93 protein-coding genes and 1 other RNA gene (2 of these 94 cut by a window edge) are annotated in these 115,343 nt (G+C 31.7%); 28 read left to right on the top strand and 66 right to left on the bottom strand.

From position 1 onward, the window contains the following. Nucleotides 1-613, top strand: partial view of an SIR2 family NAD-dependent protein deacylase gene (locus ACKTTV_RS11865; RefSeq protein ID WP_408031052.1) — the 3' portion only. 80 nt of this gene lie to the left of the window's left edge; the window shows 613 of its 693 coding nt (coding positions 81-693); its start codon lies off the left edge, out of view; the stop codon is at nucleotides 611-613. Between the two features lie 67 nt (nucleotides 614-680). On the opposite strand, the gene fusA is transcribed toward ACKTTV_RS11865, so the two are convergent. From fusA to ACKTTV_RS11805, 12 genes are all read right to left on the bottom strand, one after another. Next, nucleotides 681-2,753 (bottom strand): elongation factor G, encoded by a 2,073-nt coding sequence (fusA, locus tag ACKTTV_RS11860; RefSeq protein ID WP_408031051.1) that lies wholly within the window; start codon nucleotides 2,751-2,753, stop codon nucleotides 681-683. A gap of 418 nt (nucleotides 2,754-3,171) precedes the next feature. Continuing rightward, nucleotides 3,172-3,648, bottom strand: a complete 477-nt coding sequence (locus ACKTTV_RS11855) for a DUF6495 family protein (RefSeq protein WP_408031050.1) — start codon at nucleotides 3,646-3,648, stop codon at nucleotides 3,172-3,174. A gap of 76 nt (nucleotides 3,649-3,724) precedes the next feature. Continuing rightward, entirely contained in the window at nucleotides 3,725-4,615 is an 891-nt protein-coding gene (locus ACKTTV_RS11850; protein ID WP_408031049.1) for a hypothetical protein, read from the bottom strand. A 73-nt stretch (nucleotides 4,616-4,688) separates the two neighbouring features. Beyond that, nucleotides 4,689-5,360 carry a Crp/Fnr family transcriptional regulator gene (locus ACKTTV_RS11845; RefSeq protein ID WP_408031048.1) on the bottom strand — a complete coding sequence of 224 codons (672 nt, stop codon included), beginning with the start codon at nucleotides 5,358-5,360 and terminating at the stop codon, nucleotides 4,689-4,691. A 209-nt stretch (nucleotides 5,361-5,569) separates the two neighbouring features. After that, on the bottom strand, nucleotides 5,570-7,837 hold the full coding sequence (locus ACKTTV_RS11840; RefSeq protein WP_408031047.1) for an aconitate hydratase: 2,268 nt from the start codon (nucleotides 7,835-7,837) through the stop codon (nucleotides 5,570-5,572). A gap of 174 nt (nucleotides 7,838-8,011) precedes the next feature. Continuing rightward, entirely contained in the window at nucleotides 8,012-8,788 is a 777-nt protein-coding gene (locus ACKTTV_RS11835; RefSeq protein ID WP_408031046.1) for a class I SAM-dependent methyltransferase, read from the bottom strand. A 9-nt stretch (nucleotides 8,789-8,797) separates the two neighbouring features. Continuing rightward, nucleotides 8,798-9,139, bottom strand: a complete 342-nt coding sequence (locus ACKTTV_RS11830; protein WP_408031045.1) for a cupin domain-containing protein — start codon at nucleotides 9,137-9,139, stop codon at nucleotides 8,798-8,800. Nucleotides 9,140-9,349: 210 nt separating this feature from the next. Continuing rightward, nucleotides 9,350-9,913: a hypothetical protein gene (locus ACKTTV_RS11825; protein ID WP_408031044.1), complete on the bottom strand. Its 564-nt coding sequence runs from the start codon at nucleotides 9,911-9,913 to the stop codon at nucleotides 9,350-9,352. A 174-nt stretch (nucleotides 9,914-10,087) separates the two neighbouring features. Continuing rightward, on the bottom strand, nucleotides 10,088-12,865 hold the full coding sequence (locus tag ACKTTV_RS11820; protein ID WP_408031043.1) for a bifunctional aconitate hydratase 2/2-methylisocitrate dehydratase: 2,778 nt from the start codon (nucleotides 12,863-12,865) through the stop codon (nucleotides 10,088-10,090). A gap of 435 nt (nucleotides 12,866-13,300) precedes the next feature. Next, an RNA gene (gene rnpB, locus ACKTTV_RS11815) (RNase P RNA component class A) lies at nucleotides 13,301-13,611 on the bottom strand. Nucleotides 13,612-13,896: 285 nt separating this feature from the next. Beyond that, the gene (gene dnaJ / locus ACKTTV_RS11810; protein WP_408031042.1) at nucleotides 13,897-15,018 is read right to left on the bottom strand and encodes a molecular chaperone DnaJ; all 1,122 of its coding nucleotides are present in this window, start codon (nucleotides 15,016-15,018) and stop codon (nucleotides 13,897-13,899) included. A gap of 64 nt (nucleotides 15,019-15,082) precedes the next feature. Next, entirely contained in the window at nucleotides 15,083-15,664 is a 582-nt protein-coding gene (locus ACKTTV_RS11805) for a nucleotide exchange factor GrpE (protein ID WP_408031041.1), read from the bottom strand. Nucleotides 15,665-15,854: 190 nt separating this feature from the next. Between ACKTTV_RS11805 and ACKTTV_RS11800 the strand changes: the two genes are divergently transcribed. Further along, the gene (locus ACKTTV_RS11800; protein WP_408031040.1) at nucleotides 15,855-16,046 is read left to right on the top strand and encodes a hypothetical protein; all 192 of its coding nucleotides are present in this window, start codon (nucleotides 15,855-15,857) and stop codon (nucleotides 16,044-16,046) included. Between the two features lie 361 nt (nucleotides 16,047-16,407). On the opposite strand, the gene murA is transcribed toward ACKTTV_RS11800, so the two are convergent. The 3 genes from murA to ACKTTV_RS11785 are packed head-to-tail and all read right to left on the bottom strand — an operon-like array spanning nucleotide 16,408 to nucleotide 20,725. Then, nucleotides 16,408-17,721, bottom strand: coding sequence for a UDP-N-acetylglucosamine 1-carboxyvinyltransferase (gene murA / locus ACKTTV_RS11795; RefSeq protein ID WP_408031039.1), 1,314 nt, complete (start codon nucleotides 17,719-17,721; stop codon nucleotides 16,408-16,410). Continuing rightward, nucleotides 17,722-18,354 carry a DUF4290 domain-containing protein gene (locus ACKTTV_RS11790; RefSeq protein ID WP_408031615.1) on the bottom strand — a complete coding sequence of 211 codons (633 nt, stop codon included), beginning with the start codon at nucleotides 18,352-18,354 and terminating at the stop codon, nucleotides 17,722-17,724. 43 nt (nucleotides 18,355-18,397) lie between these two features. Further along, the gene (locus ACKTTV_RS11785) at nucleotides 18,398-20,725 is read right to left on the bottom strand and encodes an ATP-dependent helicase (protein ID WP_408031038.1); all 2,328 of its coding nucleotides are present in this window, start codon (nucleotides 20,723-20,725) and stop codon (nucleotides 18,398-18,400) included. 229 nt (nucleotides 20,726-20,954) lie between these two features. Here ACKTTV_RS11785 and ACKTTV_RS11780 point away from each other — a divergent pair, with 229 nt between their 5' ends. Further along, on the top strand, nucleotides 20,955-21,467 hold the full coding sequence (locus ACKTTV_RS11780; protein WP_408031037.1) for a DUF7935 family protein: 513 nt from the start codon (nucleotides 20,955-20,957) through the stop codon (nucleotides 21,465-21,467). A gap of 267 nt (nucleotides 21,468-21,734) precedes the next feature. Here the strand turns inward: ACKTTV_RS11780 and ACKTTV_RS11775 are convergent, their stop codons facing one another. From ACKTTV_RS11775 to ACKTTV_RS11685, 19 genes are all read right to left on the bottom strand, one after another. Beyond that, nucleotides 21,735-23,885 (bottom strand): peptidase domain-containing ABC transporter, encoded by a 2,151-nt coding sequence (locus ACKTTV_RS11775; RefSeq protein ID WP_408031036.1) that lies wholly within the window; start codon nucleotides 23,883-23,885, stop codon nucleotides 21,735-21,737. A gap of 29 nt (nucleotides 23,886-23,914) precedes the next feature. Continuing rightward, entirely contained in the window at nucleotides 23,915-24,343 is a 429-nt protein-coding gene (locus ACKTTV_RS11770; protein ID WP_408031035.1) for a hypothetical protein, read from the bottom strand. Next, a complete protein-coding gene (locus ACKTTV_RS11765) occupies nucleotides 24,340-24,852 on the bottom strand; it encodes a peroxiredoxin family protein (RefSeq protein ID WP_408031034.1) in 513 nt (170 codons plus the stop codon). Before ACKTTV_RS11765 ends, ACKTTV_RS11770 begins: the two co-directional genes overlap by 4 nt. Nucleotides 24,853-24,936: 84 nt before the next feature. After that, on the bottom strand, nucleotides 24,937-25,584 hold the full coding sequence (locus tag ACKTTV_RS11760; protein ID WP_408031033.1) for a hypothetical protein: 648 nt from the start codon (nucleotides 25,582-25,584) through the stop codon (nucleotides 24,937-24,939). Nucleotides 25,585-25,827: 243 nt separating this feature from the next. Beyond that, nucleotides 25,828-26,028, bottom strand: a complete 201-nt coding sequence (locus tag ACKTTV_RS11755; RefSeq protein ID WP_408031032.1) for a hypothetical protein — start codon at nucleotides 26,026-26,028, stop codon at nucleotides 25,828-25,830. A 716-nt stretch (nucleotides 26,029-26,744) separates the two neighbouring features. Further along, the gene (locus ACKTTV_RS11750) at nucleotides 26,745-27,236 is read right to left on the bottom strand and encodes a hypothetical protein (RefSeq protein WP_408031031.1); all 492 of its coding nucleotides are present in this window, start codon (nucleotides 27,234-27,236) and stop codon (nucleotides 26,745-26,747) included. A 519-nt stretch (nucleotides 27,237-27,755) separates the two neighbouring features. Continuing rightward, complete coding sequence (locus ACKTTV_RS11745; RefSeq protein ID WP_408031030.1) at nucleotides 27,756-28,205, bottom strand: hypothetical protein; 450 nt, start codon at nucleotides 28,203-28,205, stop codon at nucleotides 27,756-27,758. 27 nt (nucleotides 28,206-28,232) lie between these two features. Next, a complete protein-coding gene (locus ACKTTV_RS11740; protein WP_408031029.1) occupies nucleotides 28,233-29,201 on the bottom strand; it encodes a hypothetical protein in 969 nt (322 codons plus the stop codon). A gap of 20 nt (nucleotides 29,202-29,221) precedes the next feature. Beyond that, nucleotides 29,222-29,929 carry an HNH endonuclease gene (locus ACKTTV_RS11735; protein ID WP_408031028.1) on the bottom strand — a complete coding sequence of 236 codons (708 nt, stop codon included), beginning with the start codon at nucleotides 29,927-29,929 and terminating at the stop codon, nucleotides 29,222-29,224. A gap of 150 nt (nucleotides 29,930-30,079) precedes the next feature. Beyond that, on the bottom strand, nucleotides 30,080-31,369 hold the full coding sequence (locus ACKTTV_RS11730) for a hypothetical protein (protein ID WP_408031027.1): 1,290 nt from the start codon (nucleotides 31,367-31,369) through the stop codon (nucleotides 30,080-30,082). A 123-nt stretch (nucleotides 31,370-31,492) separates the two neighbouring features. Further along, entirely contained in the window at nucleotides 31,493-32,917 is a 1,425-nt protein-coding gene (locus ACKTTV_RS11725; protein ID WP_408031026.1) for an alpha-amylase family glycosyl hydrolase, read from the bottom strand. A gap of 16 nt (nucleotides 32,918-32,933) precedes the next feature. After that, a complete protein-coding gene (locus ACKTTV_RS11720) occupies nucleotides 32,934-34,616 on the bottom strand; it encodes an alpha-amylase family glycosyl hydrolase (protein ID WP_408031025.1) in 1,683 nt (560 codons plus the stop codon). 110 nt (nucleotides 34,617-34,726) lie between these two features. Next, entirely contained in the window at nucleotides 34,727-37,102 is a 2,376-nt protein-coding gene (locus ACKTTV_RS11715) for a glycoside hydrolase family 31 protein (RefSeq protein WP_408031024.1), read from the bottom strand. Further along, a complete protein-coding gene (locus ACKTTV_RS11710) occupies nucleotides 37,102-39,024 on the bottom strand; it encodes a glycoside hydrolase family 13 protein (RefSeq protein ID WP_408031023.1) in 1,923 nt (640 codons plus the stop codon). Before ACKTTV_RS11710 ends, ACKTTV_RS11715 begins: the two co-directional genes overlap by 1 nt. A gap of 51 nt (nucleotides 39,025-39,075) precedes the next feature. Next, nucleotides 39,076-41,382, bottom strand: a complete 2,307-nt coding sequence (locus ACKTTV_RS11705; RefSeq protein ID WP_408031022.1) for a glycoside hydrolase family 65 protein — start codon at nucleotides 41,380-41,382, stop codon at nucleotides 39,076-39,078. 93 nt (nucleotides 41,383-41,475) lie between these two features. Continuing rightward, entirely contained in the window at nucleotides 41,476-42,132 is a 657-nt protein-coding gene (pgmB, locus tag ACKTTV_RS11700; protein WP_408031021.1) for a beta-phosphoglucomutase, read from the bottom strand. A 69-nt stretch (nucleotides 42,133-42,201) separates the two neighbouring features. Next, nucleotides 42,202-43,581, bottom strand: a complete 1,380-nt coding sequence (locus ACKTTV_RS11695) for an MFS transporter (RefSeq protein ID WP_408031020.1) — start codon at nucleotides 43,579-43,581, stop codon at nucleotides 42,202-42,204. Between the two features lie 230 nt (nucleotides 43,582-43,811). Next, nucleotides 43,812-46,826 (bottom strand): GEVED domain-containing protein, encoded by a 3,015-nt coding sequence (locus ACKTTV_RS11690; RefSeq protein ID WP_408031019.1) that lies wholly within the window; start codon nucleotides 46,824-46,826, stop codon nucleotides 43,812-43,814. A gap of 182 nt (nucleotides 46,827-47,008) precedes the next feature. Then, nucleotides 47,009-48,037 (bottom strand): LacI family DNA-binding transcriptional regulator, encoded by a 1,029-nt coding sequence (locus ACKTTV_RS11685; protein WP_408031018.1) that lies wholly within the window; start codon nucleotides 48,035-48,037, stop codon nucleotides 47,009-47,011. A 197-nt stretch (nucleotides 48,038-48,234) separates the two neighbouring features. Here ACKTTV_RS11685 and ACKTTV_RS11680 point away from each other — a divergent pair, with 197 nt between their 5' ends. The 6 genes from ACKTTV_RS11680 (at nucleotide 48,235) to ACKTTV_RS11655 (ending at nucleotide 58,746) form a co-directional block, all read left to right on the top strand. Next, nucleotides 48,235-51,333, top strand: a complete 3,099-nt coding sequence (locus ACKTTV_RS11680; RefSeq protein WP_408031017.1) for a SusC/RagA family TonB-linked outer membrane protein — start codon at nucleotides 48,235-48,237, stop codon at nucleotides 51,331-51,333. A gap of 12 nt (nucleotides 51,334-51,345) precedes the next feature. Further along, nucleotides 51,346-52,902 (top strand): RagB/SusD family nutrient uptake outer membrane protein, encoded by a 1,557-nt coding sequence (locus ACKTTV_RS11675; RefSeq protein WP_408031016.1) that lies wholly within the window; start codon nucleotides 51,346-51,348, stop codon nucleotides 52,900-52,902. 16 nt (nucleotides 52,903-52,918) lie between these two features. Beyond that, the gene (locus ACKTTV_RS11670; protein ID WP_408031015.1) at nucleotides 52,919-54,274 is read left to right on the top strand and encodes a SusE domain-containing protein; all 1,356 of its coding nucleotides are present in this window, start codon (nucleotides 52,919-52,921) and stop codon (nucleotides 54,272-54,274) included. 70 nt (nucleotides 54,275-54,344) lie between these two features. Next, a complete protein-coding gene (locus tag ACKTTV_RS11665; RefSeq protein WP_408031014.1) occupies nucleotides 54,345-57,074 on the top strand; it encodes an alpha-amylase family glycosyl hydrolase in 2,730 nt (909 codons plus the stop codon). 201 nt (nucleotides 57,075-57,275) lie between these two features. Next, nucleotides 57,276-58,163, top strand: coding sequence for an alpha/beta hydrolase fold domain-containing protein (locus ACKTTV_RS11660; protein ID WP_408031013.1), 888 nt, complete (start codon nucleotides 57,276-57,278; stop codon nucleotides 58,161-58,163). 121 nt (nucleotides 58,164-58,284) lie between these two features. Then, complete coding sequence (locus ACKTTV_RS11655) at nucleotides 58,285-58,746, top strand: RidA family protein (protein ID WP_408031012.1); 462 nt, start codon at nucleotides 58,285-58,287, stop codon at nucleotides 58,744-58,746. Between the two features lie 18 nt (nucleotides 58,747-58,764). Here the strand turns inward: ACKTTV_RS11655 and ACKTTV_RS11650 are convergent, their stop codons facing one another. After that, the gene (locus tag ACKTTV_RS11650; RefSeq protein WP_408031011.1) at nucleotides 58,765-59,013 is read right to left on the bottom strand and encodes a tyrosine/phenylalanine carboxypeptidase domain-containing protein; all 249 of its coding nucleotides are present in this window, start codon (nucleotides 59,011-59,013) and stop codon (nucleotides 58,765-58,767) included. Nucleotides 59,014-59,240: 227 nt separating this feature from the next. On the opposite strand from ACKTTV_RS11650, the gene ACKTTV_RS11645 reads away from it, so the two are divergent. Next, entirely contained in the window at nucleotides 59,241-62,972 is a 3,732-nt protein-coding gene (locus ACKTTV_RS11645; protein WP_408031010.1) for a hypothetical protein, read from the top strand. 59 nt (nucleotides 62,973-63,031) lie between these two features. Here the strand turns inward: ACKTTV_RS11645 and ACKTTV_RS11640 are convergent, their stop codons facing one another. The 6 genes from ACKTTV_RS11640 to ACKTTV_RS11615 all read right to left on the bottom strand — a co-directional run bounded on the left by ACKTTV_RS11640 (nucleotide 63,032) and on the right by ACKTTV_RS11615 (nucleotide 68,667). Beyond that, nucleotides 63,032-64,192, bottom strand: coding sequence for a flavohemoglobin expression-modulating QEGLA motif protein (locus tag ACKTTV_RS11640; protein WP_408031009.1), 1,161 nt, complete (start codon nucleotides 64,190-64,192; stop codon nucleotides 63,032-63,034). 22 nt (nucleotides 64,193-64,214) lie between these two features. After that, the gene (locus ACKTTV_RS11635; protein WP_408031008.1) at nucleotides 64,215-65,045 is read right to left on the bottom strand and encodes an N-formylglutamate amidohydrolase; all 831 of its coding nucleotides are present in this window, start codon (nucleotides 65,043-65,045) and stop codon (nucleotides 64,215-64,217) included. 24 nt (nucleotides 65,046-65,069) lie between these two features. Then, a complete protein-coding gene (locus ACKTTV_RS11630) occupies nucleotides 65,070-65,399 on the bottom strand; it encodes a hypothetical protein (RefSeq protein ID WP_408031007.1) in 330 nt (109 codons plus the stop codon). Between the two features lie 3 nt (nucleotides 65,400-65,402). Next, entirely contained in the window at nucleotides 65,403-66,245 is an 843-nt protein-coding gene (locus tag ACKTTV_RS11625; protein ID WP_408031006.1) for a sulfurtransferase, read from the bottom strand. After that, the gene (gene gshB / locus ACKTTV_RS11620) at nucleotides 66,235-67,266 is read right to left on the bottom strand and encodes a glutathione synthase (RefSeq protein WP_408031005.1); all 1,032 of its coding nucleotides are present in this window, start codon (nucleotides 67,264-67,266) and stop codon (nucleotides 66,235-66,237) included. Before gshB ends, ACKTTV_RS11625 begins: the two co-directional genes overlap by 11 nt. 75 nt (nucleotides 67,267-67,341) lie before the next feature. After that, the gene (locus ACKTTV_RS11615) at nucleotides 67,342-68,667 is read right to left on the bottom strand and encodes a dicarboxylate/amino acid:cation symporter (protein ID WP_408031004.1); all 1,326 of its coding nucleotides are present in this window, start codon (nucleotides 68,665-68,667) and stop codon (nucleotides 67,342-67,344) included. 133 nt (nucleotides 68,668-68,800) lie between these two features. Between ACKTTV_RS11615 and ACKTTV_RS11610 the strand changes: the two genes are divergently transcribed. Then, the gene (locus ACKTTV_RS11610; RefSeq protein ID WP_408031003.1) at nucleotides 68,801-69,451 is read left to right on the top strand and encodes a DUF937 domain-containing protein; all 651 of its coding nucleotides are present in this window, start codon (nucleotides 68,801-68,803) and stop codon (nucleotides 69,449-69,451) included. 71 nt (nucleotides 69,452-69,522) lie between these two features. Here the strand turns inward: ACKTTV_RS11610 and fabG are convergent, their stop codons facing one another. The 11 genes from fabG to ACKTTV_RS11555 all read right to left on the bottom strand — a co-directional run bounded on the left by fabG (nucleotide 69,523) and on the right by ACKTTV_RS11555 (nucleotide 82,526). Next, a complete protein-coding gene (gene fabG / locus ACKTTV_RS11605; protein WP_408031002.1) occupies nucleotides 69,523-70,266 on the bottom strand; it encodes a 3-oxoacyl-[acyl-carrier-protein] reductase in 744 nt (247 codons plus the stop codon). Nucleotides 70,267-70,406: 140 nt separating this feature from the next. Then, on the bottom strand, nucleotides 70,407-71,882 hold the full coding sequence (locus ACKTTV_RS11600; RefSeq protein WP_408031001.1) for a M16 family metallopeptidase: 1,476 nt from the start codon (nucleotides 71,880-71,882) through the stop codon (nucleotides 70,407-70,409). A gap of 220 nt (nucleotides 71,883-72,102) precedes the next feature. Beyond that, complete coding sequence (locus ACKTTV_RS11595) at nucleotides 72,103-75,072, bottom strand: M16 family metallopeptidase (RefSeq protein ID WP_408031000.1); 2,970 nt, start codon at nucleotides 75,070-75,072, stop codon at nucleotides 72,103-72,105. A 93-nt stretch (nucleotides 75,073-75,165) separates the two neighbouring features. Next, nucleotides 75,166-75,384: a hypothetical protein gene (locus ACKTTV_RS11590; RefSeq protein WP_408030999.1), complete on the bottom strand. Its 219-nt coding sequence runs from the start codon at nucleotides 75,382-75,384 to the stop codon at nucleotides 75,166-75,168. 123 nt (nucleotides 75,385-75,507) lie between these two features. Further along, entirely contained in the window at nucleotides 75,508-76,383 is an 876-nt protein-coding gene (gene sucD, locus ACKTTV_RS11585) for a succinate--CoA ligase subunit alpha (protein ID WP_408030998.1), read from the bottom strand. A 74-nt stretch (nucleotides 76,384-76,457) separates the two neighbouring features. Beyond that, complete coding sequence (locus tag ACKTTV_RS11580) at nucleotides 76,458-77,378, bottom strand: UDP-3-O-(3-hydroxymyristoyl)glucosamine N-acyltransferase (RefSeq protein ID WP_408030997.1); 921 nt, start codon at nucleotides 77,376-77,378, stop codon at nucleotides 76,458-76,460. Between the two features lie 43 nt (nucleotides 77,379-77,421). Continuing rightward, entirely contained in the window at nucleotides 77,422-77,988 is a 567-nt protein-coding gene (efp, locus tag ACKTTV_RS11575) for an elongation factor P (protein WP_408030996.1), read from the bottom strand. An 11-nt stretch (nucleotides 77,989-77,999) separates the two neighbouring features. Next, a complete protein-coding gene (gene lpxA, locus ACKTTV_RS11570; RefSeq protein WP_408030995.1) occupies nucleotides 78,000-78,785 on the bottom strand; it encodes an acyl-ACP--UDP-N-acetylglucosamine O-acyltransferase in 786 nt (261 codons plus the stop codon). Between the two features lie 5 nt (nucleotides 78,786-78,790). Beyond that, a complete protein-coding gene (locus tag ACKTTV_RS11565; RefSeq protein WP_408030994.1) occupies nucleotides 78,791-80,182 on the bottom strand; it encodes a bifunctional UDP-3-O-[3-hydroxymyristoyl] N-acetylglucosamine deacetylase/3-hydroxyacyl-ACP dehydratase in 1,392 nt (463 codons plus the stop codon). After that, nucleotides 80,175-81,215 carry a UDP-3-O-(3-hydroxymyristoyl)glucosamine N-acyltransferase gene (gene lpxD / locus ACKTTV_RS11560; RefSeq protein ID WP_408030993.1) on the bottom strand — a complete coding sequence of 347 codons (1,041 nt, stop codon included), beginning with the start codon at nucleotides 81,213-81,215 and terminating at the stop codon, nucleotides 80,175-80,177. The genes ACKTTV_RS11565 and lpxD overlap by 8 nt, the downstream gene beginning before the upstream one ends. Before the next feature lie 66 nt (nucleotides 81,216-81,281). Then, the gene (locus ACKTTV_RS11555; protein WP_408030992.1) at nucleotides 81,282-82,526 is read right to left on the bottom strand and encodes an HD domain-containing protein; all 1,245 of its coding nucleotides are present in this window, start codon (nucleotides 82,524-82,526) and stop codon (nucleotides 81,282-81,284) included. Nucleotides 82,527-82,657: 131 nt separating this feature from the next. Between ACKTTV_RS11555 and porX the strand changes: the two genes are divergently transcribed. Genes porX through ACKTTV_RS11535 form a run of 4 tightly spaced genes read left to right on the top strand, consistent with a single transcriptional unit; the run spans nucleotide 82,658 to nucleotide 86,436 of the window. Then, nucleotides 82,658-84,205, top strand: a complete 1,548-nt coding sequence (gene porX, locus ACKTTV_RS11550; protein ID WP_408030991.1) for a T9SS response regulator signal transducer PorX — start codon at nucleotides 82,658-82,660, stop codon at nucleotides 84,203-84,205. Between the two features lies 1 nt (nucleotide 84,206). Next, nucleotides 84,207-84,785: a DUF1287 domain-containing protein gene (locus ACKTTV_RS11545; RefSeq protein ID WP_408030990.1), complete on the top strand. Its 579-nt coding sequence runs from the start codon at nucleotides 84,207-84,209 to the stop codon at nucleotides 84,783-84,785. A 38-nt stretch (nucleotides 84,786-84,823) separates the two neighbouring features. Further along, nucleotides 84,824-85,240 (top strand): tRNA (adenosine(37)-N6)-threonylcarbamoyltransferase complex ATPase subunit type 1 TsaE, encoded by a 417-nt coding sequence (tsaE, locus tag ACKTTV_RS11540; RefSeq protein WP_408030989.1) that lies wholly within the window; start codon nucleotides 84,824-84,826, stop codon nucleotides 85,238-85,240. Further along, nucleotides 85,237-86,436 (top strand): alanine dehydrogenase, encoded by a 1,200-nt coding sequence (locus tag ACKTTV_RS11535; RefSeq protein WP_408030988.1) that lies wholly within the window; start codon nucleotides 85,237-85,239, stop codon nucleotides 86,434-86,436. The genes tsaE and ACKTTV_RS11535 overlap by 4 nt, the downstream gene beginning before the upstream one ends. Nucleotides 86,437-86,542: 106 nt before the next feature. Here ACKTTV_RS11535 and ACKTTV_RS11530 read toward each other — a convergent pair whose 3' ends face one another. The 6 genes from ACKTTV_RS11530 to ACKTTV_RS11505 form a co-directional block, all read right to left on the bottom strand. Continuing rightward, nucleotides 86,543-87,274: a DUF6733 family protein gene (locus ACKTTV_RS11530; RefSeq protein ID WP_408030987.1), complete on the bottom strand. Its 732-nt coding sequence runs from the start codon at nucleotides 87,272-87,274 to the stop codon at nucleotides 86,543-86,545. A gap of 11 nt (nucleotides 87,275-87,285) precedes the next feature. Then, a complete protein-coding gene (locus ACKTTV_RS11525; protein WP_408030986.1) occupies nucleotides 87,286-88,164 on the bottom strand; it encodes an alpha/beta fold hydrolase in 879 nt (292 codons plus the stop codon). Beyond that, on the bottom strand, nucleotides 88,164-89,750 hold the full coding sequence (locus ACKTTV_RS11520) for a class I adenylate-forming enzyme family protein (protein ID WP_408030985.1): 1,587 nt from the start codon (nucleotides 89,748-89,750) through the stop codon (nucleotides 88,164-88,166). The genes ACKTTV_RS11525 and ACKTTV_RS11520 overlap by 1 nt, the downstream gene beginning before the upstream one ends. 167 nt (nucleotides 89,751-89,917) lie before the next feature. Next, nucleotides 89,918-90,193: an acyl carrier protein gene (locus ACKTTV_RS11515; RefSeq protein ID WP_408030984.1), complete on the bottom strand. Its 276-nt coding sequence runs from the start codon at nucleotides 90,191-90,193 to the stop codon at nucleotides 89,918-89,920. Between the two features lie 23 nt (nucleotides 90,194-90,216). Then, nucleotides 90,217-91,497, bottom strand: coding sequence for a diaminopimelate decarboxylase (gene lysA, locus ACKTTV_RS11510; protein ID WP_408030983.1), 1,281 nt, complete (start codon nucleotides 91,495-91,497; stop codon nucleotides 90,217-90,219). Between the two features lie 35 nt (nucleotides 91,498-91,532). After that, a complete protein-coding gene (locus tag ACKTTV_RS11505) occupies nucleotides 91,533-92,078 on the bottom strand; it encodes a YybH family protein (protein ID WP_408030982.1) in 546 nt (181 codons plus the stop codon). A gap of 980 nt (nucleotides 92,079-93,058) precedes the next feature. On the opposite strand from ACKTTV_RS11505, the gene ACKTTV_RS11500 reads away from it, so the two are divergent. Next, entirely contained in the window at nucleotides 93,059-93,430 is a 372-nt protein-coding gene (locus tag ACKTTV_RS11500; protein WP_408030981.1) for a DUF4258 domain-containing protein, read from the top strand. Nucleotides 93,431-93,744: 314 nt separating this feature from the next. Here ACKTTV_RS11500 and ACKTTV_RS11495 read toward each other — a convergent pair whose 3' ends face one another. The 4 genes from ACKTTV_RS11495 to recQ form a co-directional block, all read right to left on the bottom strand. Then, entirely contained in the window at nucleotides 93,745-94,920 is a 1,176-nt protein-coding gene (locus tag ACKTTV_RS11495; RefSeq protein WP_408030980.1) for an aspartyl protease family protein, read from the bottom strand. Nucleotides 94,921-95,012: 92 nt separating this feature from the next. Beyond that, the gene (locus tag ACKTTV_RS11490) at nucleotides 95,013-95,603 is read right to left on the bottom strand and encodes a YdeI/OmpD-associated family protein (protein WP_408030979.1); all 591 of its coding nucleotides are present in this window, start codon (nucleotides 95,601-95,603) and stop codon (nucleotides 95,013-95,015) included. 4 nt (nucleotides 95,604-95,607) lie between these two features. Then, nucleotides 95,608-96,036, bottom strand: coding sequence for a VOC family protein (locus tag ACKTTV_RS11485; protein WP_408030978.1), 429 nt, complete (start codon nucleotides 96,034-96,036; stop codon nucleotides 95,608-95,610). Nucleotides 96,037-96,059: 23 nt separating this feature from the next. Beyond that, on the bottom strand, nucleotides 96,060-98,258 hold the full coding sequence (gene recQ / locus ACKTTV_RS11480) for a DNA helicase RecQ (protein WP_408030977.1): 2,199 nt from the start codon (nucleotides 98,256-98,258) through the stop codon (nucleotides 96,060-96,062). A 139-nt stretch (nucleotides 98,259-98,397) separates the two neighbouring features. Here recQ and ACKTTV_RS11475 point away from each other — a divergent pair, with 139 nt between their 5' ends. The 9 genes from ACKTTV_RS11475 (at nucleotide 98,398) to ACKTTV_RS11435 (ending at nucleotide 108,857) form a co-directional block, all read left to right on the top strand. Next, on the top strand, nucleotides 98,398-99,369 hold the full coding sequence (locus ACKTTV_RS11475; RefSeq protein WP_408030976.1) for a KpsF/GutQ family sugar-phosphate isomerase: 972 nt from the start codon (nucleotides 98,398-98,400) through the stop codon (nucleotides 99,367-99,369). Between the two features lie 2 nt (nucleotides 99,370-99,371). Then, nucleotides 99,372-100,190, top strand: a complete 819-nt coding sequence (gene tatC, locus ACKTTV_RS11470; RefSeq protein WP_408030975.1) for a twin-arginine translocase subunit TatC — start codon at nucleotides 99,372-99,374, stop codon at nucleotides 100,188-100,190. Then, nucleotides 100,165-100,521, top strand: a complete 357-nt coding sequence (locus ACKTTV_RS11465) for a carboxymuconolactone decarboxylase family protein (RefSeq protein ID WP_408030974.1) — start codon at nucleotides 100,165-100,167, stop codon at nucleotides 100,519-100,521. The genes tatC and ACKTTV_RS11465 overlap by 26 nt, the downstream gene beginning before the upstream one ends. Before the next feature lie 73 nt (nucleotides 100,522-100,594). Then, nucleotides 100,595-101,329: an LPS export ABC transporter ATP-binding protein gene (gene lptB, locus ACKTTV_RS11460; protein WP_408030973.1), complete on the top strand. Its 735-nt coding sequence runs from the start codon at nucleotides 100,595-100,597 to the stop codon at nucleotides 101,327-101,329. 834 nt (nucleotides 101,330-102,163) lie between these two features. Continuing rightward, entirely contained in the window at nucleotides 102,164-105,817 is a 3,654-nt protein-coding gene (locus tag ACKTTV_RS11455; RefSeq protein WP_408030972.1) for an RNA-binding domain-containing protein, read from the top strand. 355 nt (nucleotides 105,818-106,172) lie between these two features. Continuing rightward, nucleotides 106,173-106,631: a hypothetical protein gene (locus tag ACKTTV_RS11450; protein ID WP_408030971.1), complete on the top strand. Its 459-nt coding sequence runs from the start codon at nucleotides 106,173-106,175 to the stop codon at nucleotides 106,629-106,631. Between the two features lie 146 nt (nucleotides 106,632-106,777). Beyond that, complete coding sequence (locus ACKTTV_RS11445) at nucleotides 106,778-107,317, top strand: GNAT family N-acetyltransferase (RefSeq protein ID WP_408030970.1); 540 nt, start codon at nucleotides 106,778-106,780, stop codon at nucleotides 107,315-107,317. Between the two features lie 177 nt (nucleotides 107,318-107,494). After that, nucleotides 107,495-108,055, top strand: a complete 561-nt coding sequence (locus tag ACKTTV_RS11440) for a helix-turn-helix domain-containing protein (protein ID WP_408030969.1) — start codon at nucleotides 107,495-107,497, stop codon at nucleotides 108,053-108,055. 85 nt (nucleotides 108,056-108,140) lie between these two features. Beyond that, nucleotides 108,141-108,857, top strand: a complete 717-nt coding sequence (locus ACKTTV_RS11435) for a heavy-metal-associated domain-containing protein (RefSeq protein WP_408030968.1) — start codon at nucleotides 108,141-108,143, stop codon at nucleotides 108,855-108,857. Between the two features lie 200 nt (nucleotides 108,858-109,057). On the opposite strand, the gene ACKTTV_RS11430 is transcribed toward ACKTTV_RS11435, so the two are convergent. Together ACKTTV_RS11430 and ACKTTV_RS11425 are read right to left on the bottom strand one after the other, a co-directional pair. Beyond that, nucleotides 109,058-109,435, bottom strand: a complete 378-nt coding sequence (locus ACKTTV_RS11430) for a DUF2200 domain-containing protein (RefSeq protein ID WP_408030967.1) — start codon at nucleotides 109,433-109,435, stop codon at nucleotides 109,058-109,060. 114 nt (nucleotides 109,436-109,549) lie between these two features. Further along, complete coding sequence (locus tag ACKTTV_RS11425; protein ID WP_408030966.1) at nucleotides 109,550-110,803, bottom strand: erythromycin esterase family protein; 1,254 nt, start codon at nucleotides 110,801-110,803, stop codon at nucleotides 109,550-109,552. 261 nt (nucleotides 110,804-111,064) lie between these two features. On the opposite strand from ACKTTV_RS11425, the gene ACKTTV_RS11420 reads away from it, so the two are divergent. Then, complete coding sequence (locus tag ACKTTV_RS11420; protein ID WP_408030965.1) at nucleotides 111,065-111,532, top strand: hypothetical protein; 468 nt, start codon at nucleotides 111,065-111,067, stop codon at nucleotides 111,530-111,532. Here the strand turns inward: ACKTTV_RS11420 and ACKTTV_RS11415 are convergent. Both ACKTTV_RS11415 and ACKTTV_RS11410 read right to left on the bottom strand, forming a co-directional pair. After that, nucleotides 111,522-112,262 carry a CDP-alcohol phosphatidyltransferase family protein gene (locus tag ACKTTV_RS11415; RefSeq protein WP_408030964.1) on the bottom strand — a complete coding sequence of 247 codons (741 nt, stop codon included), beginning with the start codon at nucleotides 112,260-112,262 and terminating at the stop codon, nucleotides 111,522-111,524. The genes ACKTTV_RS11420 and ACKTTV_RS11415 overlap by 11 nt on opposite strands. 108 nt (nucleotides 112,263-112,370) lie before the next feature. Further along, nucleotides 112,371-113,435: a DUF6252 family protein gene (locus ACKTTV_RS11410; protein ID WP_408030963.1), complete on the bottom strand. Its 1,065-nt coding sequence runs from the start codon at nucleotides 113,433-113,435 to the stop codon at nucleotides 112,371-112,373. Nucleotides 113,436-113,604: 169 nt separating this feature from the next. On the opposite strand from ACKTTV_RS11410, the gene ACKTTV_RS11405 reads away from it, so the two are divergent. After that, nucleotides 113,605-114,579: a YheT family hydrolase gene (locus ACKTTV_RS11405; RefSeq protein ID WP_408030962.1), complete on the top strand. Its 975-nt coding sequence runs from the start codon at nucleotides 113,605-113,607 to the stop codon at nucleotides 114,577-114,579. Between the two features lie 131 nt (nucleotides 114,580-114,710). Continuing rightward, a protein-coding gene (locus ACKTTV_RS11400) for a putative type IX sorting system protein PorV2 (RefSeq protein WP_408030961.1) crosses the window boundary here: on the top strand, nucleotides 114,711-115,343 show its 5' portion. 435 nt of this gene lie beyond the right edge of the window; the window shows 633 of its 1,068 coding nt (coding positions 1-633); its start codon is at nucleotides 114,711-114,713; its stop codon lies beyond the right edge, outside the window.

Here is a 115,343-nt window from a genome sequence, read left to right as displayed (position 1 = left end):
TTTATGGGAAGGTCATGATATTTATGAAGTAGCTTCTCCTATCGGGTTTAAAAACAATCCAGAATTGGTGTTAGATTTTTACAATCAACGACGAAGCCAATTACTTACTGTTTCTCCAAATACAGGACATGAGAACCTTGTTTCACTTGAAAAAAACTTTAATGTTCAAATTATTACACAAAACGTAGATGATTTGCATGAACGTGCAGGTAGTTCGAATGTTATACATCTCCATGGCGAATTACGAAAGGTTAGAAGTACATCGGATAAGGATTTGGTTTATGATTGGGATAAAGATATTGTATTAGGTGATTTATGTGAGAAAAAGTCTCAATTAAGGCCTCATATTGTATGGTTTGGAGAAGATGTACCATTATTGGAAAAAGCTGCTGAAATTACAATGAAGGCAGATATTTTAGTTATTATTGGTACTTCTATGCAAGTATATCCGGCAGCAAGTTTAATAGAATATGTTGCTCCCAACACACCCATTTACTTTATTGATCCAAAACCCGCAATTACAGAAAATTCGTTCAACAATTTAACCATTATTAAAGACGTTGCGAGTTCTGGTACTACTGAATTACTTAAAATTTTATCTCACAACGAATAAAGTCAAAATAATTATACTAAACTATATAAATAGCTTCTCAAATATTCTTGAGAAGCTATTTTTTTAATTATAACTCAATGGATTCATACAATCCTTTTGGAACAGGGCTATATGAGTTCATTTGAAGATTAACCGAGCCACGCCCACTAGTGAGTGTTCTAACTGTAGAGATGTATCCAAAAGTTTCCATTAGAGGAACCACTGCTACAACCATTTGTTTTTGACCATTTTCACTAATAGACTTTATAATTCCTCTCCGACGATTAACATCTCCAGTTATTTTTCCTAAAAATTCATCAGGACAAATTATTTCTGCTGTCATTATTGGCTCTAACAATTCAATGCCTGCATTTTTTGCAGCCACTTTAAAACCTTGCATGGCAGCTATTTCAAAATCTAGTCCGTGAGAATCTTCTTCATGGGTGCTTCCGTCGAACAAAACTACTTTCATACTTTCAAACGGATACCCTAAAAGTACTCCATTTTTCATCGCTTGATTAAAGCCTTTTTCAACGTAAGGTATAAACTCTTTCGAAATTACCCCTCCTTTTATTTGATTAACAAATAATAATCCTTTTTTGCCATCATCTCTAGGACCAATTTCAAAAGATATGTCGGCAAATTGACCACTACCGCCAGATTGTTTTTTAAAAACTTCTCTGTGCTTTGACGTAGCCACCAATTGTTCTCTATAAGAAACTTTAGGGTCTCCTTTATTGATTCCGACACCATATTCGCTTCTTAACGTCTCTAAGCGCACTTCTAAATGTAACTCTCCCATTCCCATAAGTAAAGTTTGACCAGTTTGCTCATCTATTTTTACTTGTAGAGAAGGATCTTCACTTACCATTTTAGCCAACGCATCTCCAAACTTCTTTTCATCATTTTTGGATTTAGGCTCAATTGCCAAACTAATTACAGGCTCTGGAAATTTAATGGCTTCCAGCATAAAAGGAGCATTTAATTCGGTTAATGTATCACCAGTAGTTACATCTTTTATACCTATAATACCACAAATGTCTCCAGCATTAGCACGTTCCATTTCTACCATTTTATCAGCTTGAACTCTAATAATACGACTTATACGTTCCTTTTTACCAGTTCTTGGATTTAGTAAGAACGTTCCCGGTAAAATAACTCCAGAATAAATACGTGTCATAGCCAATTTCCCTATATACTTATCTGTCAAAACCTTAAAAACAAATGCCGTACATACTTCATCATCTTGACGTTTTCTTATTTGCGAAATTTCCTCAGAAGGATTAAAACCTTTAACAGTTTCAATATCTAAAGGAGAAGGCAAATACATACTCACGGCATTTAACAAAGGTTGAACACCTATATTTTTAAAGGCAGATCCACATAATAAAGGAATCGCTTTTCTTCCTATGGTTATTCGTCTCAAAGCATTTTGTACCATACTTTCTGTTATCTCATCTCCCTCAAGATAACGCTCCATAAAGATATCATCATGCTCAGCGATATTTTCGAATAATATATTCTTAAACTCAAGAGCTCTTTCCTGATATTCTTCTGGGACTGATTTTGAATTCCATGTTTGCCCCGAATCCAAAACATTCCAATAAAGAGCCCTTTGTGAGATTATATCAATAACACCTTCAAAATCATCACCACTTCCAATAGGGATTTGAAGTACTAGAGATTTCACATCAAAAGTACTTTCAATCTGCTTTACGGTTTTATCAAAATCGGCTCCAATCCGATCCATTTTATTAATAAATCCTATTTTAGGTACTTCATATTTATCAGATTGTGTCCATACTGATTCTGATTGGGATTGAACACCAGATGCCCCACAAAATATAGCAATTGCTCCATCTAATACTCTGAGCGATCTTTCCACTTCAACAGCAAAATCTACGTGACCTGGAGTGTCAATAATATTAATATCGTACGACTCTTCATTCAATTTCCATTTAGTAGAAATAGCCGATGACGAAATAGTTATTCCTCGTTTAGATTCTTGAGGGTCGCTATCGGTAACGGTATTACCTTCATCAACATTTCCAAGTTTATGAATAAGTCCAGTATAATATAGCATCCGCTCAGTTAAGGTGGTTTTACCTGCATCAACATGTGCTATTATTCCAATATTTCTAAGATTTAATTTTCGTTTCATCATTATAAATTTAATAAAAAAGCCTCCCTAAAAAGAGAGGCTAAATTTTGTTTGAATAAAGACATTAGTTACCTCTCCCGAATATTTCGGATTGAAAAAAGCAATATTGTTAATAATAGTTTCAAAGCTTTATGTTTAGGTTTTAATGTCTGTTAATAAATTAATTTGCTATTCTCTTTAAGTAGGTAGCATAAAAAAACCTCTCTAAACGAGAGGTTTCATATATTATAATTTATAATGATTCTTCTAGCTTAGATTTGTTTTCCTATACTACCAAAATACACAGCTCTTATAGCTCCGTTTAAGGCAGTTACATTAATATTTTTATTTATTACTTTCATTTGTTCTATTTAATAAGAAAACGTTGCAAAACTATAATAAAAGTTTTTAAAAACAACTTTTTTACAAAAAAAATGTTTTAATCCTCTGTAATTAAGCCCTTAAAATATTCGAAAAGCTCACCTTTAGAAATGTTACTTCCTTTTTCTATAAGGTCAAATATTTCTGGATTACGCTCCGCTTGATACAATTTGTTGCCCTGTAAAATTTCAACAGAGGAATCTTGCGTATTCTTTAATAACCATTGGTATCCCTCCTTTTCCATAAAGTTGATACTATTATTGGTTGTTTGAATTACAATTCTGTGGATTTTTTCCTCATCACATTTAAATAAATTGATAATGTTTGATGAAAAATGTTCTAAATATTCTGTTCTTTTCAAAACGTCATCCCAAACAATATCACTAAAAACATTCATTTCTTCTTCAGCGACATGAGGCTTTTCTTTTTTTATTTGATTCCATTCATTTACATCAATACTCTGAGATGCTAAAAAATGAGCAAATTCATCATGTAAACTTTCAAATTGTTCCTTTGTTAATTGTCTATATTTCATTCTTTCTATAAAATAAATAAGAGCAACCAAAGATAAATGATTGCTCTTTAAAATTAAGGGAACTTTTTACAAAAAACTAACGTGTTACCGTTCCAGAAATAGCAGCTACTGGTCCTGCTCCCATAATTAAAGTTTCATGGTGATTTGCATTTGATGGAACCATATGAGCTAAGGGTTTTAGAGTAAAAGGGGATGGACTATTGTCTGGATCCGGTTCAACTGAAATCACGATAGTTGATCCTTTTAAATCGGTTGGGAAGGTTAGTCCCATAGGGGCGTTTTGGATAAAATCTTCTCCTGGATATCCTGGGCCATTATTAACATCTCCTTTAAAAGTTGATGTTGTCGCATTATCATCGGCTGAATCTACAGCTGTAAATGTACCCGTACTTACAGGAGTTCCGTTCATTACGGCCCATCCTTCATATTTCCATCCAGCTGAAAGTGTTGGTAATGTCAAACCAGTGGCAGGAGTTCCACTTGTTAAATCTAAAAACCATACTCCGCTGAATTCGTTGTTATCATCTCCATCTGTTGGAGTTGCCAAAATATATTTTCCTGCTGAATTAGAAAAGTCGCCTACAATTCCAGTTGATGATACACTTGCTGAATTGCTTGAAAAGTCTCCAGCTAAAATTTTGGTAGCTGCTGGAGCAGGGTCAGGATCATTGGCTGGCTCAATTGATAAAACGAATTTTGTAGCCGAAGCCAATGCATTTGATTCTACTGGAAAAGAAGTTTGCGATAGGTTTCCTGAATCGTCTACAGTAAATACACCTGTAGAAACTGGAGCATCATTTACGATAACCCATCCTTCGTATTTATAATCTGAACCAAGATTTTCTAAACCGCTAATATCTAGGGTTAAATTTCTTGTAGTTGGCACCGTGTTGTTGTCATCGTCATCACTACAAGAAGTAAATGTAACTGCTGCTATGGCTAAAAAGCCTAAGAATAATTTCCTCATTGTTTTTGTATTAATATTATATAAAAACAAATTTATTCCAGACTATTTTAATAAAATGTCAGCTAGCTTACACTTATGCTATTTTTTTTAAAATTCTTAGCTCTTTTCTATTAAAATCAATAATACTCTCTTGCTTTAACTCATTCATAAGTGCATTTAAAGTTGGACGAGATGTACCAATTAAAGTAGCTATATCTTTTTGGGTATACGGATGATTTACAACTTGATCGCCCGTTTTTTCACATTCATACCCATAATCTTCACAAAGTTCATTAAAAAACTCTAATAAACGCGTTTTGGTATCTTTAAATAATAATAACTGCAGCCTACGCTCTAATCTTTTTATACGAATACCAATAAACTTATATATTTTAAAGCTAATAGAAGCATTATCTCGCATTAACGAGTACATGGTATCCTTCGAAACGGGGCAAATTAAAGTAGAGTTGTCTATTGATTGTGCAAATTCATTTCTCTTTTCTACTCCCAAAATAGCCTTTTCACCAAACATTTCTCCTTTTGTAAGAATTGCTTTAATAATTTCTTTTCCATCTTCTGTATAATATCCTATTTTAACCTTACCACTGTCAATCAAATAAATTTTATTTGCAGCATCTTCCTCAAAATAAATGTAATCACTCTTTCTATAATTGTTGAATGTATGCTCTTTCTTATATGCAGGATATTTATGAGGGCAAAGTATCTTAAATAGGTTTATATTTTCAAAGTACCAAAAGGTGTTCATAATTCATAGTTTAACTCAATAAATGAGATTAGAATACAACGATATTTATCAATAGGTTTCTCAAAAGATTTCTTGATGCATCCACGAAAAACTCTAGAAGTGAATCGATTTAGTTCAACTATCAATATTAGTCTAAGATAAGGGAAAATCATTACAAAAAAAAACTCTGACTTTCATCAGAGTTTTCTATTTTATTAAATTTGAAGTTTTTATACATTTTGCTTCTTTATTAAATTCAATGCAGATCCTTCCTTGAACCACTCAATTTGTCCATCATTATAGGTATGATTAGCAACAATGGTGTCTTTAGAACTATCTTTATGAATTACCTCTATTGTTAATGCTTTTCCAGGTGAAAATTCATTTAAATCTAAGAAGTTAAAAGTATCATCCTCTTGTATTAAATCGTAGTCATTTTCATTGGCAAATGTTAACCCGAGCATCCCTTGTTTTTTCAAGTTTGTTTCATGTATACGAGCAAAGGATTTTACTAAAACCGCGGCTACACCTAAATGACGAGGTTCCATTGCAGCATGCTCACGAGATGAGCCTTCTCCATAATTGTGATCACCAACAACAATAGTTTTAATTCCTTCTGCTTTATAGTGTCTTTGTACTTTAGGAACAGCATCATATTCTCCTGTTAATTGGTTTTTCACAAAGTTAGTTTTCCTATTATAAGCATTCACTGCTCCAATCAGCATATTGTTGGAAATATTATCTAAATGCCCTCTATAACGTAACCATGGCCCTGCCATAGAAATATGGTCTGTGGTACATTTTCCGTAAGCCTTTATCAATAACTTCGCTCCTTCAATTTTGTCACCTAAAGGAGTAAAAGGAGTTAATAATTCTAAACGTTCTGAGTTTGGATCAACCACAACTTCAACACCACTTCCATCCTCGATGGGTTCAATATATCCAGCGTCTTCAACTGCAAAACCTTTAGATGGTAGCTCCCATCCTGTTGGTTCTTCTAACTTTACTTTCTCACCATTTTCATTGATTAAAGTATCTGTGATAGGATTAAAATCTAAACGACCAGATATTGCAATTGCTGCCACCATTTCTGGAGAGGCTACAAATGCATGTGTGTTTGGATTCCCATCAGCTCTTTTGGCAAAGTTTCTATTAAATGAATGTACAATACTATTTTTAGGTGCATTTTTAGGATCTTCATAACGTCCCCATTGCCCAATACAAGGTCCACATGCATTGGTAAAGATTTTTGCATTTAAATCCTCAAAAACCTTTAGAATCCCATCTCTTTCAGCGGTAAAACGTACCTGTTCAGATCCAGGATTAATTCCGAATTCTGCCTTTGTTTTTAACCCTTTATCTATCGCTTGTTGGGCAATGGAAGCTGCTCGAGATAAATCTTCGTAAGAAGAATTGGTACATGATCCGATTAATCCCCATTCCACTTGCAAAGGCCAATCATTAGCTTTGGCTTTTTCATTCATATCTCCTCCTACCTCAGTTGCTAAGTCTGGAGTAAAAGGCCCATTTAAATGAGGTTTTAACTCATCCAAATTAATTTCTATTACTTGATCGAAATATTGTTCTGGGTTTTCATAGACTTCAGGATCTGCGGTTAAGTAATCTTTTATTTCATTGGCTGCATCAGCAACATCACTTCTTTCTGTAGCCCTTAAATAACGCTCCATTGATTCATCATAACCAAATGTAGAGGTAGTAGCGCCAATCTCGGCCCCCATATTACAAATAGTTCCTTTTCCTGTACAAGACATTGATTTTGCTCCATCACCAAAATACTCAACAATAGCTCCTGTTCCACCTTTTACAGTTAAAATTCCTGCTACTTTCAAAATAACATCTTTTGGAGCAGTCCATCCCGATAACTTACCAGTCAATTTAACGCCAATTAGTTTTGGAAACTTTAATTCCCAAGGCATACCTGCCATCACATCAACAGCATCGGCACCACCAACACCAATAGCTACCATGCCTAAACCACCGGCATTCACTGTATGAGAATCGGTACCAATCATCATTCCTCCTGGAAAGGCATAATTTTCTAAAACTACCTGATGGATAATTCCAGCACCTGGTTTCCAAAAACCTATTCCATATTTGTTTGATACAGATTCTAAAAAATTAAATACTTCATTACTGTTGTTTAAAGCCGTTTGTAAATCTTTTGTCGCACCGACTTTTGCCTGGATTAAATGATCACAGTGAACCGTTGTTGGAACTGCCACTTTATTTTTACCAGCCTGCATAAATTGAAGTAAAGCCATTTGAGCTGTGGCATCTTGACATGCGATACGATCTGGTGCAAAATCTACATAATCTTTCCCTCTAACAAAAGCTTTATCAGTTTTTACATCCCAAAGATGGGCATACAAGATTTTTTCAGCCAAAGTAAGAGGTTTCCCTGTTATTTTTTTAGCAGCTTCTACTCTTTCAGGAAATTTAGAATAGATTTCCTTTATCATTTCAATATCGAAAGCCATATTAATTTTATTATTTTTTGTTACTGTTACGAATTTAGCAAAAAACAACCTAAAAAACTTGTAATTCCTAATTATAAAAGTTATATCACTATCGACTAAAATTATGGTAAAGAATTATTAGTCCCTCCCAATTTACAAGACCAAGTAGGTATAAATAATAAGCTATCAAAAGGCTTATTGTTTTTCAGCTATAATGCTAATTGCTTTTAAAGAAGATTGATATTTTCTAAAAATTTTACGCATTGCTAGAATTCGTTTTCGCTCTTTTGGGTGTGTTAATATGTTTAATACAATTCTTATAGTTCTCATGAGCCCTTCATCGTCTATAACTCTTTTAGGTTCTAAAAGATGCATCTCATTCGATTCTATTTTAATAATTTTAAAACCTTGTTCCTTCAATAAATGGCACCACTCGTCTATAGTTAAAGGCCTTGCATTTACCTTTATTACTTGAGCCAATTCTCGTTGTATTTTGGCTTTCTTTTCTTTCGAAATGTCATTAGGACTTAAAGCCAATTCATGAATTCCATACAGACCTCCTGATTTAAGTATTCGGTGAGCTTCTTTTATTATTTCAGATTTTTTATGGTCAGCTTGCATGGTTAACATTGCTTCTCCATAAACTTTACTATTCGTCTCATCTTTTAAATTAGACTTAGCTGCACTTCCTACAACTATTCTTCTACCTTTTCCATTTAACGTCTTGCGAAGTATATGAGCCGCGTCTTCATTAATTTCGATCCCTGTATAAGCTTTTGGATTTGATTTTAATGCTATTGATGCAGTATATCCTAAACCAGGCGCAAACTCTACTACATAATCCTCAGAATTTATATTTAAATTGTTAATCAGTTTTTTTGTAAGTTCTTTTCCTCCAGGACGTAATACTTTTTTCCCCATTTTGGCAAGAATCCAATGCCCTTGCTTATCATTAATTCTTGTATTTGCCATTTTTAAAATTTAGCTTTTCAATACTTTCTCTACTCTATCTACATTATCGTGTTTGGTCAATGTTAATCGTATAATACTGTTTTCATTCGCTTTTAAATCATGCGGTACATTACTTTCTAATGCTATTAAATCTCCTTTTGATAAGACTACAATATCACTTGGTATACCAAAATCTATAGTTCCTTCTAAAATTTCTAAAACTATAGGATATAAGGTTTTGTGCTCTTTCATTACAGTTCCTTTTTCCATTGCAATTCTAATTTCTTTGGTAAAGTCAGTATCAAGTAATACAGTTATAATAGGTTTCTTATTGCTGTATGTTATGTCTTTAAAAATATTTGCTATTTTCATTTGATTTGTTTTTACTATGGTTATTGTTTTATATATGATTTCCAAGAGAGTGTTGAGTCGTATTTGGTTTTATAAAGACTTTCTAAATTTTCTGACCAAGTAAGAGATAGTTGAACAGAATCTTTAGGTTTTAAGTTTTTAAAGAACACTTGTAAATATTCATTTTGATATTTACCAACCCATCTGCGTTCTCCTGAATAAAAACTTATTTTATGTACTTTTTTTTTTGTTAAAAGTTAGAATGGAATCACTTATAGAAATATTATTATCTGTAGTAATGAAATTACCAGAAAAAGGCAATACATCTCTGCTATCATTTCCATTTAATGAATACACATTCCAACCATGATCATCAGTAGTATTGGCCGTAGGTAAATTGAAATTTAAAGCTTCCTTTAGTCCTCCTGTCTTACATTTACGCTTATAAATAGTTAAAGTACTATCAGTTTTCTCTTTGAAAAACAATACATATACGATGCCATCATCATCTTCTCCAATCCATTTACCATTAAGTGATTCATAAGATATTTTTTTCATAACATAATTAGTGGAGTAAACTCTTCCTGTCATTTTATATTTAATACTATCAGGATATAAAATATGAGTTGAAATCTGTTCCGTTCCCATCAAATCAAAGGCCCATTGGTAACTTCCTTTGTAAAGGAAAGAATCTTCTTTAAGTTGATCTTTCAGAATATTTTTTTCCTCACTACTGGTTTTATGAATACAAGAAAAAAATAGCAGTACAGTAATTAAAATATAAATTATCCTCATTCATCTGTTATTTAGAATAATTCAAAATTACAAACTTTAATACACCTGTTATATGACCGAAATCATAAACCAAAGAGTTGATATTATTTCTTACAACACTTTACATTACTTGGTAAAAAGCAAAAAAGCCTGAGTTTTAATAACTCAGGCTTTGAAATATATAAGTAATATATTTTAGCTTACTAATTTTTGTTGTGATGGCTTGAACTTTGTCAATACAATTCCTTTTACGGCAGCTTGGTACTCTTCTAATGTTGGTGTTCTACCTAAAATTGAAGATAATACAACCACAGGAGTCGATGACAATAAAGATTCTCCTTTTTTCTCATTTGAATCTCTTACAACACGACCTTGGAATAAACGAGTTGAAGTTGCCATTACAGTATCTCCTGGTTCAGCTTTTTCCTGGTTCCCCATACAAAGGTTACATCCTGGACGCTCTAAATATAGTACATTTTCATACTTTGTACGTGCTGCCCCTTTTGGTGCATCATCATCAAATACAAAACCTGAATATTTAGCCAATACTTCCCAGTCTCCTTCTGCTTTTAACTCATCTACAATGTTATATGTTGGAGGTGCCACAACCAATGGTGCATTAAATTTAACTTCACCTTGTTGAGCTTCAATATTCTTTAGCATTTGAGCTAAAATCTTCATATCTCCTTTGTGAATCATACAAGATCCAACAAATCCTAAATCAACTTTCTTAGTTCCTTCATAAAATGATAATGGTTGAATATTATCATGCGTATAACGTTTAGAAACATCTTCGTTATTTACATCTGGATCAGCAATCATTGGCTCAACAATCTTGTCTAAGTCAATTACAACTTCAGCATAATATTTTGCATCGGCATCTGGTCTTAAAGCTGATCTACTTCCTGACTCTAATTCAGCAATACGATTGTTAGCTTTATCTACTAAACCTTGTAACACTTGCTTTTCATTATCCATTCCTTTATCGATCATAATTTGAATACGATCTCTAGAAATTACTAATGACTCAATTAAGGTTTCATCTTCTGAAATACAAATAGAAGCTTTTGCTTTCATTTCTGCAGTCCAGTCAGTAAATGTAAATGCTTGATCAGAAGTTAATGTACCAATGTGAACTTCGATAATTCTACCTTGGAAAACATTCTCTCCTTCAAACTGATCTAACATCTGTTGTTGTGTAGCGTGAACCACATCACGGAAATCCATATAAGGAACCATATCTCCTTTGAAAGTTACTTTAACTGACTCAGGAATTGGCATTGTTGCTTCACCCGTTGCTAAAGCTAAAGCTACTGTTCCAGAATCCGCTCCAAAAGCAACTCCTTTTGCCATTCTTGTATGTGAATCTCCACCAATGATAACATCCCAATCATCAACAGCAATGTCATTTAACACTTTGTGGATTACATCGGTCATTGCATGGTACACTCCTTTCGGATCACGACCAGTAATTAAACCAAAGTCATTCATAAACTTCATTAATCTTGGAATGTTAGCTTTAGACTTATCATCCCAAACAGAAGCTGTGTGACATCCTGATTGATATCCAGCATCCACAATCGGTGAAATTACAGTAGCTGCCATCATTTCTAACTCTTGAGAAGTCATTAATCCCGTAGTATCTTGAGATCCTACAATGTTTACTTCAACACGAGTGTTTGAACCTGCATGCAATGTAACTCCTGGAGTGTTTCCTACAGCATTTCTATTGAAAATTTTCTCTACTGCTGTTAATCCTTGACCTTCAATAGATATTTCTTTAGAAGGAGCATATACTTGAGGAACATCAATTCCTAATACTTTACAAGCAAATGTTTGTAATTTTTTTCCGAATACTACAGCATAAGAACCTCCTGCCTTGATGAACTCCATTTTTTGAGGAGTTAATGCAGTTGAAATATCTTTAAGTTCTTTATCTCCGCTATATAATTTCTTTTCTTTAGTATTAATTGTAAGAACTGTTCCTGTTTTTACAGAATAAACTTCTTTTAAAATTGGATCTCCTTCTTCATCGACGATAGTATTTCCATTCTCGTCTTTTTGCTTCACCCAGTTCTTTAAATCGATTCCAATTCCTCCAGTTACACCAACTGTTGTTAAGAAGATTGGAGCAATTCCATTTGTACCGGCAATTACTGGTGCAATATTGATAAATGGTACATAAGGACTTGAAGAAACACCTGTCCATAATGCCACATTATTAACACCTGACATACGAGAAGAACCAACTCCCATTGTTCCTTTCTCGGCAATTAACATTACACGTTTATCTGGATGTTGTTCTTTTAAAGCAAGAACTTCTTTTTGCATGTCTTTATTATGCTCAAAAATAGATTGTCCATGTAATTCACGATCAGATCTTGAATGAGCATCTGCTCCTGGAGATAATAAATCTGTTGAAATATCACCAACTCCAGCCACATAAGTAACTACTTCTATTTCTTCTTGTACTTCTGGTAATTTTGTAAAGAACTCAGCTTGTGCATAGCTTTCAATTATTTCTTTTGCTAAAGCATTTCCTTCTTTCATTGCATTTTCTAAACGCTCAGTATCTGCTTCATATAAAAATACTTGAGTTTTTAAAACCTTTGCAGCAGCTTCTGCAATCTCTACATTGTTACCTAAAGCCAAATCTAATAACACTTCAACAGAAGGCCCACCTTTCATATGTGATAATTGCTCAAAAGCAAATTCAGGTGTAATTTCCTTCACTACAGATTCTCCAAGAATAATTTCTTTTAAAAATTTAGATTTTACACCAGCGGCACTTGTTGTACCCGGTAATGTATTATAAATAAAGAAATTAAGAGATTCTTCACGGTATTTGTTGTTTTCATCTTTAATTTGAGCGATGATTTCACTTAATAATTCAGCTCCATCAATTGGTTTTGGATGAAGTCCTTGAACTTTTCGTGCTTCAATCTCTTTGATATAATCTTCGTAAGTGTTCATAAAAATAGAAGTCTTTTCTTTTAAAGAAAGTAATATGAATTTGATAATTCGCTATACTTTCATAAATTATATTAATGTCCTTTTGAGTTGTTATATTTTGTACAACCTGTCTTTCAACAAAACATTATAAAACCACGTTGTTTAATCGATATTAAGAATTTAAGTGCATATAAAAGCCATGTATATATCTTAATATTGTAAAGAACGTAAGTAATTAATGTTAATTTTTGCTCAGCAAAAATACGATTTTAGCTAGTAATTTGAAAATATACAACAGAATAAGCTTATTAATGATAAATAACCATAAAAAACACATATTAATGGTTTTTTATCAAAAAAAACTTTTATTTACATATTAATTTTAAGAATATAATAATTTGAAAGCTGTTTTTTTATCAACCATTTCTTTATAACAATTCTAAATAAGCACTAAAAATAAAAAGCAGCTCAATAAGCCGGATTCTGTACCTTTTAAAAAAAGGTTCTTATCATTTATCTAGCCTTAACATTACTATTAAAGTCTATCTGCCTACCCCTTAGAATCGTGCGAGCTACACTCAATCTCTAATATACGTGACATTGCACCGCATAGAGTTTACCTGATTTCACTACAGCATTACCTGTACATTCTTTCTGTTGCACTTGTCCTCGGTTTACACCGGACGGATGTTATCCGCTATGCCTGCTCTACGGTGTCCGGACTTTCCTACTTATAAAAGTATAAGTCGATAAGATAGAGCTGCTTATATTTTTAATTCATCTTTATAAAAAAACCCACTCAAAAAAATGAGTGGGAAAATTGCTATGAAAAAGAAAAAGTATCTAGGACGTCTCCTAGACCCTACAAATATAAAGTATTTATTTTGTTTAAAACAAATAAAAAAACACAAAATTTACGATAACGTTATATTTCTTACTTTTTATATTAAATATCACTCAGAACATACAAGTTTTGAAAAAATGATTAATAAAAAAACTGCCTACCAAAACAATGATAGACAGCTATTTACATTTTATTCGATTTTTAAATGTTATGAAAACATATCTTTTACTTTTTCAAAGAAAGATTTATCCGTTTTTTGAGGATTTGGATTAAAATTTTCATCATCTAACATCGATTCAAAGAATTTACGTTGATCCTTAGTTAACTCTTGGGGAGTCCATACATTTACATGAATAAGGAAATCACCTGTTCCATAATGCTCTATACTTGGCAATCCTTTTCCTTTTAAACGTAATATTTTTCCTGACTGAGTACCAGGTTCAATCTTAATTTTAACTTTTCCCGTTACAGTTTCTATTTCTTTAGAAACTCCTAAAACAGCTTCTGAATAGCTTACATACAAATCGTAATGTATATTACTACCTTCTCTTTTTAAATTTTCATGCTGTACTTCCTCTATAACTACAAGTAAATCTCCTGGAATTGAGTTTTTACCTGGTGCCTCATTTCCTTTACCTCCAACTTTCAGCTGAACTCCCTCTGAAACTCCTTCAGGAATATTGATTGAAACTGTTTCTTCTTTAACAATCATTCCTTGCGCATCCGCTCCATTAGGTTTTCTATCAAGTATCTCACCTGCTCCATGGCATGTACCACAGGTTGTAGCTGTTTGCATTCTTCCTAAAATGGTATTGGTAACACGCATTTGCTGCCCCGATCCATTACAGGTACTACACGTTTTATAACTTACACCATCGGCTTTAACCTTTCTTCTTACTTTAACCTTCTTCTCTACTCCCTTTGCAATTTCTTCTAAAGTAAGTTTTACTCGTATTCTAAGATTGCTACCTTTAACTCGGGCTTGACGCTGTCCACCACCGCCAAATCCACCGAATCCACCTCCGAAGGCACCTCCAAAAATATCGCCGAATTGACTGAATATATCATCCATATTCATTCCTCCTCCGCCAAATCCTTGACCTCCTTCAAAAGCAGCATGACCATATTGATCGTAACGAGCTTTTTTATTTTCATCACTTAAAATTTCATAAGCTTCAGCCGCTAATTTGAATTTTTCTTCAGCCTCCTTATTATCAGGATTCTTATCAGGGTGGTACTTAATTGCCATTTTCCTGTAAGCCTTTTTAATTTCTCCTTGAGAAGCTGATTTTGAAATCCCTAAAATCTCGTAATAATCTTGTTTTGCCATATAATTTCAATTGACAATTAAAAACTAATAATACTTTTACTAGTTATTAATTATTATTCATTTTTTAAGCCTGCCCTATAACTACTTTCGGGTGACGAATTATTTTATCTCCAAGTTTGTATCCTTTTTCTACACAATCAATGATTTTTCCTTTTAAATCATCAGTTGGCGCTGGTATTTGGGTTATGGCATCATGAATTTCAGAATCGAAATCATCTCCAGCTTTCACCTCCATTTCGGCAAGACCTTTTTGTGTTAAAGTATTTTTTAACTTGTTATTAATTAACTCCATTCCTTTTAAAAGTTCAGAGTCTTCACTTTTCTTAATTTCTGCCAACCCTCTATCAAAATCGTCCATAATTGGCAGTAAAGCTGTCATTAATTCCTGACTTGCCGTTTTAAAAAGCTCAATACGTTCCTTAGTTGTACGTTTTTTATAATTTTCGAACTCAGCAAAAAGTCGTAAATACTTATCTTTTTCAGCTTGTAAAAGTTCTTCATTTGAAGGCTCTTCCTTCTTACTTTCTTCTTCTTTTACTCCTTCTTTATCTTGAATATCAACACCTTCACCTTCTTTTTGTTCAAGTTCAGTATTTTCTAAAGCATCTTTAATTTCGTCTTCTTTGGTATATTGATCTTTACTCATTGTAAATCTTTTCTTTATTTTTTCCAATTATGTTAAGCAAGAATACTGCCATTGGTTTAATTATGCCATATTGACACAAGTTTTTAGAGTACTATTTTAACATTGAATTTTTAGTTTTTGCATTTTTTTAACATATTCATTTCATATTTTAGAAGCTGTTAACCAAATATTAATATAAATACGACTAATTATGAAAAAAAACTTTTTAACCATTCCTGGAGTATCAGTTTTATCTAAGCAAGAGCAGAAAAATGTATCTGGAGGAATTGGCATTGATTTAAGCAAATGTGGTTGTGATTGTGCCGCAAGAGTAACTGGGCCTAAGTATTGTTCATTTTATATGGCATGTCCAGATGTGTACACTTGTAATGATGAAATTTAAGAAAACATCATAACTATTAACCAGATTAGATTAAACATGAAGAAAAACTTATTAACCATTTCGGGTATTTCTGTTTTATCGAAAAGCAAACAGAAAGAACTTATAGGTGGTTTTTCGTCAGATCCATTTGATTTAAGTAAATGTACTTGAGAGTGTAACGTTTACAGACCAAGTTATTGCGATGAATTCACGGCGTGTCCAGCGGTTCAATGTGATGAAGTCTCTGTAGATTAAAATATTAATTAAAGAATTGCAATTAAGCTGGATTCAACTATTGAATTCAGCTTTTTTGATGTATAAACAAAAAAAGGCGTCTACTTTGAGACACCTTTTTGATATATTTTCGAATATTTTTAAAGAATTAATCTTCTATTCTCTCAATTTTAGCACCCAGTGCACGTAATCTTGCCTCAATATTTTCATAACCTCTATCAATTTGCTCAATGTTATGAATGATACTTGTTCCTTTTGCTGACAAGGCCGCTATTAATAATGATATACCTGCTCTAATATCAGGCGACGTCATTTTTGTAGCCTTTAATTGACTATTAAAATCATGACCAATTACAGTAGCTCTATGTGGATCGCATAAGATAACTTTTGCTCCCATATCTATTAATTTATCAACGAAAAATAACCTACTCTCAAACATTTTTTGATGAATCAGAACAGTACCTTTTGCTTGAGTAGCTACAACTAACACTATACTTAAAAGATCAGGAGTGAAACCAGGCCATGGAGCATCAGCAACTGTTAATACTGAGCCATCTATATAGTTTTGAATTTCATAACTATCTTGCTGAGGAATAAAAATATCATCACCTTTCTGTTCTAATTGAATTCCTAATTTTCTAAATACATTCGGAATTTGTCCTAGATCTTTCCAGCTGACATTTTTAATAGTTACTTCGGAACGAGTCATTGCTGCCATACCAATCCAACTACCTATTTCAATCATATCAGGTAAAATTGTATGCTCACAACCACCCAACTCAGTAACTCCTTCAATAGTAAGTAAGTTTGAGCCAACTCCTGAAATTTTCGCTCCCATGCTATTCAACATTTTTGATAATTGCTGAATATAAGGTTCACAAGCGGCATTATAAATGGTGGTAGTTCCTTTTGCTAAAACTGCGGCCATAATTATATTGGCTGTTCCTGTTACAGATGCTTCATCAAGAAGCATGTCAGTTCCCTGAAGCCCTGTTTCCGTTTCTACACCATAAAAATACTCCTCTCTATTATATCTAAATTTAGCTCCTAAGTTGATAAAACCTTCAAAGTGGGTATCCAATCTTCTTCTACCAATCTTATCTCCTCCTGGACGAGGAATATATCCTTTTCCAAAACGAGCTAATAAAGGCCCTACTATCATAATAGATCCTCTCAAAGAACTTCCATCTCTTTTAAATTCAGGACTTTCTAAGTATTTAAGATTAATAGCATCCGATTGAAAACTGTAGCTATTAGCACTGAGCTTTTCAATTTTAACACCAAGTTCGCCAAGAATAAAAATTAACTTGTTTACATCAAGGATATCAGGAATATTGTTTATTATTACTTTTTCTGAAGTTAAAAGAACAGCACAGATAACTTGTAGTGCTTCATTTTTCGCTCCTTGAGGGGTTATAGATCCATTTAATTTATGACCACCTTCTATTTTAAATGATGCCATTTATTTTTTTCTGCTTTTTTTGTGATTCGTAGATTTTCCTTTATGCCCTCCTTGTGAAGGTCTTTTTCTTAGTAAATTTTTGCTTTCAGCCAAGTCTTCTTCCGTATTTCGTATATCAATTTGACCATCAGAAAGTTCATATAAATGGTCTAAGATAACACCATCTTCAACAGTGTCTTTATTCCAGTTTAAGTAACACTTTTTCATATGATTGGCTATGGTAAACACCAAAGCTTCTTTCATATCACCTTCATCCCATGTTAATGCAACATCAATCATAGTTTGGATGTTAGTTCCATAAAAACGATATTTTGATGCTGACTTAGGGTAGTCTAATTTTGTAGGCTTTTCAGTTAACTCTTCTTTTGAAGGAGTTTCATATGGTGAATCTACATCTAATTTAAAATCAGCCATTATATGCAACTGGTCCCATAGCTTATGCTTAAAATCAGGCACATCACGTAAATGAGGCTGCAAGTTTCCCATTACGTTAATAATAGCTTTTGCCATAGTATTCCTCTCTTCTTTATCCTCTAAAGCAATACAATGGTTTACTAGCTTTTGAATATGCCTACCATATTCAGGTATAATTAATGTTTCTCTTTCTGAGTTATATTCTAAATCAAACATGATCTTGTTTTTATGCAGATGCAAAATAGTAATAATTATTCATTACTTATCCGATTACTTTCAATTTTGCAAACTGTAATAATAATTTCTTTTTTCCTACCGTACCAAATTCGATTTCGGCTTTCTTATTTGGTCCTTTTCCTTCAAGTCCTAACACTCTCCCCTTTCCAAATCTATTGTGCTCTACAATGTTTCCAACAGCAATATCGCCATCAAATAGATTTATTTTTGAACTACTCGTTTCTGAAACTTTTTTCAATCTACTCTTATCCGCCTTTAAAGGAGATTTTTCCTTTTTATCTAAAAACTCTTTACGCTTTTTTTGAATAGGTTTTTGAAAACGAATTTTTGATGGGCTTTCGTCAAACAAACTGGCATCAATAAATCGATTAGCATTGGATTCTGGAACCTTTGGCGCTAAATATTCAACAAATTGATCATCTATCTCTTCTAAAAACCTACTCGGTTCTCCATCGGTAAGTTTCCCCCATCGGTATCTGGTTTGAGCATATGTTAAATATGCCACTTTTTCAGCCCTTGTTAAAGCTACATAGAATAAACGACGTTCTTCTTCTAATTCACTACGAGTATTCATACTCATTGCAGATGGGAATAGATTTTCTTCCAATCCAACGATATATACATATGGATATTCCAATCCTTTTGACAAGTGAATGGTCATTAACGAAACAACAGGAGTATCATCTTTTTCGCTATCGAAATCGGTAGCCAAGGCAACATCTTCAAGAAAAGCTGTTAACGAAGCATCTTCCCCTGTTTCTATTTTATCGGTAATAAAATCTTTAATACCATTTAATAATTCCTGAACGTTTTCAACCTTATTGATTCCTTCAGGAGTCCCATCCTTTTGTAAATCCTTAACCAATTGGGTTTGCTTCACCACCAAATCTGCAACTTCAAAAGCATTTTTCGTCTGTACTTCAACTTGCAAACGTTGAATCATAGTTAAGAAACCTTCAAGTTTATTTTTAGTCCCTTTGGTAATTTTAATATCAATTCGATTGATATTCTTTATAATTTCGAATATTGATTTTTTATAATGATTGGCGGCAATTACCAATTTATCCATGGTGGTAGCACCAATTCCTCTAGCAGGGTAATTTATTACACGAACCAAAGCTTCCTCATCATGAGGGTTTATTAATAAACGCAGATAAGAAAGTAAATCTTTTATTTCTTTACGTTGGTAGAATGAAATACCTCCATAAATTCTATACTTAATATCTTTTTTCCTTAAGGCATCTTCAATTGCTCTTGATTGTGCATTTGTCCTATATAAAATGGCAAAATCGTTATTGGTCAATTGATGATTCATTTGATTTTCCCAAATAGATTGTGCCACAAAACGCCCTTCTTCACCATCAGAAATAGAACGCATAATTTTTATACTTTCTCCTGATTCGTTGGCTGTCCAAACCTCTTTATCTAATTTGGTTTTATTTTTATCAATAACACTGTTAGCCGCTTGAACAATATTTCCTGTAGAACGGTAATTTTGTTCTAACTTAAATGTTTTTGCGTCTGGATAATCCTTTTGGAAATTTAAAATATTATTGATGTTAGCCCCACGGAAGCTATAGATACTTTGGGAATCATCACCTACTACACAAATGTTTTGGAAACGATCAGCGAGAGCTCTCACAATAAGATATTGAGAATGGTTTGTATCTTGGTACTCATCAACCATTATATATCTAAATCTATCTTGATATTTCGCCAATACATCTGGGAAACGAGCTAATAACTCATTCGTTCTTAATAACAAATCGTCAAAGTCCATTGCACCCGATCTAAAACATCTATCTACGTATTCTTTGTAAATATCTCCAACTTTAGGTCTACTTGCTTGTAAATCGGCCTCTTGTAAATCAGAGTTATTAAAATAGGCTCTAACCGTAATTAAATTATTTTTAAAGGACGATATTCTACCTAGAATTTGTTTCGGTTTGTATCGCTCTCTATCTAATTTCATTTCTTTTATGATAGCCGAAAGTAATCTTACCGCATCTTGGGTATCATAAATTGTAAAATTTGATGGATAGCCTAATCTATCGGCTTCTGACCTTAAAATTCTAGCAAATACAGAGTGAAAGGTTCCCATCCATAAATTTTTGGCCTCACTATGTCCTACAACCGAAGCAATACGTTCTTTCATTTCACGTGCTGCTTTATTGGTAAATGTTAAGGAAAGAATATTAAAAGAATCTACTCCTTGCTGCATAATATGTGCAATCCTATAAGTCAAAACTCTAGTTTTACCAGACCCTGCCCCTGCAATAATCATCATTGGACCTTCCTTTTGTAATACAGCAGCCCTTTGTGGTTCGTTAAGTTGTTCTAAATAAGTACTCAATGAAATCTAAATTGAAAGAATTTTAAAACGGAAAATTAACCATTCTTTTAGGTTTTATAAAATATGTGGTCATTTTTTTTTCAACATATAATTTTAAGATCATTTTGTGGTTTATAATTTATATAGATTATACACGAAATTTGAACTATAAATTATCTAAGACTTGTATCTTAGCAGCGTTTATTGTCTGTACAAAACTTACAAAATAACCATACAAATAGTTTATTCTATGCAAGAAAAAATAATTGAAGGCTTAGCTTATGCCTTGCCCGCACTTGTTACTGGTGGAGTTGCCTATTATATTTTAAGTGCCTTTATTAAACAAGATAATAATGAGAGAAAGTTTGAAGCCTTGGTTGCTAAGAAAAAAGAAAGCCTTCCAATTAAACTTCAAGCTTATGAGCGTATGGTATTATTCTGCGAACGAATTAACCCTACGAAGCTCCTGGTAAGGGTAAACCCTATTGGTGATGATGTTAATCGTTATTTACATTTATTAACTGCTAATATAGAGCAAGAATATGAGCATAACCTTGTTCAGCAGTTATATATTAGTGAAGATAGCTGGAAATCAGTTCTAGCTACTAAGTTAGCTATAATAGCTAAACTTAGAAAAGTAGCGGAAACGAGTGAAACTGCTGCGGAATTGAGAGAAAATGTGTTGTTAACATACACAAAAGAAGAAAACCCTACAGAAGCAGCTGTAGGTTATTTAAAACAAGAGGTAAAAAAACTGTTGTAAAAACGGTATCAAAAGAATGTAGAAGCTCGTTAATTTTAACGAGCTTTTTTTATACAAACCACTTATCTTCAGAAAGTTACCATTTAACGACATTCTACTACCAAACACCTGTTTTTCAGAAATATAACAACAATACTGTAGTATCTTTACAGCGTAGTAGTAAGTTAATTTTTTGATTAGCGATTTAGAGGCTTTTTCTCTTCGAAAGAATTGAAAAAGCCTTTTTGTTTTTTACGGTAATTATTATGTAACTAACTACATAGACTTTTATAACCCATTCCAATAATCACTATAAAAATTAGAAGTTTCCAATAATTCTTGGTGATTCCCTTTTATTTTGGTTTCTCCATTTTCTAAAACATAAATCATATCGGCATACTTTTTTAAAGTCTCTAAACGGTGAGAAATAAATAAAACCCCCATCTGTTTTTTTAATTTTGTAATTAATTCAACGCTAAAGTTTTCTGTTTTTCTATCCATTGCGGCTGTCGCTTCATCTAAAATTAATAACTGAGGCTTTTCGTATAATACTCTTGCTAATGCAATGATTTGTTTTTGTCCTCCCGATAGATTAACTCCTTCCTCTCCTAAAATAGTACTATATCCTTGTGGGAAATCTTTAATAAACTCCTCAAAGCCATGTTCTTGACAAAAACTTACTACACTTTCAGGTTTATCTTCTTTCCCTAGTAAAATGTTATCCAATACATTACCATTAAAAATTGTAATTTCTTGTGGCACCACTCCAACTAAACCTCTCCAATCATGTAACTTTATATCTCTTAAACCATATGTATCGTTTACGAGAATTTCTCCATTTTCAAAATCATAAAATTTTTGTAAGATTTGTCCTAATGTACTTTTACCACTTCCACTTTCTCCAACAATAGCAGATAATTCCCCTTTTTTAACTGAAAGGTTTATACTTCTCAATAACTGACTTCTTCCTGCAAAACGGAATGATAAATTTTGTAATTCTAATGATTCAAAATCCTTTAATTCAACAGTTCCATTATTTTCTTTTTCTATTGAAGTAAATTCAAACATACGATTAAAAGCTATCTTTGCTTCATTAATAGGAATAGCTACTAATGCTAAACTAGTAATAGAAGGCAATAAAGAACCCGCTATACCTAAAATAGCCATCAATTCTCCTAATTGCATTTGTTGATTATACACCTCAAAAGAGGTATAAGATAATATAGCCATTAAAAAAACGACACCAGCAATTCCTGAAAGTAAAGCTAAGCGAACATTAATTTTACCCAAATCAACTATTTTATTCTGTAAATTCCCAAATACTAATTGGTTTAACTTTTGAAAAAATGATTGACGATTAAAATTTTTAACCGTTGCTATACCTTGCATTGAACTAATATAGTTACTCTCACTAAGTGCATAACTTTGCATTACTTCTTTTTGTGATTTTATAATTTTAGTATTGAAACGATACACTATGAAAAAGTAAATTGGTAAACTGATTAAAGCTATGATTCCTACTTTCCAAGAGTAAAAGAATAAGAAACCGAAAGAAACTAACACTACTAAAACATCAATAATAAAGTTACTCGCTATAAATTTAATTACTTTTTGTACTCTATTAGTATCATTTAATCTTGCTACAAGTTCTCCTATTTTTCGAGTATCAAAAAATGGCTTTGGTAAGTGTAGTAATGATGAATAAAAAGAATCAATAATTCGGTTATTAAAATCTTTGGACTGCCTAATGAGCAACAATTCTCTTAAAGCCGTAAAACCAACTCTTACGAGCAATAAGAAAGTTAACAACGCTATACCAAAAATGAGTTTTTTCGTATTTTGGGAGGGTAAAATTTCATCAATTAACTTTTGAGAGAATACTGACATCGCCATTCCCAAAAGAGCAATACCAACACCTAATACCATACTTATAACCAATAATTTTTTATCTTCTTTTAATAAGTTTAAGAACCACTCTCTTTTTAATTTTTTAGATGTCGTAGTTTTTACAAAAGAATTATTGGGTTTTAAGGTTAAACAGGTTTTTGATAACCATATTTTTTCCAACTCGTTTTGAGTTAAATTTACAATACCTTTTGCAGGATCACCAATAATAAACTTCCCATTCTCATAACCATAACAAACCACATAATGCTGTAATTTATTTTCTATTAATACATGAAGAATAAGAGGTTCATTATGATCTATTAAAGCCTGTATATCTGCTTCATTTCCTTCCGCCGTAAAGCCTATTTTATTCGCTGTTTGGTATAAGCCTAATAGCGTAGTTCCTACTTTGGTTGTACCACTTAACTCACGTAATTTTTCCAAAGAATTTGTTCCTCCATAATAATTAATTAAAGAGAGTAAACATGCTACACCACAATCAGATTGGTCATGTTGTATAACATGAGATTTTGTAATTAATTTCTTATTCATTTTTTTGTTTTCAAATATCTATAAGCAAGTTAAGAGATGTTTTTATTATCTATCTTGTCTTTTAAGATGTTGTATAGCTTTGCAACATCCTTTTTTTGTATGCTACTAACATCATAAATTAAATTGTCGTTTTCATGTCTTATAATCACAAACTCATTATCAGTATATACAACATCTTTCAACTGATGATAACTCAATGACTTCCCCCAAAACGATTGTATTTTAATTACCATTCCTACTTTATTGTATTGAACAGCATTCTTATACCAGAAATATTTAGAGAAATAAATGGCTTGTATAAAATTTGTTAATCCTATAATAATACTGTTCCATTTGTTGTTTTCACCCCTAAAAAAGCCAAAAATCCCAATGCTAAGGAATATAAGCGACAGTCCCATAATGATTAGCCATACCTTGTTGTTTGACTTATCATCAAAATGAATTTTTTCTTTTTTCATTTCAAAACATCTAAAATGTTGCTCACCTTTGTAGCTCCTTTAATTTTTTTAAGCAATTGTTTATTTTCATCGTACACAACGATATAAGGGATGGAATTCACGTCAAAGATTGTTGAAAATTGACCTTTTGAATCCTCTAAAAAAGTAATATTAGCTTCTTTATCTAGTTTGTAGTCTTTGGCAAATTTTTGAATACCCTCTTTGTTTTCGAAAGAGACAAAAAGGATTTGTGTGTTTTTAAAGTCTCTTAAATGTTTTTGTATTTTGGTAGCCTCTGCTTGACAATAATCACAATCCGAATTAAAATACACAAAAATGGTTGGTAACGCTTTTAAATCTTTCTGAGTAAACTCCTTACCTTCAAGTGTTTTAAACGAAAACTTTGGAATTATTTTTGTTCGTTTTGCTACTTCTTTTTTGTGGTTGAGTTTTGTAATAATTTTATAACCTAAAAAGCTTAGGATTCCAAGAAGTACTAAGGTAATGGTTATTTTAAGTATCTTTTTCATGAATTTCTTTTGTGTTTTGGTTATTTCTTTTGGAATTTTTTGAAATCAAATTGTGAAGCAGTCGAAAGATTTTCATATCTTTTTTTAACTCATATTTAAGGTTAAAAACATTACTACCCCAATCCAAATTACCAAGCCTGTACCATAACTAGCCGCGGTAATTTCAAAACTTTTCCAATAATTCTTTTTAAGTAGTTTATGTAAACCATATACCAATACTAAAAAGTACGCCACCTCAAATAAGTTGATGGTTTGTAGTGGATATATTAACCAAGGTTCTAAATTATTAATATCTAAAAAATTAATATAGCTTAAAGGATAATACTGCTGAATATCCTTCAAAGTATAGTCCGTTTTTATAATTAAAAAATATAATAGCTTAACAAAACCTACCAAAACCAATACAAACTCACCTACTAAAGCCACCCTAAAAAATTGCTTAAACTTTAATTTGTTTTCAGTATTGTAAAAGAACACTCCAACACTTAAACAAATTGCTACTAAGCCACTTCTTATTAAGATAACTAAGGGCATGATAAGGTATCCTAAAAGAGTTAATTTGTTTTTGTTTTCCAAAAATTCGGTAATTCGTTTTTCTGTAAAACTCTCATAATAAAAATTATATATCACCTCATCGGTAATTACAAAACTTTTTAAAAGTAAAGAATTACCAACAATAGCCACTAGAATAATTACCAATATTTCAAACGAGCTTAGATTATATTTGTTCATAGCAAATTTTTAAAATTACCTACAAGTGAAACTTCACTTGTAGGCTTGTTTGTTATATATTCATATAAGTTTATCTTTAAATAAAAATAAGAGAAAACCAATTGAAGCTAATATATAATCCAAGCTATTAAGTTCGAAAAATAAAAATTTTATAATGAAATTAATTAATAGTAAGCTTGCTAGCACAAAAAACACTCTTTTTTTCATCTGTAAAGAATTTAAACGTTATTCAAATATAATAAATTAATCCAGAGAATTTCCAATCCCAACGGCTATAGTCCATCCAACACAGAAAGCAGAGGCTCCAGCACCGACAGGATTAGCACTAAATGCACCAGCACTATATAAATTAGCTAGTGCCACAGCCCCACATGCTCCAGTAATCCAATCACCCCAACTACCTCCTTGAAGGTTTTCCATTTGATTTAATTCTAATTTTTTCATAGTTTAAAAATTGTTTTCTAAAATAAACGCTACTAAAGCGAGTATAATTTTTATCATTTTTAATAGCATTTAAAGTTATCTTTTTCTATGAATTTTTTAAGGTCACTCATAGCTTTATGACCATTTTTGCAAAAATATTTTTACACCAAAATGGTAGTCATTATTAAAATTAATAAGTAAGATCCGTAAAATTTGTAGGGTAGCAATTACAACTTACTTCTTTTATATAGCCAAAACAAAATTAAAACTTTTATGTAAAAAACCAAATTTTATTTTTGTGATTTTCACCAAAAGAAAATTAATCTCTTCGTAGTAAACAATTTAAACATTAAATTTTTGTACTAAAAAAAGAATCAAGGGGTATTGCCTCTTATTCTATAATCCATAACCATTTATAACAAACTTATACCCATTCGTTTAATTCTTTGAAGTAGTTCACCAATACCTAGCTAGTATTTGTTTAGTACTAGTAACTATTTAATTAATAGGCTTTAAGTATTAAAATGATTCTTTTAAGGTCATATTCAAAGACCAATCCCTTGTAATTTATCAATTGGAAGCATAAAAAAAATGCCTCGAAGTATAGTTTTAATACATCAAAGCATCTGAATAATAGTTTTACCCCATTAATAAATGGTTTATGAGCGTATTTATATGGGGTAAACACCTATTAGCAAGGGGTATTAGACTTTACGCTATGCCTTTTCCCCCAAGAGTTATTCCTGTTTTGTGGGATTATCTGAGTTATCAGTTGTGCTAACACGCTGAAATAATACTTTCATATCTTCATATACCGATTTTGCTCCCGCTTGGTTTTCACCTGCCAAATAACGTACCATTCTGTAAAAACTTAAAGCATTGGTATAGTTATCATGATCTAGTAAGGTTTTGGTGTCGATTAATTGACGGCTTAAATTTTCCAACTTTTGTGCGCGTCCTTCAACTTGTTCTCTCGTTTTATAATCTTTATCAAATTCTACCTTATCTATAAAACTTGGCATCCATTCAGGATATTGTTCCATATAATCTTTTGCTTTGTTTACAATCAATTTATTCTGGTTAGCAATACGCCCATATTGCCTACGCTGATCTGGTGTAAGGTTTACTACTTTTTTCTCCAAAATAGCTTGTATTCCTTTTAAATGTTCATCAAACTGATTAAGTTCTTGTTCCGAAAAACTAACACTGATTAAGTTTTCTAATGCCATATTATTATTTTCTTTTTTTTTTGAATGATTAAATATAACAATAGCTCCTTGATTTACAATATGATAAATATCTTTTTTTTTACCACTTATTAATTATTTACCACCATTTAATAGGCATATAACACCATACAATTGATTTCATTAAATCAAAAAAGGTTGTTTATAACTCAATATTATACTTTTCTAAGTTGCTCACACTTATAAATTAATTATGCATAATGGCTTAGCTAGTTATTTTATTCAAAAACGTAAATATTAATCGGTTCACAATCATGTTCCCCTCCATAAACCATTAGCGGTTTTTCAACTTCGATTCCATCAAATAATTTAATTCCAAGTTCATCGAAGGCTTTATATAGTAAAATATATGTTTTAAAAATGTAGACATTATTTAATGCTTGATAAATGTCAGATTCATAAATACAATCTTCAATTCCATATTGTTCAGTCAGTTTATTAAAAATAATTAAATTTTCCCAAGCGAGATTGTAATCTATTTTTTCAGTGCTTATGTATATTTCATTTTGGGGGGTAGAAATCTAAATATTTTGGCTTTTCTAATATGGGATAACCTCCCTTACCATAGCCAAATATTGAGGCTATTGGTAGAAAATCATATTCCAAAAAGATAACTTGATTTTTAATCCTTTTTTTTTCAGATTGAACTTTTAATTTGATTTCAACAAACGCATTTTCCAATTCTGATTTAAATTTTGTAATTAATTTATCTTCATCGAAGTTCAATTCAAGGGCATTCTTAAAAGAATCATTCAATTCAGTATTCTCTTTAAATTTAATTAATTCAATAGCCTCTTCATCTTCTAAGTAATGATTGATTCCAATGCTCAAATAATGCTGGTTTGTCTTGTTGATATAATTAGAAATAATTTCTTCAAATGTTGCTCCTTTTATATAAGTAATGGATTCATTTAAAAGACATTCTAAATTGTATAGGATTCGATTTTTCATAATTGGAACGGTCTTTTATATTCGACCTTAGCCTCTAGGCTTCTTTTGTAATTTATTTCTATCAAATTTCTGTTTAAATATTTTGCTGTTTTCTGCTTTTATTAAAATTAGATTTATATTGGGATTATCATTTTTAAATGTCTGTATTTCCTTTAAAACCATAGTTGTTAAATCAGTATTGTAAACTAAAATTGCATTCCCATTTTGATTTTGGAGCTCATATAAAAATGACTGAATTGTTCCTAATCCTACTTTGCTTTTTGTTAGATATTTCACAAAAACATAGTTCATTAAATTGTCATATTCAAATTGATAATCAATGATGCTGTCTTTCCTTGTATATTCTTGGTTCTTATCTAATTTCAATTCTGCTCGAAGTGCTTGAATTATTGACTCTTCAAATTTCAATGCATTTTCTTTTGAAGAATTTAAATTTTTCGACTTTTCAATTTCTACTTGATTTTTAATCTCCTCTTTCTGGGCTTCATCTAACCTGTACTTATAAATAAAACTAAAAATTGCCATTATAGAAACAATTATTGCTATTGATGCCGAAATCCATTTTGTGAATTTTGAAATCGCTTCTATTCCATCAGAAAATTCATTAAGTGATATGTTAGTATTTACTTTAATTTGAGATTTTAAAGATTCGATTTCTTCCGAGAGTTCTTTTCTTTTAGTTAAAGGTAGGAACTTATGTTCCATAAAAGCTTCTTGTGTTTGAAGGAGTAACTCTTTAATAGAATACGAATATTTGATTCCATATTTAACTTCTTTGCCTTCTATTAAGGATTTGATTTCTTTAATTGTACAAATGGAATCGCTGAAAATCAATTCTTTTGTTGATTGAATTAAATCAATATTAATATTTCTATCCTTTTCTGATAAAGATTCTCTAACGTGAGTAGGAACATAATATACTCCAACGTATATCGTGGCAATTAGTCCTAAAACTCCAAAAACGTTTCCCCAGTTGTTTAAAATCCATTTTTTCATAATCCTATATAGGTCTTTTTTTATTTCATTAAAATATTTTCTCGGTGAAATTTCAAGTATTTTTTATTCTCTTCAAAAACACAATATAAAGAATCATTTTTTCGAACACCTAATTGATTTAGTTCTTTTTCTTCTATTAATTTAGAAACGATAATACTGCCATTATCCTTGAAAGAAATATATCCTTTGTCAAATAATTTATCAATATTGGGTGATAATAATAGCCCATTATAAACATCTATTTTCTCGTGATTATTAGAATTTATCCAAGGTTTAATGTGGGAAGCAATTAAAACATCTATTTTCTCAAGTTTACTAACTGAACATTTTTTCCAAAGTTTAATCAAATTATCCCTATACTTTCCTTGTCCAAGTCTTGTTTCTATTTCAGAAATATGTGTACGCTTTTTCTCAATGATTTCTAAAATATCATTTAATAACGTTTCGTTTGGTTGTTCCGATTTTGAATATTTTAAATACTTTTTCATTGCTGATTTCATATTTGAAATATCTCTCGGGCTTATATAAATACTTCGATTATTTACTGACACTTTAAGTTTTTCCACCACATTATCAATTTTATTCTCGGAAATAGTTCGATCGATTATTTGATATTCTCTGTTAATATATCTCAACCAAGAAATATAATTCCTTTTAGAATTAGATGAATTAGGACCATTTAATTTCATAAATTTCCAAAACTCCGATTCATTAAATATTTCGTTCATTACAAGAAGTTATTTACAACGTTTCTCTTATAAGATTTGTTGAGTTTATTTAAGTTTAAAATAAGCAAAAATTAGATAACTTTGTGCCTGTGTATATTTTCCGAAGGAAAAATGGAAGCAGTAATAAATTTTATACAGTGTTGGCAATAGTTATTCTTCCATATATATATCCAAATTTCCTTTTCTATTATCTAATATTATTGTTTTTTCTTTTTGAAAAGGTTCAATAACATTTTTGTAAGTTAAAGAGATTGAATTTATTTTTTTATCTCTTTCTGTTATAAAATTTTCAAATTGTGTGATAAAATTCTCTTTTAAAAGTTTGACTTCACTCGTATTGAATAATGATTTTTTTTCAGCTCTATTTATCCATTTAAGTGTATCATTTTTCACAGAAATGAATAAATTATTAGTTTTATGAAAAGATATGTTTTCTGAATTAAATTTAGTTATTAATTCTAATTGTTCAGCTAAAACATTGACTCTATTAATGTCTGGGTTTTGATAACATAAATTCATATGAAATTCTGTTATTTTTGCTAAATGAAATAGCTCATCAGCTATTAAGGATGTTTTCATTTTAAACAAAAAACCAGATTTTTCAAAATCATTAATTTTCCTTTTTACTTCTTTTAAGGAGTTGATAGATGTGTAAGTGTTATTTTTTAATATATCACTAACTGAATCTTCTAACATTAGAAAATACTCTTCACGAATATTAGTTAATTCAGAAATGACTGATTTTATTAGCATAAAATCTTCAATAACGAAATTTTTTCTATTCAAATATTCAGTTAAAAATTTAAAAGATTTAACCAATTTAGCCTGTCTTTCTATGTGAAATAAGTTTATTAATTCGTCTAATTTTTCTTGAATAGAGTTAAGCTGTTTAGAAATATTATTCATATAGTATTGACCCGTGGCAATTGAAGCTATCTGAAAAACTACCATTGGTGTAAACATTGTACTTCCATGTTGAATAAAGCCTGCTTGTTTCGATATTTGTCCTCCATTAGTAACGGCTGAAGCAACACCTCCACTTGATAATTTCATTAATGTTTCAGTATTAGCTGTAGCTCTAAATAAACCATAAGTTGCTGCTGATGTTATTCCTACGTTAGTTGAAGCTCCAACAATGCTTGATAAAGTTCCTGAAATTGTCTCTTGATTTTCTTTATTCAAAAATATTTTTGGCAACTTATTTTTAAATTCCTTTTCATTAATTTTGTCAAAATTGATTGAAGTTTTCTTGTTTTTAACTACAAATGAATTTATTGAATTTCTAACCTTTTTAAGAAGTTTTTTTTCAAATTTTAAATTATTTTGAGGGGCAATTTGGTGATATATTGCTTTGAGTAATTCAAAAGTCTCAGAATTGTTTTTTAATATACTCTCATTTATTTGGTCTAAACCTAGAATTTTTCTAATCCATTTAATCATTTTGTCCTTCTTTTTATCGATTTTTTTTATTATTCCCAACTAACGATACCCAAACAAATATAACCGTTATCCTTTGCATGTCTCCAAATAAAGGTACATTTAATATTTTTTTGTAATGGGGACCTAATTGATTAAAAGCTTATACTCCCAAGCCTCCAAAGCAACTTCCTTAGTCATTTTATCAATAGTTTGTTGATTGAAATAATCCGTATAATCCTTCTCCAACTCAATAGCTTGTTTGGTAGGTTCATCGGATAAATTCCCAATAAAAATGATTTCTTTTTCTCCATTAGTTCTTTTGAAAAACAATATGTTTTCATTACTTGGCAATCTCAAATAACTGGCAGCTTTTTTTCCTCCATGTAAGGCTACATTTTCAACTTTCAATTTTCCTAATGCTTCCAAAATCTCCCACTCTTTCCCTTTCTCATGAGGTATTTTATCTTTTTCAAAAAACTTTAGTCTATGTTTCAACCCATATTCTTGTCCAGAATAAATTAGAGGCATCCCAGGAGTCAAATAACTTAGTACGGTAAACAATTCACTAGCCTCCCCCATTCTTTCTTGAACAGTTCCATTCCATGAATTTTCATCGTGATTGGTAATAAAGGTCATTAAAATATCATCTTCTTCGTAGCGATCAGCATCTTTTTCAAAAGTTACATCCCATTCTTTCACAGGCTTCTCTCCTTTTGCGATATGATTCATGGTATGATGTCGATCCCATCCGTAGCCCATATCAAATAAAGTCTCTTTAAATAACTCAGGTTCCCAAGCCTCGGCTAGCATAAATACATCCTTTTTGGCTCTAATCTGAGGTATTGCCTCTTTCCAAAATGATGTTGGAACAGATCCCGCAACATCACATCGAAATCCATCAATATTTTCGTTTTCAACCCAATGAAGCATATCGCTAATCATTGTTTTTCTTAATTCAGGATTCTCATAATTTAAATCTGCCACATCTTTCCATCCCATAGAACTTCCATCTTCATTTAACGGATCGGTAATTTCACCTTTATGATTCTTTGTGTAGAAGTCTGGATTCGATTGTATCCAAACATGATCCCATCCTGTATGATTCGGCACCCAATCAAGAATTACAAACATTTCGTTATCATGAGCTGTTTTTACCAATTTTCTGAAATCGTCAATTGTTCCAAACTCAGGGTTTATTTTCTTAAAATCAGACACGGCATAATAACTACCTAAATACTTTTTTCTTTCTTCCTCAGGAAATTCATGCGCAAACTTATCTCCAGTAGCTTTTCTATTGGTTTCAGAAATTGGAAATACTGGCATTAACCAAATAATTTTGACTCCTAATTTCTTCAATTCAGGAATATCCTTTGTAAACTCTTCAAAGGTTCCTTTTTCAGAATATTGACGAATATTCGCTTCATAAATAATGGCATTTTCAAGTTTCTCTTCTGAATAAGTCAAGCTTTTTGATATTTCCTTTTGAGGTCCTTCAACTTTCTTTACTTCTTTTTTACAAGAGGTTAGTATTAAAAGAGTTCCTGCTATGAGTGTGGTTATTTTTTGCATTAGTTTTCTAGTTCAATTAGTCTATATTTTCATTTGTTTCTTCAAGTAATACTATTGAAAAAGGTGAATCGATAATTACTTTTCCTTCTTTCACTGTAACAGTTTTTTTCGAATACTGATCCCTTAAATTAGTTCCATCTTCGAAAACCGTGGAAATCTCCAATGTTTTAGCACCTTTTGGAAGTTCTAAACCAATGACCACTTTATCATTTATTTCTCCCTTATTCATAGTTCTTTTAAACACATACGGTTCATAGGTTATCATACAATGATCACCTCCTCCAACAGATGGGTGATTATCTCTAAACTTACCTAACTTCTGAGCATGACTCAATAGAGCCTGCGTTTCAGGATTAGTATCAATCTCATTCCAATTCATTAATGATCTTAAGTTAGCATCACCAACCGCCCCTTCAACTTTTAAAACTCTTGAAGATTCATCTCCATAATACATCTGAGAAGCTCCAGGAGTTAACAATAACTTAGTTATAGCATCAAATGGTACTTTACGATCCACATCAAAAGGAGCTCCATCGTCATGAGAAGAGATATAATTTAAGGTTCCATACCCTTCAAGTTTTGTATCAAGTATGCTATCATATCGTGTAAATAAAGCTTCATAATTTGGAAGTTGTTTGGCATTCCATTTAAACTCGAAGTTGATAAGACTGTTAAAAGCTTTATCAAAATAGTTAACCGTTTTATCTCCAAAATTAAAATCTTTACCACTACTTACATTATAGTTGTACACTTCACCTACCAAGTAAAACTCGTCTTCTAGTTGATTGTTTGGGTGATTCGTTTTATACTCTTCAAAAGCAATATCACAAGCCTTTCTAAACTCTTGCCAAACATTTTCTTCAACATGCTTCACCGTATCTACTCGATAGCCATCAATACCATACTCACGAATATAATCGGTTAACCATTTCATAATATAAAAGCGCGGTGCTCTTGGAAACCCAGTTTTCTCAAAGAAAGTATTTAACTCTTCGACTTCTTCTTCATAACGCCCTTCTTCTTTCCATTTAGCAACCAATTGGGGTGGTAACGCTACTTCTTCATTACTTTCAGTTTTAATGTCTGGTAAGTTCTTTACTAAGGTACAACTCACTGTGTTTTTATAATTATCGTAGGTGCATTGTGGACTTGTACGAACCCATTCTTGAGGCCAAACTGGATCTTTTTCCGTAACTGGTCCAGTATGGTTGATTACTGCATCTAACAAAATTCTAATTCCATTTTCATGCGCCGTTTTTACCAACTTGTGTAAATCATCTGAGGTACCAAAATTTGGATCAATCTTCGTCCAATCTTTTGTCCAATACCCATGAAACCCATAAGTATTTCCTGTTCCTTCATCAACTTTTCCGTGTACTTGCTCTACAATTGGAGTTAACCAAATTGCATTAATTCCGAGCTTAGTGAAATAACCATCATTAATTTTGGCTGTAATTCCCTTTAAATCTCCTCCTTCAAATCCTCTTAAAGTAGCAGCTTTATCTGTCCGATCAAAGTTCACATCATTACTCGTATCACCATTGTTAAAGCGATCTGTTAACAAAAAATACAGGTTCGCTCCTTGCCAAGTAAAATCTTTCTTGGCTACAGGTTCCATCTTTTTAGGTTCTTTTTTAGCTTCTTTGTTTTTACAAGCAAAGAAGGTTATTGCAACGAGTATGGTTATAAAAATTCGCATAAAATTCTTTTTTATTCAATTATCTTAGAACAAGCTTATGAAACATTCAAAGGAAATTTATTCCAAAATTTCCAGGTAAATTCCAGTTCGTTTTAATCTCACTTAGCAAATTAAAACTTAAGCTTGATGATCTGTTTCTTTTTTGTATTCCATGTAACAGGAATCTCGATATTATTTACTTTCTTAATTGGGGTTACTAATTTTCCATTTATTAAAACCTTCTTCACTTCTTTTTTCACATTATGAATTACCAATTTATATTGTTTCTCTTGTGCTTTATAATTATTCCCTAACTCAGTATTCAATTGAATTTTCAATGACTTCCCATTAAAATTACTTGAGAATTTTACTAGTTCGAACATTCCTTTTTCCAAAGCATTTGCTGTTTTACCATCATCATTGTATAAATATCTATTACTCGATTGAATCGTATCATCATGATAATAGTGAATTGTTAATTCATTGGCATTATACGCTTCTGTATTTTGAATATCCCTTGTCATGGGAATAAAACTCCCCGCTCGAACCAAAGTAGGAATACTATTTTCTCTTTTGGGTATTTCCATTTCCTCCCCTTCCCCTACAATTCTTTTATCAGAATAGAAATCAAACCAAACAGTTGCTTTAGGAATAAAAATTGAATGTTTTTTAACATCTTTATCTAGTTGTGGACTGATTAAGAAATCATTTCCCCATAAATAGGTAGTCCCTAATTTTTCTGTTTTAGGTGATTGAAAATCGAAAAAAAGAGGTCTCATTAAAGGAGTTCCTTTACTATTATTCTCATAAACCAAATGATAGTTATAAGGCAACAATTTATAGCGTAATTCAATAGCTATTTTAGCTCTCTCCTTGGCTTTCTCCGATCTAAAAACGGGCTCTGAGGGTACTTGTTCTTGTGCATGAGGACGGTATATTGGTTGAAAAACCCCATATTGTAACCATCGTACATAAAGTTCATCATCCAAATTATCCCCAGCAAAACCTCCTAAATCCGAATGCATATATCCCAATCCTTGCATTCCCATTTGTAATGCGATTTCAGGTTGTCTTTTGAATCCTCCCCAGGTTCTATTTACATCACCCGACCATGGAATTAAACCAAAACGCTGAGATCCTGAATATCCAGCTCGCATCAAAACAAACGGTCTTGTTTCTGGAAAGTACTTCTCATATCCTTTTGCAATAAGCTTTGCCCAATCATGTCCATAAATGTTATGAACTTCATTAGCCGATCCAGTTTCATGCTGTACCCAATCAGGATGTACTTCGGGTTCTCCTAAATCCCCCCAAACACCAGCTATTCCAATGTCGACAAGACCTTTATAAATATCCCAAAACCAAGCTTTTCCTTTTTGACTGTAAACATCAATAATTCCTGTGTTTCCAAAATAGAAATCATAGGTAGCTAGTTTTCCTTCCTTCGTCTTTGCCAGAATATCTTCTTGAACGGCTTCTTTCCATCGTTTAGAAGTCGTTAAAATATAAGGTTCGGTAATGGCAATCGTTTTAATATTTTTTTCTTTCAAACCAACTACCATCCCATTAAAATCAGGAAAAGAATCTTTATAAGGTTCTAAATTCCCCATAGTTCCTTTTATATCTTTTCCAAACCAAAACAGGTCTAAAATAACAGCGTCTACTGGAATATTATCCTCCTTAAATTTTTGAATTGTATTTTCAACTTCTTTTTGAGAATGATAACCAAATCTACTGGAAAAATTTCCTAAAGCCCATCTTGGAATCATTGGTTGTCTTCCTGTTAGTTCTGTATAATTATCAAGAACATCGTACCACGATTGCCCAGCTATTATTTGATACGTTTTTCTCCCAGAAATAGTTTCGTATGTGAGTGTATTATTCTTTTTACTATCTAAATCTAAAAATCCAATAGGAGCATTATCAAAATGAACCATATACCTTTTCGAAGACAAAACAACTGGCATTGTATAATTCATTAACTCTGAATGAGTCTCATACCCATAATGCGCTTTATTATATAATTCTAATCGGTATCCTCTCCTATTCATTTCAAGAGCTCTTGCTCCTCCTCCATATAAAACTTCTTCTTTTTCTAAGTTTAATTCAATAGTTTCATACTTCTCGGTTTTAACATATCCTCTTTTTTCTGAAATCAATTCTTTTTTACCATAGAAATAAGAAATTTTAAAAGGAAACTTTTGTATAACTACCTTTAGTTTTTTTGATGCAAAGTAAATGGCTTTATCTGTTTCTTTAAACTTCGTTATAACCTTTTGAGGTTTTAGAATCACCGCATGAGATTTTTTAGAATACTTCTCCCCGTCAGGAATAAAGGAAGTTTCTACAACATCAGGCAAATAAAACTGTAATCGATATTCACCATCGTTCATTTTCAATCGAAGCACCCCTTTTTTTTCTTCAATAATATTATTAAAAACTCTGCTGGTATTTTGACCATATATGTTGAAACACAGAAAAAAAATTAAAATATGAAGTCTTTTCATTATTCTTTTATTGATGTTAACAGTAAGCTCCCTTTTCCCTTAAGTTCCATAGTTTCATTCCATATAAAACGTTCACCAGATATTACATTTTTAAATATTCTACCTTTTAAATTCATTTCAGCAAAACGATTTAAATCTATGGTAACGGCTGTTTTATTCTTGTTAATGATATGAACTACAACTTCATTATTGTATGTTCTAAATAATACATACACCCCATCAAACGGAGCAAAATGTATGGTTTTTCCTTCTTGAATTGCTTTACTTTGTTTTCGATAATTCAATATTTTACTTAAAAATATTTGCATATCAATTTGTTCAGGTGTTAACCCTTTTTTTATGAAGGCATTAATTGTATCTTCTTTCCAACCTCCTGGAAAATCAGAACGAATTAAACCATGGTCTCCTGGCTTTTCGAAATCGTTCATTAATATTTCCGTACCGTAATAAATTTGAGGAATTCTAGGTAATACAAGCATATAACTCAATGCCATTTTTGTATTTACAACATCCCCTTTTAATTGAGTAAAAATTCTACTCATATCATGATTGTCAGGAAATATCATAATATCTCTTGGCTCCGCATAATGAAAATCATTCGCTAACCCTTCGTACATTTTTATCAAGCCTTTGTCCCAACTTTCTTCTTCATTTAATGCATTTACGATATTCTTTTGCATAGCAAAATCCATTGTAGACTTTAAGTTCGATTCATATTGGTCTTTATTTTTAGCACCTTGTTGCCAATAACCAATTAATAGAGGATTGTAACTCCACTCTTCACCTACAATCGTGAAATTAGGATATTCGGTAGTAATAGCTTTTGCCCAATTTGACATAAATTCTTTATCTGGATAAGGATAAGTATCTTGACGAATCCCTCCGAGTTGTAAAGTTTCAATCCACCAAATACTATTTTGTATTAAATAAGTTGCCATGTATGGATTACGTTGATTCAAATCTGGCATTTGAGGCACAAACCAACCATCAACGTTTAAGCTTTTATCTTTTTCAGATGCATACGGATCTTGATTGGTAGTTCTCCTATGATTTGAAGTAATAACTGTTTCCCAATTCCAATTAGATTTATTATTCTCATAATTTTCCTGATGATTAATCCAATTTTTAAAAGGTAGATCTAGCATCCACCAATGATTTAATCCGCAATGGTTTACAACTTGATCCATTATTAACTTCATTTTTCTACGGCGAAGCTCAAACGACAATTTTTTATAGTCTATTAAAGAACCAAATCTAGGGTCAACTTCATAATAATCTGTAATAGCGTATCCATGATATGAACTTTCTGGCATATCGTTTATCAATAAAGGTGTTGGCCAAATACTTGTAAACCCAAGTTTTTCTATATAATCTAAATGTTCAATAATACCTTTAATATCACCACCATGTCGCTTATAGTTATGACTCCTATCTATCTGTTTTTCTTTTAATTCCTTTATAATATCATTGGTATCATCTCCATTTACAAAACGATCGGGTGTTATTAAGTAAATTGCATCTGAACTATCGAAACCAATTAATTTATTAGAATCAAATGATCTACGTTTAAGCTCATAAGTATGTTTCTTTGTAATACTGTCATTTTTAAATATGATGTCAAACTTACCAGGTTTGGTATTTTTAGCTATATCTAAATCTAGAAACAAATAATTGGGACTATCTGCTGTATGAACTTGTTTCAAATAAACACCAGGATAATCGATACTTACCTTATAGTTAGTAATCCTATCTTCTTTTACAAGAAGTTGTAATCGATTATTATTAAACCCTACCCACCAATTAGGCGGATCCACTTTTTCCAAATAAGTATTGGCTACTTCTAATTCTATCGAAGCATTTTTACTTTTTTTTACACAAGAAAAAAATAGAAATACAATAATGATGGGTAGTAGTTTTTTCATCTGTTTATTTAATGTTTTATATGGGGTAGATACAATTCCCCCATATTAATTTTAGACCGCTGTTAAATTATTCGGAGTAACCATGATTTCTTGTTCGTTGACAATTAACTTTAGCTCTTCTCCATTACCTAGTTCAAAAATTGTTTTATCGTGGCTGATGTTTACTTTTAATATTTGATTTCTAAAGTTCACTTTAAAAGAAAAAGCTTGCCATTCTTTCGGTATCTTGGGAGCAAAACTCAGTGTATTATTTTTAACACGCATTCCTCCAAAACCTTCAACAATACTCATCCATGTTCCTGCCATTGAAGTAATATGAAGTCCTTCTTCAACTTCTTTATTATAATCATCTAAATCCAAACGTGACGTCCTTAAATAGAATTCATAGGCTTGTTCCATCCTATTCAACTTGGCTGCTTGAATGCTATGAACACAGGGAGATAATGAACTTTCATGAACAGTAAAAGGCTCATAAAAATCAAAGTGTTGTTCTAACTCCCTTTGAGTAAAGTCCTCTTCAAAGAAATAAAACCCTTGTAATACATCTGCCTGTTTTATATAAGGTGACCTTAAAATACGATCCCAACTCCATTTTTGATTGATTGGTCTTTGAGATTTATCCAATTCAGATACTGTTATCTGTTCTTTATCCAGAAAACCGTCTTGTTGTAGAAAAACTTTATGCTCTTGTGAATATGGGAAATACATATTATCGGCAATTCTTTTCCATTTTGAAATTTCGTTATCTGTAAGGCTTACTTTAGCCATTATTCTATTATAATCCACTGAGAAATCATTCTTAATTTTCTTTATGTTCTCCATGGTATAATTAATACACCATTGCGCAGAATAATTTGTATACCAATTATTGTTTATGTTATTTTCATATTCATTAGGTCCTGTTACTCCAAGAATTACATATTTATTCTTGTCCGTTGAATATGTAGCTCTCTGATACCAAAAACGAGCTATTCCGATCAATACTTCTAGTCCTTTTTCAGGAATATAACTATAATCGCCTGTATAACGATAGTAATTAAAGATAGCGAAAGCAATCGCTGCGTTTCTGTGGATTTCTTGGAATGTTATTTCCCATTCGTTATGACACTCTTCTCCATTCATTGTAACCATTGGATATAGTGCCGCTCCATTTGAAAAACCTAATTTTTCAGCATTTTCAATGGCTTTTTCTAGATGATTATATCGGTACTCTAATAAACTTTTCGCTACATTTTGATCTTTAGTAGCCATGTAAAATGGCAAACAATATGCTTCCGTATCCCAATAGGTACTCCCTCCATATTTTTCTCCAGTAAACCCTTTTGGTCCAATATTTAACCGTGCATCTGTTCCTAAATACGTTTGATTTAATTGAAAAATGTTAAAACGAATTCCTTGCTGAGCTTGTACATCTCCTTCAATGGTGATATCAGCCATATCCCATATTTTTCTCCAAGCTTTCTTTTGAAGTTTTAGTAATTCTTCAAAACCTAAAGTCAACACTTTTACCAACACCGATTTTGCAGCCAGGAGAAGCTCTTCTTTTTTATGGTTTCTATCAACGGTATATCCAGCAAACTTATACAACGTTGCTTTTTGATCTTTCGAAACTTCTATCTTATAGGTATGCAAAGCTTTGGTTTTAGAAACAAACTCTGTTGTAGGTATGTTTATTTTTTCATTTTCTAAAAAGAGCTGAGACTCCATAAAAGTACACACATGAAATTCTGTTTTCATGGTGTGAGAATGAATATAAGCTTGATTATTTGTTGAAGTTACATCAAGTATTTCCCAAAATTTATCATCCCAGTTACTGTCTTCATTTGTAATGCCTGCATCTAAATATGGGGAAAATTCAATTGCCACAGACTCACTCAATGGGATTATGGAATACTCAATTGCTCCGACTTCATCAATATCTAAACTCAATAAGCGTTTTGCAGAAACCGAAATTTCAACACCGTTTTGCAAAACAGCCTCGAAGGTTCTTAATAACCAACCTTCTTTCATATTTAATTCTCGTCGGAAATTTTTAACTTCTTTACACGAAGCTAAATCCAACACCTCATCATTAATCTTTACATGAATACCTATCCAATTAGGTGCATTTAAGACTTTTGCAAAATATTCAGGATAACCATTTTTCCACCATCCAACTCTGGTTTTATCAGGATAGTAAACTCCCGCGATATAACTCCCTTGAAATGTATCTCCTGTATAGTCTTCTTCAAAATTAGCTCTTTGTCCCATGGCTCCATTACCAATGCTAAAAAGGCTTTCTGAAGATTTTACACGACTTTTATCAAATCCTTCTTCTATAATACTCCATTCATTTGATAGGATATAATTTTGATTCATTTTATTGATTTTACTTTAGTTGTTCGAGCTCAGCTCTTATTTTTTTGTTAGATTGCTCACATAGTGAGGCTTTTATTTTATACTCAATGTTTTTTAATTGCTCATAAGTTTGTTGATGAAGTCTGATGAGATTTCCTCAAAACTTTTAAAAACGTAATCGGCTTCATAAAGAATATTGCTTTCACCGATTCCAATGGCTAGCATATTTGCTTTTTTCGCTGCTTGTATTCCTGCTACGGAATCTTCAAACACCACACATTGGTTCGGCATAATTTTTATTTTCTCTGCAGCATTTGTAAAAACTTCTGGGTCTGGCTTTGCTTTGGTTACATCATTGCCGTCGACAATAGCATCGAATTTATCAATCAGATTTACTTTTTTAAGAATGGCTCTAGCATTTTTACTTGCAGATCCCAAAGCTATTGGAGAATTACCATTTAATAAAAGATTCAATACCCTTGGTACATCAGGTAAAATCTCAGATTCATCCATGTTTTCAATGTATCGAAGGTATTCCTCATTTTTTTCATGTAAAAGTGAATCAAACTTCTCTTGCGATATTGTTTTATTACCCCAACTTAATATTTTTTCCAAAGATCTTATACGGCTTACACCTTTTAACTGTTCGTTTTGCTCGTTTGAAAAATCAATTCCCAAACTATTCGCCAGGTTTTTCCAAGCTAAAAAATGGTATTTAGCGGTATCAACAATAACACCGTCTAAATCAAAAATAAATCCAGTTGTATTCATTAACTCTGTATTAAATCATTCATTATTAATGGATTAATATAGTAAATATTAAAATCGATTATTAGAATTTTAGCTATTATCACTTGATTGATAGCTAATTGCATTTTTATTTGTTATTAAAAAATTACATAATCCAGCAAGAATTAGGCTTACTCCTGCTACAGTCATGGCATTGATTGCTTGGCTTCCTAGTAGACCTGAAATAAAATTAACACCGCCAAGAGCTGCAACAATCTGAGGAATAACAAGGAACATATTAAATATTCCCATAATAACTCCCATTTTCTTTGGATCAACTGAACTTGAAAGCATCGCATAAGGCATCGAAAGGATACTTCCCCAAGAAATTCCTATAAGAATAAATGATATGGTTAAATATTCAGGAGATGGAACGAATTTCATTATAAGAAAACCTATTCCTCCAAGAATTAAAGAAATCATATGGACATACTTTCTATTAATTCTTTTTCGGGAAGTATACAGTACTAGTAGAAGTGCAAAAGCCATGGAAGAAAGTCCATATAATCCCATATAAGAACCAACAGCATTCGATGACTTTTGAAAAGCGGTATTCGCTATGTCAAATGCATGCTTGTCTTCTTCCAAGCTCATATTATAATTAATTTCTTCTGGAGCTGGAGTTTTAAATACATGTTCTGTTAATGCAGGATTCGCCATACTCCACATGGTAAAGAAAGCAAACCAGCTAAAAAACTGAATTACTCCCAATTTTTTCATCGTCATAGGCATATTCCCAATATTGTTCAGGATATCAGGAATAAATTGGTTTTTTTTCAACTTTTCTCTTTCAAACTCCTCCATATCTTCTGGTGGATATTCAGAGGTTGTAAATACTGTATATAAAATGCTCACCAAAAAGACAAAAGCTCCAATAGCAAAGGCAATTTTTACTGACATTGGAACTACCCCTGAAGCTGCCGAATCGCTAACACCTAGTTTAGAAACAAACCAAGGTAAATTACTAGCCACCCAAGTACCAATACCAATAATTAACGTTTGAACCACAAAACCATACGATCGTTGTGACTCAGGTAATTTATCGGCTACTAAAGCTCTAAATGGCTCCATTGAAATATTAATTGAAGCATCTAAGATCCATAGGAACCCGGCAGCAACCCATAATGCAGGCGAATGCGGCACAAAAAATAAGGTTAGTGAACTTAAAATAGCTCCTATTAAAAAGTAAGGTTTCCTTCTCCCCCATTTAGTACTCCATGTACGATCACTCAAATAACCAATAATGGGTTGAACGATTAATCCAGTTAAAGGTGCAGCAATCCATAGCAATGGAATATCTTCTTTTCCTGCTCCAAGAGTTTGAAAAATACGTGACATAAAGCCTCCTTGTAAGGCAAAACCGAACTGAATTCCAAGAAAACCAAAACTCATGTTCCAGATTTCCCAGAAATTTAATTTACGCTTATTCATTTATCGTAATTATTAATTCATACTACGATAAGCGCTATGACTTATCTAATTTAAGTGTGGAAGAAAATTATTGATAAGTCGTTTTCTGTGGGGCTAATATATTAATTTTTATCAATTATTGTCAAAAAAAGAAGATTTTATACCATTTACAGCTTAAATTCATAATTATAAAACATAAAAAAGGCCATCAAAACTATTTGATGACCTTTTATAAATAACTAGAAAATTAATTATTTCTTTATAAATCGTTTCGTTACAGCTTTACCATTTGAAATAAACTTCACAAAATAATTTCCTGTTGCAAAATCAGAAACATCAATAGTGGATGTGTTGTTTACTTTTCCTTTTGAGCTATACACAATTCTACCTGTTATAGAATAAATAGTCATTTGTTCAAACTCTCCATTTATAACATCAATAGTTAAATTATTACTAGCTGGGCTAGGATATAATTTAATGCTATTTAAAGAGTTTTCTGTAAATGTTTTTAATTCTTCACCTGGAGTAGCCGATTTACTAATGTTCACTAGGTAATCCTCAACTTCTCCATAAGTAAAAGACTCACAAGAAGTAGGAATGGCATTATACTTTAGAGAAACACGCAATCTTGTTAATCCAGGCTGCGCAGAGGCTGGAACCGTAAATGTTCCAGAATTTGTTGCATCTGTTGACGCTGCTTTAGACCAAACGAGCTCTCCAGCATCTAAGAAATCACCATCTCTATTATAGTCAATCCATACAGCATATCCTTCTCTATAAATTGTACCAGTCCATGTTGGAGTTACAGTAAGTGTATGTGTTCCACTTATGTTAGTAGAAAGATTCGTGTAATCGCCATATCCGCCAGTTTCTGCACCTGTTGTATTATCGATCCCTTCCAATTGGAATCTTGAAATATACTCATCAGAGGTATTATTTCCATTAGAATTACAATATCCTGTAGGAGGATTTGGATCTCCTCCACCATTTCCAATTTTTAAGTTAACCGTGTAATCTTCAACTTCTCCATATGTAAAGTTTTCACAAGAAGTAGGAATTGCATTGTATTTCATAGAAACTCTCATTCTAACTGCTTTTTGAGCCGTTCCTGTAGGAACTGTAAACGTACCACTATTAGTAGCCGCATTTGATGGGGCTTTTGACCAAACTAGCTCTCCACTATCTGTAAATACCCCATTGTTGTTATAATCAATCCAAACAGCATAACCTTCGTTATAAACAGTTCCTGTCCAAGTAGGTGAAACTGTTACCGTATATTGCTGCCCTTCGTTTAAATCCGTAGAAATACTTGTAAAGTCCGAATAGAATTGCGCACCAGAAGTATTGTTTATTGTATTTAACTTTACGTTACTAATGTATTCATCATTTGTATTACTACTTTTAGAAGTACAATAGGAAATTTGCGCTGTAGTTGTGGTAAACGTTGTAGTTGCACTTCCAGAAGTATTTCCTGCAGCATCTTGAGCAACAACAGAAGCAGTATATTGCGTTGTAGGCGATAATCCCGTAACATTAAAAGAAGTAGATGAAGAGGTTCCTACTTGAGTACCATCTATTGAAATTAAATACCTTGCAACACCAACATTATCAGTAGAAGCTGTCCAGTTTAAAGTTGCACCCGTTCCACCTATATTTGATGCTGCTAAATTCGAAGGATTTGTTGGAGCTTCTGTATCTGGTGGCCCTACAGGTTGCATTTCAAATGTTCCAACAACACCTTTTCTTCCATTATTCATGTATTCAGTAATAAACCAAAATGTGCTGTTATTTGAAGGATCAACATCTATTTTACTATAATCTCCATAACGCGTTCCAGGTATGTTTTGGTTTCCATTGGCAATTAACCCCTCAACTGCAGTCATAGCTCCGAGAGGGTCACTAGCTAATCTACCAGTAAAATATGAACTTACTCTTGTGGTAGCTGAACTTGAAGAACTCGATAAAGATGAATATCCCATACCTATATTTCCATTTGCATCCATTGCTAAACTGGCATTCCATGCATGTCTAGAATCTGGTGCATTATAAGTACCTTCTTGATACAATGACCAAGGTTGGTTATCTCCATTTTGACGAAACTCCATCCAACGAATACCTGCTAATTTTCCTGAAGAAGCATCTGTATCAACTACGAAATTGAAAACAGCAGAATTATGGGTGCTAAATTTTCTGAATTGAGCTTGATTCATAATAGTGGCCTGCAATGCGTCAATTGAAGGACCTCCATTAGGTTGGGCTAAATTAGAAAAACTACCACCATCAAACACACCAATAAAAGGTGTTACGTTAATTTCTTGTGGGTTAGAAACTGTTGAACTCGCTGTATTATTCCAGTTTACATCAATAGTCCATACTTTAACATGATCTGTTGAAACACCTGTCCAAGCATTATCTTGCATATACACTACTGTAGCGCCACCTGTTGCAGGTAAGTTATTATCTGTAACATTTAATACTTGAGGACTATAGAATCCACTAGTTCTAATGTTTGGTAAGTCAAACCCTATGATTCCTGCATTGGTATTTCCTGCAAGCATGGCAGTCCTATCTAAGGCCCATACTCTATTTGAACTAGTAGTGTTATCTGTAATGTAATAACCATCACTCCAAATAGATAATTTTTGATAATCTCTAATTTGAGTAACATTATAAATATACCAACCCGAAGTTAATGGGTTTGGTCCATCCGACACCGCTATTTGAGCCCCCGCTCCGGCTCCATTTAAAAATGATAGCACCCATCGGTCAGCAGCGTTATCATAAGAAACAGTTAAATCACAACATCCGCCAGAAGGGAAAATGGCAGGGTTTGGAGCTGTTTCTCCTAATAATTGGTTTCCTTGTTTGTCATAAATCATAAAACCTGTATTGAATACAACCATGACGTGATTTGGACCAACAGCCAAGGAAGGATCAGTTGGTTGAGAATTCGAAGAATAAGTATCAAAAACTAAACTTGCATTAGCCATTTGTACACTTTGTTCTTGAGGATGCCTGTTTATCTTAAAAAAGTCATCTTTAGTTTGAGGGTCCTTACCGGAAATAATAATGTTTCCCATAGATCTTTTATCCTTGGCTTCCTTTTTTACGTTCTTAAATGGAACTAAATCGGCAGATCGGCTCGATATAGGAGAAACATATTCAACTGATGAAATTTTTCCTCGATAAAATGGTTTGTTCTTGGTTTCTTGCGCCATAAGCATAGCTGACAGCAAGAATAAAACAATAGATAATTGTTTTTTCATGTTCAGAAGGGTATTTTGGTTAGTAAGTGGAAAACTAATAAAAATTTAAATAAATACCTGAATATTACCTGTTTATTTTTAAAACTTTCAATTTTAAAACCAAAATATCACACAAAAAAAGAAACCTTTATTTAGAATAAATCTAAGAATGATAAGGCTTTCATCTAATAAATCTGATAACCCTATTCACTTTGAATTTTTTTACTGGACTCTCTAATTTTTAAATTACTTGATATAACTTTTGTCTGAGTCACCTCTTTTTCTTTTTTTCCTTCAATTCGATCAATCAATAATTCAACTGATTGCTCTCCCATGGTAAAACCATGTTGTGCAACTGTACTTATTGAAGGTGAAGCATATTCCGAAATCAAACCATCGGTAAAACCAATTACAGAAATGTCTTCAGGAATGTTTAGCTTTCTTTCTTTAGCTATCCTAATGGCAATAGCAGCATATATTTCATTTACAGCAAAAATGGCGTCAATAGGTTGATCAAATAAGCTTTCTATTTGAGATTTTATTTCATATTCTTCATTTACTCTAACAATTAGCTTTTGATCAATTGTTTTTCCCTTATCCTTTAGTGCTTTTTCGTAACCTCTTAATCTATCTAGTCCAACAGTTACGTGGCGTGGTGTTGTTAAAATACCAATATTATTACAACCAGAGTCTAATAAATATTTAGTAGCCTTATGCCCTGCCCCAACATCATCAACTATAACTTTATCGCATTTCAAAGATTCATGTGTTCGATCAAACAACACCAATGGAATATCATTGTCTATTAGTCGGTTAAAATGCTTAAACTCTCCTTTTTCTAAGGTTTCTTTTGCTATAGAAACCAATAAGCCATCAACACTTCCATTAGTTAATACATCAATAGTTTCCGTTTCCTTTTTTTCTAGATCGTTGGAAAAGCAAACCATAATATTATAACCTCTTTCTGAAGCTACTTTTTCAATTCCTTTAATCACCGTTGAAAAAAAATGATGTACAATTTGCGGTAAAATAATGCCAATAACTTTTGTTTTTTGATTTCTCAACTGTAAGGCTAAATTATTGGGTCGATAATTATAGTAATCGGCATATGCTTTTATCCTGTCTTTAGTTTCTTTACTAATTTCAGAACTATCTCTTAAAGCTTTTGATACTGTGGAAGTTGCAACTCCCAGCTCTTTAGCAATTATCTTAATAGTAATTTTAGTTTTCATATTTTACAAAAATGACAATTTTCTTTGGTTAGTTTTATTAAACCGTTAATATATGGTTAAAAAACTTATCAACACGAAATCGTTTTCGTAGTATTCATGGTAGCTGACGAGCTATTTTTCTTTCTATCTTCACCCCTGTGGAAGCCAAAATTATTGATAATTCTTAGATCAATTTTATATGTATTTAACCTAAAAAAATGAAGTATATAAACATAGTTATATTCGGAATTTTATCACTGATCTCCTCTCAATTATCTGCTCAACAGAATTTTAAGGGAACGGTTATAGAAAAAACTACGGGTGAAGGGATTCCCGGAGTTAATGTAGTTATTAAAGGAACTACACGAGGAACATCTTCAGATTTTGACGGAAATTTTCAATTAGGAAATGTTAAAACTGGAGATGTTCTTGTTTTTAGTGCTATTGGTTTTATTGAAAAAACCTATTCAGTGGGTACAAACTTTACCATTACAGTTCAACTTCAAGAAGACTCACAACAACTTGATGAAGTAGTTGTTGTCGGATATGGAACTACTACAAAAAAAGACGCAACTGGTTCTGTTACCTCAATTAGTTCTAAAGATTTCAATAAAACACCAGTAGTTGGTGCAGAACAATTACTACAAGGTAAAGTACCAGGTGTTCGAATCACTTCAGTTGGAGGTCAACCTGATGCCGCTCCAAATATTAGAATTCGTGGTGGTGCATCCTTAAATGCTAACAATTCACCTCTAATAGTTATTGATGGTGTTCCCATCGATAATACAAATCCAGCGGGAGTTAGTAATCCACTTACATTAGTTAATCCAAATGATATTGAAAACTTCTCAATATTAAAAGATGCATCAGCAACGGCTATTTATGGTTCAAGAGCCTCTAATGGAGTTATTTTGATTACCACAAAGAAAGGAACTAATAGTGGTGTCAAATTCAACTTTTCGAGTGATGTTTCTATAGGTACTGTAGGTCGCACTCTAGATGTGATGAGTGGAAGTGAATTCACTCGTTTTATTCAAACCTACCATCCTACTCAAACGAACCTTTTAGGAATCGATGATCCAACAACTACAGCCACTGACAATTTAAGTACTCCAGAGGTTGAAGGGCGAATTTTATTCGATACTGATTGGCAAGACGCCATTTACAGAACATCCGTTTCAACTAACAACAATTTCAGTGCAAGAGCTTTTTTATTTGATAAAGTTCCTGCTCATTTTTCTTTCGGCCACACAAAAAGTGAAGGTATCGTTAAAACCAATGATTACGAACGTTATTCATTATCCCTTAGATTAACTCCTAAGTTTTTGAATGACCGCTTAAAAGTAGATGTGAACGCTAAAGGTATTTTTGCCGACAAAAATGCTATTGATGAAGGCGGTGCACTTGGAGGAGCTGTAAACATGGACCCAACAAAACCTATTTTTGATAATAGCTCGAATGGTTTTGGTGGTTTTTATCAAACAACTCGATTAAACGATGAAGATCCTACTCAAGCAACAAAGCTTTTACTAGATGGTCAGTTTAACCCAGTAGCTTTATTAATGCAAAGGTCAAGACCCGAAAAAGTTTATAAGCTTTTAGGAAATATAGAATTAGATTATACCATGCCTTTCTTACCTGAGCTTAGAGGTGTTTTAAACCTAGGGTTGGAAACTTCAAAAGCTGAAATAAAAGAGGAGTTTACTGAAAATGCCATTGCTACCAGACAATTCAATGCGAGTGACACAAATCCAGAAACGAGTGCTGTTTTTAACCCAGGAGTCAACTATACCGAAGATCAAAATATTACAAATACAACTTTAGATGCTTATTTGGTGTATGCAAAACAGTTAGATGGGTTCTTATCTAAAGTTGAGCTTCAAGGAGGTTATTCTTATCAAAATTTCAGAAACGAGGGTACAAAAGAAATTTTTAGATACAATACAGAAACAGGATTACGAGAATTACAACCAAATCCGCAAAATCCAACTAATAGATATTTTAATGAATTAAATCTACAATCGTTTTTTGGTAGAGCTAATTTAAGTTTTGACGACAAATACTTACTTACCCTATCGTTAAGAGCGGATGGTTCTTCTTTATTTAGACCATCAAAGCGTTGGGGCTACTTCCCTGCTGCTGCACTGGCATGGAAAATTGAAGAAGAAGATTTCCTTAAGAATGTGGACTTTGTAAATACTTTAAAACTACGTTTAGGATGGGGTAAAACAGGACAACAAGATATTACAGGTGCTGTTGGTTTTTATCCATCAATCCCTTTATTCTCTCAGGGAGATGCGTCTAGTCAATATTTAGATGGTGTTAATATTTATTCAGCTATTGCTTTTAATGAAAACTTAACTTGGGAAAAATCGACTACCTATAATTTAGGTTTAGATTTTGGATTCTTTAATGATATTCTTTCTGGATCATTCGATATTTTCCAAAGAAACACAACCGATCTTTTGGCTAGAGTTCCTGTAGCTCCAGGACAAGGTTTGGGAAGTTCTTTTATTAAAAACGTAGGAGAAACCGAAAGTAAAGGTTTTGAATTAGCATTAAATGTTACTCCTTATGAAAACGATAATTTCAGATTCGATGTTAATACAAACATCGCCTACAATAAAACCGAAATAACAAGCTTGCAAGATGTTACTAGAATAGTTTCCTCTGATGGTGGATTACCTGTAGGTACTGGTGTTAACTTGGCCTATTCGCCCGTTGGTTTGCAAGCACATTCAGCCTGGGTGTTCAAACAATTATACGATAGTAATGGAAATCCTATTTGGGGAGCACATGCCGATTTAAATGGTGATGGAATTATCAATAATGACGATCGTTTTTATAGAGCACTTCGTCCTAATTGGACTTATGGTTTTGGCTTAAATTTCACCTATAAAAACTGGGATTTAACTTCAAATTTCAGAGGACAAATTGGAGGTTTAGTATACAATGCTAAGAAATTAACCAATGGATGGCGTGATAATGCGTTACCAATAAATTCAAATAGTTTAACTAATGTTTTAGATTTCTATAATGGAGCTTCTGATGTGAATTTCATTAACACAAATGGAAATGTTCGCTTTTCTGATTATTATCTAGAAGATGCTTCTTTCTTACGTTGCGAGAACATTGTTTTAGGTTATCGATTTGATCAGCTTATAAAAAATGGAATGGTACGATTATATGGTTCTGTAGCAAACCCTTTTATCATTACGAATTACTCAGGTCAAGATCCTGAGAACTTTAATTCAATTGACAATAATTTCTATCCAAGACCAAGAACTTATACGATTGGTGTTAATGTAGATTTTTAATTTTTATAAATCATGAAAAAATTTCTAATACTTATATTGATCACAGCGACAACGTTTTCAAGTTGTTTAAGTGATTTAGATACAAAACCTGAAGTTGAGCTAACCTTGGAAGAATTATTAAAACAAGATCCAAACGCTATTTCAGGGATTTTATCTAGACTTTACGCTTCTTATGCCTTATCGGGTGTACAAGGTCCAGGAAGTTCGGATATTGATGACGACGCAGGAGAGTCTCCTTTTTTAAGAGGTATTGTAAACCTTCAAGATTTCACTGCTGATGGAATGAAAAATAGATGGGGTGATGATGGTTTAGATCAGTTAACCACCACTTCTAACTGGGATGAGAATAATAAATTCTTTCGTTATCTATATAATAGAATTTATTACACCATTCCTCAGGCAAACAACCTGTTATCTGTAATGAGAAATGTTACAGTAAATGATCAGGAAAACATCATAAGTGAAGTGCGCTTCTTAAGAGCCCTTGCTTACTATTATTTAATTGATGCTTTTGGAAATGGCGTATTGGCTACAGAAGAGAATATTGGAACTTCTCAGCCATTACCTCAGGCTACAAGAGAAGAATTATTTAATTATGTTGAATCGGAATTGTTAGCAATAGAACCGACCATTGCTGCTTCAAATGGCTATGGTAGAGCAAACAAAGCTGTGGTTCAAATGTTACTAGCTAAGTTATATCTGAATGCTGAAGTTTATACGGGTACAGCGAGATATAATGATGCTGGAACTTTTATTAAAAAAGTAATTGATGAAGGAGGATACTCCTTAGCCCCTCAATTCGTCCATAATTTTTCTGGAGATAATGATACTTCTCCTGAAGTTATCTTTCCATTAATAGCAGATGCTGTTAACAGTCAAAGTTATGGGAACACCACTTACATCATTAACGGAAGTTTATCTTCTGACACTATGAACCTTGATGATTATGGCGCTACAGGTGGCTGGGGAGGTCATAGAGCTAGTTCTGGTTGGTATGGCAAATACTGCGGAGGTTTAACCGATGTAACTGCTCTAATAGCATGTGCTGATGACAGAGCGAAGTTATTCTGGACAGATGGTCACGAATTTAATATGACTGATTATAAAGAATGGACTGATGGTTTTCCTTCTATTAAGTTTAGAAATACAAACGTAAATGGTTCAACAACTTCTACAGAGTTTGCAAATACAGATTTTCCGCTATTTAGGTTAGCAGATGCTTATTTGATATATGCAGAGTGTGCTTTAAGAGGTGCCAGTTCTGCAGATATGTCTACAGCATTATCGTATGTGAATATGGTACGCAATAGAGCCAATGCTAGTACAATTACTCAGTCGGAATTGACTTTAGATTTCATTATCGATGAAAGAGCAAGAGAATTAAATCTTGAAGGACACAGAAGGTCAGATTTAATCCGCTTCGGAATGTTTACAGGAGGAACTTATTTATGGCCTTGGAAAGGAAATACGGCCAATGGAACAGCAATACCAGCAACTTATAAATTGTTTCCAATTCCTTTAACGGCTCTTGAAGCAAATCCGAACTTAACTCAAAACCCTGGTTACTAACACAAAAGAAAACATCATGAAAAAAATAATCTCACTAATGGTATCGTTTGTTTTCGTTTTAGGTTTTATTGCCTGCGAAGACAATGATAATCTGGAGTTTACAGTGCAAGCTCCGCAAGATAGTGTTGCTTTTACCAACACCTTATTAAATGAATATATTATTACACCTCAAACATCAGGTAATATAGCAGAACGTTTCGTTTGGAACCCTGTTGTTTTTGAAGGTACTGCAACGGAAGTAAGTTACGATTTACAAGTTTCAATTACTCAGGATTTCGCTTCTTTTGAATCTCTTGGAACGACCAACGATACACATATGAGTGTAACCGTTGATAAATTATTGGCACTTGCGGAAACTGCTGGGTTAGATAATGATCCGACCACTGATGATAAACCAAACATGGGTACTGTTTACTTTAGAGTAAGAGCTTTTGTTGGTAATGGAGGAACCGATGCACCAGAAAGCGTTTCTGATATCATGGCAATGAATATCACATTACCTGAAATTACGCAAGGTTCTGGAATCGAAATTTCTTCATGGGGAATTGTTGGTTCTGGATATAATGATTGGGGAAATGGTGGACCTGATGCACCTTTTTACACCACCAGTACAGCTAATGTATTAGTAGCATATGTAACTTTATTAGATGGAGAAATTAAGTTTAGAGAAAATAATGATTGGGCAAATAATTTAGGTGACGATGGAGCCGATGGTACTCTTGAAGCTGGTGGTGCAAATATTGTTTCTACGGCCGGTAATTATAAAATCACGTTAGATTTAAACAACAATACCTATACGATTGAAACCTATTCATGGGGAATTGTAGGTTCTGGATTTAATGATTGGGGAAATGATGGACCTGATGCTGAATTCCATTACGACTACACAACGGATACTTTTAAAGTTGGTGTAAAATTGTTGGACGGTGAAATTAAATTTAGATTGAACAACGATTGGACAACTAATTTTGGAGGAACTGACGGTAATTTAGCATCAGGTGGAGATAATATTACTTCAACCGCAGGTTTTTATCAAGTAACTATCGATTTAAACAACAATACTTATACAATAGAAGCTGCTGACGTATGGGGAATTGTAGGTTCTGGTTATAATGACTGGGGAAATGATGGACCTGATTTTAACTTTACTCAAGTGAATCCAGGAATATACGTAGCCAACAATGTTACTTTGCTAGATGGTGAAATTAAATTCAGATTGAATGAAGATTGGGGAACTAACTTTGGTGATGATGGGAATGATGGTACGTTAGAAGCTGGAGGAGCCAATATATCTTCAACAGCGGGTAAGTATAGAATTACTATGGATTTATCAGATTCTAGTAATCCAACATATACTATTAGTTCGTTATAATAATTTTTAAAGTCTGTGAAAATAAAACTTCACAGACTTTATTTTTTAATAAAAAATTAAATCTATACATGTGAGAAAACTACTCCTACTCTTTTTTGTACTGTTTGGCTATTCAATAAAAGCTCAAATAACAACATCACCAGGAACTCCTACTATAAGCGATGAAATAATAATCACATTAAATACGACTGGAACCGAACTTGAAAATTATACAGGTGATATTTATGCTCATACTGGAGTTACTGTTGATGGATCTCAATGGCAAAATGTAATTGGTAGTTGGGGAAACAACAGTACGCAACCTAAATTTACTAAGACCGCAGATAACACTTACGAATTAACTATTAGTAATAATGTTTATGATTATTATAATGTGGATAATTCTAAAGAAATTACGGAGATTAACCTAGTCGCACGGTCTGCCGATGGCTCTCAACAAACACGACCAGATTACCATATTACTATTTTTTCAAATGAACTAAACATTCAAATTACAGCTCCAAATGCAGATACCGTTTTTGATCTAAACGCGAGTACCGATATTATGGCTGAAACAACATTGAATGCAGATTTGGAATTATTTGTAAACAACAGTTCTATCGAGACTGCTACGAACGTAAAGTCTATTAGTAAAAACTATACATTTTCAACATCTGGACAGCATACAATAAAAGCTACAGCAAGCACCGGAAGCACTCAGAAAGAAACAACGATCAATGTGTATGTAAAAACACCTACAGTTACCGAAACTAGACCTAATGGAGTAAAAAATGGAGTAACAGTTAATTCTGATAATACCGTAACATTTGTTCTATTGGCTCCTCAAAAGTCTGATGTATTTCTGATTGGTGAATTTAACAATTGGGCTCTGCATGAAGATTATCAAATGAAAAAAGATGGTGAGTATTTCTGGATAACCTTGGATGGACTTGATGAGAGCATAGAATATGCATATCAATATTTTATTGATTATGAAAAAAAGGTCGCTGATCCATATGCTGAAAAAGTATTAGATGAATCAAATGATCAATACATATCAGCTTCTAACTATCCTAATTTAAAAGAATTTCCGAGCAATGCTTCTGGAATTGTTTCTACATTTAAAATAAATGAAACGGATTATACATGGCAAAACACTTCATTTACAAAACCTGCTAAAGAAGAACTAATTATTTACGAATTATTAGTTCGTGATTTTTCCGAAGACGATAGTTTCCAATCTGTTATCAATAAATTAGATTATTTAAAATCTTTAGGAATTAATGCTTTGGAGTTAATGCCTATTAATGAATTTGAAGGGAACGATAGTTGGGGATATAATGTATCTCATTTCTTTGCTTTAGATAAAGCTTACGGAACTAAAAATAAATTTAAAGAACTTGTTGATAAATGCCATCAAAAAGGAATAGCTGTAATCGTTGATGTCGTTTTTAATCATTCTTACAGCCAATGTCCTTTGTTAGAAATGTATGATTTCAATGTTTCTAATGGTACTACAACTAATAATCCTTTCTACAATAACGATCATAATTTTGAAAACGGTGCTTTAAGATTCGGATTTGATTTTGATCATGAATCAACTTACACACAGCAGTATTTTAAAGATGTAATGTCTTATTGGATTAACGAATACAAAATAGATGGTTATCGATTTGATTTTACCAAGGGTTTTACCAATACCTTCTATCCTACATCAGGTGATCAATGGGGAAATGCTTATAATCAAGATCGAATTGATCGTTTAACCGATTATGCCAATTATGTGTGGAATGAACATAGCAATGACTTTTATGTCATTTTAGAACATTTAGCTGACAACTCAGAGGAAAAAGCACTTGCTAATGCAGGGATGATGCTGTGGGGTAAAATGACCCATAATTACAATCAAAATACTATGGGGTATGATAGTGATGCGGACATTGCATGGGGCTATTATAAAAACAGAGATTTTACATCACCTCATTTGATTACCTATATGGAAAGTCATGATGAAGAACGATTAATGTATAAGAATCTTCAATATGGGAATGCGAATGGAGACTACAGTGTTAAAAACTTAAACACTGCACTTAATAGACAAGAATTGGCTGGTTTATTCTTCTTTACAATACCAGGGCCGAAAATGATATGGCAGTTTGGTGAATTAGGATATGATATCAGTATTGACGAAAATGGAAGAACAGGCAGAAAACCAATTAAATGGGAATACTATTCAGTAACAGAAAGAAAAAGCATTTATGACACATGGGCTACTTTAATAGCATTAAGAAAAGAACATGACGTTTTTTCTACTGAAGATGTTACCATGGATGTTTCTGGACTCGCTAAAAGAATAAACTTGAACCATACTTCGAATAATGTTGTTATTATTGGAAATTTCGATGTCGTTGAAAAAAATATCAATCCTAACTTTGCAAGTACAGGTACTTGGTACGAGTTTTTTACAGATTCAAATATCAATGTTACCAATACAACTGAACCAATTACATTGCAACCTGGAGAATATAGACTTTATAGTACTACCGCTTTCCAAAATCCGCTATCAAATGGTCCAGATGTTAGCTTTTCTTCTAACTCTGTTATTTTGTACCCTACTCCAGCTTCGGATGAATTTTTACTTAACCAAGAAGCCTCTAAAGTTCGTATTTATGAACTGTCAGGAAAGCTTATTAAAGAGTTTAAAGGAGATTTTACTAGTAATCAAAATTATTCCATAGATGATTTGAATTCGGGGCTATATATTGTGGAAGTAGAATTAAAAAAGAAAAAAAGAGTTGTAAAAAAGCTCATAAAGAAGTAATTTCAGAAATTAAATCTCCAGATTAAAACCGGTGTCTGAGATTTTACATTTTAACTAATCAGTTAATTAATTATTTAACCTAACCGTATTGGAGCCTCATATTAAAAATATGAGGCTCCATTTTTTATTGTATTTAGTATTCTTCAAAATTTTCCAAATAACCATACATTGATTATCTTAGATGTATAAAACACAGATTCTATGAAGCCAAGTTTAACTTACTACTTAACAATTACCGTTCTTAAACTAAAAGGGATAAAAAATGTTTTTAGTAAAGATCCTATCGATCATAAAAAGCTTCGAAAAGAAGATATTTTTCATCCTAAGGGTAATTTTTATAAAACAGAAAATGTCTCACGATTTACCGTTTTAGATTCTGAAATCACTGAGATTGCTAAGAAAAATTCTGAAAAATTATTACTATTTATACATGGTGGAGCGTTCATTTCTGGGCCAGCAAAACATCATTGGGATTCCATAAAAACTATTTACAAACAAACAAATTATTCTATTTGGTTATGTAATTATCCAAAAGCACCTGAAAACAATATCAAAGTTATTTCAAAAAACATAGATAGTATATATGAAAAGGCGTTGGAGTTATATAACTATCAAAATATTGTTTTAATAGGTGATTCCGTAGGTGCAACACTAACTACGGCGCTAACACAACGCTTAATTTTAAATAAGAAACCTTTACCCTATCAAATTATCTTAATCTCTCCTGTAATGGATTCATCAATGACAAACCCAGAGATTGATGCTTTAGATACCAGAGATGTAATGCTTTCTAAAAAAGGTGTTCTGAGCTCAAAAAAGTTATGTGCTCAAGGTATCGATTTAAAGAACCCAATGATTTCTCCGTTATATGGTAGCTTCAAAGGTTTTCCATTAACTACACTATTTATAGCCGAATATGACATTGTTTATCCTGATCAAAAGTTAGCCATTGAAAAGCTTATAAGTGCTAATGTTAAATTAGAAATAATCGAAGGAAAAAAAATGCCACATGTTTGGCCCTTATTGCCTATTATGAAAGAAGCCAAAATGGCTTTAAATAAAGTTATTCATATATTAAATCAAGATTGAATTAATTCGAGATTTTTTAATAAATAGAAGATTAGTTTTAACAAACTTTTTAAATCTCATATTCTTCTAAAGAACTAGGTTTGCGCTATTCTCTTACAAACTAAATTCAATTAAATATTTAATGAATATCAAAGATAAACTAAACGAATATTCACTGTCTCTTCCTGAAATATCTACTCCTGGGGGTAGTTATGAATCAGTGAACATAAGAGGGAATATAGCTTACATAGCTATTCAATTTCCCATTCTAAATGAACAATACTTATACCAAGGCAGGTTAGGTGATGAATTATCTACTGAAGAAGGATATAAAGCCATGCAATTAACCGCTCTCAATGTGCTTGCACAAATACATCATAAGATAGGAATAGAAAAAATTGAAGGATTAAATCATATTGATGCCTATTTTCAATCCTCAGAAAACTGGGATGATTCTCCAATTGTTGTTAATGGCGCTTCTGATCTTTTCTTAAAAGTACTTGAAGACAAAGGGAAACACTCAAGAGCTATTTTTGGAGTTCATAAATTACCAAGAAACTTTAGTGTTGGTCTTACAGCCTCTTTCACTTTAAAAACAGTATAAAATAATAGCCTCTAGATTTTATTTCAAATTATCCAAAATAAAATCTAGGGTTTTATTAGTGTTTTTATTTTCGCTATATGAATCTGTAATAAACTTTGAGTTTAAAGCAAGTCCTTTATCGATTAAGTATTGAATATCATCTGCATATTTTAAGGTTACCTTCCCTGTAAGTAAAATACTTAAATCTTTTCCTGCTTTATAATAATCATATACCTGCTTTAATCCTGTTAAGTACAAATAATCTTTGGTAAGTCTATCTCTGTACATTCTTATTACTAAATAACATTTATAATTCTTTCCGCTCTTATTAACTGTACGATCATAAGCGAGAATAATTAAGGCATAACCGTTCCATATTGAGACTTCATTCTATTGATATTTCAAGTTCTTTTCTATTATTTTGATTGAAAGTTGAAAGAGAAAATAGTTTTTTATTACCCATTCTACTTTCAACTGTATTTTAATTTTTAACCTAAAATAACTACTACTACACTATGGAAGCAACAAGTGTTCCCTCACTAAAATCAACCAAAGTTATTAAACTAAGAAATATTAATGATTTGTTCTCATATATTAATATGTGGGAAAATTTATGCAAGGATGCAATTAATTATCACGATATAGACACCTATGAAGGCAATCTACCTGATGAGGAAGAAGATATTATGAAAAATGTAGCTTTTATAAAACATAAAAAAAAGAACAGCGAGTTAAATATTGAACTCCATTGTTTAGAAGTTCAATTCCTTAAAGAATTAGGCGAGAACAATAAAGAAAAGTTCGAAATATATTGTAATTATAAAAATTGGATTGCTCAAAAATACTTAAATACGTCTTCTTTAGAAGGTGAAATTTTTAAACCTGAAATAATTCCCAACTTTAATGAGTTAAAGATTACATATTCTGGTGCTGAAAAATGGTTTGAATACTTCGAAAATAATGAAAAGAATAGTGAAGAATTCTGCCGACATATATTATACCAGAAGCACGAATTTATTATGGCCGCTAAAGTGTTATTGATTAATCATACACAATGCTTTGTAGATAACAAGTCTGAGGAAATTAAAAAATTAGGAAAAATTTTAATGAATGGTAACAGTCTGACCTATGATTCTTTGGATAATTTTTTCCCTATTAACGCTTCTTCCTATTTAGCTACAGATGTATATGAGCAATCACTAAAAACTAACTATGAAGAAGAGTACGATCAGTTAAAGAAAGAGTTAACGGAAATTGACAAAGAGCTAAAAACCGAATCTTTCAAAATTAAATCTCATACAAGTGAGAAAGATAAAGAACGTATATTAAAAAATATTAATGAGTTACAGAAAAAACGTAATACATTAAATTACGTAACAGAAGAATATTATAAAAAGAATGATTTTATAAAAAAGGCAAAAGAGAGTTCTAAAAATTGGGTAAAAGATAACTTATTCGATAAAAAGAAAGCAGGAAAAGACGCCGCTAAGGTCTTTTTTCATTCTGTGGGTTCTAAATTGGGTAAGGCTATATTTCTATCTTTAAAAGGTGATTCAGATAAAGTTAATGTTAAGGAGCTGGAAAAACAAGTGTTACAAGGTTTTCTTGAAACTGGGCTTACAGCTTTAAGCACCTATTTTTTAGGACCATTAGGTCCTACTTTTACCTCGACTGTAATGTCTTTTTTTAAAGAAAAACCTGTTGACCCATATCTCAAGGAATTTAATGCCATTAAGGAACAATTAAAAGAAGAGTTTAAAAAGATTAATGAAAAATTAGATGATTTAGATAGAAAATTAACTCAAGGTATTGATACCATAATAAAAAAATTGGAGGAAGTAAAAAAATATACAGATTTATCAAATAGAAAGCAAACATTTATTCAGAATAAAGATGTTGTTATAAATTGTATTAGAAACTTTGAATCGGAATATAATAGCGTTTTTATTCAACGTAATTCGAGGATTAATGACGAAAAATTAATTAATGCTCATGATGATTTCATAACTGCACTTAATGAATTAATAAGAGTGTTATATAATGATAAATTTGATATTAGATTCAACACAAAAAGTTATACAAAGCCAAGTCCTGATTCTTTACTTAGCAGATATATTGAATATAATGCGAAAGAGTCTGTTTTTTTTCATGAAGTAACAAGTGAACTAATTGACATTTGTAATGGTATTGTTCAGGTTGGTCAACGTTATCTTTTTTCACGTGAAAAATGGTTTGCGACTATGAGTGCTTCGCAATTTTTCTTCAAATCTGGTAAATCTAACAATGAGTTACTCACAGAATACTGGAAAACATATAAAGATCAAAACTTTACTTCTAATTTAACCGTTGAACTAGAGTCACTCAAATTACAAGTTATTGGCGAAAACAATATGTTATTGTTACAAAATATTAAGCGTGCCCTATCTGGAAAAATTGATTTTCTGGCTGGTTTTGGATTAGAATCATCCGAAGCCCCCCCTCAAAGGAGGAATCAATATGAATATATATTTAACGAAGCATATTCGGGTGAAGGGGTATTTAAAAAAACTCCCTCTTATTATTTCACCAATAGATATGTTATTACAGGTAAAGATTCAGCAAAAGGAAAGTACATAATGTATACTAACCAAAAAAATGAAATTCCTGTACCTATTAAAGTTCGACTTTCGTTACAACCCAATGACTGTATTAAAATAAATAACCTTAATGAAAAATTTAAAGTTTTAATACCAAGTAATTCATCTAACTTTAATAAAGGAAATAGTGAAGCAATAGAAAGTTTTTTTAATGAGCAGAAGCATATTACAAAAGGGATTTTATTTAGTACATTCAGTTTACCAATAAAAGATTTATATATTCAAGTTTATGCAAAACTGCCTTGTAAATCAATTGAATTGACTGTTTTTAATCAAAAAAAGGATGACCATACTCGCTATAATGTTGAAAAATATTCATTTGAACTAAAAGAGCTAAACAAGATATGGGAGCAACAAAGAGTAAAACTAGAACCTTTTGAAAATGATAAACAAGCTGGATTTAAAATAACATTTTTCAACTCATTAGGAAAAGAATTGGAAGTTGTTAAAATAGTTTTATCTGATTATGAAGCTATGAATAAAACCTTTAACATTAATGAGCAGGTAAATATTGAAGGGGAAAAAAAAGTTATAGAAAAAAGAGTTAACGGATTAAATAGAGGAATTCCTTATATTTCTACTTATACAATAGAAATGCCAGTTCTAAAAGATAATGGTTCTATTGTTAAAACTTTAGTACGTACCGAGAATTTAAGACCTTTTGTTAGTAATTTATTTCTTATATGCGATTCATTCAAGTATGAAAATGAAGAGGTTGATCATTTCGGTACAATCAAAAATAGTAATACTGGATGGAAATCTCTTGATAGAATTTATTCTTTAAGAGTCATTAATAAAGTGGCTTGGTATACTCAATTACGAGTAATGAAAAACACCAAGCCTTCAGAAATAAAGGCCGTTTATGAAGATTTAGGATCAGTCTTTAAAGAATATAGTTATACCAACAAATATAATGGTAGTTTTGATTTTCAATATGATGGGAACTTCGTAATGTATGCCGACCATGGCAATAATAATAGGGTTGGTATTTCTGGAACTCTGGACTGGCCTGACACTAAAAGTCAAAGAATTGCCTATCTGAGTAATGAAGGAAAATTTATTATTGTTGAACCTAACCGTAAAATAGAAAAGAATGAAAGTTATAAAGTTAAAGAATGGTATATTTCCGAAAATATAGACCCTGAACCAAACAAGAGAAAAGACAGATATAAATATGTAAGTAACAGGCTATTTGTAGGTGATATTATGTATTGGGGAGATGATAGATATAGATATAGAATAGAGTCTGAAAATGGAAAGTACTATGCAGAAATTTGGTGCGAAGAAAAAAGTGCTTCACCAAGAAATGATTTTGAGGTATCATTAAAACTAAGAAAACATGGAGGGCATATAATTAAAGATGCGTTAAAGGGGAAAATTACTAGAACTCTATTTACTCATCAGGATTTTCAGTTAAAAATGCAAGGTGATGGAAATCTAGTAGCCTATTGTAAGGAATATAATATTGATGCAAAAAGCATCATTAGCAACGACGCTGTATTTGCTTCAGATACGCATGGTCAAAGAGGTTGTATTCTATGTATCACTAACAATGGAGAATTATTTTTAGCGGATACTAAAGAAAAGAGAATTATTAAATGGCTATCATAGATAGTATAATGTTTTAACTTTAAATAATCAAACCTCCTATTTCTAGGAGGTTTGATATTTTATTTTAAATTATCTAAGATAAAATCTAGGGTTTTATTGGTGTTTTTATTTTCGCTATACGAATCTGTAATAAACTTTGAATTTAAAGCAAGTCCTTTATCGATTAAGTATTGAATATCGTCTGCATATTTTAAGGTTACCTTCCCTGTAAGTAAAATACTTAAATCTTTTCCTGCTTTATAATAATCATATACCTGCTTTAATCCTGTTAAGTACAAATAATCTTTAGTTAAACCTCCTCCCCTATGCACTCGAGTTGTAATGTGAAAAGCCTTCTCTCTATCTAAATCATAAAAATTATGAAGTAATCTAAATGTTCTAGAGAAAGAGTACCCTTTCGCTAAACTATTAACTGCTATTACTCTATATGCCAATTCTTTTAAACGCTTTATGGTTAAGTTTCCTGACATATATTCGCTAAAAACAGCTAAACCTTCTTGAGTTTCTACATTATTTGGTAATCCATGTGAAAATATTTTCAATTTATGTGATAAACCATTCATCGTAGTTACCATATGAACTCCTATTTCGTGATTGGTCAAAATAGCCATTTCATTCTCAGAATATTCATGACGACTGTTTAATACCAAAGTCTGGCTACTGTTTAACACCATAGCAATGGCTCCCATAACAGAGGATTCCTTTATATTATAGTCAAAATCATACCTTTTACCATATTCTCTGAAAATACCTTCGGCTTCTTGAGGTGAATATTTTGGCGCAAACGCGGGATCATTATCATCTTCTTCTTCAAAATGTAAAATAAACTTAGCGTTTTCTACATCCTGTTCCGTTGGAGTTCCAAAAGATTGTAAGCTATTATAATAAAATTTCTTTCCTTCTCCTACAGTTTCTATACAACGAACAACTCCTGAATAGTAATAAATAATCTCTTCGTATAAATTACGAATTCTCTCATCTTCTATTAACTCTATGGGCTGAGTAAAAAACTTCTGATGAATTTTAAATTTGTCAAAATCCATTTCTGGATAACGAAAATTGGGATCTGTCAGATATTTCGATTTATAAAACAATGCTTTTTCCTCTTCAATATTAACGGGATTCACATAGCGTAATAATTCTATTTTTTTTACTAGTTTATCAATTCTACGATCGATCTTAAAAAGTGTATCCTTTTCAACTTTTACACCATTCTTCATGCGGCTACTCTTAATTACAGTGTTATTGTTTATGTTTATTATAAAAGTCTTTTGCGTGTTGTGGTAAGGTTAGTTTCAAGTACTTCTCAACAGAATCAATTACTTCAGGATATAAAATTTGTTCTACTTCATTACAATATACTTTTGCTATTTCAGTGGCTAATACCAATGTGTTTTTAAAGTTAGCGGTAATATATTTTAAGAAATATCCATTGCCTTGAAAAGTGTCATTAATCTTTGATGAACTTTCTATTTCATTTGGTAAAGGTGTTCTTTCAAGTATTTCACGCCAGATTTCAATATCATCTGAAAACCTCTCATTGTCAACATTCGTAGTTCCAAGGTTCCAAGTTGGTACTTTTCTGTCCCAACGTTGCCAATTATAAGAATGCATATCATAAACGATACAAACAGAAAAGGTACTTTCTATTTTCTCTATTAATGCGTGTACTACCTTATAAAAATTACTATGCTTTTCAAGACTTCGATTTCGTTGCTCATTTGTTAACGACGATTTCCAAAGCTTTCTTTTCCAAGCATCTTTATAGATAGCAGTTTCAGGAGGTCTGTTCAAGTCATACTCAAAACGAGAATCCATTCCAGCGATAACAATTGGATGAGATTGAATCATTTGCTTTGTTGCGGGATCTTCTTCATACCAACGTTCATATTCGGTGTGTAAACAATTATCCCATAATTCTTTCCTAAATTGATGCCCATCATGAACCGCTGCACATACATAAGGTACATAAGAATCGATTTTTAAAGTGAAAGAATAGTCCTCACTCACAGCTTCAAATAGCTCTTGCTTTTGAATTTTCAGAATTATATCATCAATACTTAATCTTTCCATTCGAACTAAAATTGATTCGATATATTAACTTAATATCTTCTTTAAAAAATTAAATACTTTTTTCTCAGAATTATCTACAGTACCGTCAGCGAAAATTACATTCTTAATATCATTCAACAATTCTTTTTTCTCTTCGTGACTATACTTGTTCTCTTGTAAATACTCTTTAATTTTATCCAGTTTGATCTTCTCATCAACATCCATCACAATTTCTGTATGAATCTTATTATATAAATCTTCATCTATTTTAGAAATAATGTATTTACTCTCTTCTTCAGTTTCTATATAGTTGCAATGTGCTACGTATAAAAGCACATATGTTGTAAACTCTTCTTTTGTCCAAATATTAATCATCTACTATATTTCAATTGGTAAATTTGGTGTACTTGCCCACTCGGTCCATGAACCATCATACACACTTAAATTAGTATATCCAGCAATGGTAGCTCCTAGAGCTAAAATACAAGCAGTTATGCCAGATCCACAAGAAAATACTATGGGGTTTTCTTCATTTAATCTGTTTCTAAAAATAGCTTCCAGTTTCTCTTTACTCTTCATTTTTCCATCAACCTGTAAATCGGTATATGGTAAACTTAATGATGTTGGAATATGACCTCCTTTTAAATCTGCTCTTGGTTCTGGTTGTGTTGCATTAAACCTTCCTGCTGAACGAGCGTCAATGATACATTCATTTTTATGCTCTATAATATCCAAAATATCACCAGTAAAACGAATATTATCAGGATGATAATTTGCTGTAAAATCCCCCTTTACTCTTGATTTATTGACCACATTTTCAATAGGGAAGCCTGCCTTTTTCCAAGCTGGAAAACCTCCGTCAAGTACTGCCACATTTTCAAAACCAAAAGTTTTAAAAAGCCACCAAACTCTAGCAGAAGAATAAATTCCTAAATTATCATATACGACAATGCAACTATCATTGTTAATTCCTAACTTCCTTGCTTCTTCTTGAAATTGTTCCTCTGAGGGCACAGTGCTTGGAAATTGAGAACTAGTATCGGAAAAATTCTTTTTGATATCGAAAAAGATAGTGTTTGGAACCTGCTTCTCTTGTTCATTAGTATCAGTATTTCCGCCTACTTTCTTTATGGTACCATTTAACACTATTAAATTTTTAGCATCTAAATGATCATTCAACCATTCTGCACTAACTAAAGGTCCATCCAATTTAAGCTTCATTAACTCTTCTTTTTAAATCCGTCATTCTTCTGAACGCAGCATTCTTCTCCAAAACCTTGCTTTCTAAAAAGTCAATTACTTTTTCCTGTAACTTCACCTTAGATACCTTATTAATATAGGTAATTCCTCCAGGACTCATTACATTTACTTCAACTAACTTTCCACCGATAACATCAATTCCTACAAAGTACAAACCATCCTTTACTAATTTCGGTCCAATTTTCTTGCAAAGTAGTTTCTCAGCAGCCGTTAATTTATGTTTTTCAACTCTTCCACCCGCAGTAATGTTAGATCTATGATCTTTATCTCCAGGAATTCTTTTCATTGCTCCAATTGGTATTCCGTTTAATAATAAAATCCTAACATCACCTTTATCAGCTCCTTCTATATACTCTTGAAGTATTACATAATCAGAAGATCCATCGCTTTTACTAATATAAAAGTCAAGCAATGAATTAATATTACTCATTGCACTTTTTTCTATTAAAATTACTCCAGATCCTCCATAACCATTTAAAGGCTTTAATATCATTTTTTCGGAATCCGACTCCTCAATAGTCTTGATAAGGTAATTTTTATTCTTTGAAACGTGAGTAACTGGAATAATCTCATTATTTGGGTCTTCAAAAACAGCCGTATACAATTTATTATTTGCCTCTCGCATTCCTTCAACAGAATTAATTACGAAAACATCATCTTTGACTGAATCAAGAAAATTCAACATTAGAGGATCTAATGGAGGGTTTCCTCTCATAAATATTGCGTCAAACCCTGCCAAAGGAAGCATTTCTTCTCTTATAATAGCCTTTTTATAAAAAGACTTAATACTTGCTGGAACTTTATCCATTCTCTCTACTATTGAGCAAAACGCACTGGTAACACTATTTCTAATCGTTAAATTAGATGGTGTACACAAAGCAACTCCATGTCCTCTTTTCGCACATTCATGAATTAATGTTAACGAAGAATCTTTCTCAGGATTAATCTGATCCCAAGGATACATTAAAAAGCAAATATTCATTTAAATTCTTATAAGTAATGTGTTAAGTAAATTCTAAATTTAGTTTTTTATTTTTATTAATCTATTATTTTACAGCTATTTAACTTCATCGTAATGATCATTCCAATTCTTAGGACTTGGGTCTCCTAGTTTTCCTACTGACTTTGCCACAAGTGAAGAAACAGTAGCATCTCCTGTAACATTAATAACGGTTCTGCACATGTCTAATGGGCGATCAACAGCAAAAATCAATGCTAAACCAATAGCTAATTTATCTCCAGGGAATCCAACAGCTTCTAATACTATTACCAACATTACCATTCCCGCTCCTGGTACGGCTGCTGATCCGATTGAAGCTAATAATGCTGTAAGAATTATAGTTAATTGATCGGCAAATGTTAGATCAAAACTTAAAGCTTGAGCAATAAAAACAGCTGCTACAGCTTGATATAAACTGGTACCATCCATATTAATTGTGGCTCCCACAGGTAATACAAAACTCGAAACTTCCTTATCAACCCCTACATGTTCCTCTACCCTTTCCATTGTTACTGGCAACGTAGCTGCACTGGAACTGGTTGAAAAAGCTAGTAATTGTGCTGGGCTAATTTGTTTAAGGAACCATAAAGGGTTCTTTTTTACAAATACTCCCACTAAAATCATATAAAAAACAATCATTAATAATAAACCACCAATAACTGTAAAGGCATATTTTAATAAAGCTATTAACAAATCAGGGTCGTTAGAAGAAACCACAACATTTGCTAATAATGCAAATACAGCATAAGGAGCAGAAAGCATTATTAGATCTACCATTTTTAAAACAACCTCATTCAAAGAATCAAAAAACTTCTTTAAAGGCTTTGATTTCTTTTCTCCAACCAATAACATTGATATTCCAAGAAAAATAGTAAAGAATATTACTTGTAACATTGATTTGTTACTTCCCATTGCCTTAATTGCGTTATCAGGAACCATATCCTCCATAAACTGCAATGGTCCACTTGATTTTTGTTTTGTCGCTTCGGCTATTTTAGCTTGAACACTTCCACTATTTGCATATGTTTCTGTTAATCTAGTAATAGTTTCTTCCGAAATCCCATTTCCAGGTTTCACTATATTAACCAACAATAAACCTAAGGTAATTGCAATTACAGTTGTTCCAATATAAATACCAATGGTTCTAAGCCCAATATTTCTAAATTTAGAAATATCTTTTAAATCTGATATTCCTTTTATAAGCGAAGCAATAATTAATGGTACAGCTATTAATTTTAAAAGTTTTACAAAAATAGTACCTAACGGTTTTATCCAGTTTCCTACAAAAGTAGCTCCTCCATCAATTGAGGTCATTACTAAACCGAACAAAATACCTGCTAGCATTCCAATTAAAATTTGCCAATGCAGTGCTAATTTTTTCATATAATTAGTTTGTTATTTTCAGAATGCTAAAAGTATAAATAATTATTTAAAAAAAGTGTGACCTAAAATTTGTAAATTGTGTCTCACTTAATGAGTATACAATTTACTAACCTTTAATAATTAAATCAAAAACATGGCAGGAATTTTAGACTTATTGAACAGCGACCTAGGAAAAACAATTATATCAGGAGTAGCTGGATCAACTGGACAAGACACAAACAAAACAGGAAATGTACTTACTATGGCACTACCTGTTTTAATGAAGGCAATGCAAAGAAATGCTTCTACACCAGAAGGAGCTGAGGGCTTAATGGGAGCTTTATCAAACAAACATGATGGAAGTATTTTAGACAACCTAGGAGATTTATTTAAAGGTGGTGTAAATGCAGATGTTATTCAAGATGGAAGTAAAATTTTAGGGCATGTACTAGGAAACAAGCAACAAGGAGTTGAGCAGGTTATTAGTCAAAAATCAGGTATTGATGCTGGTTCAGTAGCTAATATTTTAAAAACTGCAGCACCTCTTTTAATGGGGGTTTTAGGAAAGCAAACAAGAGAGAATGGTGTAAGTAACTCAGGTGACCTAGGAGGATTATTAGGAGGATTGCTAGGTGGTAATTCTACTCAAAAAGAACAAAGCTTTTTGGAGCAAATTTTAGACGCTGACGGAGATGGAAGTGTAATAGACGATGTTGCTGGAATGGTTTTAGGTGGAGGAAATCAAAAATCTTCAGGAGGAGGACTCTTAGGAGGTCTTTTGGGTGGTTTATTTGGTAAAAAGTAATAAACCTTTTCTATAAAAAATAGAAAACCTGCTGAATCAGCAGGTTTTTTTATTTTACTATATCATAATTCTTATAACATTCCTCCGTCAACAGATAATGTTTGTCCAGTAATATAAGAACTCATATCAGAAGCTAAAAATACACAAGCGTTAGCGATATCTTTTGGCTGTCCTAATTTCTTTAATGGAATAGAAGCACTATATTCTTCAATTACTTTTTCATCCAATTTAGCGGTCATTTCTGTAGCAATGAAACCAGGAGCAATCACGTTACTTCTAATGTTTCTAGATCCTAATTCTAAAGCGACTGATTTAGAAAAACCAATAATACCTGCTTTAGAGGCAGCATAGTTCGCTTGACCTGCATTTCCTTTTAAACCAATTACAGAACTCATATTGATAATTGATCCAGCACGTTGCTTCATCATCGGACGAATTACTGCTTTAGTTAAGTTAAAAACTGATTTTAAGTTAACTTCTATTACTTTATCAAAATCAGCTTCAGAAATACGCATTAAAAGGTTATCTTTTGTGATACCCGCATTATTTATTAAAACATCAATAGTTCCAAATTCTTCAATTACATTTTTTGCTAAATCTTGTGCTGCTTCAAACTCAGCTGCATTTGATTGATATCCTTTAGCCTTAACTCCTAAATCAGTTAATTCTTTTTCTAAAGCATTAGCCGCGTCTACAGAAGAGTTATAGGTAAATGCTACATTACACCCTTGTTGTGCAAATTCAATTGCAATTCCTCTTCCAATTCCTCTAGTAGCTCCAGTTATTATAGCTGTTTTATTTTCTAAAAGTTTCATCTTAATTAGTCGTTTTTAACAAAAGGCAAATATAATATAATACCTAGTACTTCAAAAGATCTAACGTGATTAAAAAATAAAAACTCGCAAAGCATTATGGATGAACTTTACGAGTTTTATTAATTAGTAACATAGAAAGCCTATTGCTCTATTTTTATCTCATCTGAAAAATTGAATAGATAATTTAAATCTATTTCTTTAATTTCTCCAAACTCTTTAAATTGATCTAAGTCGATTTTTGAAAGATCTCCATATACCATGACATCAAATTTGTGATCTTTAATAGATTTATTGTAAAAATTCTTTAAATCTTTTATAGTTATCTTTTTTGTTATATCGTATAACTCTTGAGGATAATAATGTCTGGAAGTGAATTTCCCTTCTTTAATAAGATCATTCCTCCAAAATATTCTACTATTCGTTACTCTTTCCTCTGAGTACTCTTTAAGAAGTTGTTTCTTCGATCTTTCAAACAACTCATTATCTTCTTCCATGTCCTTTAAAAAACCTTTCATTAAACTTAACGATTTCGACAATCCATTTAAATCCGTCTGAAAGAAGTTTTCCATATGAAAATCACGAATTCCTTCATGTGATTCTAACATAAAAATTCCTCCATGTGCCATAGTCACTAAATTTTCTTCTAATCGGAGTTTATTAACTATTTGCCCATGTCCGTAATAATAAGTCAATAACTTACTCAATACAAGATTTTCAACAGAATATTCGGTAGTTCCAGTAATGAAAGCAACTTCAACTTCATTAGAAGGGTTATTAATTACATATACCTTTCCTCCAATCTTTATAGGGTTATAGATTTTAGGTTTATTATAATTTTTAAATTCCTTAGGTACTCTGTGGTGTTTATTAAGTATATCAAGTATTAATTTCGGATCAGAACCGTTATAAAAAAAGCGATTTTTAAAATTCTTTAAATCTTTGATAATATTAACGAATTCTTCTGGATCCATTTTTTTGAGCTCTGGATATTGAATAATATCTCTATAAGGTGAGTTTTCGCCGAAAACAGATAAAGGATCGAAAGCAATAAGACTTACTTCAATTCTCCTTTGAGCTCTATTTTTTCTGGAATTATAAACGGATTCTAAATACTTTTTATAACTCGATTCATCTGAGACCACATTATTTAACAAATCTTCTAACAATAAGACTCCCTCTTCTAAATTTTTCTTTACCCCACTAATAGTTAATATTGTTTTATTTGACAGTACTCTTGATTTATACTTAATCCCAAGATTATGAAACTTGTTTTTAATTTCCTGACCCGTTAACTTATCAGTCCCTAAAAAGTTCATATACTTTAAGGCATACTTAAGTTTTTTATTATGGTGTCTCCCCATATCAAAAATGTATGATAATTCGAATGAGTTTTCATCATTATTGGGTACATACGACAACTCCTGACCTTGTTGAGTTCTTAAATTCTCAATTAAATTTGCATAATTAACATGTTTTGGTCTTGGAAATTCTTCATAGTTAAAACCATTACTATCAGTTTTAACCAAAGTCTGTGCATTCATTTTATTACCACTATTGTTATATGCTATAGAATTGAATATTAGCAGACCTATAGTAAATAATTTACTTATTTTCATTTAAATTATGTTTGGTTTTCACTGCGAAAGTATAAATCAAACCAGTCCAAAAATTGTACTATTCTGCCATTAACATTTATTTAGTTTATTATTTTATATATACTTTATCAGTTAACTTCCAAATAAAGTTCATAGGTTAAATTTAACTTATGGGTATAAAAAAACTCCTAAAAATTAAATTTTTAGGAGTTTTATGATTTTAAAGAAAATCAGCTGTAATTTACTGCTTTACTTCTTTTTTATCTACATAATTAAATAAGTAATCTACGTCTAACTCTGTGATTTTACCTAATTTTTGTAACGATTTAACATCTAAATCTTTTTTATTTCCAATTACCATTACGTTATAAGACTCACCTTTAATATTCTCATCAAAGAATCCTTTTAAGTCTTTTATAGTCATATTTTTAATGGTATTATACATCTCTTCACGATTGTCATTATCAATACCTAATTTTTTCAAGCGCTCATATGACCAGAAAATACTAGATTTAGTAATACGTTGTGCTGCAATCTTCTTTAATGTTGCTTCTTTAGCCGCATTGAATTGCTTTTCAGCCTCTGGCATATTATTCATTAAATCCATCATGGCATCAACAGCCTGAGATAGTTTATTTGCTTGAGTACCTACATATGCTAAGACATAATTTGGATCATCTTTTTTGTTTGCATCATCATATGCTGCAAATGCCGAATATGCTAAAGATTTACTCTCTCTAATTTCCTGGAATACTATAGACGATAATCCACTTCCAAAATACGTGTTAAATAAGCGAGACGCAGCTAAATTCTTCGGATCAAAAGGTTTTCCTTTTGCCAAGAATAACATTTCAGTTTGCACCATATCATAATTAGTAAAGAATACGTTACCTCCTGTTTCTGTTTGCTCATATTTCTTAGCTTCCGGATACTCCTTTAAATCTCCATAAATTTTATGATGAGCATTTAAAGCTGTCACAGCATTGTTTACATCCTTTCCGTAATAAAACACACGTTGTTTATAATTTTTCATGTCTTTCACAAGGTTAACTAACTCTTCAGGATTAATAGCCTTTAACTCATCTATCTGCATGATATCTCTTAAGCGAGAATTTTCTCCATACATTCCATAATTCATTAAACCTCCCCAAAGAATATTTCCTTTTTGTGTTTTACCATCTTGACGTCCTTTATATATTTTTTCAACATATTTATCATAAGCTTCTTGATCTGCCTTTGCATTATCCCATAAATGCTCTAATAACTCAAGTCCTTTAGATAAATTTTCCTTTAATCCTCTTAAACCAACATAAGTTTTATCGCTTTGAGCACTTACGTAATAATCTACACCAAGTTTATAGAACTCTTTTTTAATATCTTCAGCAGAATATTTATCAGTTCCTAAGTACTCTAAATAACCCGCAGCTAAACTTAACTTCTTATCGTTATCGCTTCCCATATCAAAAATGATATTAAGGTCGAATAAATCATTCTTTTCATTTAACACATAAGAAACCTCAATATCATTAGATGTTTTAGTTGCTTGGATTGCAGTTTTGTAATCGATAAACTTTGGCTGTAAAGGTTTAGATTTAACTTTATTAAAAGCCTGAATATATTCAGAACTTTTATCTCTATTTAAATTTATAGGAGTTATTCCTGGGTTTGCCACCTTAAATATATTCTTATCTTCACCTCTTCTCTTGTATACTAAGACGTAATTATTTTTATAAAATGAATTCGCAAAATCAACCAGTTCTTGCTTTGTTATTCTCTTTAAATCATCTAAAAACTTTACTTTATCCACCCAGTTTTCCCTATGTATAAATGCTTCATAATAAGCATTTGCCAAAGCTGTATTATTTTCATATTGGCGTGTTTGACTTAATTTTAAGTCATTTACTACTGCGTCAATCATCCATTCATCAAACTCCCCTTTTTTAAGCTTCTCAATTTGTTCCAATAACAAGCTTTTTACTTCATCTAAAGTTTGTCCAGATTTAGGTCTACCGGAAAAAGAATGGTATCCATAATCGATGTTAAATGTAGGATATGAGCTAGCTCTTTGAACTAATTGTTTTTGATTTAAGTTTAAATCTAACAATCCAGCATTTCCATTAGCCATGATCATATCGCAAAGAGTAATAAGCTTCTGTTCATTTGTATTTACTCCTTTACTTCTATATGATATAGAAATACTTTCTGCCGTTGGTCCAAAAACCTCTTTGATAATAGGTTGTGTAATAGGCTCTTCTTTTGGTAAAGTTGGATGCGTTAATTCTTTCTTTTCCATTTTACCAAAAGTTTCATTTACCTTTTTTATGGTTGCATCGAAGTCTAAATCACCAACTAATACTACAGCCATGTTATTTGGAATGTAGTATTTATCGAAATAGTTATGAATGTCAACCATTGAAGGATTCTTTAAATGTTCTCCAGTTCCAATAGTAGTTTGTTGACCATATGGGTGAATTGGAAATAGTCCCTCTAACATAGCAAAGTAAGACTTCCAACCATCATTATCCTGTCCTCGATTAAATTCCTCAAAAACCGCCTCTAATTCTGTATGGAATAATCTTAGTACTAAGGTACCGAAACGCTCAGCCTCTAGGTCTAACCATTTGTTAAGCTCATTTGCAGGAATTTTGTTATGATACACCGTTTCTTCAAATGAAGTATGGGCATTAGTTCCTGTAGCACCTAAAGAAGCCGTCATTTTATCATATTCATTTGCAACAGAAAAGTTTGAAGCTTCCAAAGATACCTTATCTATTTCTTGGTAGATAGCTTTCTTTTTCTCTGGGTCTTCTTCTGTTCTGTGTTGTTCATATAAATCAGAAATCTTTTTTAGGTACTCCTTTTCCTTTTCCCAGTCTAAAGTTCCAATTTTATGAGTTCCTTTGAACACCATATGCTCTAAATAGTGAGCTAGTCCAGTTGAATTTTTAGGGTCGTAATTTGAACCTGCTCTAACAGCAATATAGGTTTGAATTTTAGGTTCATCAGTATTTTTACTTAAATATACTTTTAATCCATTCTCTAAAGTATACAAGCGTAATCCTGTTGGATCGTTGGTTACGGTTTCGTAGGACAAACCGTTTGCATCAGTTTTCTTTTCCGCTTTAATTACATCTGTAGATGATCCTGATTGTTTACAAGAAACAATCCCAACAACTAACAAACATAAAAACAGAACTTTAATGTTTTTCATAAATTTATAGTGTTTGATTGAAATAAAAAATCCGTCGAATTTAATCATTCAACGGATTTTTAAGGGTTAAATTATGTTAATTTATTTTTTTTCCTAAGAATCGTAAGGTTTACCCGCTTTCACAAAAGTAATGAATCCTCCACCATGTCCATGACACGCTGAATCTAACGCCTCATTTACATCATTTCCTCTTACACTTCCTGTTAAACCGTCAGCACACATGTAACCAACGATCACATCTCCACCTGCAACATTAATCAATTCATTTTTTGATAATTCTTTTCCAAGATTTTTTAACTCATTTAATTTCATAATTGTAAATTTTTTAAATAAACTCTAGCGAATATATAATAAAAAAACCATTGAATACGTAGATCCAATAGTTTTTTATAATTATTTATTATAATTCTAAATTTTTCTTAAAATAATTAACAGTTAAGCTAATACTTTTGCTACCATTTCTCCAATTTTAGCTGGTGATTCAACAACGTGAACTCCATTTTCAGCTAAGATCTTCATTTTAGCTTGAGCAGTATCATCAGCTCCACCAACAATAGCTCCAGCATGTCCCATTGTTCTACCAGCAGGTGCAGTTTGACCAGCGATAAAACCAACAACAGGCTTACGGTTACCATCAGCTTTAATCCAACGAGCAGCTTCAGCTTCCAAGTTACCTCCAATTTCACCTATCATTACGATTGCAGAAGTTTCCTCATCATTCATTAATAACTCAACAGCTTCTTTAGTCGTAGTTCCAATAATAGGATCTCCACCAATTCCAATTGCAGTAGTAATACCGTAACCTTGTTTTACAACTTGGTCAGCAGCTTCGTAAGTTAAAGTACCCGATTTAGACACAATACCAACTTTTCCTTTCTTGAAAATGAATCCTGGCATAATTCCCACTTTAGCTTCTTCAGGAGTAATAACTCCAGGACAGTTAGGTCCTACTAAAGTACAATCTTCTTTTGCGTCAATATATGCTTTTACTTTTACCATATCAGCAGTAGGAATTCCTTCAGTAATACAAATAATTACTTTGATTCCAGCTTCAGCTGACTCCATGATAGCATCAGCAGCAAATGCAGGTGGTACAAAAATAATAGACGTATCAGCTCCCACTTTTTGAACAGCTTCATCAACTGTATTGAAAACAGGTTTTCCTAAATGCTCTTGTCCTCCTTTTCCTGGAGTTACTCCTCCAACTACGTTTGTTCCGTAGTCAATCATTTGACCAGCATGGAAAGTTCCTTCACTACCAGTGAAACCTTGCACTATAATCTTTGAATCTTTATTTACTAAAACACTCATTGGTTTGTTTTTTAAATTTTTAAAAAGTCAGACAAAAATAATCTTTTAATTGAGTTTTCACAATTAATTTTATGTTAGTTTTTGCCTTTATTAGTTACATTTTTTAAGTAAATTACTTCTCGTAAAGTTTGTCTGTATTCTCGCTGCGGAGTTCCGTAATAAGTAGCTTTTTTTAATGATTTTGAAACTCCTGTTTGAGCCATTAAAACAGTACCTTTTTCAATTGTTAAGCCACTTACAATTCCAACTTGTCCCCAAATAGTTACTTCATCTTCTATGATTACACACCCAGCAATACCAGATTGAGCAGCAATTAGGCATTTTTTACCAATTATAGTATCATGCCCAACATGAACTTGATTATCTATTTTAGTTCCTTCTTTGACAGTTGTATCTCCCGTAACTCCACGATCAATGGTACAAGAAGCTCCTAGTTCTACGTTGTTTTCAAGCACAACTCTTCCTCCTGAAATTAATCTATCAAACCCTTCAGGTCTGTTTTTGTAATAGAAAGCATCAGATCCTAGCACTGAATTAGACTGAACAATCACGTTATCTCCCAAAATACAGTTACTATTAATAACCACATTTGCATGAATTACGCAATTCTTTCCAATAACCACATTATCCCCTATAAAAGCATTCGGTTGAATAATGGTATTCTCTCCTATAATAGCTGTATCAGAAATACTTTGTTTTGAAGTGATAAAAGGATTAAAATGAATGGTTATCTTATTAAAATCCCTAAATGGATCATCAGAAATTAAAAGTGTTTTCCCTTCAGGACATTCCACCTTTTTATTAATCAATACCGTGGTGGCTTTTGAATTTAAGGCCTTATCATAATACTTTGGGTGATCAACAAAAACAATATCTCCTTTTTCTACTACATGAATTTCATTAATTCCTGTAATTTCAAAGTTTTCTTCTCCAACAAATTCAGCATTTATTAATGATGCAATTTGTTTTAATGTTTGAGGTTGTTTAAATTTCATATATAGTAAAATTCCCGCTAGTAGCGGGAATTAATATATTTTGTTATTCTTTAATACGCTCTGTGTAAGCTCCTTTCTCAGTATCGATCTTGATCTTATCTCCTTCGTTAATGAATAAAGGTACATTTATTCTAGCTCCTGTTTCAACGGTAGCTGGCTTCGTTGCATTTGTAGCCGTATTTCCTTTAACGCCTGGCTCAGTATGTGTAATTTCTAAAATAACATGAGATGGCATTTCAACAGATAGCGGAGCATCATCTTCTGTATTAATTAAAACTGTTACAATCTCTCCTTCTTTCATAAAATCAGGTGCATCTAATACAGATTTCTGAAGTGTTATTTGATTGTAGTCTTCAGTATTCATAAAGTGATAATCTTCTCCTTCTGCATATAAGAATTGGAACTTATGAGTTTCTACTCTTACATCCTCGATCTTATGACCAGCAGAGAACGTATTATCAATAACTTTTCCTGTAGTAACACTTTTTAATTTAGTTCTTACAAAAGCAGGTCCTTTCCCTGGCTTTACATGTAAAAACTCAATAATTTTGAAAATATCGTGGTTATACTTGATGCATAATCCTTTTTTAATATCTGATGTTGTTGCCATTTTATATTTTTTTAATTTGCTTTAAAATAACCTTTCATTATACCTCTATGAGAATCTTTTACAAATTGTAAAACTTCATCCCTTTCAGAAGTTGCTTCCATTTCAGCCTCTATAATTGCCACTGCCTGCGTATTGTTATAGTTTTTCTGATACAGAATTCTATATATATCCTGAATTTCTCTAATTTTCTCCGTGGTAAATCCTCTCCTTCTTAATCCCACTGAGTTAATCCCTACATAAGACAAAGGTTCACGAGCTGCTTTCACGTACGGAGGAACATCTTTACGAACTAAAGATCCGCCCGTTACAAAAGCATGATTTCCTACAGATGCGAACTGATGCACTGCTACCATACCTGCTAAAACGACATTGTCTCCAACATTTACATGCCCTGCCAACGTTGTATTATTAGAAAAAATACAGTTATTACCTACAATACAATCATGGGCGATATGGCTATATGCCATAATTAAACAGTTATCACCAATAACGGTTTTCATTCGATCAGCTGTACCTCTATTGATAGTAACACATTCACGAATGGTTACATTATTTCCAATGATTACCGTTGTATCCTCGTCATTATACTTTAAATCTTGTGGGATAGCCGAGATAACTGCTCCAGGGAAAATTCTACAATTTTCACCTATTCTCGCTCCTTCCATTATAGTTACATTAGATCCGATCCAAGTACCAGAACCAATTTCAACATTGGCATGAATAGTTGTAAAAGGTTCAATTACCACATTTCTGGCGATCTTGGCTTGCGGATGGACGTAAGCTAAAGGTTGATTCATATTATTTATTTTACTTTTGAAATTTGAGCCATTAATTCGGCTTCACACACTAATTTTCCATTAGCGTAAGCGTATGCTTGCATATGACAAATACCTCTTCTGATTGGAGCTATTAAGTCCGCTTTAAATATTAAAGTATCTCCTGGTAATACTTTCTGCTTAAACTTAACATTATCAATTTTCATGAAATATGTCAAGTAGTTTTCAGGATCTGGAACCGTACTTAATACTAAAATCCCTCCACATTGTGCCATTGCCTCAATTTGTAATACTCCTGGCATTACAGGTGCTCCTGGAAAATGTCCAACAAAGAAATTTTCATTCATTGTCACATTTTTCATTCCAACAACATGTCTATCAGAAAGCTCAATAATTCTGTCTACTAATAAAAAAGGAGGTCTGTGAGGTAGAATACTCATAATTTTATGAATATCCATCAAAGGCTCTTGATTTAAATCATATGTAGGAACATAATTTCTCTTTTCTTGCTTAATAATCTTTGCTAATTTCTTTGCAAAAAGAGTATTAATAGAGTGTCCGGGTTTATTAGCTATTACCTTTCCTCTAATTTTAGTTCCAACCAATGCTAAATCTCCAACAACGTCTAATAATTTATGACGTGCTGCTTCATTCGCCCAGTGTAATGTTAAATTATCAAGAATTCCATTAGGCTTAACAGAAATATTGTCTTTCTTAAAAGCCTTCTTTAAGCGCTGCATTGTTTCATCCGATAACTCCTTATCTACATAAACAATCGCATTATTTAAATCTCCTCCTTTAATAAGATCATTCTCTAATAACATTTCAATTTCGTGAAGGAAACTGAATGTTCTAGCTTGAGAAACTTCTTCTTTGAAATCTGAAATTGAATTTAATGTAGCATTTTGAGTACCTAAGATTTTTGTTCCAAAATCTACCATTGTAGTTATTTGATACTCATCTGCAGGCATTAAAATAATTTCGCTTCCAGTTTCTTCGTCTTTATAAGAAATTATTTCTTTTACCACATACTCTTCAACTTCCGCTGATTGTTCAACGATTTCAGCTTTTTCAAGTGCATCGATAAAAAACTTTGATGAACCATCCATTATTGGAGGCTCAGAAGCATTAATTTCGATAATAAGGTTATCAATACCTAAACCTACCGCAGCTGCCAATACATGTTCAGATGTTTGAATTTGAACCCCATTTTTTTCTAAGTTAGTTCCTCTTTGAGTGTTCGTTACATATTCAGCCTTCGCTTCAATCGTTGGCTTTCCTTCTAAATCAACTCTCACAAAAGCATATCCACTATTTTCTGGAGCTGGTTTAAAAGTCATTGTAACATCATTACCAGTGTGTAATCCTACACCTGATAATGTAATCTCATTTTTAATTGTTGTTTGTTTTTTACTCATTTTTGTTTCGTTGAGTACTCAACTCTTTTTCAATTTTATGAATTGTTGTTGCTATGTTCGGTAAATTCTTAAAGTGTACGTAAGACTTGTTATAGTCTGAGTACCCAAAAGCAGGAGATCCTTGAACAACATCTCCATCTTTTAAACTTCTTCCTATTCCAGATTGCGCTTGGATCTTCACATGATTACCTATAGTAATATGTCCAACAATTCCAACTTGACCACCAATCATACAAAATTCTCCAACCTTTGTTGATCCTGCAATACCCGTTTGAGAAGCTATTACTGTATTCTTTCCTATTTCAACATTATGAGCTATTTGGATTTGGTTATCCAACTTTACTCCTTTTCTAATTATTGTCGACCCCAATGTAGCTCTATCAATCGTACAATTTGAACCTATATCTACATTATCTTCAATAATTACATTTCCTATTTGAGGAACTGCTTTATAATCTCCATTTTCATCTGGAGTGAACCCAAAACCATCAGATCCTATAACACTTCCTGAATGAATTTTACAATTGGCTCCAATTTGAGTTTCTGAATACACCTTTACTCCTGAAAACAATGTACAGTTATCTCCTATCGTTACATTATCTCCAATGTAAGAGTTTGGATAAATTTTCACGTTCTTTCCTATTGTTACGTTTTCTCCGATGTAAGAAAATGCACCAATGTATTCGTTATCTCCAATTTTCGTAGAATCTGAAATAAAATGAGGATTTTCGCGCCCTGTTTTATTATTCTTAACTTCATTATAAAATGCCAACAGTTTCGAAAATGCTTTATACGCATCTTCCACTTTAATAAGTGTGGTACTTATCTCTTTTTCAAGAGACAAATCTTTATTTACAATCGTAACACTTGCTTCTGTGGTATATATATATGGAGTATATTTTGGATTCGATAAAAAGGTTAATGAACCTTCTTCTCCTTCTTCTATTTTAGATAATTTTGAAACTTCAGTTTCTGGACTTCCTACAACCTCTCCTTCTAAAATTTCTGCTATTTGTTTTGCTGTAAATTTCATTAATGGCAAAAGTAGTTATTTTTGTTTAATTACCTCCTAAAAGCTAAAAGTTCATGATTTTCCCTTTTACATTTTAGGATAGCACATGTAATACTTGTTTACTTGTTTGGTTAAAACTTGAACATTCAATTGATCTGAAGCCTTGGCAAGATCTTTTAGTTTTCCCTTTTTGGTGTAAATAATAATGGGTTTTTCAGTATTGTAAGCCTGATTTCGAATATGACTTGAGAACACAAAATATTCTAATTCACTATCGCTTAGGTTTAATTCCTCTTTAAATTTTGCTTTTATCTTATTTTGATAAGACTCCGTAAAAGGTTTTTCTTGTAACTCAATTTTCAGCAAATTTCGATGGATAATCATCTTTGATAAACTTGATAAGACATAGTCATCGTGACTTATCCATTCTTTTATAGCCAATAGAACGTCATAATCATCGAGTCTTGCAAAAGTTTCTAATGTATCATCCGAGAAATTCTCGTCATTTATTTCATTGTATAGAAAATATGTCAACGCCTTACTTGCGAATAATTCAACTCCTTTACTTGCCAATTCTTTGGCTCTTTTCAAAAGATTAACTAAAATATTTTCTGCAACCAATCCAGTTTTATGAAGGTATACCTGCCAATACATCAATCTTCTCGCAATAATAAATTTCTCAACAGAATAAATACCTTTTTGTTCAATTACTAATTCTCCATCCACAACATTCATCATAGTAATTATTCTTTCTGAAGAGATGTTACCTTCAGCAACTCCTGTATAAAAACTGTCTCTTTTTAAATAATCTAAACGATCAATATCAAGTTGACTAGAAATTAATTGGCATAAAAACTTCTTATGATATTTTCCTTCAAAAATTTCAATCGCTAAGTCTAATTTCCCATTGAACTCAACGTTCAAAGCGCGCATGAATTTTAAAGAGATTTCTTCATGGGAAATCCCACTTACAATACTATGTTCCAACGCATGCGAAAAAGCACCATGCCCTATATCGTGCAATAGAATAGCAATACAAGTAGCTTTAGACTCTTCATCAGAAATACCAACATTTTTCGACCGTAATACGCGAATAGCCTTTTGCATAAGATACATACACCCTATAGCGTGATGAAACCTTGTATGGTTTGCTCCTGGATAAACTAAATTTGAAAGCCCCATTTGAGTTACTCTCCGTAACCTTTGAAAATAGGGATGCTCAATAATATCAAAAATTAAGCTATTTGGAATTGATATCAATCCATAAACAGGATCGTTTAATATTTTCAGTTTGTTAGTGTGTATCTTAGTCAAAATAGATAAATACTTCAATTTTAAGCAAAAGAATTACAATTAATTAATAAAAACAAATTACTCTAGTTATTATTAACTTATTTTTAGCTTTTGTACATACAAGAAAACTAAATTTAAACGTTTATTTAGCAAAATATTATATCATCTATATGCGAAAAATTGACATTCTTTGGGTTGACGACGAAATTGATTTACTCAAACCACATATTTTATTCTTAGAGAAAAAAAATTACCAAGTAACCTCTTGTACAAATGGTGCAGATGCCATAGACCTAGTAGAAGATCAAAATTTCGATATTGTTTTTTTAGATGAAAACATGCCTGGTATTACAGGTTTAGAAACCTTATCTTCAATAAAACAAATCAATTCAAACCTTCCTGTTGTAATGATTACAAAAAGTGAAGAAGAATATATTATGGAAGAAGCCATTGGGTCGAAAATTGCGGATTATTTAATTAAGCCTGTAAACCCTAATCAAATTCTGTTAAGCCTAAAAAAGAATCTTGATCATTCTAGGTTGGTTTCAGAAAAGACTACTTCAAGTTATCAGCAAGAATTCCGGAAAATTGCCATGGATTTAGCTATGGTAAATTCATATTCTGATTGGATTGACATGTATAAAAAACTTGTTCATTGGGAATTAGAACTCGAAAACATTGATGATAGTGGAATGTTAGAAATTTTAGAATCACAAAAAACAGAGGCCAACACTCAATTTTTCAAATTTATAAAGAAAAATTACCAAAATTGGTTGAGTAGTGATGACAAACCAACTTTTTCGCACACTGTTTTCAAAGATTATGTAATTCCGAATTTATCAAAAGATCAAGGTGTTTTATGGGTTGTCATAGATAATTTACGCTATGATCAATATCGAGTTTTAGAACCTTTTATTAATAATTATTTTAAAAAGGAAGAAGAAAATTCTTACTTCAGTATTCTACCAACAGCTACACAATACGCTAGAAATGCTATTTTTTCAGGGTTGATGCCTTCAGAAATGGAAAAAATGCATCCGCAATACTGGAAAAACGATACCGATGAAGGTGGTAAGAATTTGTTTGAAGCTGAGTTTTTAGAAGCTCAGATAAAAAGACTTGGTTTAAACATTAACCATAGTTTTCATAAAATTATTACACTTAAAAGTGGAAAAGACCTAGCTGACAACTTCAACACGACAAAACAAAATGATCTTACAGTGATTGTTTATAACTTTGTAGATATGCTGTCTCATGCAAAAACTGAAATGGAAGTAATAAAAGAGTTAGCTGGTGATGACAAAGCTTACCGTTCTCTAACGGTTAGTTGGTTTAAAAACTCTCCTTTATTTGATATGATTCAGAAAGCTCAAAAACTTGGGCAAAAACTTATAATTACTACCGATCATGGTACAATTAATTGTAAAACACCTACCAAAGTAATTGGAGATAAAAACATAAGCTCCAATTTACGTTATAAAACTGGTAGAAGCCTATCGTATGAAGATAAAGATGTTTATGCCGTAAAAAATCCAAAAGACATATTTTTACCTTCAGTTACAATTAATAGCCCTTTCATTTTCACAAAAGAAGATTTGTTTTTCGCTTATCCGAATAATTATAATCATTTCGTAAAGTATTATAAAAACACTTATCAACATGGAGGAATTTCCTTAGAAGAAATGATTATTCCTTGTAGTATTTATTCTCCTAAATAAGATGAAAAGATTAAATCTGTTTCTATTTTTTACTCTATTAGTATCACTTTCTCATGGGCAAGAAAAGGTTTCTAATTTGAGTGAGGCAGCTATTTCCATTACAAAGGACAGAGTTGTTTATGATCCTAGTTATTTTTCGATACCATATCCAAATGGAGATGTTCCTTCAGGTAAAGGTGTTTGCACGGATGTTATAATTAGATCTTTTAGAAAATTAGGCATCGATTTGCAACAACTCGTTCATGAGGACATGAAACGTAACTTTCATTTATATCCTAAAATATGGGGACTAAAAAGGACCGATACCAATATTGATCATCGAAGAGTTCCGAACTTAATGGTGTTCTTTAAACGAAAAGGTGTAACAAAGAAAATCACAAAAAATCCTTCTGATTATACCACTGGCGATATCGTATGCTGGAACTTACACGGAGGAGTTACCCATATTGGAATTGTAGTAAATAAAAAATCAAAGGATGGAAAAAGGCATTTAATTGTTCATAATATTGGTAGTGGTCAAGTAATTGAAGACTGTCTCTTTGATTTTAAAATAATTGGACATTATAGATATCCAAACTAAATTTTAATAACTTTCGTAAGTTATTTACTTTTGTTCTTATGAATGAAAACTATTCTTTAAATGAACTACCTTCAATTGCCAAAATGGTTGTTGAAAATGCTGAAAGTAAAACACTCTTGTTTTATGGTGAAATGGGAGTTGGTAAAACAACTTTAATTAAAGAAATTTGTAAACTATTGGGAGTCGAAGACATTGCTAATTCTCCCACATTTTCTCTTGTAAATGAATATAAAACTAATAATAACTCTACTGTTTTTCACTTTGATTTTTATCGAATAGAAAATGAAGAAGAAGCATATGACATGGGAGTTGAAGATTATCTTTATAGTAACAACTGGTGTCTTATCGAGTGGCCTGAAAATGTTAAAAATTTATTACCTTTAGATTCGGTTATTGTAGATATCTCTTTATTAAGTGATGGACAACGTAACATTCAATTAAAAACCAACGCATGAGTTCAATATCATCTCCATTTACAAAAGAGCAGTTAATACCACAACCTGAAATGCTTGAAATTAAGAAGCAGAAAGGAGAATTGTTTATTGGAATTCCAAAGGAAACCCATTTTGAGGAAAAACGTATTAGCCTTACTCCTGACGCCGTTTCTGCTTTGGTTGCTCATGGACATAGAATAGTTATCGAAACTGGCGCTGGTGATGGCGCTAATTATAGTGATAAAGAATATTCTGATGCTGGTGCAAAAATTTCATACGATACAAAGGAAGTATTTGGATGTAATATAGTTCTTAAAGTAGAACCACCGTCATTAAGTGAAATTAAAATGCTTACACCGCAAGCTGTTTTAATTTCTGCTCTACAACTAAAAACACAAAAGAAAAAATATTTTGAAGCCTTAGCTAAAAAACGAATTACTGCAATAGCTTTTGATTATATCAAAGATGAATTAGGTACATATCCTATAGTGAAATCCTTAAGTGAAATTGCTGGTATTGCTACAATGCACATTGCTTCAGAGTTAATGTCAAATGCCAATGGTGGAAATGGACTATTACTCGGAAATATAGGAGGAGTACCGCCTAGCGATGTTGTGGTTATTGGTGCTGGAACTGTAGGTGAATTTGCCACCAAATCTGCAGTAGGTTTAGGTGCTAGAGTTAAAGTTTTTGACAATTCAATATCTCGTTTAAGAAAACTTCAAAACTGTATCAATTCACCTATTTATACTTCAACCATTCAACCTAAAACTCTCTTAAAAGCATTAAGGAGATGCGATGTTGCTATTGGTGCATTAAGAGGTGAAGATCGTTCTCCTGTTGTAGTAACAAGACAAATGATTGAGCAAATGAAAGATGGAGCAGTTATTGTGGACGTTAGTATAGATAGAGGTGGCTGTTTTGAAACTTCTCAAGTAACTACACATAGTAACCCTACTTTTATTGATAATGGCGTAATTCATTATTGTGTTCCAAACATACCATCAAGATATGCCAGAACTGCTTCGTTTTCAATTAGTAACATATTTACCCCTTATATACTTCAGATAGCAGAAGATGGAGGATTTGAAAATGCTGCAAGGTTTGATAAAACATTAAGAAGTGGTATGTATTTTTATCATGGTATTTTAACTAATAAATCTGTTGCAGATTGGTTCGATTTACCTTATCGAGATATCAACCTATTGTTTTTATAGTGATCATTAAAATTAAAGATTTTAAAGTATATAAAATAGGTGTGTAATCAGAGTTACACACCTATTTAAATATTCAGATAATACTAATCTAAATATTCATCTATTATTAGAAAGGTATAAATGCTGATACTTTATAAAACTCATCACTTTGAGACACATCTGTATTCAATACAGATCCACCTGAAATTCTAAATACAATTCCATTATCAAGTTTGAGTTTTAATGAACCTCCTAACCATTGGTATATTTGTAAGTTCTCTCCTCCTTCATTTCTAGTAATATCCAATGTTTCATAGAATGCCCCAACAACAACGCGGTCACTAACCTTAATCCCAGGAGCTAACCAGTTTAAGACATAATCTTTTGTCAAAATATTCTCATTGTCTCTTATTGACTTATAGTATGCCAAATATCCTTCAAAATCGATGACAGAATCGCCATAGTTAAAATATAAACTTGGAATAATTCCTTCTCCGAGCCTAGTTCCGACACTGTTTGAAAGAAACTTACCACTTGCAAAACCAAAAGATGGATTTAAATATAATTTATCATTGAAGACTTTGAATCCAATACCAGCTGCAACCTCTAACAAAAGGTCGCTTCCAGAATTTAAGTTTCCGAAGGCTCCGTTTGTCCAAAAAATACTATACATGGTAATATCAAATTTTTTGTTGGTTTCAAAGTTTGCGAAAAAAATAGGATAGAAACCTGCCGCACTGTTATGAATAATCTTAGCCGCGAAACTCGTTTTATTCTTTTTTTCTTGAGCATTATCTTGAGAGTATGCTGCACTTGTTATTAAAAATAACGTTACTAAAGTTATTATTGCTTTTTTCATTATTATGATGATTAGTTTAAAAATGTGTTGATTAATTTGGAAACATTTCCATGTTGTTGTTCAAGATGTACATGATGCCCACCTTCTATCCATTGAATCTCAGCATTTGCGAAATTTTTAATTCTAGAACTGAATAATCCGGTAGAAAAGAGCCCTTGTTTACCTAAAATAATTTTCGTTTTACACTTAATATTTTTAATAAACTGAACAACCTGTTCTTCTGTAATTCGATAATATTCTGGAAGCACGACTCTCGGATCATGTGACCATCGAAAACCACCTGAAACCGTTTTTAATCCGCGCTCAACAAGAATTGAAGCAGCACTGTATGAAATAGGGCTAATTCTGTTGTTTACCCTATCATTAATTGCTTCATTTCTATTCAAAAATGTCACAGAATCTTTGTCTGAGAAACCGTATAATTTTGCTTTTTTAGCCATTTTAAATTGCTTATATGCTCTTGTAAAATTGGCCACGATTTCATTCTTATTTGTAATAAATGGAGGCCCTAACCCATCAATAAAAATCAACTTATTAACACGATTGGGAAAAGCTCCGGACACCAATGAAGCGACACCCGAACCTAATGAATGTGCCATTAACGTGCACGATTTCCATTTCAATACGTCAAGACAATTGAGAATATCAATAGCATGATCCCATAGATAATAATTTCCATTGGTACTTCTGTGGTCAGAAATACCATGTCCAGCTAAATCTATAGCCACGATATAGTGGTCTTTAGAAAGCGTTGGAGCAATTTTGTCAAATGTATTTGAATTGTCTAACCACCCATGGATGGCTAAAATTCGATTGATACAATTTGAATCTCCCCAACTTTTACCTCTAAATGTAAAGTTGTTTACTACAATTTCAATAGGAGTTTCCATTATGAGGCTTTTACTTTTGCTTCTATTTTTTCAACTTCATTCAAAGCCTTTTCTTTTAATGAAATTAGATCAAACTTTCCATTAATCGTTTTGGGTAAACTAGGAACAATTGTTATATATTCTGGTACTTTAAATGCCTCCAAATTATTCTTACAGACAACATTAATACGTTCTTCTGTTATCTCCTTTCCATCTTTTAAAACAACAAAGGCATATAAAACATCTCCATAACTACTGTGAGGTACTCCCACAATTGCCACAGCATTAACTTCGTTAATAGTTCCTATAAAATCTTCAACTTCTTTAGGACTTACTTTAATACCTCTGGACTTAATAATATGATCCATTCTACCTTTAAAGTATAAGTACCCATCTTCATCTAGAGAACAATAGTCACCTGTGTACAAAACTTTTTCACCCATAATTGGACCATCTTTTAATTTTTGAGCAGTTTTCTCGGGTTTATTCCAATAACCTTTCATTACTGTTGCTCCTCTAATTACAAGTTGACCAATTGTATTGGCTGTTTCAATTTTGTTATCATTTTCGTCGACCAACCATAATTCTGTATTAGGAATTGCTATTCCTACACAATCGATTTTTTTATCAATGTCTTCTGGTGGTAGATACGTACATCTTTTACACTCGGTAAGCCCGTACATAGAGAATATTTCAGCCTTTTCAAAAATGTGCTGAATCATTTTAATATTTGTCCTGGTGAGTGCAGCACCAGTATTTGTAACTTTACTGATACTTGACAAGTCAAACTTTTTATTTTTGTCTTGATCATGAAGCAAAGTGACTAAGGTAGGAACTGCGGGAAGAATTGTAGCTTTTTCTTTCTCTATGGTTTTCAATAGAAAAATAGGCCACGTAGATTCTTTTTCAAGAAGAAGATTTGCTCCTGTTGAAATTGACATTATCATTTGGTACAAACCATAATCGAAGGATAATGGCAACACGCACAACACTTTGTCTTCATTATTATACCCCAAATATGTATTCAAGGAATGTGTTGCTGCTATCATATTTTGATGCGTCAACATTACTCCTTTAGGCTCACCTGTTGATCCAGAAGTATAAATAATTGCTGCTAGGTCAACACTTAAATTACCAGTTGGAGTAAATATTGATTTTGAACTCGAAATCGAGTTATCAAAACCTTCAACAAAATTACTCCTTAAACTTTCTGGCAATTTGGGTACAATTACTTTTTCCAAACTACTACTATCAAATAGTTCTAAATTTTCTTCAAGAATAATTTGATTTGTAAATAGAACTTTGGCTTTTGAATCGTCAATAATATAGTCTATTTTATCAGGCTTTAGCTCGGCACTTAGTGGAATGACTATCGCTCCAGCTTTTAAGATACCCCAAAACGAAATTACAGTTTCTATGGTATTCCCGAGTAGTATAATTATTCTATCCCCTCTTCGAACACCAATACTTTGTAGGTAAATTGCAAGTTGATTCGATTTTTCTTCAATGTCTTTAAATGTGGATTTAGTATCACCATACGTTACTGCTATTTTATCTGGAAAACGAGCAGTAGTGTTATCCAATAATTGATATAACTGTGTTATCATTTTTATGCTTTTTTACAAAGCACTTTTTCACTTGAAATTAGGCATAGGTATCCCATTAACCTTTTTAGACAAAAGATTTAAGGTACTAATAGGGTAATAGTACTCCTATTGGTATTGATAACAATACCAACTTAAAAGTGAAAAAGTGTCTTTTTAATTAATCTTATTTACTCAACCGCAGTAGTTTCAAGATTTAATGATTTTAATACATAATCAAAAATCGTTTGTAATGTATTAAAATGTCTTGCTTCGATTGTATCAGGATTAACTTCGAATCCCTTAATATTATCTTCTAAATAAGTCAGAAAAAACATGGATGATAATGAATCAATACCTAGATCGTTCTTCAAGTGTGAATCTAGTTTTATAGCATCGTATTCCAAGTTTGGGATGCTATCTATTAACCCATCTTTAACTATAGTTAATATATTTGAATTACTCATTTGTGTTTAGTTTTAATTGTTTGTTATTTGTTTAAAATAGGTGCTTGAATTTTGAAATCAACAAGTACTTGTCTGTCAATCATATCTTTCGGTAAATCCTTTTTTCTGATAAGGTGCATTTCTTCATTATACACCAAAATTTCAGCAGGAAATCCATGACTATGAAACAAACCTGGAGAAGACGTTGGTCCGTAAGCTCCTGACGATTTTACAACTAAAATATCAGAAACATTTACCTCCTTTAACTTGATATTTCTTCCTAAAATATCATCTGGACTACATAAAGGTCCTGATACTTGGTATTCGAATTCTTCTGCATTGTCTGTAGCTGATATATTTTCCATAGGAAAATTTCTTTTTACTACACGTCCTGATCCAGCCGCAGCTGAATGACAATTGGTTCCACCATCAGTTATCACAAAAGTTTTATTATGGTTTACTTTTATATTATTTACCTCTACAGCTAAATAACCAGCCGTTCCTAAAATGAATCGACCAGACTCCATAATAATTCTAGTATCAGGATAAACCGCATGAAATTCTTCAAACAATGGCTTCATTAGCGATTCAAATTCCTTAATGTCTAAAGGTGTTTGATTTGTGAAGTATGGAATTCCCATTCCTCCACCTACATCAACCATAGTGAATTTAGTTTTATACCTCTTCGTTATGGTATCATATAAATTCAATATGTATTTAGTATTTTGATATACAGAGTTAGCATCTAAAATACTGGTGCCATTATATACATGTATACCTCTAATGTTGATATTTGGTACTTGAAGATATTTCCCGAAGTTTTCAACAGCGTGCTTTTCATCAATTCCGAATTGAGTGGGTCTACCTCCCATTTTCCATGGTGATCCGTCGGCTGAAAAATCTGGATTTAATCGAATAGCTACATTGGCTGTAACTCCCATTTCTTTTGCAAATTCTGATACTCGTTGTAATTCGGTTTCAGATTCAATTACTAAAGCAAAAATGTTTAATTCTAGTGCTCGTTTTAACTCATAATCTTTTTTACAAGGTCCTAAAAATATGATGTCTTCAGGTGTTGAACCCGCTTTTAAGGCTATTTCCATTTCAGTTAAAGAACATACCTCTGTGCAAGCTCCCTTTGATCTTAGTAAACTTACTAAGGATACATTAGGATTTACCTTAAGTGCATAAAAAACATCTACAAATTCAGGAAGAGCATTTTTTAAGTTTCTGTAATTATTGATAATTTGTTCACCATCGTAGAGATATGACGGTGTGCCGTACTGTCTCGCAGCTTCTAAAAGCTTTAAGTTATTAATATTCATAAAAGGGTTTTTAAAATAATATTATTGTTTCTTTTCTATTTGTCCGAGTTAAACATGTCGTACTCGATAAGCCAATTGCCATTTTCTTTTTTCCAAAGAATTATATAAGATCCTTCAAAAATGTGCTCCTTTTTTGAGTTTACATATCCAAGCATATGGCAACGTTGAAATGCTACATTCATATCTCCAAAGAATTCTAGTTCGTCTTGAAAAAACTCTACTCTGTCAACACCTTTGACACTTTCAGTAAACTCTTTTTCAATATCAGCTCTACCTAACCTAGGTTTTACACCTGGCTTCATAAACACAGCTCCTTCAGTAGTATATTCTTCAGAAATACCTTTAGGGTCTTTATTTCGCCATTTTGTTTCGAATCTCCTATCGGCTATGTCAATTAACTTGGCATTTTCAAGTAGGTCTTGTTTTGAAAAATGATTGGAGCCATAATAGCTAACTACCGAGTTTTTGTACTTAATTTCAACATACTTTAAAGGTTTAGATTCTTTAAAAGAATAAATAATTGTTCCGATTAACATCGATAAACCTACAAGGATAATTACTCTTGTTTTTTTTGTTTTCATGATACATGAATTTTAATTAATAAATTGGTTTTTAATTCTTAAAACGACTGAGGTAAAAAAATAGAGTCAAGAAAAGACAATAGAAGTATCTCTATCGCATATATTGATAGTTATTCTTATTCCCCCATTTCATTTTTTTTAGAATTGTAGTTGTTGTCGTTGCGATATTTCACAACTTACATTTTATTAACGCTTTTTTTATGCATATTTTGCAAACGACAGCGTTTTGTTTTTAATTTGATTACAATATTTCAAATAAACCGAAGTATTCACAATTCAAATTAATACGATTTTTCACTTAAATTCGTCATTAATACCAGAATACATCTAATTCTTAAACACATCTTGATAACGATCTTTTCTTTAAGGAGAATAAACCGTTAAATACTCTCTTTTGCGTTTTTTAATAATAAATACATCGTTTTTCAATGGTTTCTTGACCAATTCGTCTAATAAATTAACGAAGGTGGTAACCGAAAAGGCTATTGCTAATTCAACTTCTCGCATGTTATTTATGATATATATTAAAACTTAATTTTATAGATATCATTCTTGCTTTTATTTAGGGTTGCTCGTTATTTTCCAGAGTTAAAAAATTCAGAAAATTGACTGAGCTATTTCGTGGGGAAGTATAATAGAGTAATTATTATGTCTATTAGTATTTAGTTATTGAAATTTTCAAACAATAATAAATACACACTCAACTAGCTTTATATAAAACAATTAAGTGGGGACAAACATAGTAAGGTAAAATAATCAAAAACTTTAATGAAGTACGTTTGACGTATTAATTGTATTAGAAAACAAAATAATATGTCTATTTTGAGAATCTTTACAAAATTAAAATTAATTAAACTTTATTAAAACATTAAATAAATATTAAATTTACACCAAAAATAAAACAAAATTGAGTTAATTCTTCGATTTTATCTTAGCAGAACTTTAGATTTATTTCTACTTTTGCCCTGTAAATTTAAACTATGCAGTTACTAAAACGTTTTGGCTATTACTTAATAGGTGTTGCACTAGGGTCAATAGCAGTTCTTTATTTTTGGAAAAATAAAAATGTTACATTTGATTATGGCATGGATGCTAGAACTTTAAAAACTATTAGAATAAAGAAGCGTATTTATTCTGATAATGCAAAACAAGTCTTACAATCGAAAGGAATGGACACTTCCTATGTAACTGCTGTTCTTACTAGAGGAGATGTAAACTTCGGAAAAAGCAAGCCTAGGCAAAAACCTTGCGCTGAGTATTTCATTACCGGAAAAGATAGCTTGGAAAATATGAGCCTTTATGTAATTCGTTGCGATTCAACAGCAACCATTAAAGATATATTCTTAAATTAGATTACTGGTTTACTTTAGAAATACTAAAAAGCCCATATAGAATAATTTCTGTATGGGCTTTTTAGTTCAATGACATTAAAATAATATCATTTAAAATATTTGTTTCGTGTAGTTAGGTTCGCCACTTCAAGTAAAATTAGTTGAAATAAAATGAAGTATAATTTTATATAGAGAAGTCTTCCCTATAATAAGTACAATGTTCTCGATACATTTTTTCACTTCGTTAACATTTAGTAAAAAAAACCCGAACTGACATTTTAATAATGAGAATGCACGAAAATCTAAACAGCATAAATTTCAAATAATAATTGAAATTATAACAAATTTTCAAGCATCAAAGAAATTACTTTCTTCTCCCCCTTAGTATTTAGGCATTCTATTAACACCTTACTCCCTTTTTTTGTCAAGAGCTTGTTATATTCCGATAGTGATCTCTTATTCCCATTTATTTTAAGAATTTGGTCACCAACTCGCAGTCCTTTTTTATAGGCAGGTGTGGTTTTATCAATTCCAGCGACTTTAATCTTTCCTCCACCTTTCTTTAATTTTATACCTGTTAAAGGAAATTTAAAATCTTCAGCATAATGCTTATTAGGTTTTAAATAAAGCTCTTTCTTTTCATAATCTAAAACAATGGTAAATCTTTTAATGATTTTTGCCCCCATAATTCCCATAAATTCAGGCATAGCTGTTACACCTCCATCACTATTAGATAACGAAACGGTAAGGTTTTTAAAAGTATGATTACCAATTGTAAGCGATTTTATTTTAATAATCTCAGAAATAGAAGAGCTTCCTAAGCCTTCCGATTCATTTCGAATACTTTTACCAGCCTTATTTCTTATATTATTCTTGTTCACAAATGGTGTATTTACCAATAAGGTTAATCCTGCACCACTATCAAAAAGTATTGGGCCTGTAAATTTTTCTCCATTTGTTAAGGTATAACTGATATTGAATTGTGGAATTGGTATCCCATTATTAAATGAAAATGGAATTTTAGAAAAACCATCTAAATCAACATCTTTTAACTTCTTATAAAGAACCAATTTGTTGTTTTCATAGTCTATTTTTGTAATGAATTTCGATAATACCGAATACCCAATAATTCCATCTAAATGTTTACCAAACACATTATTTAAATTCGATAAATCTTTCAGCACTAAATTATTATGATCAAACTTAATTTTATTATTTAATAATAACGTTTGATTTAAAGCGATATCATAGGTTTCAACACCTGAAGCCCCATCTACTTTTTGCTGATAATTACCTTTAATACCAATTTCATCAGCTATTTTTTTATCAATTAAATCAGCTGTTGCACCAGTATCAAAAACAAAATCAAGTTCTCTTTTTAAATCATTTACCTTAACCTTTACAAAGGTATGCCCACCTGGCTCAATATCCATTGGTATTTCTGCAACTTGACTAAAAATATTAACTGTATATATAAAATATACAAGTGAAAGTAAATAATGTAGTTTCATGTATTAATCTGTTTATATCGCAAATAAATAAAAGAATACCGATGATCAACGTTAGTGGAAGTGAAATAATGTTAATTAATGTTAACTGTAATTTACTTGCGGTATTTATCATGTAACCCTACCCCATTCAAAATTAACGGAATAATCTTTTCAATACGTTTTAATTTTGTAGCTTCTCTTTTAGCTTCGGAAATATGTTCCGTAAACTCTCTTTTTTTACTTAAAGTAAATTCTTCAAATTTCAACTTTACCTTAGAATCTTTGGTAAATACTGCTTCTAATTCTTCTGGAATAATTAAAGGCTTACTATTTCTTTCAACTTTAACTACTTTCCCTTCTTCAGAATTTTTCATAGCCTCAAGCACATACTCTTTCACAAGACCAGCATTTATTTCCTTAATAGAATTAAATCTCCATTGCCTCATAGCTTTTGTTTTGCCCTCTTGAGCGTTCATTAACACCTTTTGATCATCCTTTAAAAACACACCTTGATGAAACCAAATGCCAACATAGTTTTTAAAAGCCGACATCCCCATAATATTCTTCCCTTTATGAATATAAGCTGGAATGCCCCATTTTATATCTTCTTGTAGTCCTACCTCTAATAAAACAGAACGCAGGAGATTTAACTCCTGCGCCCAGTTTTCGTTTTTGTTTATGTATTCAGTAATTCTTAAATCCATTTATTTATGCATGAGAATTATCGTTTAACGTAAGCATCCAATTAACGCCAAATTTATCATTCAACATTCCAAATTTCCCACCCCAAAAAGCAGGTTCTAGAGGCATTAATACAGTACCTTCTTCTGAAAGTCCATTGAAAATAGCAACAGCCTCATCTTCATCATCGGTATTAATACTTACAGCGAAGTTATTTCCTTTGTTAAAAGATTCTTTACCACTTACAAAGTCGGAAGCCATAATTGCTCTATCTCCAATTTCAAGAGTTGCATGCATAATTAACTCATGAACAGATTCTGGAAATTGCTTACAAATGTCTTCTGGAGCATCTTTAAAAGGCATCATCATGGTAATATCACCACCCAAAACGTCCGCGTAATAGTTCATTGCTTCCTCGCAATTACCGTTAAAATGAAGATAGGTATTTACTTTCATAGTATTCGTATTAAAGTTAAATGTTAATTCGCTATATCACTGGTAAACTTAATTCTCATTAAACGAAGTTCTTCATCATCATAATCACCATCAAATTCATCTAAAGCCTCCTGGATTTTATCCGTTTCGGCTTCCATAAAATAATCGTAAATCTCTTCTTGTTGATCCTCGTCTAATAAATCATCAATGGCATAATCGATGTTTAATTTCGTTCCTGAAAATACAATTGCCTCCATTTCTTTTATCAATTCAGGCAATTCAAGCCCTTTTGAACTGGCAATATCCTCAAGAGGAAGCTTTCTATCTGTATTCTGAATAATATATAGTTTCAATCCAGAGTTAACCCCAGTACTTTTTACAATTAAATCATCAGGGCGAATAATATCATTTTCGTCAACATATGCCGAAATCAATTTTATAAAATCGCCTCCATATTTCTTTGCCTTACCTTCACCTACTCCATGAACTTTAGATAGCTCTTCTAAAGAAATAGGATATTTTAAGGCCATATCATCAATGGAAGGATCTTGGAAAACTGCAAAAGGAGGTACTCCTAGTTTTTTACCTACTTTTTTTCTTAAATCCTTAAGCATTGTTACCAACTTCGCATCAACACCTCCTTTAGATGATTTCGTATTTGTTATGATTGTTCCATCATCATCAGTAGCATATACATGATTTTCTGTCATCATGAATGAAGATGGATTTTTTATAAATTCTTTTCCTTCTTTAGTAATTTTTAAGACACCATATTGTTCTATTTCTTTTTTAATGAAATCAGCCACCAACACCTGACGTATTAGAGCATTCCAATAATGTACATCTTTTTCTTTTCCTATTCCGAAAAATGGTTGAGAAGGTGTTTTATGCGATTTTAACAATGCATTTTCATTACCAATTAACGTATTTACCACCTCTTTAGGTTTATACATTTCGTTCGTATCTACGATAACGGATAATAACTTAGCTACTTCATCTTGTGCTTCCGATTTTTTCTTTGGATTACGCATATTGTCATCCATATCGGCTCCTTCTCCATTTACTTCATCAAATTCTTCTCCAAAATAATGAAGTAAATATTTCCTTCTATTCATAGAAGTTTCGGCATAACCAACAACTTCTTGTAATAAAGCATGACCAACCTCCTGCTCTGCTACAGGTTTGTTTGCCATGAACTTCTCTAATTTTTCTATGTCTTTATAAGAATAGAAAGTCAAACAATACCCTTCTCCGCCATCTCTTCCTGCTCTACCTGTTTCTTGATAATAACTTTCTAAACTTTTTGGAATATCATGATGTATAACAAATCGCACATCAGGTTTATCAATCCCCATACCAAAAGCAATGGTAGCAACTACCACATCACAATCTTCCATTAAGAACATATCTTGATGTTTTGCTCTTGTTTTTGCATCCAAACCTGCGTGGTAAGGAACAGCATTCACATCATTTACCTGTAGAACTTGAGCTATTTCCTCAACTTTCTTCCTACTTAAGCAGTAAATAATTCCTGATTTGCTTGGGTGTTGTTTGATAAACTTAATAATGTCCTTTTCAATATCTTTCGTCTTTGGACGTACCTCATAAAACAAATTGGGTCTGTTAAACGAAGCTTTGAACACATTTGCATCAGACATCCCCAAGGTTTTCAAAATATCTTCCTGAACCTTTTCAGTAGCTGTAGCAGTTAGTCCGATAATAGGAACATTATCAATTTGTTTAATAATATTTCTCAAATTTCTATACTCAGGTCTGAAATCATGCCCCCATTCTGAAATACAGTGTGCTTCATCAATGGCAACAAAAGAAATTTTCTGAGCCCTTAAAAACTCAACATATTCTTCTTTAATTAATGATTCAGGCGCTACATATAGCAATTTTGTAATACCTTTTTCAATGTCCGTTTTTACTTGATTTACCTCGGTTTTATTCAAGGAAGAATTTAGTACGTGCGCAATACCTTGATTTTCAGAAATACCTCTTATGGCATCTACCTGATTTTTCATTAAAGCAATTAAGGGAGAAATCACAATAGCGGTTCCCTCTTTCATAAGCGCTGGCAATTGATAACAAAGTGATTTTCCGCCCCCCGTTGGCATTATCACAAAGGTATTTTTGTTGTTTAAGATGCTATTGACAACATCTTCTTGTAAACCTTTGAATTGACTAAATCCAAAAATTTTCTTTAACGATTTATATAAATCCGACTGCTCTATATCCATCTTTTTTAGAACAAAATTAAAAACTAAAACTAATTTATAAAAAAACTCCCGATAAAAAGGTATAATCTTTCTTTTATGAGAAATGATAGCTAAAATATTTCTATTTTTACAACTTCATTTGACAATTAAATTTTACGCCTTGAAAAATCATAATGATATCCTTTCATCCGCTAAAGAGACTATCCTTTTGCAAAGTAATGCTGTTGCTAATTTAGTAAATTTATTAGACAATTCGCTCGCTGAAGCGGTTAACTTTATTCTAAATTCCAATGGTAGAGTGATTGTTACAGGAATTGGTAAAAGCGCAAATATTGGAACAAAAATCGTAGCAACCTTAAACTCAACAGGTACGCCTGCCGTTTTTATGCATGCTGCGGATGCAATTCATGGAGATTTAGGTAATGTTCAAGAAAATGACACAGTTATATGTATTTCTAAAAGTGGAAATACTCCTGAAATAAAAGTTTTGGTTCCTTTAATCAAAAATTCAAGTAACAAAATAATTGCGATCACAGGAAACCCTGATTCGTTTTTAGGTAAAAATGCAGATTTTGTATTGAATTCTTATGTTGAGAAGGAAGCTTGCCCGAACAACCTTGCTCCTACTACAAGTACTACTACGCAATTAGTCATGGGTGATGTACTGGCTGTTTGTTTATTGCAATTAAGAGGTTTTTCTAGCAGTGATTTTGCAAAATATCATCCAGGGGGTGCTTTAGGAAAGCGTTTGTATTTACGCGTTTCCGATCTTATAAAAAATAATGAGTTACCAAAAGTATCTTCTTCTGATACGATAACGAAAGTTATTATTGAAATATCAGAAAAAAGATTAGGTGTTACAGCAGTTGTAGACGATACTAATCAACTAATCGGTATTATAACAGATGGGGATATTCGACGTATGCTAAGTAAAACTACGAAAATAGACGAGCTTACCGCTAGTGACGTGATGAGTAAAAACCCTAAATCTATTGATGTAGATGCCATGGCTGTTGATGCATTGGAAACATTAGAGAACAACAGTATTACTCAGATTTTGGTTACAAACAGCAATAAAGAATATGTAGGTGTTGTTCACTTACATGATTTAATTAAAGAAGGAATATTTTAAGTATGGCAAAGGAAATGTCCTTTTTGGATCATCTTGAAGAATTAAGATGGCATTTGGTTCGAAGCTTTTCAGCTATTTTTATTGTAGCAATTATCATTTTTGCGAATATTAATTTTGTTTTTGATAATATTCTCTTAGCACATTTAAAGCCTGATTTTTCAACATATCAGTTTTTTTGTAAAGTTTTTGGTGCTATTGGTATTGATAGTAGCTTTTGTAATATTACTTTTAAACAAACCTTACAAGCACTGAACCCTACACAGCAATTGATGACAGGGATTTGGTCTTCGTTAATTTTAGGATTTGTGATTGCTTTTCCATATGTACTTTGGGAATTTTGGCGCTTTGTAGCCCCTGGTTTACATGACACCGAACGAAAAAAATCTAGAGGATTTATTTTTACCTGCTCTTTCCTATTTTTCTTAGGAGTTTTGTTCAGCTTCTATGTAATTATTCCAATGTCAGTGTATTTCTTCTATAATTTTGAAATTTCAGCAGCCATTGAAAACAATTTTAAGTTAGACGCCTATATAAGTTTAATCACCAATACCATTTTAGGGGTTGCTGTATTCTTCGAATTGCCTGTGGTGATCTTCTTTTTAGCACGTATTGGTTTGGTTACACCTCAATTTTTACGTAAATACCGAAAACACGCTTTGGTAATTGTATTAATACTCTCAGCTATTATTACACCGCCAGATGTAGCGAGTCAAATTATTGTTTCGGTACCTATTATGATTTTATATGAATTAAGTATTTACGTTGCGAGTTTCGTCTTAAAAAAACAATTAAAAAATGTCTCAAAAAGTCCAAGAGTTTAATGAGTATCGTTCGAAAATGAACGAAAAAATATTGGGGTCTGATAATAAGGTTATCAAACGTATTTTTAATCTTGACACCAATGCTTATGCTGAAGGTCATTTATCTGTAAAAACGAAAGAATTGTTAGGTTTGGTTGCCTCTGCTGTACTTCGTTGCGACGATTGTATTGCCTATCATTTAGAAACAGCTTATAAAAATGGGGTTACCAAAGAAGAAATGATGGAAACCATGTCTATTGCTACGCTCGTTGGAGGAACAATTGTAATTCCACATTTACGAAGAGCTGTGGAGTTTTGGGAAGCACTGGAAGAAGAAAACACGAACGTTTAAGACTATTTTAAGAGGTCGTTTTGGAATGAATGACTAATTTTAACTGCTTAAAAAAAAGACAGACAGAAATCACATGATATTAAAAGCCAACGACATACAGAAAATTTACGGTAAACGTAAAGTAGTAAAAGGTATTTCTTTAGAGGTTGAACAAGGTGAAATTATAGGACTTTTAGGTCCAAATGGAGCTGGTAAAACCACGTCTTTTTACATGATTGTAGGAATGATAAAGCCCAATGGTGGTTCTATTTTCTTAGATGATGAAGAAATTACCGAGGATGCTATGTATAAGCGTTCTCAAAAAGGAATTGGGTATTTGGCGCAAGAAGCTTCGGTTTTTAGAAAGCTTTCTGTAGAAGATAATATCATGTCTGTTTTAGAATTTACCGACAGAACTAAAGCTGAAAGAAAGCAACGTTTGGAAGAGCTTATCGAAGAATTTAGCTTAGGACATGTTCGAAAAAACCGTGGAGACTTGTTATCGGGAGGTGAACGTAGACGTACTGAGATTGCACGCTGTTTGGCTTCTGATCCGAAATTTATTTTATTGGACGAACCTTTTGCGGGAGTTGATCCGATTGCTGTAGAAGATATCCAAGGGATTGTCGCCCAATTAAAAAATAAGAACATCGGAATCCTTATTACAGATCACGATGTACAGGCTACCTTGGCAATTACCGATAGAACTTATTTGATGTATAACGGAGGCATCTTAAAAGAAGGAACTCCAGAAGAACTTGCTGAAGACGAAACCGTAAGACGTGTGTATTTGGGGAAAGACTTTGAGCTTAAAAAGAAGAAGTTCTAGTCCTAGCCTGAAGTCAAAAGTCTAATGTTGAAAGTTACTAAATTCGAGGAGTCAATAATCTAAAGTTACGACATCCCTTTCAGCGGTGGCGCTAATCAGAATTCACAGCTCACACTCTCTTCAGTGGTGACGTGGAAACTTTTACGACTTCCTGAATCTCCTAACTACTACTCTATTCGATTTGCAAAAGATGTTATTTCATTAAGTATTGATAATTGCCCACTTGATAACTGATAATTAAATTCCTCCGAGTATCAATTCGAGTATTTTTTTTAAGTGATAGTGAAGTGAAAAATATATCTAGTACATTATTCAATAGTACTAAGACATCTTAACACCATCACTAGAAGCATTTCAAATCCTAAAATATTCATCATTATCCTTTGTTAGTCATAATCTTAATAAATGTGTTATCCGGAATTAATTCGGAATCTCATCTTGAAATAAAGAAACATTGATAATTAATAACTGTTAACTGATAATTGACCGCAAAGAAACTCATCATTTAAAATTCAACACTCAAAATTAAAAATGAGCATGTTACGGGAAACCGTAAGGATATTTCCTTTCTTTTTTCTAGGTTAGCGCTTTAAAGAAAAAGCGAACTAAAAAATTAGCCAAATACTACAAATCTAGAGAGATATACTTACTTTAACTGCATACTTCATTATCTCTTTTCTTATTGTAAAATTTTCACTTTTTAGCGATGCTTTTTAAATAATTAACTCCATGGATAACAAAACCCAAAAGGTCTGTTTATCCGGAACTATATAACAGATAACGATTATATTCGTATGGATATAACTAGTTGTGCCTCATTAAAAAACAAACAGTATGAATGAAATAAGTTGTTTAATAAAAAAAGAAACAATAATTGATGATAAGGCTTTTTTTATCATACAGGAGAATGGCTCTAAAAGAGAACACTTAATACCTAAAAATCAGATTCAGGTATTTAAAAATATAGAATCGTATAAAGAATTTGAATTCTTAAAGGTATTTAATCCGAACCATAACAAAACATATCTTTCAATAACTCACCCAGAACTTAAAATAGGTCAAGAAAAAGACTTGCAAATAAATAATATAATTGAAATTGAAAACAGAAAGTATTTTGAGTTAGAAAGTGATTTCATAGCTCCTTTAACCGTAAAGGCCTTCCAGTGGCAACTTGATCTAAAAACAGTTCGTTGCAAAGTAGTTGGTTATAAAAAAGGTAGACCAAGATTAAAAAATGTACAAGTGTCTAATAAATACTGGACAATTGGTGATGTTTATGATTTCAAAATAATAGGATTTGGAAAACTAATAGATAAAGCGGAAAACGAATTTGAATGTGTAAAGTTAGAAGTAAAAGATACTGGTGACACTATTGAAGTTCGTACACTTCCGTGGCAAAATGCTAAAGATTGGAAATTTGAAACTATAAAATGTAAAGTAATTGGTATTTATCCCGATGGAACACCAAAACTAATAACTTTTGATTCACGACATCCACATTATTCAATCGGCAAAACATATGATTTTTGCGTTAGAGGGTTTCAAGACAAAACATCTTATAAGGGTTTTGACTATAAGGTTATATTATTATCTGATAAGTTTAATAATCAATATGAGGTACTTTCAATTCCTAATCAAGAAAACAGATTAGAGCCTAATGAAGTAATAAGTTGTTCTGTAGAAAACATTAATACACGTATTCATTTAAAACAAGTTAATAGTAAAGACCCTTTTTTCTATGAATTTGATGTAATAGTTCAAGATGATTCTATAAAAAAGAAGTTTTTCACAAACTATTTGAATGACAACGACGAATACAATTTAAAACTAAAATCTCAATATGAACAGAATAGTGGATTTTGGGTCTTTACTTATTGTAATTACATTTTAACAAAAATTAAGTACGAAGAAGCGAATAGAAAAAACTTAAAGAAAGTTATCAATGTAATTGAACTACACAATAAGTTTGAAAATTGGATTTTATCAAGTGGAATTCTAAAAGCAATAAAGGACGATGAAGAAAGAAAGCTAACAAAATTAAAGACTACACAAATTATTGTAAATAATAATTTAGAAAAATCAATAATCAATTATATTCTAAATTTTAAGCAAAAGGAATTTTATGAAGAACAAGAGAAAAAACTCAATTTTCGAGGTTTTTTCTATTTTCTAAAACATTCACATTTCGAAACATTCGATGAAATTGAGTTTTTACACTTTTTAAACAAAATAAAAACAATAGATAAAGAGCAAAAATATGTTCTTAAAAGACTAATAGTTTATATAAATAAATCTCTTGAAATTTATAGAAGCTCGTTGAAGCAAGAACATTTTGTTTTTTCACAGTCTTTAAATAATATTCAAAAGAAGGAAATAACAAAATATATCAATTGGCTTTATATTCAAATTCAACTTTCGAACCTTGCAGACTTAGTCGTAGAATCAAATGTTTTAGGTTCAAAGTTTTATCGATTCAATACTTTATTAAATAACAATTCAGCTTTAAATGAGAAACTTCTTTTAAATGCCTTTTATTTTGTTTCGAATCCAACAGACAATCATATTATACCTGTTAAGATAAATAATAATAAAATTGAAATACTGCACAAAGAAATATCAGAAAACCCTAATGAATCAATCAAATTAGATTTGGGCAGGAGCTCAGTTAAGGCTAAAATCATTCAAAAACACTACAATGGCTTTAAATGTATCGTTAATGATGTTAATGGCTTTTTACCTTTTCAAAATATTGTTGATACTGATTTAAAGTATTATGAAAAAGAAAAATTAGATTGGGAGTCAAACGTAAAAATAAATTTATATTGCTCTCGCTTTCAATATTTTATCTGCCAACAATTTGATATAGATTCAGCAAATTATTATTCTGAAAATTTAAAACAAAATACCGTATTAAAAATAGGTGAAGTTATTTCAGGAGTGGTTAAATATGTTAAGATGTTTGATTCAAACAACACGGGCATATTCATATCAACTGAATATGGAGATGGATTATTACATCAGAATCAAATATCTGATAGTAATTATAATTTATATGATTACAAAACTATCTTTTCTTTAGGTGATAAGATACCAGTCTATTTCTTGGGCTATAATGGTGATAAACTTAATTTAGGTTTTAAACAGCTTATAGGCACTAAATATGAAAATGAATACTATGACATATTGAATGAATATGGATTTGACCTATCTGAAGATTTAACTGAAGAGGATTTTAATAATGATTTTCGAATAGAAGTTGAGAAAGGATTTGTTTTTAAGCAATTTGCATTTTTTCAAGAATCAATCGAGGAAAAAATAAAATATGTGAAATTTGCTAAAGCATTTTTTTCCAAAACAAAAAATGCTCGTTCTTATTTATTGAATATATATATTGAGTACTTTAATAGTATTAATAAGCTTGATGAATTAATACAAAATTATAGTTACGAAGAATATGATGATTTTAGAAATTATATTGTCAATATTAAAGATAAAATTCAAACTAAAACATTAGAGAACTTTCCAGAATCTAAAAATCTAATTTTTTTCATTGACATACTTTATTTATTCAATAGTCGTGATGAAAATGATTTAGAATTAATATTCAAATTGGTTAAAAGGTCTATACAAGAAAATGAGATTTTATTAAAAGCAGTTGCAAAAACTGTATTATCGAATAATTTGCTATTATCAGAAATTAATGACGAAGATTTAACAACTCTAAATGATTACACATTAAAAAATCTTAAACGAATACGTGAATATATAGGTCAAGGCGTGTTATCTGTTAAAGAAACTATTGAAGATAAAAGAGAAAAGGAACTAAAAGAGAAGAGAAATTATTGGATTAAAAAAATAAATGAAGACGAAGGCGAAAAACTTGAATTTAAATCAACTTTTAAAACACCTGTTCCAACAAACGAACAGAACCGAATAATCGCAAGTTTAGAAAAGCAACTAAAGAAACATAAATCTATCGAACATTCAGAAAAAATAAAAGAAAAAATCAGCGAAGTAAAAAATTTGAGTAAGAATGTAAGAGGAATAGATAAAATAATCATTCACAGTGCTCTTAAGACAATTTGTGCATTTGCCAATACAAATGGAGGTCAACTCTTAATTGGTGTTAGTGATGACAAGAAAATATTTGGTCTTGAACAAGATTATAAGTCATTTAAAAATGGAAACCAGAATAGAGATGGCTTTGGTAAGTTTTTCGATTTGATGATTAAAAATTATTTTGGTGATAGTTTTTCATCGACCTTATTAGAAAAAGAATTCTTGAAATTTCCTAAAGGAGATATCCTAATTGTGAACGTAAAAAAAAGTTACGAAGAAGTGTTTTTGCTTAAAAATGAAAAAGGCTCGTCTGAAGAAAGCATTTATGTTAGAAACCTAAGTTCCACAGTTAAATTAAAAGGTGTTGAGTTATCAAAGTTTTTGAAAAACAGATTTCGTGAACAATTAATCAATACAACTAAACAATAAATAACGAGGCACAACAACGTATCCTATGAAAAGTAATCCTCAGTTTTATTAGGATCTTAAAAATATTATTTTCTTTTTAGATTAACTCATTATTTATCGATTTTATGACCTACCAGTTTTCAATATTTCAATAGTAAGAAAGATCCATTGTTAGATGTTTCTAATGGACTGTTGAATTATTGAAAGCTATTCTTAATATCTTTTCCTTTCACTTGTACTATTAGTATATTTCTAATCCGTTATTAACTCAGGAAACTTTAGAATGTAGTCAATAATGCCAAACCCCAATAATTTTGGTTACATTTGGTAAAAAATCGCAACAATCAAACTCCAAAAGTTTTATCTCATTTGAAAAATGGAAATAATAATTGCAAAAGGTAAAAATAGAAATACGCTAACTTGTAAAAGAAAAGATGGTACGTTTACAAAGATGAATCTTGGACCTGACACTCCTAATCATGATATTGCTCATTACGTCGTTGAAAAAGAATTCAATTTGAAAAATGGTTTTTACGGAAAAATTAAAACTGGAATGACCATCGAACAATTGTCCGACAAAGAAGTGATCAAAAATTTAGGTTCTGAAACTTGGCTAGCCGAAATTATGGCTAGAAATCTTCAATCTATTGGTTCTGGAGCTGCTAAAACAGAACAGTTTATTGAATTAATACATTGGGAAGCTCAAAATATTAATGGGATTAAAGTTCCTAATATGAATATGACCGATATTGAAAAAATAAAGTCGGAATTTGATCAGCTATGTAAACAGTGGGATTTAATACCTGAAAATGGAGAGTTAAAACTGATTTTCTAAATAAAAACAGATACATCAATTTGTAAACACAATTATAACTAAATCCACCCCCAATCAGAACGATTAACACCTATATTAAAACAAAACAAGTAATTTTAATCTAGAAATTGAAGGAAATACTAGACTAGTACTATATATAAAAACAAATGGCTGATTATTTATTTAAATCTAAAAGATTAGGATTTAGAAACTGGAAAGAGAGTGATAAACCCAAAATGGGAATGATCAACTCTGATCCAAAAGTAATGGAATATTTTCCAAAAATCCCGACTCAACAAGAAACAAATCAACATATCGACAGAATGAGAACTCAATTTTCTGAAAATGGATATTGCTATTTTGCAGTTGATAAACTTGAAAATGGAGAGTTTATTGGTTTTATAGGAATTGCCGAGCAAACTTTTGAATCGGATTTTACTCCTTGTGTAGATATTGGATGGAGATTAGCACGAACAGAATGGGGACAAGGTTTTGCTACTGAAGGAGCAAAAAGATGTCTTGAATATGCCTTTAATGAAATTGGACTGAGAAACATTAAGTCGATCTGTCCAGAGATAAACGATAAATCAGAAAGTGTCATGAAAAAAATAGGAATGAAAAAGACTAAAAGTTTTTATCATCCCTTGCTTTCCGAATATAAAGAATTACAAAAATGCGTGTTGTACGAAATAAACAACAACATATAGTATAAAACTTAAACTCCATTAAAACACAGTTTAATAAAACTATCAGGATAAATATAAAAAACACTCGAACACCAATTATAACGGCATTCTTTTTTATTATTTTCATTAAGTATTTGCTAAATTCGGTTCATAAAACATGTATAAATCATGTCCAGTAACTCACGATAATCTGAAAAAATGACGATTTACATTAAAAACATGGTATGTAGCCGTTGTAAAATGGTGGTAAAGGCGAGTCTTGAAAAATTAGGACTTCACCCTATCCAGGTAGAATTGGGTGAAATTAAATTGAAAGAACATGATATAACTTCTGTTAAGGAAAAACTTATTGAAGAATTAAACTCCTTTGGCTTTGAGCTTCTAAATGATAGAAAGACTAAAACCATTGAAAAAGTTAAAAATCTGATTATTGAATTAGTTCAAAGTAAAAACAATAGCATTAATTTAAAGCTATCTGAATACTTAACTAAAGAACTACAAAAAGACTACAATACACTCAGTAGTTTATTTTCAGAAGTTGAAGGAATTACCATCGAAAAATATTTTATTCTTCAAAAAATTGAAAAGGTAAAAGAGTTATTAGTTTATGATGAGCTTACATTGAGTGAGATTGCCTTCAAACTAAACTATTCGTCCGTTGCTTATTTGAGTAATCAATTCAAAAAAGTCACAGGGCTAACACCAAGTCACTTCAAAAAAATGAAAACTATAAAACGTACACCATTAGAAGACTTATAAATCTTACAAATGAAATCTAAAATAGTGTAAATAAAAGTTCCCTTCAAAATAAGAACTTTGTACTATAATTAAAATTCACACTGCAATGACACATACATATGATATTACAGGAATTACCTGCGGAAGCTGTGTATCCAAAGTAAAATCATCCCTTCTTTCTATAGATAATGTAAATAAAGTAGATGTTTCAAAAGATAATGATACCGTAACCATCAAAATGGATAAGCATATTAACTTGTCGGAATTACAAAGCGCTTTAGACAGTAAATATGTTATTTCGGCACAATATCACAATGAGACTGTTGAACAAACTAAGTCTTGGTTTATCACATATAAGCCTGTCTTGCTTATATTTATTTATATATTTTCTACCACTGCTCTTATTGAGTTAACATCTGAAAGTTTTATTCTAATGAGATGGATGAGGCATTTTATGGCTGGTTTCTTCTTGACCTTTTCATTCTTCAAGATGTTAAATTTAAAAGGTTTTAAAGAAAGTTATATGATGTACGATATTATAGCTCGAAAATTTCCAAATTGGGGCTATATATATGCTTTTACTGAATTAGCACTTGGTATTGCTTTCTTAACAAACTTTAATCTAATAATAACTAATAGTGTAACTTTTATTGTTATGTCAGTTAGTATTATTGGTGTATTAAAAACAGTATTGAACAAAAAAGTAATTAAATGTGCTTGTTTAGGCGATGTTTTTAACCTACCCATGAGTACCGTAACAATTATAGAAGACGGTTTAATGATACTGATGAGCTTAGCAATGTTAATTATGTCTGTGATTTAAAAAATCAACAGCTAATAAGTACAAAGGTAATAACGGTTCTGGGGTTAAACTTGAACCGTTTTATCTGGAAAAAAGCATCTTATAACTTTAAACAAATAGTATCCATTTGTCTGGTAACTTATTTATGAAAACTCATTCATGAAAACACGAACATGGTTTTTAGTAATTTCGGCAATAACTCTTCTTAATTTAAAATAAAACTACTTCTTCTCTACCCTCAATATCTTTTCCATTTTACGTCCTTTAGCAAGTTCATCAATAAGCTTTTCCATTTGCCTACATTGCTTATATATTTGGAATTCATCTTCAATTTCTTCTATTCGATAACCACAAACCACTCCTTTAATCATATAGGCATTTGGATGCATCCTTGCTTGTTCAAAAAACTCTCGAAAAGTTGATTTTCCGTTAATAAAAGATTCGAGAGTGCTATCGTCATAACTTGTTAGCCATTTTATAACCTGATCTAATTCTTCTTTTGTTCTACCATTCTTTTCTATCCTCTTCAAATAATGTGGATAAATTGACCCAAAAATCATATTAGCAACTTGTTGATTCTTTTTTGCGGTAACTTTCATTTCTATTTGATTTTAAGTTAATTAGTACAATTCCAGACTTATTTTCTTCAATTACAATATTAAATTTACTCATTTTCTAAAATACATAAGAAAATGCATCTCTAATTTAGGCTGTTACTCCTCCCAATTTATTTTACTCGTTTTATTTAAGTAAATCACTGCGTCAAATGCCGTTCCTAGTTTCTTTGTTTCTGATTTATTGCTTCTCACCTGGGCACCAGCACCACTCATTGTTGTTAATTCCGAGTTCAAATATTTAAATAAGGCATTGTCTCTTCTTGCTTTTCGGAAATTAAAAAATGTGTTTGGCTTCCCTAGCTTCTGCAAACAATATGAAAACGAATCTTTAAAGACTTGATCGTGGCCAAAAACATCAAATCTCCAATTTCCAGTTTGATGGGCATCCGCAGGATAAGCAATAAACTCTCCTTTACCAAAATCCGTTGCTATATTGAAATAATAATCACCATAGATTCTTCGTAAATGATGTCCCGTAACATCTACATTTCCATTGTCAACCCAATCACCTACATGAGCATTATGTGCCCAATATACTGCCTTCTTTTGATTTTGATGAAGATTCATAATCCATTCTATATTTTCACACATATAAGTATCACGGAATTCTCCTTTTCTCCTCCAATTTGTTTGGTTAATCGTAGTTACAAATTGCCCCAAAACTTCAACTAAATGAAAAGCTATTTGATATTCTTTTTCAGATGATTTGCTTTTAAACTCTTTATAATTATCAATAAAATGCTTTTTTAGTTCTGCATAAGAATTGAAATAGCTTACCTTCTCCTTTTCATCAAAGTTCTCCCATAAATTAAACTTTTCAAAATTGTTTATTTTAAAGGTAGATCCAACCAATTTTAGGTAATCCTTAATTCTACTAATGTCTGAAAGAACATACTGCATCTCACAACCATACAGATAAATTTTCTCTGAGTGAGTTCTGTTATATTCCTTTAAATTATTCATTAATTGATAAAACTCCTTCGTTCTATACCTCCAAGTTTGATTTCTATTGTTCATAATAAACTTCAAATCATTATTTTTTCCTTGGATATAATCATTTAGATATTGACCTTCTCCAAAACCAGTTTCAAGAATGAGAAGGCGAAATCCATGGTTTTCTGACAAGTATAACATTAGCTCTTGAGCTAAAAGTGTAAATTCGGCGGTACCATGAGTATCTTCACCATATCCAACAATTTGAACGTTCTCTAATTCATTATCCAAAAAGGAAAATGAAGTTATACTTATCTTATCGAATCCAGCAGCATAGTTTTTCAATTCTGGATTACATTGGGAAAAACATGGTAGGTTAAATATCGTTAATAGCAATACTTGCAAAAAGTTCTTCATAAGTTTTCTAAAGCTTTTAAAATTGCAGTAAATTACTATTTTTTAACTAAATACAACTTAATTTTTAATTTGGAAGAAATCATTATGACTAATAAATCTATTCCTAAATCAAAAATTAATCGCAGACTAAACGATAGATTTTTCCCTAACAATCAAAATGATTTGTTTTATCAAAACCTATTATTTTTAGTGAATTCAATATATTTATAATAGCTTTATCACTTAATTTTATGTTATTTTAGAATGCTATTAAAAGAAAAAATGAGCAGCTTAAATAGAAATACCTACCTTTTTTATGGATTCATCATAGTATTCCAGTTAATCCTTGGATTTTTTCATACCGTGGACATGCTTGATATTAATATCCATGATACTTACTTTGTTTTTTCAGGTATTGATTTTTCTATATTCTTAATCATTATTATCGGAATTTCATTATTTATTCATTTCCTATCTAATTTTCTAAAGAAGAGAATCAATAAAACCATCTTGTTTATCCAACTCCTCTTTATTAGTGCAGCCCTATTAATAATCAATTATGGTATTTATGCTATAATGATGAATATGAACGATATGCCAAGGAACTTTTATCAAAATAACGAAAGTTCTCTTTTATCCAATGTAGATTTAAATGTATGGATAACCTTAGCCTTATTAATACTATTATTAAGTCCTTTTCTTGGTGTACTTAATTTTGTAGTTACATTATTGAAAAGATCTACGACTTAGCCATATTTTGAAAAACTGAAATAACTACGTACAATAGAATAATCATTGGAATGGCCACTACTTTTAAAAGTACAATAAAAAGGATGGATGTAATTAAGAAAATATATTTAACAATATTTTCTTTGATTCCGAAAGATTTAAACTTCAATGAAAATAATGGTAATTCAGCATTCATTAAAAAAGATAATAAGAAGGTAATTATTATTAAGACATACTTGTTATGCAATAAATCAAGAAAAAACTGACTTTGTCCATACTCTCCTATTAAAGGCAATGAAATAACAAATAAGCTCATTGCAGGAGTTGGTAAACCTATAAAACTATCGCTTTGTCTTTCATCAATATTAAATTTAGCCAAACGGTATCCAGCGGCCAACGTTAAAATTAATCCTAAATAAGGTAAGTTACTTCCTGATTTTCCATATTCGTCTACTCCAAAGTATCCTACAGCATCAATATCAATTGCGTTAACAAATAGCTGTAACATTACAATTCCAGGTACTACTCCGCTCGTTACCATATCAGCTAATGAGTCCAGTTGCTTTCCTAGTTCACCTTGTACTTTTAAAATCCTTGCTACAAATCCATCTAAAAAATCAAAAGCAATTCCCAAAATTACCATTATTGCCGTTCCATAAAAATCTCCTTTTACTGCTAAAATTGCAGCAATGGTTCCACTCAATAAGTTTCCAAGTGTAATTAGGTTTGGAATATGCTTTTTTATATTCATAGTTGATCGAATTTAAAGACGAAAATAATAAAACCTTTTGAAGTATGGCTTTTTGATCTCAACTTAATTTTCCTTAATAAAGTAAGAACTTATGACTTTATAGCTGGTTTAATTATCTATATATGTAACACAAAAATGTCCTTCTGTTATTTCATATGTACCAACACCGGTATGAACAGGTTCTGCTGTGAATTCAAAATCTCCAATAAGTAAATTATGTTCTTGGTTATGTGTTGTTATACTAATGGTCCCAGTGGCCCTATGAAAATCGTCAAAAGTGGGAGAATAATCTCCAGATGGTACCTCAGGAAGTACTCTGAAATTGTAAGTACCAATAGTTACATCATGTGCCACTCCGATGGTAATAGAAGCCCCGTTTTCATCAACAACTTTAAAGCCAATAATTCCAAAGTTATTAACTCCAGGAATAATATCGACATCAACAAACTCAACACCATCAACCTTAGCAAAAAAATCATCCTTTTTTGTAAAAACAATCTTTTCAAAAACACCACTAGTAAACTCTTTTGTATTACCATTTGAATCAGTTCCTATAAAGTTAAATGTTCCTGACACCCACATATTATTATAATCAACTTCAGTAATAACAAGTTGTCCTTGAGGTTGTATTCCATCGGTATTGGACTCCCAAACATTATTACTTCCTACTTCTGGTAAATATTGAATTATATTTCTTATACCATTACCATGATTAACACCTAAATTAAAAGTTCCTACATCTAAATCATGCAGTACAATTTTGAACGCCTCTCCTGTTTCACTTTTTAAAGCATCGATATATAAGGTATGTCCGTCAATTTCGGCTTTTGAAGAGCTCGCAAAATAAGTATCATTGTCAAAATTTACTTGAAAAAAGGAAGTTAAATTACAATCTCCTAACAGTGCCAGTTGTTCCAATAGATCCTCATCAACTTCCTGACAAGCATCTATTCTTTCTTGCAAGACTATCTTATAAGCTTCGCAAAGCTCAAAATAATTGGTGGTAGTGACATTTGAAAAATTAGATTCCGCTACAATTAAATTATCTTCTGCTTCTTCACATGATATTTCATCACTACGCACGTATGCACCATTAAGATCTAAGAAAGGTGAATTACAGGTACAGAAAAGAAAACAGAAAACTAAACCCCTAAAAATATTTTTACTCCCCATTGAAATAAGTACTAACTCAAAAATAGTAATTTTATCTCAAAACAACCCTAAACACTTATCTCACAAAACAATACAGTTTTAATATGTAATATAATTTAGTTCCTTGAAATGATTGATTTATGAGAAAAAAATTATGATATTTGCTTAAAATAGCTATAAAACTAACCTTATGCCAGTTTTACAATCGAACTTTACACCAAGCTTACCTTTTAAAAATGGGCATTTTAACACCATTTATCGACCTTTATTTGTGAAGGAAGATGTTAACTACGAAAGAAAAAGAGTTATAACTTGGGATCATGATTTTATCGATCTTGATTTTTCCATCGTTGAATCGAACACATTGGTTCTTTTAATACATGGTTTAGAAGGAAGCTCTTCTTCAAGCTATATGCTTACCACTACAAAATATCTCAACAACAATGGTTTTGATACGGTATGTATGAATTTAAGGGGCTGCAGTGGAGAAGATAATTTGCTATTAGGCACTTACCATAGCGGAAAAACGGATGATGTAGATTTTGTAGTAAATTACCTCTATGAAAATTATTCATATGAGAACATCATTATTGTTGGTTTTAGTTTAGGAGGTAACTTAACCTTAAAATATTTGGGTGAATATGCTCATATTCCTAATACTGTTAAAGGTGCTATCGCTGTTTCTGTTCCAGTAGATTTAACTACTTCACAGGCCGAATTATCTAAGTTTAAGAATAAAATTTACTTATCGGAGTTTTTAAAAACAATGAAGTCAAAACTTATAGCAAAAGCTGAACAGTTTCCTGAATTTAAGCTGGATAGAAAATTATTAGCAAAAGCAAGTAAGTTTAGACATATAGAAAAGCAATATACTGTTCCGGTATTTGGGTTTGAAAACTCAGAAGATTATTGGGAAAAGGCTAGTTCTAAACCCTATATTCCCGAAATTAAACACCCTACTTTATTAATCAATTCTTTAGATGATAGTTTTCTTTCAAAAGAATGCTACCCTTATGAAGAGGCTGAAAAAGTTGATAACTTCTATTTAATCACTCCAAATTATGGTGGTCATGTTGGGTTTCTTTCTTCATTTACAAAAACTGAGAATAATTGGTTGGAACAAAAAATGGTTCAATTCATAAAAGAGAAAATAGATCTCGTTTAGTTATTTAGAGTTCTTACTTTAGCGCTGAAATTTATAATAGCAATAACTTGTTAAAAAAACAGTTATGTTGTTAGTATTTCAGATATTTGTACAAATACCATAATAGCGAAACTGAACTAATTTATCATTGAATGAACATTCGTTTTATCTTTATTACACTTTTAATAGCTTCTTCTGTCAATGCTCAATTTAGAAATTACTCAAATGAGTTTTTAAATATTGGTGTTGATGCTGCTGCTTTAGGAATGAGTAAATCGGTAGTAGCTACTAGTAGCGATGTGAATTCAATATACTGGAATCCGGCAGGTTTAATAGCTGTTGAAGACTATCAAGGTTCTTTAATGCATGCCTCCTATTTCGCCGGAATTGCTAGCTATAATTTCGCTGGATTTGCTATGCCAGTAGACCAGCAAAGCGCCGTAGGTTTTTCTATTATTCGTTTTGGTGTTGATGATATCTTAAATACGACAGAACTAATTGATAGTGAAGGCAATATTGATTATAACCGAATAAGTCTTTTTTCAGCTGCCGACTATGCTTTTAATGTCGGTTATGCAAGGAAATTATTACTAGACGGATTTCAATTTGGAGTGAATGCTAAAGTCGTAAGGAGGATTATTGGTGATTTTGCTTCTTCTTGGGGATTTGGTTTGGATGCTGGAGTTCAATTCGAAAGAAATAATTGGAAATTCGGTTTAATGGTTCGTGATATAACTACTACATTTAATACTTGGGCTATTAATGAAACTGAGTTTGAAAAAATT

Source organism: Tenacibaculum xiamenense (genome assembly GCF_964513065.1).
Classification (GTDB): Bacteria; Bacteroidota; Bacteroidia; order Flavobacteriales; family Flavobacteriaceae; genus Polaribacter; species Polaribacter xiamenense.
This window is presented reverse-complemented; position numbering and strand designations above follow the sequence as displayed.

What these genes read in the sequence shown, in the direction of transcription:
- ACKTTV_RS11780 (WP_408031037.1), top strand. Translation starts at nt 20,955, where the DNA reads ATGCAAGAAAAAATAATTGAAGGCTTAGCTTATGCCTTGCCCGCACTT.
- ACKTTV_RS11735 (WP_408031028.1), bottom strand. Translation starts at nt 29,929, where the DNA reads ATGAACGAAATATTTAATGAATCGGAGTTTTGGAAATTTATGAAATTA.
- ACKTTV_RS11645 (WP_408031010.1), top strand. Translation starts at nt 59,241, where the DNA reads ATGGAAGCAACAAGTGTTCCCTCACTAAAATCAACCAAAGTTATTAAA.
- recQ (WP_408030977.1), bottom strand. Translation starts at nt 98,258, where the DNA reads ATGGATATAGAGCAGTCGGATTTATATAAATCGTTAAAGAAAATTTTT.
- ACKTTV_RS11765 (WP_408031034.1), bottom strand. Translation starts at nt 24,852, where the DNA reads ATGAAAAAGATACTTAAAATAACCATTACCTTAGTACTTCTTGGAATC.
- ACKTTV_RS11825 (WP_408031044.1), bottom strand. Translation starts at nt 9,913, where the DNA reads ATGAGGATAATTTATATTTTAATTACTGTACTGCTATTTTTTTCTTGT.
- ACKTTV_RS11420 (WP_408030965.1), top strand. Translation starts at nt 111,065, where the DNA reads ATGAGCAGCTTAAATAGAAATACCTACCTTTTTTATGGATTCATCATA.
- ACKTTV_RS11580 (WP_408030997.1), bottom strand. Translation starts at nt 77,378, where the DNA reads ATGAAATTTAAACAACCTCAAACATTAAAACAAATTGCATCATTAATA.
- ACKTTV_RS11820 (WP_408031043.1), bottom strand. Translation starts at nt 12,865, where the DNA reads ATGAACACTTACGAAGATTATATCAAAGAGATTGAAGCACGAAAAGTT.
- ACKTTV_RS11720 (WP_408031025.1), bottom strand. Translation starts at nt 34,616, where the DNA reads ATGCGAATTTTTATAACCATACTCGTTGCAATAACCTTCTTTGCTTGT.
- ACKTTV_RS11505 (WP_408030982.1), bottom strand. Translation starts at nt 92,078, where the DNA reads ATGAAAACAAAAAAAACAAGAGTAATTATCCTTGTAGGTTTATCGATG.
- ACKTTV_RS11690 (WP_408031019.1), bottom strand. Translation starts at nt 46,826, where the DNA reads ATGAAAAAACAATTATCTATTGTTTTATTCTTGCTGTCAGCTATGCTT.
- ACKTTV_RS11845 (WP_408031048.1), bottom strand. Translation starts at nt 5,360, where the DNA reads ATGAACACCTTTTGGTACTTTGAAAATATAAACCTATTTAAGATACTT.
- lysA (WP_408030983.1), bottom strand. Translation starts at nt 91,497, where the DNA reads ATGAATATTAATAACTTAAAGCTTTTAGAAGCTGCGAGACAGTACGGC.
- tsaE (WP_408030989.1), top strand. Translation starts at nt 84,824, where the DNA reads ATGAATGAAAACTATTCTTTAAATGAACTACCTTCAATTGCCAAAATG.
- ACKTTV_RS11495 (WP_408030980.1), bottom strand. Translation starts at nt 94,920, where the DNA reads ATGAAACTACATTATTTACTTTCACTTGTATATTTTATATATACAGTT.
- ACKTTV_RS11800 (WP_408031040.1), top strand. Translation starts at nt 15,855, where the DNA reads ATGAAAAAAAACTTTTTAACCATTCCTGGAGTATCAGTTTTATCTAAG.
- efp (WP_408030996.1), bottom strand. Translation starts at nt 77,988, where the DNA reads ATGGCAACAACATCAGATATTAAAAAAGGATTATGCATCAAGTATAAC.
- ACKTTV_RS11595 (WP_408031000.1), bottom strand. Translation starts at nt 75,072, where the DNA reads ATGAAAAACATTAAAGTTCTGTTTTTATGTTTGTTAGTTGTTGGGATT.
- fabG (WP_408031002.1), bottom strand. Translation starts at nt 70,266, where the DNA reads ATGAAACTTTTAGAAAATAAAACAGCTATAATAACTGGAGCTACTAGA.
- lpxA (WP_408030995.1), bottom strand. Translation starts at nt 78,785, where the DNA reads ATGAATCAACCTTTAGCTTACGTCCATCCGCAAGCCAAGATCGCCAGA.
- ACKTTV_RS11695 (WP_408031020.1), bottom strand. Translation starts at nt 43,581, where the DNA reads ATGAATAAGCGTAAATTAAATTTCTGGGAAATCTGGAACATGAGTTTT.
- ACKTTV_RS11650 (WP_408031011.1), bottom strand. Translation starts at nt 59,013, where the DNA reads ATGTACAGAGATAGACTTACCAAAGATTATTTGTACTTAACAGGATTA.
- tatC (WP_408030975.1), top strand. Translation starts at nt 99,372, where the DNA reads ATGGCAAAGGAAATGTCCTTTTTGGATCATCTTGAAGAATTAAGATGG.
- lpxD (WP_408030993.1), bottom strand. Translation starts at nt 81,215, where the DNA reads ATGAAATTTACAGCAAAACAAATAGCAGAAATTTTAGAAGGAGAGGTT.
- ACKTTV_RS11655 (WP_408031012.1), top strand. Translation starts at nt 58,285, where the DNA reads ATGAATATCAAAGATAAACTAAACGAATATTCACTGTCTCTTCCTGAA.
- ACKTTV_RS11435 (WP_408030968.1), top strand. Translation starts at nt 108,141, where the DNA reads ATGACACATACATATGATATTACAGGAATTACCTGCGGAAGCTGTGTA.
- ACKTTV_RS11750 (WP_408031031.1), bottom strand. Translation starts at nt 27,236, where the DNA reads ATGGCATTAGAAAACTTAATCAGTGTTAGTTTTTCGGAACAAGAACTT.
- ACKTTV_RS11740 (WP_408031029.1), bottom strand. Translation starts at nt 29,201, where the DNA reads ATGAAAAAATGGATTTTAAACAACTGGGGAAACGTTTTTGGAGTTTTA.
- ACKTTV_RS11840 (WP_408031047.1), bottom strand. Translation starts at nt 7,837, where the DNA reads ATGGCTTTCGATATTGAAATGATAAAGGAAATCTATTCTAAATTTCCT.
- pgmB (WP_408031021.1), bottom strand. Translation starts at nt 42,132, where the DNA reads ATGAATACAACTGGATTTATTTTTGATTTAGACGGTGTTATTGTTGAT.
- ACKTTV_RS11640 (WP_408031009.1), bottom strand. Translation starts at nt 64,192, where the DNA reads ATGAAGAATGGTGTAAAAGTTGAAAAGGATACACTTTTTAAGATCGAT.
- ACKTTV_RS11490 (WP_408030979.1), bottom strand. Translation starts at nt 95,603, where the DNA reads ATGGATTTAAGAATTACTGAATACATAAACAAAAACGAAAACTGGGCG.
- ACKTTV_RS11725 (WP_408031026.1), bottom strand. Translation starts at nt 32,917, where the DNA reads ATGCAAAAAATAACCACACTCATAGCAGGAACTCTTTTAATACTAACC.
- ACKTTV_RS11590 (WP_408030999.1), bottom strand. Translation starts at nt 75,384, where the DNA reads ATGAAATTAAATGAGTTAAAAAATCTTGGAAAAGAATTATCAAAAAAT.
- murA (WP_408031039.1), bottom strand. Translation starts at nt 17,721, where the DNA reads ATGGCATCATTTAAAATAGAAGGTGGTCATAAATTAAATGGATCTATA.
- ACKTTV_RS11660 (WP_408031013.1), top strand. Translation starts at nt 57,276, where the DNA reads ATGAAGCCAAGTTTAACTTACTACTTAACAATTACCGTTCTTAAACTA.
- lptB (WP_408030973.1), top strand. Translation starts at nt 100,595, where the DNA reads ATGATATTAAAAGCCAACGACATACAGAAAATTTACGGTAAACGTAAA.
- ACKTTV_RS11635 (WP_408031008.1), bottom strand. Translation starts at nt 65,045, where the DNA reads ATGGAAAGATTAAGTATTGATGATATAATTCTGAAAATTCAAAAGCAA.
- ACKTTV_RS11615 (WP_408031004.1), bottom strand. Translation starts at nt 68,667, where the DNA reads ATGAAAAAATTAGCACTGCATTGGCAAATTTTAATTGGAATGCTAGCA.
- gshB (WP_408031005.1), bottom strand. Translation starts at nt 67,266, where the DNA reads ATGAATATTTGCTTTTTAATGTATCCTTGGGATCAGATTAATCCTGAG.
- porX (WP_408030991.1), top strand. Translation starts at nt 82,658, where the DNA reads ATGCGAAAAATTGACATTCTTTGGGTTGACGACGAAATTGATTTACTC.
- ACKTTV_RS11600 (WP_408031001.1), bottom strand. Translation starts at nt 71,882, where the DNA reads ATGAAAATAAGTAAATTATTTACTATAGGTCTGCTAATATTCAATTCT.
- ACKTTV_RS11775 (WP_408031036.1), bottom strand. Translation starts at nt 23,885, where the DNA reads ATGAATAAGAAATTAATTACAAAATCTCATGTTATACAACATGACCAA.
- ACKTTV_RS11850 (WP_408031049.1), bottom strand. Translation starts at nt 4,615, where the DNA reads ATGAGGAAATTATTCTTAGGCTTTTTAGCCATAGCAGCAGTTACATTT.
- ACKTTV_RS11730 (WP_408031027.1), bottom strand. Translation starts at nt 31,369, where the DNA reads ATGATTAAATGGATTAGAAAAATTCTAGGTTTAGACCAAATAAATGAG.
- fusA (WP_408031051.1), bottom strand. Translation starts at nt 2,753, where the DNA reads ATGAAACGAAAATTAAATCTTAGAAATATTGGAATAATAGCACATGTT.
- dnaJ (WP_408031042.1), bottom strand. Translation starts at nt 15,018, where the DNA reads ATGGCAAAACAAGATTATTACGAGATTTTAGGGATTTCAAAATCAGCT.
- ACKTTV_RS11520 (WP_408030985.1), bottom strand. Translation starts at nt 89,750, where the DNA reads ATGATAACACAGTTATATCAATTATTGGATAACACTACTGCTCGTTTT.
- sucD (WP_408030998.1), bottom strand. Translation starts at nt 76,383, where the DNA reads ATGAGTGTTTTAGTAAATAAAGATTCAAAGATTATAGTGCAAGGTTTC.
- ACKTTV_RS11830 (WP_408031045.1), bottom strand. Translation starts at nt 9,139, where the DNA reads ATGAAAATAGCAAATATTTTTAAAGACATAACATACAGCAATAAGAAA.
- ACKTTV_RS11855 (WP_408031050.1), bottom strand. Translation starts at nt 3,648, where the DNA reads ATGAAATATAGACAATTAACAAAGGAACAATTTGAAAGTTTACATGAT.
- ACKTTV_RS11760 (WP_408031033.1), bottom strand. Translation starts at nt 25,584, where the DNA reads ATGAACAAATATAATCTAAGCTCGTTTGAAATATTGGTAATTATTCTA.
- ACKTTV_RS11410 (WP_408030963.1), bottom strand. Translation starts at nt 113,435, where the DNA reads ATGGGGAGTAAAAATATTTTTAGGGGTTTAGTTTTCTGTTTTCTTTTC.
- ACKTTV_RS11710 (WP_408031023.1), bottom strand. Translation starts at nt 39,024, where the DNA reads ATGAAAAAACTACTACCCATCATTATTGTATTTCTATTTTTTTCTTGT.
- ACKTTV_RS11680 (WP_408031017.1), top strand. Translation starts at nt 48,235, where the DNA reads ATGAAGTATATAAACATAGTTATATTCGGAATTTTATCACTGATCTCC.
- ACKTTV_RS11430 (WP_408030967.1), bottom strand. Translation starts at nt 109,435, where the DNA reads ATGAAAGTTACCGCAAAAAAGAATCAACAAGTTGCTAATATGATTTTT.
- ACKTTV_RS11440 (WP_408030969.1), top strand. Translation starts at nt 107,495, where the DNA reads ATGACGATTTACATTAAAAACATGGTATGTAGCCGTTGTAAAATGGTG.
- ACKTTV_RS11525 (WP_408030986.1), bottom strand. Translation starts at nt 88,164, where the DNA reads ATGGAAACTCCTATTGAAATTGTAGTAAACAACTTTACATTTAGAGGT.
- ACKTTV_RS11485 (WP_408030978.1), bottom strand. Translation starts at nt 96,036, where the DNA reads ATGAAAGTAAATACCTATCTTCATTTTAACGGTAATTGCGAGGAAGCA.
- ACKTTV_RS11565 (WP_408030994.1), bottom strand. Translation starts at nt 80,182, where the DNA reads ATGAGTAAAAAACAAACAACAATTAAAAATGAGATTACATTATCAGGT.
- ACKTTV_RS11670 (WP_408031015.1), top strand. Translation starts at nt 52,919, where the DNA reads ATGAAAAAAATAATCTCACTAATGGTATCGTTTGTTTTCGTTTTAGGT.
- ACKTTV_RS11455 (WP_408030972.1), top strand. Translation starts at nt 102,164, where the DNA reads ATGAATGAAATAAGTTGTTTAATAAAAAAAGAAACAATAATTGATGAT.
- ACKTTV_RS11755 (WP_408031032.1), bottom strand. Translation starts at nt 26,028, where the DNA reads ATGAAAAAATTAGAATTAAATCAAATGGAAAACCTTCAAGGAGGTAGT.
- ACKTTV_RS11630 (WP_408031007.1), bottom strand. Translation starts at nt 65,399, where the DNA reads ATGATTAATATTTGGACAAAAGAAGAGTTTACAACATATGTGCTTTTA.
- ACKTTV_RS11675 (WP_408031016.1), top strand. Translation starts at nt 51,346, where the DNA reads ATGAAAAAATTTCTAATACTTATATTGATCACAGCGACAACGTTTTCA.
- ACKTTV_RS11405 (WP_408030962.1), top strand. Translation starts at nt 113,605, where the DNA reads ATGCCAGTTTTACAATCGAACTTTACACCAAGCTTACCTTTTAAAAAT.
- ACKTTV_RS11530 (WP_408030987.1), bottom strand. Translation starts at nt 87,274, where the DNA reads ATGAAAAAAGCAATAATAACTTTAGTAACGTTATTTTTAATAACAAGT.
- ACKTTV_RS11445 (WP_408030970.1), top strand. Translation starts at nt 106,778, where the DNA reads ATGGCTGATTATTTATTTAAATCTAAAAGATTAGGATTTAGAAACTGG.
- ACKTTV_RS11610 (WP_408031003.1), top strand. Translation starts at nt 68,801, where the DNA reads ATGGCAGGAATTTTAGACTTATTGAACAGCGACCTAGGAAAAACAATT.
- ACKTTV_RS11450 (WP_408030971.1), top strand. Translation starts at nt 106,173, where the DNA reads ATGGAAATAATAATTGCAAAAGGTAAAAATAGAAATACGCTAACTTGT.
- ACKTTV_RS11835 (WP_408031046.1), bottom strand. Translation starts at nt 8,788, where the DNA reads ATGGCAAATACAAGAATTAATGATAAGCAAGGGCATTGGATTCTTGCC.
- ACKTTV_RS11425 (WP_408030966.1), bottom strand. Translation starts at nt 110,803, where the DNA reads ATGAAGAACTTTTTGCAAGTATTGCTATTAACGATATTTAACCTACCA.
- ACKTTV_RS11685 (WP_408031018.1), bottom strand. Translation starts at nt 48,037, where the DNA reads ATGAAAACTAAAATTACTATTAAGATAATTGCTAAAGAGCTGGGAGTT.
- ACKTTV_RS11500 (WP_408030981.1), top strand. Translation starts at nt 93,059, where the DNA reads ATGCAGTTACTAAAACGTTTTGGCTATTACTTAATAGGTGTTGCACTA.
- ACKTTV_RS11805 (WP_408031041.1), bottom strand. Translation starts at nt 15,664, where the DNA reads ATGAGTAAAGATCAATATACCAAAGAAGACGAAATTAAAGATGCTTTA.
- ACKTTV_RS11705 (WP_408031022.1), bottom strand. Translation starts at nt 41,382, where the DNA reads ATGAATCAAAATTATATCCTATCAAATGAATGGAGTATTATAGAAGAA.
- ACKTTV_RS11715 (WP_408031024.1), bottom strand. Translation starts at nt 37,102, where the DNA reads ATGAAAAGACTTCATATTTTAATTTTTTTTCTGTGTTTCAACATATAT.
- ACKTTV_RS11535 (WP_408030988.1), top strand. Translation starts at nt 85,237, where the DNA reads ATGAGTTCAATATCATCTCCATTTACAAAAGAGCAGTTAATACCACAA.
- ACKTTV_RS11770 (WP_408031035.1), bottom strand. Translation starts at nt 24,343, where the DNA reads ATGAAAAAAGAAAAAATTCATTTTGATGATAAGTCAAACAACAAGGTA.
- ACKTTV_RS11545 (WP_408030990.1), top strand. Translation starts at nt 84,207, where the DNA reads ATGAAAAGATTAAATCTGTTTCTATTTTTTACTCTATTAGTATCACTT.
- ACKTTV_RS11625 (WP_408031006.1), bottom strand. Translation starts at nt 66,245, where the DNA reads ATGAAGCTTAAATTGGATGGACCTTTAGTTAGTGCAGAATGGTTGAAT.
- ACKTTV_RS11745 (WP_408031030.1), bottom strand. Translation starts at nt 28,205, where the DNA reads ATGAAAAATCGAATCCTATACAATTTAGAATGTCTTTTAAATGAATCC.
- ACKTTV_RS11465 (WP_408030974.1), top strand. Translation starts at nt 100,165, where the DNA reads ATGTCTCAAAAAGTCCAAGAGTTTAATGAGTATCGTTCGAAAATGAAC.
- ACKTTV_RS11515 (WP_408030984.1), bottom strand. Translation starts at nt 90,193, where the DNA reads ATGAGTAATTCAAATATATTAACTATAGTTAAAGATGGGTTAATAGAT.
- ACKTTV_RS11415 (WP_408030964.1), bottom strand. Translation starts at nt 112,262, where the DNA reads ATGAATATAAAAAAGCATATTCCAAACCTAATTACACTTGGAAACTTA.